Annotated in this window: 95 protein-coding genes and 23 pseudogenes (2 of these 118 cut by a window edge); 44 read left to right on the forward strand and 74 right to left on the reverse strand. The window is 69.8% G+C overall.

Annotation, left to right across the window (positions count from 1 at the left end; all coding sequences use genetic code 11):
• On the forward strand, positions 1-186 hold the end of the coding sequence (locus HK415_RS17625; RefSeq protein ID WP_171561509.1) for a phosphatidylglycerophosphatase A family protein. Its footprint begins 351 nt before the window's first position; only the last 186 of its 537 coding nucleotides appear in the window; its start codon lies beyond the left edge, outside the window; it ends in the stop codon at positions 184-186.
• Entirely contained in the window at positions 183-659 is a 477-nt protein-coding gene (locus HK415_RS17630) for a CinA family protein (protein ID WP_309246738.1), read from the forward strand. The genes HK415_RS17625 and HK415_RS17630 overlap by 4 nt, the downstream gene beginning before the upstream one ends.
• Positions 660-665: 6 nt before the next feature.
• Here HK415_RS17630 and HK415_RS17635 read toward each other — a convergent pair whose 3' ends face one another.
• From HK415_RS17635 to HK415_RS17695, 13 genes and pseudogenes are all read right to left on the reverse strand, one after another.
• Positions 666-947, reverse strand: coding sequence for a hypothetical protein (locus tag HK415_RS17635; protein WP_171561511.1), 282 nt, complete (start codon positions 945-947; stop codon positions 666-668).
• Positions 948-1052: 105 nt separating this feature from the next.
• Positions 1053-1262 (reverse strand): hypothetical protein, encoded by a 210-nt coding sequence (locus HK415_RS17640; protein WP_171561514.1) that lies wholly within the window; start codon positions 1260-1262, stop codon positions 1053-1055.
• Positions 1263-1371: 109 nt separating this feature from the next.
• Positions 1372-1779, reverse strand: a complete 408-nt coding sequence (locus tag HK415_RS17645) for a putative toxin-antitoxin system toxin component, PIN family (RefSeq protein WP_171561515.1) — start codon at positions 1777-1779, stop codon at positions 1372-1374.
• A complete protein-coding gene (locus tag HK415_RS17650; protein ID WP_171561517.1) occupies positions 1763-2980 on the reverse strand; it encodes a THUMP domain-containing class I SAM-dependent RNA methyltransferase in 1218 nt (405 codons plus the stop codon). Before HK415_RS17650 ends, HK415_RS17645 begins: the two co-directional genes overlap by 17 nt.
• Positions 2977-4542, reverse strand: a complete 1566-nt coding sequence (locus HK415_RS17655; protein WP_171561520.1) for an RNA polymerase factor sigma-54 — start codon at positions 4540-4542, stop codon at positions 2977-2979. Before HK415_RS17655 ends, HK415_RS17650 begins: the two co-directional genes overlap by 4 nt.
• Positions 4543-4561: 19 nt before the next feature.
• Positions 4562-5346 (reverse strand): annotated as a pseudogene (lptB, locus tag HK415_RS17660) (LPS export ABC transporter ATP-binding protein).
• Positions 5346-5969 carry a lipopolysaccharide transport periplasmic protein LptA gene (gene lptA, locus HK415_RS17665; RefSeq protein ID WP_171561522.1) on the reverse strand — a complete coding sequence of 208 codons (624 nt, stop codon included), beginning with the start codon at positions 5967-5969 and terminating at the stop codon, positions 5346-5348. Before lptA ends, lptB begins: the two are co-directional and overlap by 1 nt.
• 111 nt (positions 5970-6080) lie before the next feature.
• Positions 6081-6731, reverse strand: a complete 651-nt coding sequence (locus HK415_RS17670; protein ID WP_171561525.1) for a thiol:disulfide interchange protein DsbA/DsbL — start codon at positions 6729-6731, stop codon at positions 6081-6083.
• Between the two features lie 12 nt (positions 6732-6743).
• A pseudogene (locus HK415_RS17675) lies at positions 6744-7392 on the reverse strand (SPOR domain-containing protein).
• 2 nt (positions 7393-7394) lie between these two features.
• Positions 7395-9070 (reverse strand): annotated as a pseudogene (gene argS / locus HK415_RS17680) (arginine--tRNA ligase).
• Between the two features lie 101 nt (positions 9071-9171).
• Complete coding sequence (locus tag HK415_RS17685; RefSeq protein ID WP_171561527.1) at positions 9172-9630, reverse strand: DUF2214 family protein; 459 nt, start codon at positions 9628-9630, stop codon at positions 9172-9174.
• Positions 9627-10571 (reverse strand): LysR family transcriptional regulator, encoded by a 945-nt coding sequence (locus tag HK415_RS17690; protein WP_171561529.1) that lies wholly within the window; start codon positions 10569-10571, stop codon positions 9627-9629. Before HK415_RS17690 ends, HK415_RS17685 begins: the two co-directional genes overlap by 4 nt.
• A gap of 74 nt (positions 10572-10645) precedes the next feature.
• The gene (locus tag HK415_RS17695) at positions 10646-11818 is read right to left on the reverse strand and encodes a CaiB/BaiF CoA transferase family protein (protein ID WP_171561531.1); all 1173 of its coding nucleotides are present in this window, start codon (positions 11816-11818) and stop codon (positions 10646-10648) included.
• 46 nt (positions 11819-11864) lie between these two features.
• Here HK415_RS17695 and HK415_RS17700 point away from each other — a divergent pair, with 46 nt between their 5' ends.
• A complete protein-coding gene (locus tag HK415_RS17700) occupies positions 11865-12536 on the forward strand; it encodes a glutathione S-transferase family protein (protein WP_171561534.1) in 672 nt (223 codons plus the stop codon).
• A 6-nt stretch (positions 12537-12542) separates the two neighbouring features.
• On the opposite strand, the gene HK415_RS17705 is transcribed toward HK415_RS17700, so the two are convergent.
• Entirely contained in the window at positions 12543-13496 is a 954-nt protein-coding gene (locus tag HK415_RS17705; RefSeq protein WP_171561536.1) for a Bug family tripartite tricarboxylate transporter substrate binding protein, read from the reverse strand.
• 344 nt (positions 13497-13840) lie between these two features.
• Between HK415_RS17705 and HK415_RS17710 the strand changes: the two genes are divergently transcribed.
• The 7 genes and pseudogenes from HK415_RS17710 (at position 13841) to HK415_RS17745 (ending at position 22649) form a co-directional block, all read left to right on the forward strand.
• Positions 13841-14608 (forward strand): amidohydrolase family protein, encoded by a 768-nt coding sequence (locus HK415_RS17710; RefSeq protein WP_309246739.1) that lies wholly within the window; start codon positions 13841-13843, stop codon positions 14606-14608.
• Between the two features lie 82 nt (positions 14609-14690).
• On the forward strand, positions 14691-15371 hold the full coding sequence (locus HK415_RS17715; protein WP_171561538.1) for a haloacid dehalogenase type II: 681 nt from the start codon (positions 14691-14693) through the stop codon (positions 15369-15371).
• A gap of 19 nt (positions 15372-15390) precedes the next feature.
• Entirely contained in the window at positions 15391-17637 is a 2247-nt protein-coding gene (locus HK415_RS17720; protein WP_171561540.1) for a malate synthase G, read from the forward strand.
• Between the two features lie 92 nt (positions 17638-17729).
• A pseudogene (locus tag HK415_RS17725) lies at positions 17730-19619 on the forward strand (DUF1631 family protein); the annotation flags it as partial.
• 151 nt (positions 19620-19770) lie between these two features.
• Positions 19771-20148 (forward strand): DUF1631 family protein, encoded by a 378-nt coding sequence (locus tag HK415_RS27220; protein ID WP_373684660.1) that lies wholly within the window; start codon positions 19771-19773, stop codon positions 20146-20148.
• Between the two features lie 287 nt (positions 20149-20435).
• Positions 20436-21878, forward strand: a complete 1443-nt coding sequence (locus tag HK415_RS17740; protein ID WP_171563543.1) for an MFS transporter — start codon at positions 20436-20438, stop codon at positions 21876-21878.
• 7 nt (positions 21879-21885) lie between these two features.
• Positions 21886-22649: pseudogene (locus tag HK415_RS17745) on the forward strand (class II glutamine amidotransferase).
• Between the two features lie 59 nt (positions 22650-22708).
• On the opposite strand, the pseudogene gshB reads toward HK415_RS17745, so the two are convergent.
• Positions 22709-23669 (reverse strand): annotated as a pseudogene (gene gshB, locus HK415_RS17750) (glutathione synthase).
• 130 nt (positions 23670-23799) lie between these two features.
• Positions 23800-25241, reverse strand: a pseudogene (locus tag HK415_RS17755) (flavin-containing monooxygenase); the annotation flags it as partial.
• A gap of 135 nt (positions 25242-25376) precedes the next feature.
• On the opposite strand from HK415_RS17755, the gene HK415_RS17760 reads away from it, so the two are divergent.
• Positions 25377-25769 (forward strand): hypothetical protein, encoded by a 393-nt coding sequence (locus tag HK415_RS17760; protein ID WP_171561543.1) that lies wholly within the window; start codon positions 25377-25379, stop codon positions 25767-25769.
• Positions 25770-25802: 33 nt separating this feature from the next.
• Here HK415_RS17760 and HK415_RS17765 read toward each other — a convergent pair whose 3' ends face one another.
• From HK415_RS17765 to HK415_RS17815, 11 genes and pseudogenes are all read right to left on the reverse strand, one after another.
• A complete protein-coding gene (locus tag HK415_RS17765; protein ID WP_171561545.1) occupies positions 25803-27671 on the reverse strand; it encodes a potassium transporter Kup in 1869 nt (622 codons plus the stop codon).
• A 119-nt stretch (positions 27672-27790) separates the two neighbouring features.
• Positions 27791-29083: a glutamate--cysteine ligase gene (gene gshA / locus HK415_RS17770; RefSeq protein ID WP_171561547.1), complete on the reverse strand. Its 1293-nt coding sequence runs from the start codon at positions 29081-29083 to the stop codon at positions 27791-27793.
• A gap of 34 nt (positions 29084-29117) precedes the next feature.
• Positions 29118-30402, reverse strand: a pseudogene (locus HK415_RS17775) (glutamate-5-semialdehyde dehydrogenase).
• Between the two features lie 7 nt (positions 30403-30409).
• Positions 30410-31480, reverse strand: coding sequence for a DNA polymerase III subunit delta (holA, locus tag HK415_RS17780; RefSeq protein WP_171561549.1), 1071 nt, complete (start codon positions 31478-31480; stop codon positions 30410-30412).
• Between the two features lie 25 nt (positions 31481-31505).
• Positions 31506-32751 (reverse strand): annotated as a pseudogene (gene rocD, locus HK415_RS27225) (ornithine--oxo-acid transaminase).
• Positions 32752-32917: 166 nt separating this feature from the next.
• Positions 32918-33443 (reverse strand): annotated as a pseudogene (locus HK415_RS17790) (LPS-assembly lipoprotein LptE).
• Positions 33440-36055, reverse strand: a complete 2616-nt coding sequence (gene leuS / locus HK415_RS17795; protein ID WP_171561551.1) for a leucine--tRNA ligase — start codon at positions 36053-36055, stop codon at positions 33440-33442. The pseudogene HK415_RS17790 and the gene leuS overlap by 4 nt, the downstream one beginning before the upstream one ends.
• 35 nt (positions 36056-36090) lie before the next feature.
• A complete protein-coding gene (locus tag HK415_RS17800) occupies positions 36091-36507 on the reverse strand; it encodes an ExbD/TolR family protein (protein WP_171561553.1) in 417 nt (138 codons plus the stop codon).
• On the reverse strand, positions 36508-37164 hold the full coding sequence (locus tag HK415_RS17805) for a MotA/TolQ/ExbB proton channel family protein (protein WP_171561555.1): 657 nt from the start codon (positions 37162-37164) through the stop codon (positions 36508-36510).
• Positions 37161-37997 (reverse strand): 4-hydroxy-tetrahydrodipicolinate reductase, encoded by an 837-nt coding sequence (gene dapB / locus HK415_RS17810; protein WP_171563544.1) that lies wholly within the window; start codon positions 37995-37997, stop codon positions 37161-37163. The genes HK415_RS17805 and dapB overlap by 4 nt, the downstream gene beginning before the upstream one ends.
• Before the next feature lie 53 nt (positions 37998-38050).
• Positions 38051-38591 (reverse strand): annotated as a pseudogene (locus tag HK415_RS17815) (outer membrane protein assembly factor BamE).
• Between the two features lie 55 nt (positions 38592-38646).
• Here HK415_RS17815 and fur point away from each other — a divergent pair.
• On the forward strand, positions 38647-39075 hold the full coding sequence (fur, locus tag HK415_RS17820; protein WP_171561557.1) for a ferric iron uptake transcriptional regulator: 429 nt from the start codon (positions 38647-38649) through the stop codon (positions 39073-39075).
• A gap of 3 nt (positions 39076-39078) precedes the next feature.
• Here the strand turns inward: fur and hprK are convergent, their stop codons facing one another.
• From hprK to HK415_RS17845, 5 genes are all read right to left on the reverse strand, one after another.
• Complete coding sequence (hprK, locus tag HK415_RS17825) at positions 39079-40032, reverse strand: HPr(Ser) kinase/phosphatase (protein ID WP_171561560.1); 954 nt, start codon at positions 40030-40032, stop codon at positions 39079-39081.
• Between the two features lie 16 nt (positions 40033-40048).
• Positions 40049-40519, reverse strand: coding sequence for a PTS sugar transporter subunit IIA (locus HK415_RS17830; protein WP_171561562.1), 471 nt, complete (start codon positions 40517-40519; stop codon positions 40049-40051).
• Between the two features lie 124 nt (positions 40520-40643).
• Entirely contained in the window at positions 40644-40973 is a 330-nt protein-coding gene (gene hpf, locus HK415_RS17835) for a ribosome hibernation-promoting factor, HPF/YfiA family (protein ID WP_171561564.1), read from the reverse strand.
• A 317-nt stretch (positions 40974-41290) separates the two neighbouring features.
• Positions 41291-41461, reverse strand: coding sequence for a hypothetical protein (locus tag HK415_RS17840; RefSeq protein WP_171561566.1), 171 nt, complete (start codon positions 41459-41461; stop codon positions 41291-41293).
• Positions 41462-41481: 20 nt separating this feature from the next.
• Complete coding sequence (locus HK415_RS17845) at positions 41482-41676, reverse strand: hypothetical protein (protein ID WP_171561568.1); 195 nt, start codon at positions 41674-41676, stop codon at positions 41482-41484.
• A gap of 329 nt (positions 41677-42005) precedes the next feature.
• Here HK415_RS17845 and HK415_RS17850 point away from each other — a divergent pair, with 329 nt between their 5' ends.
• Positions 42006-42995 carry a magnesium and cobalt transport protein CorA gene (locus tag HK415_RS17850; RefSeq protein WP_171561570.1) on the forward strand — a complete coding sequence of 330 codons (990 nt, stop codon included), beginning with the start codon at positions 42006-42008 and terminating at the stop codon, positions 42993-42995.
• Between the two features lie 4 nt (positions 42996-42999).
• On the opposite strand, the gene HK415_RS17855 is transcribed toward HK415_RS17850, so the two are convergent.
• The 3 genes from HK415_RS17855 to HK415_RS17865 form a co-directional block, all read right to left on the reverse strand.
• Positions 43000-43743: a metal ABC transporter permease gene (locus HK415_RS17855; protein WP_171561572.1), complete on the reverse strand. Its 744-nt coding sequence runs from the start codon at positions 43741-43743 to the stop codon at positions 43000-43002.
• The gene (locus HK415_RS26525; RefSeq protein ID WP_309246740.1) at positions 43740-45785 is read right to left on the reverse strand and encodes a metal ABC transporter substrate-binding protein; all 2046 of its coding nucleotides are present in this window, start codon (positions 45783-45785) and stop codon (positions 43740-43742) included. Before HK415_RS26525 ends, HK415_RS17855 begins: the two co-directional genes overlap by 4 nt.
• An 89-nt stretch (positions 45786-45874) precedes the next feature.
• The gene (locus HK415_RS17865; RefSeq protein ID WP_171561574.1) at positions 45875-46267 is read right to left on the reverse strand and encodes a hypothetical protein; all 393 of its coding nucleotides are present in this window, start codon (positions 46265-46267) and stop codon (positions 45875-45877) included.
• A gap of 152 nt (positions 46268-46419) precedes the next feature.
• Here HK415_RS17865 and HK415_RS17870 point away from each other — a divergent pair, with 152 nt between their 5' ends.
• Positions 46420-47097, forward strand: a complete 678-nt coding sequence (locus HK415_RS17870; protein WP_171561576.1) for a PA4824 family protein — start codon at positions 46420-46422, stop codon at positions 47095-47097.
• On the opposite strand, the gene HK415_RS17875 is transcribed toward HK415_RS17870, so the two are convergent.
• From HK415_RS17875 to HK415_RS17890, 4 genes are all read right to left on the reverse strand, one after another.
• A complete protein-coding gene (locus HK415_RS17875; RefSeq protein ID WP_171561578.1) occupies positions 47098-47796 on the reverse strand; it encodes a 5'-methylthioadenosine/adenosylhomocysteine nucleosidase in 699 nt (232 codons plus the stop codon). It abuts the gene before it with no gap.
• An 86-nt stretch (positions 47797-47882) separates the two neighbouring features.
• On the reverse strand, positions 47883-49595 hold the full coding sequence (locus HK415_RS17880) for a long-chain-fatty-acid--CoA ligase (protein WP_171561580.1): 1713 nt from the start codon (positions 49593-49595) through the stop codon (positions 47883-47885).
• A 40-nt stretch (positions 49596-49635) separates the two neighbouring features.
• The gene (gene pntB, locus HK415_RS17885; RefSeq protein ID WP_171561582.1) at positions 49636-51048 is read right to left on the reverse strand and encodes a Re/Si-specific NAD(P)(+) transhydrogenase subunit beta; all 1413 of its coding nucleotides are present in this window, start codon (positions 51046-51048) and stop codon (positions 49636-49638) included.
• Positions 51049-51064: 16 nt separating this feature from the next.
• Positions 51065-52726: a Re/Si-specific NAD(P)(+) transhydrogenase subunit alpha gene (locus HK415_RS17890; RefSeq protein WP_171561585.1), complete on the reverse strand. Its 1662-nt coding sequence runs from the start codon at positions 52724-52726 to the stop codon at positions 51065-51067.
• Between the two features lie 194 nt (positions 52727-52920).
• Here HK415_RS17890 and HK415_RS17895 point away from each other — a divergent pair.
• A pseudogene (locus HK415_RS17895) lies at positions 52921-53983 on the forward strand (metallophosphoesterase).
• Between the two features lie 142 nt (positions 53984-54125).
• On the forward strand, positions 54126-54770 hold the full coding sequence (locus tag HK415_RS17900) for a hypothetical protein (protein ID WP_171561587.1): 645 nt from the start codon (positions 54126-54128) through the stop codon (positions 54768-54770).
• 9 nt (positions 54771-54779) lie between these two features.
• Here HK415_RS17900 and HK415_RS17905 read toward each other — a convergent pair whose 3' ends face one another.
• The 10 genes from HK415_RS17905 to HK415_RS17945 all read right to left on the reverse strand — a co-directional run bounded on the left by HK415_RS17905 (position 54780) and on the right by HK415_RS17945 (position 62804).
• Complete coding sequence (locus HK415_RS17905) at positions 54780-55853, reverse strand: Ldh family oxidoreductase (protein ID WP_171561589.1); 1074 nt, start codon at positions 55851-55853, stop codon at positions 54780-54782.
• Between the two features lie 130 nt (positions 55854-55983).
• Positions 55984-56943 (reverse strand): tripartite tricarboxylate transporter substrate binding protein, encoded by a 960-nt coding sequence (locus tag HK415_RS17910; RefSeq protein WP_171561591.1) that lies wholly within the window; start codon positions 56941-56943, stop codon positions 55984-55986.
• Positions 56944-56984: 41 nt separating this feature from the next.
• Entirely contained in the window at positions 56985-58538 is a 1554-nt protein-coding gene (locus HK415_RS17915; RefSeq protein ID WP_171561597.1) for a UxaA family hydrolase, read from the reverse strand.
• Positions 58538-59734 carry a fumarylacetoacetate hydrolase family protein gene (locus HK415_RS17920; protein ID WP_171561599.1) on the reverse strand — a complete coding sequence of 399 codons (1197 nt, stop codon included), beginning with the start codon at positions 59732-59734 and terminating at the stop codon, positions 58538-58540. Before HK415_RS17920 ends, HK415_RS17915 begins: the two co-directional genes overlap by 1 nt.
• A 35-nt stretch (positions 59735-59769) precedes the next feature.
• Complete coding sequence (locus tag HK415_RS17925) at positions 59770-60528, reverse strand: FadR/GntR family transcriptional regulator (protein ID WP_171561601.1); 759 nt, start codon at positions 60526-60528, stop codon at positions 59770-59772.
• A 124-nt stretch (positions 60529-60652) separates the two neighbouring features.
• Positions 60653-60883 (reverse strand): hypothetical protein, encoded by a 231-nt coding sequence (locus HK415_RS25450; protein ID WP_253261940.1) that lies wholly within the window; start codon positions 60881-60883, stop codon positions 60653-60655.
• A complete protein-coding gene (locus tag HK415_RS25455) occupies positions 60850-61194 on the reverse strand; it encodes a hypothetical protein (RefSeq protein WP_253261941.1) in 345 nt (114 codons plus the stop codon). The genes HK415_RS25450 and HK415_RS25455 overlap by 34 nt, the downstream gene beginning before the upstream one ends.
• Positions 61191-61613 (reverse strand): ExbD/TolR family protein, encoded by a 423-nt coding sequence (locus HK415_RS17935; RefSeq protein WP_171561604.1) that lies wholly within the window; start codon positions 61611-61613, stop codon positions 61191-61193. Before HK415_RS17935 ends, HK415_RS25455 begins: the two co-directional genes overlap by 4 nt.
• A gap of 5 nt (positions 61614-61618) precedes the next feature.
• Positions 61619-62044: an ExbD/TolR family protein gene (locus tag HK415_RS17940; protein WP_171561606.1), complete on the reverse strand. Its 426-nt coding sequence runs from the start codon at positions 62042-62044 to the stop codon at positions 61619-61621.
• A gap of 1 nt (position 62045) precedes the next feature.
• Positions 62046-62804, reverse strand: coding sequence for a MotA/TolQ/ExbB proton channel family protein (locus HK415_RS17945; protein WP_171561609.1), 759 nt, complete (start codon positions 62802-62804; stop codon positions 62046-62048).
• A 54-nt stretch (positions 62805-62858) separates the two neighbouring features.
• Here HK415_RS17945 and HK415_RS17950 point away from each other — a divergent pair, with 54 nt between their 5' ends.
• Positions 62859-63380: an NUDIX hydrolase gene (locus HK415_RS17950; protein WP_171561611.1), complete on the forward strand. Its 522-nt coding sequence runs from the start codon at positions 62859-62861 to the stop codon at positions 63378-63380.
• 15 nt (positions 63381-63395) lie between these two features.
• On the opposite strand, the gene HK415_RS24045 is transcribed toward HK415_RS17950, so the two are convergent.
• Positions 63396-64712, reverse strand: coding sequence for a hypothetical protein (locus HK415_RS24045; RefSeq protein WP_216369821.1), 1317 nt, complete (start codon positions 64710-64712; stop codon positions 63396-63398).
• Between the two features lie 32 nt (positions 64713-64744).
• Here HK415_RS24045 and mnmA point away from each other — a divergent pair, with 32 nt between their 5' ends.
• Positions 64745-65911, forward strand: coding sequence for a tRNA 2-thiouridine(34) synthase MnmA (mnmA, locus tag HK415_RS17960; RefSeq protein WP_171561613.1), 1167 nt, complete (start codon positions 64745-64747; stop codon positions 65909-65911).
• Between the two features lie 42 nt (positions 65912-65953).
• On the opposite strand, the gene HK415_RS17965 is transcribed toward mnmA, so the two are convergent.
• The 4 genes and pseudogenes from HK415_RS17965 to HK415_RS17980 all read right to left on the reverse strand — a co-directional run bounded on the left by HK415_RS17965 (position 65954) and on the right by HK415_RS17980 (position 69008).
• Positions 65954-66778, reverse strand: coding sequence for a YihY family inner membrane protein (locus tag HK415_RS17965; RefSeq protein WP_171561615.1), 825 nt, complete (start codon positions 66776-66778; stop codon positions 65954-65956).
• 61 nt (positions 66779-66839) lie between these two features.
• Complete coding sequence (gene ssb / locus HK415_RS17970; RefSeq protein WP_171561617.1) at positions 66840-67334, reverse strand: single-stranded DNA-binding protein; 495 nt, start codon at positions 67332-67334, stop codon at positions 66840-66842.
• A gap of 30 nt (positions 67335-67364) precedes the next feature.
• Positions 67365-68569 (reverse strand): annotated as a pseudogene (locus HK415_RS17975) (MFS transporter).
• Between the two features lie 13 nt (positions 68570-68582).
• Positions 68583-69008: a hypothetical protein gene (locus tag HK415_RS17980; protein ID WP_171561620.1), complete on the reverse strand. Its 426-nt coding sequence runs from the start codon at positions 69006-69008 to the stop codon at positions 68583-68585.
• 256 nt (positions 69009-69264) lie between these two features.
• Between HK415_RS17980 and uvrA the strand changes: the two genes are divergently transcribed.
• Together uvrA and HK415_RS17990 are read left to right on the forward strand one after the other, a co-directional pair.
• A complete protein-coding gene (gene uvrA / locus HK415_RS17985; protein ID WP_171561622.1) occupies positions 69265-72213 on the forward strand; it encodes an excinuclease ABC subunit UvrA in 2949 nt (982 codons plus the stop codon).
• 89 nt (positions 72214-72302) lie between these two features.
• On the forward strand, positions 72303-72563 hold the full coding sequence (locus tag HK415_RS17990; RefSeq protein WP_171561624.1) for a GlsB/YeaQ/YmgE family stress response membrane protein: 261 nt from the start codon (positions 72303-72305) through the stop codon (positions 72561-72563).
• Here HK415_RS17990 and pyrF read toward each other — a convergent pair.
• A complete protein-coding gene (pyrF, locus tag HK415_RS17995; RefSeq protein WP_171561627.1) occupies positions 72560-73390 on the reverse strand; it encodes an orotidine-5'-phosphate decarboxylase in 831 nt (276 codons plus the stop codon). The two genes, HK415_RS17990 and pyrF, sit on opposite strands and share 4 nt — an antisense overlap.
• Before the next feature lie 43 nt (positions 73391-73433).
• Between pyrF and HK415_RS18000 the strand changes: the two genes are divergently transcribed.
• Together HK415_RS18000 and HK415_RS18005 are read left to right on the forward strand one after the other, a co-directional pair.
• On the forward strand, positions 73434-74324 hold the full coding sequence (locus tag HK415_RS18000; RefSeq protein ID WP_171561629.1) for a DMT family transporter: 891 nt from the start codon (positions 73434-73436) through the stop codon (positions 74322-74324).
• A 151-nt stretch (positions 74325-74475) separates the two neighbouring features.
• Positions 74476-76409, forward strand: a pseudogene (locus HK415_RS18005) (PAS domain-containing hybrid sensor histidine kinase/response regulator).
• Position 76410: 1 nt separating this feature from the next.
• Here the strand turns inward: HK415_RS18005 and HK415_RS18010 are convergent.
• The 4 genes from HK415_RS18010 to HK415_RS18020 all read right to left on the reverse strand — a co-directional run bounded on the left by HK415_RS18010 (position 76411) and on the right by HK415_RS18020 (position 80796).
• Complete coding sequence (locus HK415_RS18010) at positions 76411-77859, reverse strand: multicopper oxidase family protein (protein ID WP_171561631.1); 1449 nt, start codon at positions 77857-77859, stop codon at positions 76411-76413.
• Between the two features lie 8 nt (positions 77860-77867).
• On the reverse strand, positions 77868-79724 hold the full coding sequence (locus tag HK415_RS18015) for an alpha,alpha-trehalose-phosphate synthase (UDP-forming) (RefSeq protein WP_309246741.1): 1857 nt from the start codon (positions 79722-79724) through the stop codon (positions 77868-77870).
• Positions 79721-80098 (reverse strand): hypothetical protein, encoded by a 378-nt coding sequence (locus HK415_RS26530; protein ID WP_309246742.1) that lies wholly within the window; start codon positions 80096-80098, stop codon positions 79721-79723. The genes HK415_RS18015 and HK415_RS26530 overlap by 4 nt, the downstream gene beginning before the upstream one ends.
• A gap of 182 nt (positions 80099-80280) precedes the next feature.
• Positions 80281-80796, reverse strand: a complete 516-nt coding sequence (locus tag HK415_RS18020; protein ID WP_171561633.1) for a MarR family winged helix-turn-helix transcriptional regulator — start codon at positions 80794-80796, stop codon at positions 80281-80283.
• Positions 80797-80836: 40 nt separating this feature from the next.
• On the opposite strand from HK415_RS18020, the pseudogene HK415_RS18025 reads away from it, so the two are divergent.
• Positions 80837-81474 (forward strand): annotated as a pseudogene (locus tag HK415_RS18025) (MBL fold metallo-hydrolase).
• 10 nt (positions 81475-81484) lie between these two features.
• Here the strand turns inward: HK415_RS18025 and HK415_RS18030 are convergent.
• Positions 81485-82318, reverse strand: coding sequence for a M48 family metallopeptidase (locus HK415_RS18030; RefSeq protein ID WP_171561635.1), 834 nt, complete (start codon positions 82316-82318; stop codon positions 81485-81487).
• Between the two features lie 31 nt (positions 82319-82349).
• On the opposite strand from HK415_RS18030, the gene HK415_RS18035 reads away from it, so the two are divergent.
• Complete coding sequence (locus HK415_RS18035) at positions 82350-83966, forward strand: AmpG family muropeptide MFS transporter (RefSeq protein ID WP_171561637.1); 1617 nt, start codon at positions 82350-82352, stop codon at positions 83964-83966.
• Here the strand turns inward: HK415_RS18035 and HK415_RS18040 are convergent.
• Complete coding sequence (locus HK415_RS18040; RefSeq protein WP_171561640.1) at positions 83949-85376, reverse strand: class I adenylate-forming enzyme family protein; 1428 nt, start codon at positions 85374-85376, stop codon at positions 83949-83951. The genes HK415_RS18035 and HK415_RS18040 overlap by 18 nt on opposite strands.
• 151 nt (positions 85377-85527) lie before the next feature.
• Between HK415_RS18040 and HK415_RS18045 the strand changes: the two genes are divergently transcribed.
• On the forward strand, positions 85528-86244 hold the full coding sequence (locus tag HK415_RS18045) for a response regulator (protein ID WP_171561642.1): 717 nt from the start codon (positions 85528-85530) through the stop codon (positions 86242-86244).
• 355 nt (positions 86245-86599) lie between these two features.
• Positions 86600-87447: pseudogene (locus HK415_RS18050) on the forward strand (HAMP domain-containing sensor histidine kinase).
• Between the two features lie 250 nt (positions 87448-87697).
• Here HK415_RS18050 and arsC read toward each other — a convergent pair.
• Positions 87698-88129, reverse strand: coding sequence for an arsenate reductase (glutaredoxin) (gene arsC, locus HK415_RS18055; RefSeq protein WP_171561644.1), 432 nt, complete (start codon positions 88127-88129; stop codon positions 87698-87700).
• A gap of 56 nt (positions 88130-88185) precedes the next feature.
• Between arsC and HK415_RS25460 the strand changes: the two genes are divergently transcribed.
• On the forward strand, positions 88186-88350 hold the full coding sequence (locus tag HK415_RS25460; RefSeq protein WP_253261943.1) for a hypothetical protein: 165 nt from the start codon (positions 88186-88188) through the stop codon (positions 88348-88350).
• Here HK415_RS25460 and HK415_RS25465 read toward each other — a convergent pair.
• The gene (locus tag HK415_RS25465) at positions 88332-88637 is read right to left on the reverse strand and encodes a hypothetical protein (RefSeq protein WP_253261944.1); all 306 of its coding nucleotides are present in this window, start codon (positions 88635-88637) and stop codon (positions 88332-88334) included. The two genes, HK415_RS25460 and HK415_RS25465, sit on opposite strands and share 19 nt — an antisense overlap.
• Before the next feature lie 137 nt (positions 88638-88774).
• Here HK415_RS25465 and HK415_RS25470 point away from each other — a divergent pair, with 137 nt between their 5' ends.
• On the forward strand, positions 88775-89173 hold the full coding sequence (locus HK415_RS25470; protein WP_309246743.1) for a nitronate monooxygenase: 399 nt from the start codon (positions 88775-88777) through the stop codon (positions 89171-89173).
• Between the two features lie 57 nt (positions 89174-89230).
• Here HK415_RS25470 and waaF read toward each other — a convergent pair whose 3' ends face one another.
• From waaF to radA, 5 genes are read right to left on the reverse strand one after another with little or no spacing between them, the layout of a single operon-like run.
• Positions 89231-90208 carry a lipopolysaccharide heptosyltransferase II gene (gene waaF, locus HK415_RS18065; protein ID WP_171561647.1) on the reverse strand — a complete coding sequence of 326 codons (978 nt, stop codon included), beginning with the start codon at positions 90206-90208 and terminating at the stop codon, positions 89231-89233.
• Between the two features lie 4 nt (positions 90209-90212).
• On the reverse strand, positions 90213-90434 hold the full coding sequence (locus tag HK415_RS18070; RefSeq protein ID WP_171561649.1) for a zinc-finger domain-containing protein: 222 nt from the start codon (positions 90432-90434) through the stop codon (positions 90213-90215).
• Between the two features lie 5 nt (positions 90435-90439).
• Positions 90440-91375, reverse strand: a complete 936-nt coding sequence (locus HK415_RS18075) for a branched-chain amino acid transaminase (protein WP_171561652.1) — start codon at positions 91373-91375, stop codon at positions 90440-90442.
• Positions 91376-91415: 40 nt separating this feature from the next.
• Complete coding sequence (locus tag HK415_RS18080; RefSeq protein WP_171561654.1) at positions 91416-91838, reverse strand: glycerate kinase; 423 nt, start codon at positions 91836-91838, stop codon at positions 91416-91418.
• Between the two features lie 23 nt (positions 91839-91861).
• Positions 91862-93247, reverse strand: a complete 1386-nt coding sequence (gene radA / locus HK415_RS18085; RefSeq protein ID WP_171561656.1) for a DNA repair protein RadA — start codon at positions 93245-93247, stop codon at positions 91862-91864.
• Positions 93248-93282: 35 nt separating this feature from the next.
• Here radA and HK415_RS18090 point away from each other — a divergent pair, with 35 nt between their 5' ends.
• From HK415_RS18090 to HK415_RS18150, 13 genes and pseudogenes are all read left to right on the forward strand, one after another.
• Positions 93283-93576 carry a cupin domain-containing protein gene (locus tag HK415_RS18090; RefSeq protein WP_309246744.1) on the forward strand — a complete coding sequence of 98 codons (294 nt, stop codon included), beginning with the start codon at positions 93283-93285 and terminating at the stop codon, positions 93574-93576.
• Between the two features lie 21 nt (positions 93577-93597).
• The gene (locus HK415_RS18095) at positions 93598-95256 is read left to right on the forward strand and encodes an FAD-dependent oxidoreductase (RefSeq protein WP_171561661.1); all 1659 of its coding nucleotides are present in this window, start codon (positions 93598-93600) and stop codon (positions 95254-95256) included.
• An 82-nt stretch (positions 95257-95338) separates the two neighbouring features.
• Positions 95339-95770 carry a homoprotocatechuate degradation operon regulator HpaR gene (gene hpaR, locus HK415_RS18100; protein ID WP_171561662.1) on the forward strand — a complete coding sequence of 144 codons (432 nt, stop codon included), beginning with the start codon at positions 95339-95341 and terminating at the stop codon, positions 95768-95770.
• A complete protein-coding gene (locus HK415_RS18105) occupies positions 95767-96390 on the forward strand; it encodes a fumarylacetoacetate hydrolase family protein (protein ID WP_171561663.1) in 624 nt (207 codons plus the stop codon). Before hpaR ends, HK415_RS18105 begins: the two co-directional genes overlap by 4 nt.
• Positions 96387-97139 carry a fumarylacetoacetate hydrolase family protein gene (locus HK415_RS18110; protein ID WP_171561664.1) on the forward strand — a complete coding sequence of 251 codons (753 nt, stop codon included), beginning with the start codon at positions 96387-96389 and terminating at the stop codon, positions 97137-97139. Before HK415_RS18105 ends, HK415_RS18110 begins: the two co-directional genes overlap by 4 nt.
• A gap of 1 nt (position 97140) precedes the next feature.
• Positions 97141-98602 (forward strand): annotated as a pseudogene (gene hpaE, locus HK415_RS18115) (5-carboxymethyl-2-hydroxymuconate semialdehyde dehydrogenase).
• Between the two features lie 83 nt (positions 98603-98685).
• Positions 98686-99613, forward strand: a pseudogene (gene hpaD, locus HK415_RS18120) (3,4-dihydroxyphenylacetate 2,3-dioxygenase).
• Positions 99614-99647: 34 nt separating this feature from the next.
• Complete coding sequence (locus HK415_RS18125; RefSeq protein WP_171561665.1) at positions 99648-100052, forward strand: 5-carboxymethyl-2-hydroxymuconate Delta-isomerase; 405 nt, start codon at positions 99648-99650, stop codon at positions 100050-100052.
• Positions 100049-100864 (forward strand): 2-oxo-hept-4-ene-1,7-dioate hydratase, encoded by an 816-nt coding sequence (gene hpaH / locus HK415_RS18130; RefSeq protein ID WP_171561666.1) that lies wholly within the window; start codon positions 100049-100051, stop codon positions 100862-100864. The genes HK415_RS18125 and hpaH overlap by 4 nt, the downstream gene beginning before the upstream one ends.
• Positions 100861-101674: pseudogene (locus HK415_RS27230) on the forward strand (HpcH/HpaI aldolase family protein). Before hpaH ends, HK415_RS27230 begins: the two are co-directional and overlap by 4 nt.
• A gap of 10 nt (positions 101675-101684) precedes the next feature.
• The gene (locus tag HK415_RS18140) at positions 101685-102467 is read left to right on the forward strand and encodes a class II aldolase/adducin family protein (RefSeq protein ID WP_171561668.1); all 783 of its coding nucleotides are present in this window, start codon (positions 101685-101687) and stop codon (positions 102465-102467) included.
• On the forward strand, positions 102464-103438 hold the full coding sequence (locus HK415_RS18145; RefSeq protein WP_171561671.1) for a 2-dehydropantoate 2-reductase: 975 nt from the start codon (positions 102464-102466) through the stop codon (positions 103436-103438). Before HK415_RS18140 ends, HK415_RS18145 begins: the two co-directional genes overlap by 4 nt.
• Positions 103438-104352, forward strand: coding sequence for a DMT family transporter (locus HK415_RS18150; protein ID WP_309246746.1), 915 nt, complete (start codon positions 103438-103440; stop codon positions 104350-104352). The genes HK415_RS18145 and HK415_RS18150 overlap by 1 nt, the downstream gene beginning before the upstream one ends.
• Positions 104353-104678: 326 nt before the next feature.
• Here HK415_RS18150 and alr read toward each other — a convergent pair.
• Positions 104679-105775, reverse strand: a pseudogene (alr, locus tag HK415_RS18155) (alanine racemase).
• Positions 105776-105891: 116 nt separating this feature from the next.
• Here alr and lplT point away from each other — a divergent pair.
• The 3 genes and pseudogenes from lplT to HK415_RS18170 form a co-directional block, all read left to right on the forward strand.
• A complete protein-coding gene (lplT, locus tag HK415_RS18160) occupies positions 105892-107175 on the forward strand; it encodes a lysophospholipid transporter LplT (protein WP_171561674.1) in 1284 nt (427 codons plus the stop codon).
• Positions 107168-108067, forward strand: coding sequence for a DMT family transporter (locus HK415_RS18165; RefSeq protein WP_171561676.1), 900 nt, complete (start codon positions 107168-107170; stop codon positions 108065-108067). Before lplT ends, HK415_RS18165 begins: the two co-directional genes overlap by 8 nt.
• A 5-nt stretch (positions 108068-108072) precedes the next feature.
• Positions 108073-108552, forward strand: a pseudogene (locus HK415_RS18170) (glutathione peroxidase); the annotation flags it as partial.
• A gap of 107 nt (positions 108553-108659) precedes the next feature.
• Here the strand turns inward: HK415_RS18170 and glcF are convergent.
• From glcF to HK415_RS18190, 5 genes and pseudogenes are all read right to left on the reverse strand, one after another.
• A complete protein-coding gene (gene glcF / locus HK415_RS18175) occupies positions 108660-109892 on the reverse strand; it encodes a glycolate oxidase subunit GlcF (protein ID WP_171561678.1) in 1233 nt (410 codons plus the stop codon).
• Positions 109892-110945 (reverse strand): annotated as a pseudogene (gene glcE, locus HK415_RS18180) (glycolate oxidase subunit GlcE). The gene glcF and the pseudogene glcE overlap by 1 nt, the downstream one beginning before the upstream one ends.
• Before the next feature lie 96 nt (positions 110946-111041).
• Positions 111042-111767, reverse strand: a complete 726-nt coding sequence (locus tag HK415_RS18185; RefSeq protein WP_373684610.1) for an SMP-30/gluconolactonase/LRE family protein — start codon at positions 111765-111767, stop codon at positions 111042-111044.
• 107 nt (positions 111768-111874) lie between these two features.
• Positions 111875-111967, reverse strand: a pseudogene (locus HK415_RS26545) (SMP-30/gluconolactonase/LRE family protein); the annotation flags it as partial.
• Positions 111964-112676 carry the 3' portion of an aldose epimerase family protein gene (locus HK415_RS18190; protein ID WP_171561681.1) on the reverse strand. Its footprint extends 142 nt past the window's final position, so 713 of the gene's 855 nt are visible here — the last part of the coding sequence; its start codon lies off the right edge, out of view; its stop codon occupies positions 111964-111966. The pseudogene HK415_RS26545 and the gene HK415_RS18190, both read right to left, overlap by 4 nt.

Below are 112676 nucleotides of genomic sequence, written 5' to 3' on the forward strand. Positions count from 1 at the left end.
GCCGGCCAGCTGGCCGCCTTCGTGCTGTTCCGCTTCTTCGATGCGGCCAAGCCGGGGCCGATCGGCTGGGCCGACCGGCAGTTCAAGGGCTACGGCTGGCGCGGCGGCTTCGGCATCCTGGCCGACGACCTGCTGGCTGCCTTCTGCACGCTGCTGGTGATCGCGCTGTGGAGGACGCTGGCGTGAACACGCGAGCGCTGTGCGAGCAGCTCGCGCAGGAGATGCAGGCACGCGGCTGGATGCTGGCGACGGCGGAAAGCTGCACCGGCGGCATGATCGCCGCCGCCTGCACGGACCTCAGCGGCTCCAGCAACTGGTTCGAGCGCGGCTTCGTCACTTATTCGAACGAAGCCAAGACGGAGCTGCTCGGTGTCGACCCGGCACTGATCGCGCAGCAGGGGGCGGTGAGCGAAGTGGTGGTGCGGGCGATGGCCTTCGGAGCCGTGCGGCATTCGCGGGCGCAGGTGAGCGTCGCGGTCACGGGCGTCGCGGGGCCCACGGGCGGGTCGCCGCAGAAACCGGTGGGGACCGTGTGGTTCGGGTTCCAGGTGGATGGTCGGCTGACCAGCGAGACGCTGCGCTTCGACGGGGATCGCGCGGCGGTGCGCTCCGCCACCGTGGACCACGCGCTGCAGCGGCTGCTGCAGCTGCTGCCCTGAACGCGCCTATTCCTGGGGGACGATGCGCGCCACCGGCGGGCGGTGGTTCGCGCGCTTGCGGCGGTTGACCAGCCGCGGCAGCAGGAAGGTGCGGCGCAGGCTCTCGGTGGCCGAGGCGGCCGTCGATTTCATGTCGTGTCCGAGGCTCGCGAGTTCCTGGTCCAGCTCCTCGATGCGATCGCTCCACCGGCCCGTCTGCATCTGGTCCATCGCCAGCACCATGCGCAGCGCCAGCAGGTTGCGCACCAGGCGGGCATTGTGCTCTTCGGAGGTGGTTGGTTCGCTCACGGTTGGTCCCTCTTCACGTGCCCACAGCTTCCCATGCAGGGCGCGGGCGGCGTGTCGGAACAGGACGTGAGCGGCATTGGCTTGCGACTACCCGGCGCGTAGGGCTCAGCCCCGGAGCGCGTCGGCGCGGCCGCTGCCACGGCAGTGGACGCAGGACAGATAGAGCAGGCCGGGCGCGGGCTCCAGCGCGGGCTCGTAGCGGTACCAGCCGCCGGAGCCTACGCATTCCTCGCACGCTTGCTGCGGTGCAGCAGGCATGGCAGCGGCGATACCGGCCGGGGCGTCGGGCAATTCGCGCAGGGTCGCTTCGGACATGGGGGCCTTGAATGGATGAATCGGAATGCGCACACGGTACCGCGCGGGCGCGCGGACGGGGTCGGCCCCGGGGCGCGGCACGCGTAGGAAAGGGGCGCTAAACGAGGCTTTACGCGGCGAGGCAGCTGCTTGCGACCACCTGCAGCTGAGCAAGACGCTTGCGCATGCGCAGGACCTCGAAGTCCTTGCTCAACAGGGTGCAGCGGTGCGCCACGGCCAGGTCGATGAACTTCTGGTCGTCGGGGTCGCCGCAGGTGACGCCGGCCTTGCCCGGGACTTCGACCAGTCGCGTGTGGCGGTCGAAGTCCGCCAGCACCTGCTCCGCGCCGCCGCGGTGGTGCGCGACGCGCGGCGCCAGCTTGGGGTAATGCAGCACGCGTGCCAGTTCCTCGCGCATGGCGACGGTGGCCAGCCAGTGCAGCGAGCCCGCGGCCAGCCCGCTGGACACCGCCTGAACCTGCGGGTCGCCGAAGACCAGCAGGTCCAGCACGATGTTGGTGTCAAGAACCAGCTGCATCGCGCCCGCGCGCGGAACCCGCGACCATGTCGAAGCGGAACAGCCGGCACTCGATCGGCCCGTTCCACATCGGGACGCGGCGCGATTCCTTCAGGCGCATGCGCCCCGGCAGCTTGGCATCGGGCGAGAGCACCCACGCGGTCCAGCCCGCGTAGTTGCGCTTCCAGTGCGAGGCCAGTTGCGCGAAGAAGTCGCCGGCCTGCTCCATCTGCGCCTGCTCGCGGCCGCCGCGGCCGGGACCGGCGATGCCGCCGGCCTCGATGCGCTCGCCGTAGGGCGGGTTCAGCAGCATGATGCCGGGTACGTCCGAGGGCGGCATGCGCTGCAGGGCATCGCCCCCGCGCAGCTGCACCACCTGGCCGACGCCCGCGCGTTCGGCATTGCGCTGGGCGAAATCGACCATGCGGAAGGCCACGTCGCTGCCGAACACCGGCACCGGCGAGGCGCGCCTGGCGGCCAGCGCCTGCGCCTTCAGGGCCTGCCAGTCCGCCGCCGCGTGCGGCTTGAGGCGCTCGAAGCCGAAGCGGCGCAGCAGGCCGGGGGCGATGTTGCAGGCCACCTGCGCGGCCTCGATCGCGATGGTGCCGCTGCCGCAGCAGGGGTCGTAGAGCGGCACGCTCGCGTCCCAGCCGCTGGCGGCGATCATGGCCGCGGCCAGCGTTTCCTTCAGCGGCGCCTCGCCCTTGTCCTCGCGCCAGCCGCGCTTGAACAGCGGCTCGCCGGAGGTGTCGATGTAGAGCGTGACCGTCTCCGCTGCGAGGTGCGCGAAGATCCGCGCCACCGGGTGCTGCGTGTCCACGTCGGGCCGCACGCCGGTGCGGTTGCGGAAGCGGTCCACCACCGCGTCCTTGATGCGCAGGGCCGCGAAGTTCAGGCTTTTCAGCGGGCTCTGGTGCGAGGTCAGCTCGATCTTGAAGCTGTCGCGCGTGCCGAACCACTCTTCCCACGGAACCGCGGAGGCGGCTTCGTAGACATCCTGTTCCGCGCGGTAGGGCTGGTGCGCGAGTTCGACCAGCACGCGCTGCGAAAGCCGGCTGTGCAGGTTGAGCTTCATCACCTCCGGCCAGGTCGCGACCAGCTGCACGCCGCCGCGCGCGGTACGCAGCTCACGCGCGCCCGCGCCGCAGATGCGGGCAAGCTCGTCGGCCAGGTAGGCCTCCACGCCACCGGCGCAGGGCAGGAACAGTCGCAGGTCTCTCACAGTTCCTTCCGCAGGTTGGCCGGCGCGATCCGCAGCGCCTCGCGGTACTTCGCCACCGTGCGGCGGGCGCACTCGATGCCCTGTTCCTTCAGCATCTCGGAGATCTGGCTGTCCGACAGCGGCTTCTTGGCGTTCTCGGCGGCGACGAACTGCTTGATGAGGGCCCGCACCGCGGTGCTGGACGCATTGCCGCCGGTCTCGGTGCCGAGCGCGGAGCCGAAGAAGTATTTCAGCTCGAAGGTGCCAAAGGGCGTGGACATGTACTTGGCGGTGGTCACGCGGGAGATGGTGGACTCGTGCAGCCCGAGTTCGTCGGCGATCTCGCGCAGCACCAGCGGCCGCATGGCCAGCTCGCCGTGGATGAAGAAGTTGCGCTGCCGCTCCACGATGGCGGTGGACACGCGCAGGATGGTGTCGAAGCGCTGCTGGATGTTCTTGATGAACCAGCGCGCCTCCTGCAGGCGCTGCTGCAGCGCCTGGTGGCCCTCGCCGCGGTGCGCCTTGAGCGCGCCCGCGTACACGTCGTGCACGCGCAGGCGCGGCACCACGTCGGGATTGAGCTGCACGCGGAAGTTGGCGCGGGTGCCGCGGCCCACCTGGGTCACCAGCACGTCGGGCACGACGATGTTGCGCTCGACGTCGACGAAGCGGCGCCCCGGCTTGGGTTCCAGCCGCGTGATGACGCCGATGGCGGCCTTCACGTTGGCTTCGCTTTCGCCGGTCGCGTTGGCCAGCCGCTTCACGTCGCGCTTGGCCAGCAGGTCGATCGGCTGGCGGCAGATCTTCAGCGCGGTGCCCACCGCCTCGTCGCCCGGGTCGTCTTCCAGCATCGGCTTGAGCTGCAGCGTGAGGCACTCCGCCAGGGTGCGCGCGCCAACGCCCGGCGGGTCCAGGCTTTGCAGCAGGCGCAGCGCCATGGTGAAGCGGTGCACCAGCTCCTCCTGCTGCTCCAGGTCCTCCGGCGCCAGCCCCTGCGCCATCTGCTCCGGGGATTCCTCCAGGTAGCCGTCGTCGTTGAGCGACTCGATCAGGTAGCGCAGCGCGACGCTGTCCTCCTCGGACAGCCGCAGCGCCAGCGCCTGCCGGTGCAGCCAGGACTGCAGCGATTCGCTGCCGCGCGCCAGCTCGGTGGCGTCCACCTCGTCATCGTCGTTGTTGTTGCGGCGGGCAGCGGGCGCATCGCCGCCCCATTCGCCATCGTCGGCCACGGTCTCGGTCGTCCCGTCGCCCTCCCAGCTGGGGCTTTCGTCGGCGCCGAACTCGCCCGGCTCCGCATCGGCGGCGGCGGACGACGGCGTCTCCGCAGGCGTGGCCGCCGGCGTCGACTCGAAACTGCCCTCGCCCTCGGGCTCGTCGGCCACGCGCGGCGCATCGCTGGTGGCGATGCCGAACTCGTCGCCCGCGTCCTCGCCCTGCACGTCGAGGAAGGGGTTGTCGTCCAGCATCTGCTGGATCTCCTGCCCGAGTTCGAGCGTCGACAGCTGCAGCAGCCGGATCGACTGCTGCAGTTGCGGCGTCAGCGCCAGGTGCTGGGAAACGCGAAGGGAAAGCCCCTGCTTCATGCTGCCGTGGGTCCCGCTCTCACATCCGGAAGTGCTCGCCGAGGTAGACCCGGCGGACGTCTGCGTTGTTGACGATCTCGGCCGGCGTGCCCTGTGCCAGCACGCTGCCCTCGCTGATGATGTACGCGTGGTCGCAGATGCCCAGCGTCTCGCGCACGTTGTGGTCGGTGATCAGCACGCCGATGCCGCGCGACTTCAGGAAGCTGATGATGCGCTGGATCTCGATCACCGCGATCGGGTCGATCCCCGCGAAGGGCTCGTCCAGCAGGATGAAGCGCGGCTGCGTGGCCAGCGCGCGCGCGATCTCCACGCGGCGCCGCTCGCCGCCGGAGAGGGCCGGCGCCGGCGAATCGCGCAGGTGTTCGACCCGCAGGTCCTGCAGCAGGCCGGTCAGGCGCTTCTCGATCTCCTCGCGCGACAGCGACTTGCCGTCGGGGCTGCGCTGCAGCTCAGGACCGCGCGCACGTTGTCCTGCACGTTCAGCTTGCGGAAGATCGAGGCTTCCTGCGGCAGGTAGGACAGCCCCAGGCGCGAGCGGCGGTGGATCGGCATGTGCTCCACCGGCTTGCCGTCGATGGAGATCTCGCCGCCGTCGGCGCGCACCAGGCCCACGATCATGTAGAAGGACGTGGTCTTGCCGGCACCGTTGGGGCCGAGCAGTCCCACCACCTCGCCCTTGTCCACCGCCAGCGAGACGTCCTGCACCACCGTGCGCCCGCCATAGGACTTGCGCAGGTGGCGCGCTTCCAGCCGGCTCGTCACCGCGACGGGTGCGGCGGCCTGCCCGGTCTCCACGTCACCCATCAACGGCTCTCCTGCCCGAGGGTGGGTGCCGCGCGCAGGCGCGCCGGCGGCGCCGAGGCGGCGCCGGCCGGGGCCGAGGCGCTGCTGCGCGGCGCCAGCGTGGCGCGCACGCGGCCACCGGGATTGGAGGGCGTCGCCGAGGCGGAGCCGCCGTCCACGGTGAACTGGTCGTTGGTGTTGTCGTAGGTGATGACGGCGCCGGTGGTCTCGTCGTTGATGACGGTGCCGCGCAGGCGCCGCATCTCGGCGCGGCCGATGAACTTCACGCGGTCGGCGCGGCCGTCGTACTCGATGGTCTCGGCCTCGCCCTCGATGAATTCGTCCACGCCGTCGCGCTTCTGGCGGAAGAAGGCCTGCTTGCCCGGTTCCGACGTGACCACGCCGAACTGGTAGCCCTCGGGGTCCTGCTTGACCGTCATGCGCGCGCCGCGGATCACGATGGAGCCCTTGGTCACGACCACCTTGCCCGTGAAGACGCTGGTCTGCTGCACGTCGTCATAGCGCAGGGTGTCCGCCTCGACGTTCATGGGCTTGGTGCGGTCCGCCTTTTCGGCGCCGGCCGGGGCGGCCGCCAGGACCAGGACGGCGAATGCGAGCGAGAGGGTGGCGGAGGTGATCTTCATAAAGGCACGAATCTTGCTCGGATTGTAGCCACCAGGGACGAAAAAGCCCGCGGCAGGCGGGCTTTTTCCGGGTAGGCCGCACGGAGAATGCGCGCGGCTTGACGAGGGTCGCTATTTCGCCCTGCGCACTTCGCCGACGAGGTAGTCGACGATCTGCAGGCAGCGGTCCATGGTGCCGGCCATGGTGGCGTCGGTGTAGTAGCGGCCGGCCACGCCCATGGCGGGCACGCCGTCCACCTGGTACATGTCCTGCAGCTGCGCCGCGCGACGGGCCTTGCCGGAGACGTCCGCCGAGTTGTAAAGCTCGGTGAAACGGGCGCGGTCCAGGCCGTTCTTTTCCACGAAGGCCAGGATGGACTCGGCCCGGTTGGTGGGCTGCTTGTGGACGTGGATCTCCTGGAAGACCTTGCTGTGCATCTCGTCGAGCTTGCCCATGGCTTCCAGCGTGTAGAACAGGCGCTGCTGCGGCACGAAGTCGTCGCGGAAGGCGACCGGCACGCGGCGGAAGGAAACGTCCGCGGGCACGTTGCGCAGCCACGCGTTGAGCTTGGGCTCGAAGGCGTTGCAGTGCGGGCAGCTGTACCAGAAGAATTCGACCACCTCGATCCGGCCCGGCGCGGCTTCCACCGCCGCCTTGCGATCGAGCTCGCGGAAGTCCTTGCCGTCCTGCGGCCGGCGCTGCGCCAACACCAGGCCCGGCACGCCCAGGCCAGCGGCGCCCAGCACGGTGCCCGCTGCGGCCGAAAACTCGCGTCGTTTCATTGCTTGCTTCTCCTAGCGCTGCACGCGCACCAGCGCGGTGTCGAAACCGCCGGCATCCAGCTTTTCCTTGTTGCGGTCGGCCTCGTCCTTGTTGGTGAAGGGGCCCACGCGGACCCGGTACACCTGGCGGCCGGCCTGTTCGCGTTCCGTCACCTTGGCCTCGATGCCCATGAGCGAGAGCTTGGCGCGCTGCGCCTCGGCGTCTTCCTGCGTGCGGAAGGCGCCGGCCTGCACGAAATAGAGGAAGGGGTCGCTGCCGCCGGGGCCGGTGCGGGCGGCGGCGAGGTCGCCCAGCGGATCGGCCGGCGCCGGGCGGCCCGCCACCGCGGGGGTGCGGGCGGCTTGTCCTTGTCCTTGGCGACTTCCTTTTCCTTGCCGGCGGCCGGCTCGGAGGCCTTCGCCGCGGGCGGCGTGGCGGTCACGCCGGGGGCGGGCGGCAAGGCCTTCGCCGGGTTCTTGCCGTACAGGGGCGCGTTGGGGTCCCAGTTCTGGTTCTTGCGCGACTCCGCGGCGTCCTGCTCCGCGGAACGGCTGGGGCCCTTGTTCAGGAAGGGGACCGGCACCTTGGTCACGTAGACCGCGACCGCCAGGGCGGCCCGAGCCCCAGCACGATGCCGATGATGACGCCGACGAGGGTGTTGCCGCTTTGCTTGTGTTTCATGCTCACATCTTCTGCGGGGCACCGACGCCCAGCACAGCCAGTCCATTGTGCAATACCTGCGCGACGGCGGCCACGAGCGCCAGCCGCGCCCCCTTCAGCTGCTCGTCGTCCACCAAGATCCGCTCGCTGTCGTAGTAGCTGTGATACGCCGCCGCCAGCTCGCGCAGGTAGAAGGTGACGTCGTGCGGCGCGAAATCCGTCGCCGCGGCCGCCAGCATCTCCGGGTAGCGCGCCAGCTGCAACATGAGGTTCAACGCGGCCGGGTGCTCCAGCGACGACAGGTCGGCACCGGAAAGCGTCTTCACGTCGCCGCCCCAGGCCGCCAGCACCGAGCAGATGCGGGCATGGGCGTACTGCACGTAGTACACCGGGTTGTCGTTGTTCTGCGCCAGCGCCAGGTCCACGTCGAACACGTACTCGGTGTCGGGCTTGCGGGACAGCAGGAAGAAGCGCACCGCGTCCTTGCTGGTCCACTCCACCAGGTCGCGCAGGGTCACGTAGCTGCCGGCGCGCTTGGAGATCTTCACTTCCTCGCCGCCGCGCATCACCCGCACCATGGTGTGCAGCACGTAGTCCGGGTAGCCCTCGGGGATGCCGACGCCGGCGGCCTGCAGGCCGGCGCGCACCCGCGCGATGGTGCCGTGGTGGTCGGTGCCCTGGATGTTCACCACCTTGCCGAAGCCGCGCTCCCACTTGGTGATGTGGTACGCCACGTCGGGCACGAAGTAGGTGTAGCTGCCGTCGCCCTTGCGCATGACGCGGTCCTTGTCGTCCCCGTAGTCGGTGGACTTGAGCCACAGCGCGCCGTCCTGCTCGTAGGTCTTGCCCGCGTCGCGCAGCCGCTGCACCACGGCGTCCACCTTGCCGCTGGTGTAGAGGCTGGACTCCAGGTAGTAGTTGTCGAAGCGCACGGCGAAGGACTGCAGGTCCAGGTCCTGCTCGTGGCGCAGGTAGGCCACGGCGAACAGGCGCATGCCGTCCAGGTCCTCGACGTCGCCGCTGGCGGTGAACTCGCGGTCGTCGGACTTCACGGACTTGCGCGCCATGAAGTCGTCGGCGATGTCCTGGATGTAGTCGCCGTTGTAGGCGGCTTCGGGCCATCCGGCATCGCCGGGCTTGAGGCCGCGCGCGCGCGCAGCTGCACGCTGGTGGCCAGGGTGCTGATCTGCACGCCGGCGTCGTTGTAATAGAACTCGCGCCAGACGTTCCAGCCCTGGGTGGCGAACAGGTTGCAGATCGCGTCGCCCAGCGCCGCCTGGCGGCCGTGGCCGACGTGCAGCGGGCCGGTGGGATTGGCGGACACGAATTCGACCAGGATGCGGCGGCCATGGGCCGGCTGGTGGCCGAAGGCAGCGCCGCTGGCCAGCACCTCGCGCACCACTTCCTGCTTGGCGGCGTGCTTCAGGCGGATGTTCAGGAAGCCCGGGCCGGCGATTTCGACCGCGTCGACCCACTGGCGGAACGCCGGCGAAGCCAGCAGGGCCTCGCGCAGCGCCTCGGCGACCTGCCGCGGGTTGCGCTTGAGCGGCTTGGCCAGCTGCATGGCGGCGGTGCAGGCCAGGTCGCCGTGCGCCGCGACCTTGGGCAGCTCGAACGCCGCCTTGTCGCCGGCACCCGGCGACAGCTGGTCCAGCCCGGCTGCGAGCGCAGCGAGCAAGTCTTGTTTTGCTTGGAGCATGGGGGATTTTAAGAGGTGGCCCTGCTGGGGTTCGCTTCGCTCACCGCCAGCCTACGATTACACCCGGTAGGCTGGTGGTGAGCCCCAGCGAACCCCAGCGCTCAACCCTTCCCGCCGAAGCCGCGCGCCAGGAACACCGCCGCCAGCGGAATGAAGGGAATGATGTGGGCCTGCAGCATCACCAGCTTGCGCGCCTTGCGCACTTCCTCCGCCGCCGGCAGGCTGCCGTTGGCGCGCAGCGCCTTGCGCCAGCGCAGGAAGCGCAGCGTCGGCGCGATCGAGATCAGAGCCACCACCACGAAGGCCGTGAGCTTCACGTGCAGCAGCCAGTTGCCCCAGTACCAGGCGGCGCCCTTGGTGCCGAAATAGATGCGGACGAATCCGGTCACCAGCACCGTCATGGCCGCGATGCCGTAGATGCGGTCCAGCGTCACCAGCCGCTCGACGATCTCCGGCCGCATCCATTCGGGCCGGCACAAGGCCGCCTCGCTGGTGATGAACACCACCAGCGCGAGGATCGCCGAGATGTGGAGGAACTGCAGGATCGCGTCCTGGGTCATGCGTGGGTCCTTGCCGGCGCCATCCAGAAGTGCGGCTGCGCGTAGTGGTGTTTCAGGAAGTCGATCCACAGGCGCACCCGCAGCGGCAGGTGCTTGCGCTGCGGGAACACGGCGTAGATCCCGTTGGGCGGCGCGGCGAATTCCGCCAGCACCTCCACGAGGCGGCCGTCGGCGATCTCCTGCTCCACCTCCCAGGTGCTGCGCCAGGCGATGCCCCAGCCCTGCAGGCACCAGTCGTGCAGCACCTGGCCGTCGGAGCAGTCGAGCGGCCCGGCCGGCTTCAGGTGCGTGATCTCCGGCTCGGCCTTGCCGCTCTCGCGCGGCAGCAGGAAAGCCCAGCCGCGCGTCTGCGAGGCATCGCTGGAGAGCGTGAGGCAGGCGAACTTCATCAGGTCGTTCGGATGCTCCGGCGTGCCGTGGCGCTTGAGGTACTCCGGCGTCGCGACGCACAGGCGGCGGTTGTCCGCCAGCCGCACGCTGACCAGCGAGGAATCGGGGAAGTCGCCGACGCGCACGGCGCAGTCGAAGCCCTCGCCGGCCAGGTCCACCACCCGGTCGCTCAGGTTGAGCGAGATGGTCACGTCGGCGTGCAATTCGCGAAAGCGCGGCACCAGCGGCGCCACGTGGCGCCGGCCGAAGCCCGCCGGCGCGGTGATGCGCAGGTGGCCGCTGGCCTTGACGCCGCCGGCGCTGACGCTGGCTTCGGCATTGGCCAAGTCGGCCAGCAGGCGCTGGCAGTCCTCCAGGAAGGCGCTGCCTTCGTGCGTGAGCGAGATGCGCCGCGTGGTACGGACCAGCAGCTTCACGCCCAGCCGCTCTTCCAGCGCGTCCAGCCGCCGACCCATGATGGCCGGCGCCACGCCCCCCGCGCGCGCGGCGGCCGTGAGGCTTCCCTTGGTGGCGACCGAGACGAAGGATTCCAGCTGCTTGAGCTTGTCCATGTGCGGCAGATTATGCGCGCGCAGGTCACCAATCCAAGCCTGTTCGACAAGGATTGCTGCGGCACCGCAGCAGGCTAAGGCGGCGTGAGGCGAGCGATCTCGGCGTCCGAGTAGCCCAGTTCGCGCAGCAGCGCCGGGCCGTGCTCGTTGAGCTTCGGAGGCTGCAGCCGCACGCCGGGGCGGTGCTCGTCCAGCATCAGCGGCAGCAGGGGCACGCGGGTGGCGCGGCCGTCCGGCAGGTCCAGCGGCGCCAGGCCGCCGGTCGCGTTCAGGTGCGGATCGTCGAACAGGTCCTGCGGCCGCGTGATGGGCGCGAAGGGCAGCCCCTCCCGCTCGAAGACCGCGCTCAGTTCCGCCGCGCCGTGCGGCGCCAGGCGTTCGCGCAGCAGCGGGATCAGCCATTCTCGCGCCCGGACGCGCTCGTTGTTGCTGGCCAGCCGCGGGTCGGCCAGCAGGTCCGCGTAGCCGAAGGCCTCGCAGAAAGTCTTCCATTGCGAGTCGCTCACCGCCGCCAGGAAGACCTGTTCGCCGTCCTTGACCGTGAACACGTCGTACACGGCCCAGGCGGAGATGCGTCCCGGCATCGGTGCCGCCGGCTGGCCGGTCACCGCAAACTGCATCATGTGCTGCGCGACCAGGAACACGTTGTTCTCGAACAGCGCGCTCTGCACTTCCTGGCCGCGGCCGGTCTGCTCGCGCTGCGCCAGGGCGGCCATGGCGCCGATGGCGCCGAACATGCCGCCCATGATGTCGTTGACGCTGCTGCCCGCGCGCAGCGGGTCGCCGGGACGCCCGGTCATGTAGGCCAGGCCGCCCATCATCTGCACCACCTCGTCGAGCGCGGTGCGGTGGTCGTAGGGGCCGGGCAGGAAGCCCTTGTGGCTCACGCAGATGATGCGCGGGTCCAGCTTCGAGAGCGTCGCGTAGTCCAGCCCCAGCTTCTTCATGGTGCCGGGGCGGAAGTTCTCGCTGACGATGTCGGCGGTGGCGATCAGCTTCAGCGCGGCCTCGCGCCCCTCCGCCGTCTGCAGGTCCAGCGCGATGCTCTTCTTGTTGCGGTTGAACAGCGGGAAGAAGCCGGCGCCGGAGCCGAGCAGGCGGCGCGTGTTGTCGCCCTGCGGCGGCTCCACCTTGATCACCTCGGCGCCCAGGTCGGCCAGCACCATCCCGCAGGTGGGGCCCATCACCATGTGGGTGAATTCGACGACGCGGATGCCGGCGTAGGGAAGCGTTGCGGGTTCGGCCATGTCCGGCATTCTGCAAGATCGATGCGGTCCTGCTATGTTGCGGCGGATGCAGCGCTTCACCCTCTACTCCGGCCCCCTCAGCATGTTCGGCGCGAAGGCGCAGATCGCCGCCCTGGAAAAGGGACTGGACTTCGAGCTGGTGATGGTGCCCTTCGACTTCGAGAAGCTGTACACGCCCAGGCATCCGGAGGTGCTGCGCGTGAACCCGAAGCGGCAGGTGCCCGTGCTGGTCGACGGCGACCTGGCGCTCTTCGACTCCACCCAGATCTTCGAATACCTGGAAGACCTGCGGCCGCAGCCGCCGCTCTGGCCGGCCGACGTGCGCGAGCGCGCCCGCGCCCGCCTGCTGGAGCACCAGTCCGACGAGGTGTACTTCCCGCACGTGGTCCGTCTCATGGGCCTGCAGTCGCAACTGGACGAGGCGCCGGCGCGCGCGGCCATCGAGGCGGCGCAGGCCTTCTGCCTGCAGGTGGAGCGGTTGCTCGCCGGCCGGGAGTGGCTGGCCGGCGGCTTCGGCTTCGCCGACATCGCCTTCTACATGGCGTCCCTGTTCGGCGAGCGGCTGGGCGCGCCTTTCACAGGCGACATGCCGCGGCTGCTGGCCTGGCGCGAGCGCATGACGCGGCGCCCGGCGGTGGCGCAGGTGGCCGGGGCCATGGCTCGCTACCTCGCCTCGGTCGGGCGGCCGGTGCCCGCCTTCCTGCGCGGCCTGCTGTGAGCCGGCCTATTCGGCCTTGAAGCCCGAAGCCTTGATCGGCGCTTCCCAGCGCTTCAGGTGGGCGGCCTGCGTGGCCGCGAGCGCAGCCCCGCTGGCATGCGAAGGCACCAGGCCGAAGCCCTGGATGCGCTCCTGCACGTCGGGCTGGCGCAGCGCATCGGCCACCGCGCGGTCCAGGCGCGCGACCACGTCGGCCGCCATGCCGGGCGGGCCGTACAGGCCGAAGAAGGCATCGGCCGCCATGTTGATGCCCTGCTCCTTGAGCGTGGGAACGTCCGGCAGCGCGCGCGAACGCTGCTCGCCGGTGACGGCGACGATGCGCACCTTGCCCGCCTTGTGGTGCTCGATGGTCTCGGAGGCCGTGTCCACCATCAGCGGAATCTGGCCGCCCACCAGGTCCTGCGCCGCCGGCGCGCCCCCGCGGTAGGCGACGTGCGTGAGCGGCACGCCCGCGGCCTGCGACAGCAGCAGGCCGGCGAAGTGCGGCACGGTGCCGGCACCGGAGGTCGCGTAGTTCGCCTTGCCCGGGTTGGCCTTCAGCCAGGCCAGCACGCTCTTCAGGTCGCCCTGCGGCGCGGCGGGACCGGCGGTGACGGCGAAGTCGAAGGTGACGATGCGCGCCACCGGCGTGAAGTCCTTGATCGGGTCGTAGCCGATGTTGCTGTAGAGCCAGGGCGCGATCACCATCGCCCCGCTGGGCGACAGCACCAGCGTCTGGCCATCGGGCGCGGCGCGCTTGAGTTCGCCCAGCACCAGCCGGCCGGCGGCGCCCGGCTTGTTGTCGACGATGACGGTCTGGTTGAGCGACGCGGCCATCTTCTGCGCCAGCAGGCGCGCGATCACGTCGGCCGAGCCGCCGGGCGGGAAGCCCACGAGGATCCGGATCGTGCGGTCCTGCGCCAGTACGGCGGGCGCGGTGAGGGCGGCGCCGGCAAGGGCGGCGAAGTGGCGGCGTTTCATGGGGAGTCTCCTGGGGTTCGAATCATTTAACATGTTAAAGGTATCGCAGCGGCGCCGCGCCGCCCATCCGGTCGCACCCGGAGAAGCGATTCCCACCCCATCGAACGAGAAGAGACCAAAGGAGCAGTTCCCATGACCGTCATCGACGTCCACACCCACATGTTCACCACCAGGTGGCTGGAACTGCTGAAGGAAGAGGGCGGCATCTACAACATCCAGGTGCGTCCGGACGGGCAGCGCGAGATCTTCCGCGGCAACACGCCGGTGGTGCTGCCGCAGAAGGGCCACTTCGACTGGGAGCTGCGCATCCAGCACATGGACCAGGCCAGGTCGACCTCTCGGTGGTGTCGCTCACCTGCCCCAACGTGTACTGGGGCGGCGAAGAGGTCAGCGTGCAGGCGGCAAGGGAAGCCAACGACAACGTGGCCGACGCCCAGTCGCGCTACCCCGACCGCATCCGCTGGTTCGCATCGCTGCCCTGGGAGTACCCGCAACGGGCCGTCGAGGAACTCGAGCGCAGCTGCGCCAAGGGCGCGGTCGGCGTGATGGTGCTGGCCAACGTGGCCGGCCGGAGCCTGACCGACCCGATGTTCGCGCCGATCTGGCAGGCGATCGACGACCGCAAGCTGCCGGTGCTGGTGCACCCGACCGATCCGCCCGGGGTGGACCTCATGGACATGAGCAAGTTCGACCTGAGCTGGTCGGTGGGCTTCATGTTCGACACCACCCTGGCCATCACGCGGATGATCTTCGAGGGCTTCTTCGACCAGTACCCCCACCTGAAGGTGATCGCGTCGCACGGCGGCGGCACCCTGCCCTACCTGGTCGGCCGCTTCGAGAAGGGCGACGAGGTCGAGCTGGCCTCGCGCCGCCAGATGAAGCGCAAGCCCACCGACTACCTGCGCCATATCTATTACGACAGCATCACCTACGACCTGCGGCCGCTGAAGTACCTGATCGAGGTGGTGGGCCACGAGCACGTCATGTTCGGCACCGACTGGCCGCACTGGGTGCACGACACCAAGGGCGCCTTCGCCAACACCGCCGCCCTGCCGGAAGCGCAGATGAACGCTATCAGATCTCGCAATGCGGAACGCGTTTTCGGGTTCTGAGCTGGATTACCGTACTTCCGATCACGGATCCTGACCTCCAGCCGGCATTAATGCCGGGCAGCGTTCGTAATAGAGTACCGCCATGGATCATCCCAAGGCGGTGCTGTTCGATGCCTATGGCACGCTGTTCGACGTGTACAGCGTGGGCCTGCTCGCGGAACAGCTGTTCCCCGGGCAGGGCCAGGCGCTGTCCGTCCTCTGGCGCGACAAGCAGATCGAATACACCCGCCTGGTCACCACCAGCAACGACGGCGCGCACTACCAGCCCTTCTGGGACCTGACCCGCGCCGGCCTGCGCTACGCCTGCAAGCGACTCGGCCTGGAGCTCACCGACGAGCGCGAGCTGCGGCTGATGAACCAGTACCGGCACCTGTCGGCCTTCCCGGAGAACCGCGAGGTGCTGCAGGTGCTGCGCACGCGCGGCATCACCACCGGCATCCTGAGCAACGGCGACCCGCAGATGCTGGGCATCGCGGTGCGCAGCGCGGAACTCGACGGCCTGCTCGATCACGTGATCAGCGTCGACAGCGTGCGCAAGTACAAGACGCACCCCGATGCCTACCGCCTCGGCGTGCAGGCGGTGAAGAAGCCGGCCGCGCAGATCCTCTTCGTCAGCTGCAACGCCTGGGACGCGCTGGCCGCCACCTGGTTCGGCTACCGCACCCTCTGGGTCAACCGCTATGGCGTCCCCTTCGAGGAACTCGGCACGCAGCCCACCCGCATCGGCACCTCGCTCGACGACGTGCTCGCCTTTTTCGATTAGCAACTTCCGGAGAACCCCCATGACCAGCCGAACCCAGATCCACGGACTTGCGGTGGACAGCGCGCTCAAGCGCTTCCTCGACGAACAGGTGCTGCCCACCGTCGGCGTCGACGGCGCGAAGTTCTGGCAGGGCTTCGACGCGATCGTGCGCGAGCTGTCGCCGAAGAACGCCTCGCTGCTGGCCGAGCGCGACCGCCTGCAGTTCGAACTCGATACCTGGCACCGCGGCCATCCCGGCCCGGTCCAGGACATGGCGGCCTACCGCGGCTTCCTGGAGAAGATCGGCTACCTGGTGCCGGTGCCGAAGGGCGCGAAGGCGACCACCGCCAACGTCGACGCCGAACTCGCAGTGCAGGCCGGCCCGCAGCTGGTGGTGCCGATCCTCAACGCACGCTACGCGCTCAACGCCGCCAATGCGCGCTGGGGCTCCCTGTACGACGCTTTCTACGGCACCGACGTGATCCCCGAGACCGGCGGCGCCGACAAGGGTCCCGGCTACAACGAAGTGCGCGGCGCCAAGGTGATCGCGCGCGGCCGCCAGGTGCTGGACCAGGCGGTGCCGCTGGCCGGCGGCTCGCATGCCGATGCCACGCTGTACAAGGTGGAAGGCGGCCAGCTGGTGGTGCAACTCAAGGGCGGCAAGTCCTCGGGCCTGAAGGACCCGGCGAAGTTCGCCGGCCACCAGGGCGACGCGGCATCGCCGTCTTCGATCCTGGTGAAGAACAACGGCCTGCACCTGGACATCGTGATCGACCGCAAGAGCGCGATCGGCGCCACCGACGCGGCCGGCGTGAGCGACATCGTGGCCGAAGCGGCGCTGTCCACCATCCTCGACCTGGAAGACTCGATCGCGGCGGTCGATGCGCAGGACAAGCTGCTGGCCTACCGCAACTGGATGGGCATCCTGCAGGGCACGCTGACCGAGCAGGTGAGCAAGGGCGGCAAGTCCTTCACCCGCGGCCTCAACCCCGATCGCGTCTACACCGGCCCGGACGGCCGCGAAGTGCGCCTGCACGGCCGCTCGCTGCTGTTCCTGCGCAACGTCGGGCACCTCATGACGAATCCCGCGATCCTGTGGGACGGCGACAAGGAGATCTACGAAGGGATCATGGACGCGGTGATCACCACCGCGATCGCGATGATCGACCTCCAGAAGGGCAATGGCACGAAATCGGGAAGCGACGCAAGCGTCGCGGGCATCCGCAACTCGCGCACCGGCTCGGTCTACATCGTGAAGCCCAAGATGCACGGCCCGGCCGAAGTGGCCTTCGCCTCCGAGCTGTTCGGCCGCGTCGAACAGCTGCTCGGGCTGCCGGCCAACACGGTGAAGCTGGGCATCATGGACGAGGAGCGCCGCACCAGCGTGAACCTGCAGGCCTGCATCGAGGCCGCCGCGGCGCGCGTGGCCTTCATCAACACCGGCTTCCTCGATCGCACGGGCGACGAGATGCACACCGCCATGTACGCGGGCCCGATGATCCGCAAGGGCGACATGAAGTCCAGCGCCTGGATCCAGTCCTACGAGAAGAACAACGTGCTGGTGGGCCTGAACTGCGGCCTGAGCGGCCGCGCGCAGATCGGCAAGGGCATGTGGGCCATGCCGGACCTGATGGCCGCGATGCTGGAACAGAAGATCGTGCACCCCAAGGCCGGCGCCAACACCGCTTGGGTGCCCTCGCCCACCGCGGCGACGCTGCACGCGCTGCACTACCACATGGTGGACGTGTTCGACGTGCAGAAGTCGCTGCAGCAGGGCAACACGGAGGCCGAGCGCGAGAAGTTGCTGCAGGGCCTGCTGACCGTGCCGGTGGCCGCGCAGGCGAACTGGAGCGCCGAGGAGCGCCAGCAGGAACTCGATAACAACGCACAGGGCATCCTGGGCTACGTGGTGCGCTGGATCGACCAGGGCGTGGGCTGCTCCAAGGTGCCCGACATCCACAACGTGGGCCTGATGGAGGACCGCGCCACGCTGCGCATCTCCAGCCAGCACATCTGCAACTGGCTGCTGCACGGCGTGGTGACGGAGCAGCAGGTGCGCGAGACCTTCCAGCGCATGGCCGCCGTGGTGGACAAGCAGAACGCCGGCGATCCGGCCTACCAGCCGATGGCGGGCAACTGGGAAAAATCCTTCGCCTACCGCGCGGCCCTGGACCTGGTGTTCAAGGGCAAGGAGCAGCCCAGTGGCTACACCGAGCCGCTGCTGCACGCCTGGCGCCTGAAGGTGAAGGAAGCGGCGCAGGCGCAGCCGCTCGCGCGCGCCGCCTGAGGGCATCCGGTAACGCGCCGTAACGCACGGCCGACTGGCGTGCGGCGCGGTGCGACTGGCGGCACCGGCGCGCCGCGAGCGTGCGGGCTCTAATGGGCTCTCCACAAGGGAGCACCGGGTGCCTTCATGTCCGAGGTGAGCCAGACCGTCGCACGCAGCATCGGCGAGGCCGCAGGCACGGCGGCGCGCCTCGTGGCGCAGGCCGTGGACCATGCGGCCACGGAGCTGCAGTGCGCCGAGCCGCACACGCCCCCGAACAGCGCCAGTCCGTGGCCGACGCCTGGCACGAACTGCTGGCGCGCCGCAAGGACTGGGTGGACCGCTTCCCGGCCCTGTTGCGCAGCGCATGTGAACAGGCGGCGCGCAACGATTCGCCTGCCGCCGCGGGCGGCGACGGCCCCGCCTCCGGTTTCCTGTCGCTCACGCTGGTGGATGACACCGAGATCGCGCGCAAGATCGAATCCTCGCGCCTGGCGCAGCAGCTCACCTCGATGCTGGAGCGCCCGCTCGCCGAGCTCGATGCCCTCATGAGCAGTGCCCTCGGCCTGTCCGTGATCCAGCCCGAACGCAATCCGCTGCGGCCCGCCGTGTATGCGCGCGCGCTGCGCGAGCTGATGGACGCGGGCCAGCCCGATCCCGCCTGGCCCGCGCTCTGGCTGCGCCACATGGTGCAGCCGCTGGCGCACGACCTGGAGCAGGTCTATCGCGAGCAGGCCAGGCTGCTGACCGATGCACAGGTGCATGCGGCGGACTATCGGCTGGTGACGGTGCCGTCCAAGGGGCCGGCGCAGAACGCACGCGAGCCTGCGCCCCGGCACGCCCCTGCGCGTGGACCTGCGCCTGCCGCCCCCGCACCGCGGATGGCCGCGGTGGCGCCAGCCGAGAAGCCGGCCTCCTCGCAGGCAACGCGCAACAGCGGCTTCATGGAACTGCCGCAGCTGCCGCCGCAGGCGGTGGACGGGCTGCGCCTGCGCCTGTTCCTGGCGCGCGACGACCCGCAGGCGCACCAGCCGGTCGCCGCCAGCTTCCGCGCGCAGGCGGAGGCGGAGCTGCGCGCGATCGAGGAGCGCATCGACACCCGCGTCTACGACGACCAGGCGGCGCGCGAGCACATGCACCTGCCGGTGGTGGACCGGCCGGCGCGGCCGGTGGACACGGACACGCCGCTGCGCCAGTCCGTCTGGGGTGAGCTCGGTGCCGCGCGCGAACGCGCGCTGGTGCGCGGCCGCCTGAAGGCGCAGGCGAGCGAGCTCGGGCAGGTGTTCGGGCTGGAAGTCGTGCGGCGCCTGATCAACAAGGTCGCCGAGGATCCCCGCCTGCTCACCCCGGTGCGCGAGGCGATCGTGGCGCTGGAGCCTTCGCTGTCGCGCCTGGCGATGGTGGCGCCGCGCTTCTTCAGCGACGAGGCGCATCCCGGCCGGCTGCTGGTGGAACGCGTCGCGGACCGCAGCTTCAAGTACAACGACGAGTTCAGCGTCGAGTTCCAGGCTTTCCTGGTCCCCGTGGCGCAGACCTTCACGCGCCTGAACGGGATCGAGCGCTTCGACAACGCGATCCCCTTCCAGGCGGCGCTGGCCGCGCTGCAGGCCGGCTGGCGTGCGCAGGACGATCTCGACGAGCAGGCGCAGCGCAAGGTGCTGGAGGCGGTGCAGTTCGCCGAGCGGCGGCAGCAGGAGGCACAGCGCATCGCTTCCGAACTGCGGCAGCGCGAGGACCTCGTGGCCACGCCTTCCGAAGTGCGGGACTTCCTGCTTTCGACCTGGGCGGTCGTGATCGCGCACGCCCGCCTCACCCAGCCCACGGGCGGCATCGACCCCGGCGGCCACCTGGCACTGGTGACGGACCTGCTGTGGAGCGTCAACCGCGACCTCGCGCTGCACGACCCGGCGCGCGCCTTCGTGCTGCTCCCGCGCCTGCTGCTCAAGCTGCGCGAAGGACTGGCGGCACTCGGCCAGCAGCCGGCCGAGAGCGAGGCCTTCTTCCACCAGCTGGAGCAGTTGCACCGGCCGGTGCTGAAGCTGCGTGCGAAGCACCGCCACCGCGAACTCGCGCCGTCCGAGCCACCGCGCAGCGAGGCCGTCGCCCCGCCCGCGCGGCCCGAGGACCAGCCGTGGATGGCGCAGGAGCTGCTGCGTGCGGCCGGTTACGAGCAGGCGCCGCCCTCGGATTTCGGCGCGCTGCCGCCCGCCCGCCCAGCAGCCCACGCGCCGGCCCGAGGAGCCGCTGGACGATCACGCCATCGAGCGCCTGCTGGCGAGGCTGGCGCCCGGCTGCTGGGTCGACCTCTTTTCGCACCGGCAGTGGCGGCGCGCCAGGCTGGTGTGGGCGGCGGAACGGGGCACGCTCTTCATGTTCGTGGGCAACGGCGGCAAGGCGCACTCGATGTCGCGCCGCATCCTGCACCGGCTGGTGCGCGACCACCTGCTGCGCACCGTCGAGAGCGAAGGCGTGGTGCCGCGCGCGCTGGAGCGACTGGGCGAACCTTCGGCGCCGCTGCCACTGGCCGCCTGAATCCGCCGCGCAGCCCCCGGCGCGCAGCCGCCCGGGTACGATGGGCGCGTGACCCTTTCCGCCCCCGATGCCGTCCTCTGCCCGCTGTGCGGCCAGCCGAACCGCTGCGCCATGGAGCTCGAGCGGGAGACGGGCGTGGCCCTGGGCCCCTGCTGGTGCACGCGGGTGGAGTTCGACGCCGGCCTGCTCGCCCGCGTGCCGCAACCGGCGCAGCGCCTCGCCTGCATCTGCGCGGCCTGCGCGCGCGGAAACGCGCCGGCGTGACGGATCCCGGCTCGGTCGCGGCGATGCGCGAGCGGCACGGGCCGCGCTACCGCTGGCTGCTGCTGATGTCGGTGATGGTGGGCACCATGGCCTCCATCATGTCGTCCACCGTGGTGAACGTGGCGATCCCCGAGATGAGCCAGCACTTCACGCTCAGCCAGGAACGCGCGCAGTGGGTCAGCTCCGGTTTCATGGTGGCGATGACGGTGTCCATGCTGACCACGCCCTGGCTGCTGGCACGCTACGGCTACCGCCGCACCTACGTCGGCACCATGGTGCTGCTGCTCGCCGGCGGCGTGGCCGGGGGCCTGGCGGGGCAGTTCCCGCTGGTGCTGGCCGCGCGCGTGGCCGAGGGCCTGGCCGCGGGCGTGGTGCAGCCGATCCCCGCGATCATCATGCTGCGCGCCTTCGAGCCGCACGAGCAGGGCCGCGCCAGCGGCCTGTTCGGCATGGGCGTCGTGCTCGCGCCGGCGCTGGGCCCGAGCATCGGCGGCGTGCTGGTGGACTGGTTCGGCTGGCGTTCCATCTTCTTCATGGTGGTGCCCTTCTGCCTGGTGTCGATCTGGCTCGCCTACCGCTTCGTGCCCACCAGCGCGCCGGGTGGCGCCGCCGCCTTCGGCCAGGGCCCGCGGCTGGACTGGCGCGGCCTGCTGCTGGGAAGCGTGGGCACGCTGTGCCTGCTCAATGGCCTGGTGGAAGTGCGCGGCGGCGATCCGCTGCTGGCCGGCGCATTGCTGGTCGCGGCCCTGCTGGCGCTGGGCGCGACCATCGCCTGGCTGCGCCACGCGCGCAGCACCGGGCGCGAGCCCCTGCTGAACCTGGACCTGTTCCGCTACCGCACCTATGCCTTCGGCAGCCTGGTGGCCTTCATCTACGGCATCGCGCTGTTCGGCAGCACCTACCTGCTTCCCGTCTACATGCAGCTGGGGCTGCAGCTGCCGGCCTCGCACGTCGGCACCATCCTGCTGCCCTCGGGCATCGTGCTGGCCCTCACCATCGGCATCGCCGGGCGCCTGACCACGCGGCTGCCCACCTACGTGATGGTGAGCGGCGGGCTGGTGCTGCTGGCGGCGTCCTTCGCACTGATGCCGACGATCGGCCTGCACAGCGGGCTGTGGCTGCTGGTGGCCTGGGCGATCCTCGGCCGCATCGGGCTGGGCTTCATCCTTCCTTCGCTCAACCTGGGCGCGATGCGGCCGCTGGACAAGGCCCTGATCCCGCAGGGCGCCAGCGCGATCAACTTCCTGCGCATGCTCGGGGGCGCGACCGGCGTGAGCCTGTGCGCCATCGTGCTCGAATGGCGGCTGGCCGCGCACGGCGACGCGCTCACGCGGCCGGAGACCAGCCCGGCCCGGCTGGCGGCGTTCAACGAGTCCTTCCTGATGCTCGCCGCGGTCTGCGCCGTGGCCGTGGTCGCGGCCTGGCAGTTGCGCGATGCCCCACAGGCCGCGCCCGCTGCCCAATAATCGAAGCATGTGCCAGCTGCTCGGGATGAACTGCAACACGCCGACCGACGTGACGTTCAGCTTCGCCGGTTTCGCGCAGCGCGGCGGCCGCACCGACCACCACGCCGACGGCTGGGGCATCGCCTTCTTCGAGGGCAAGGGGCTGCGGCACTTCGTCGACCACCAGCCGGCCTGCGACTCGCCGGTGGCGGAGCTGATCCGGCGCTATCCCATCAAGAGCCGCCACGTGGTGGCCCACATCCGCAAGGCCACGCAGGGCGAGATCGCGCTGCAGAACTGCCATCCTTTCGTGCGCGAGCTGTGGGGCCGCTACTGGGTGTTCGCGCACAACGGCGACCTGCAGGACTTCTTCCCGCGCCTGCACGCGAACTTCCGGCCGGTGGGCAATACCGACAGCGAACGCGCCTTCTGCTGGCTGATGCAGGAGATGTGGAAGTCGCACGCCGACGTGCCGACGGTGGAGGAACTGACGCTGACGCTGCGCGAGCTGACGCCGCGCATCGCGAAACATGGCCGCTTCAACTTCCTGCTGTCCAACGGCGACGCGCTGTGGGCGCATTGCTCCACCAACCTGTACTACGTGGAGCGCAAGCACCCCTTCGCGCACGCGCAGCTGGCCGATGAAGACCTGAGCGTCGACTTCGCGCAGCACACCTCGCCGGACGACCGGGTGGCGGTGGTGGTGACGGCGCCGCTGACGGTCAACGAGACCTGGACGCAGTTCCTGCCGGGGAGCTGAAGGTGTTCGTGGACGGGCAGGTGGTTTCGTAGGCTGGTGGTGAGCGAAGCGAAGCCCAGCGCTGGGGTGCCGCTGCGCTCACACCGCCAGCCTACAGGACCGTCCGATCGCGGTCGACGGCGTCCTCCAAGGCATCCAGGAACATCGCCGGCACGTCGAAGCCGGTCTGCTGCGTGATCTCCTGGAAGCAGGTCGGGCTGGTGACGTTGATCTCGGTGAGGCAGTCGCCGATCACGTCCAGGCCGATCAGCAGCAGGCCGCGTTCGGACAGCAGCGGCCCGATCGTTTCCGCGATCTCGCGGTCGCGCTCGGAAATCGGCTGCGCCACGCCCTTGCCACCGGCGGCGAGGTTGCCGCGGATCTCGCTGCCCTGCGGGATGCGCGCCAGGCAGAAGGGCACCACGCGGCCGCCGATCACCAGCACGCGCTTGTCGCCCTGCGAGATCTCCGGCACGAAGCGCTGCACCATGATGGTGGTGGCGCCCTGCTGGTTCAGCGTCTCGACGATCGAGCCGAGGTTCATCCCGTCCGGCCCGACCCGGAAGATGCCCATGCCGCCCATGCCGTCCAGGGGCTTCAGGATGATGTCGCCGTGTTCCTCGTGGAAGCGGCGCACCTCGTCGCCCGAGCGCGTGACCAGCGTGGGGCTGACGAACTGCGGGAACTCCATGATCGCCAGCTTCTCCGGGTGGTCGCGCAGCGGCCGGCCGGTTGAACACCTTGGTGCCTTCGCGCTGCGCCTGCTCCAGCAGGTGCGTGGCATAGAAGTACTCGCTGTCGAAGGGCGGGTCCTTGCGCATCAGCACCGCGTCGAAGTCCTTGAGGGCCTTCACCTCGGTGCGGGTCACCTGGAACCACTCGTCCTCGGCGCCGGTCAGGCGGATCTCGCGCACTCCGGCATGCACCAGGTCGCCGGAGCGCCAGGTGAGGTGGCGCGGTTCGCAGGCGGCGATGCGATGGCCGCGGCGCTGGGCCTCGCGCATCATCGAGAAGGTCGTGTCCTTGTAGATCCGGAACACTTCCAGCGGATCGGCAACGAAAAGGATGTTCATTGCCCTGAACTGTTGCACAAAATTCCGGCGGTCGCGCGGGCGACCTCCCGCAGCCATGCCGCCATCGCGGCTGCCTGCGTGACCGGCCGCACGGGGCCGTGCATGGCTTCAGCGCGGGACCTGTCCGGCCTTCGCGAAGCGCAGGGCGCCATCGCAAGGGCGAGAGCTTCAGCGACCACAGGTCCCGCAGGTAGTTCTGGTGGATGCGCCAGGGCTTGCGCGTGCCCTGGCGCGGCAGCTCGCCGCTGGCGCGCTGGATGTAGCCGGAGCTCAGGTCGAGCGCCGGCCGCGTGTCGCCGACCTCGCCCTCGTGCTGCGCGACGCAGACGTCGAGCCCGTGCGAGCGCATGTGGTTCAGCACGCGGCAGACCTGGCGCGCGATCAGTTCGCACTTGAGCGTCCAGGAGGCGTTCGTGTAGCCCATGGCCATGGCGAAGTTGGGCACGCCGCTGAGCATCATGCCCTTGTACGACAGCGACTTCGCCACCTGCACCGGCACGCCGTCCACCGTGAGCCGCGCACCGCCCAGCATCTGCAGCTTCAGCCCGGTGGCCGTGACGACGATGTCCGCCGGCAGTTCCGCGCCGGAGGCCAGGCGCAGGCCGTCCGGCGTGAAGCGCTCGATGGCGTCGGTCACGATCGAGGCCTTGCCCGAACGCAGCACGCGGAAGAAGTCGGCGTCCGGCGCGATGCACAGGCGCTGGTCCCAGGGGTCGTAGCGCGGTTGCAGGTGCCTTTCCTCGACGCCGCTCCTCTTGCGCGCCTGCCCCACCAGGAAGCGCCGCATGGCCTGCGGCCGTCGCCGCGAGAGCTGGAAGAAGGCGGTGGACAGCAGGATGTTCTTCCAGCGGATCAGCCGGTAGGCCAGCTTGCGCGGCAAGGCGTGCTGCAGGGCGCGCCCCAGCCCGTCGCGGCCCGGCAGGGCGACGATGTAGCTGGGCGAACGCTGCAGCATGGTCACGTGCGCGGCCCGAGCGGCCAGCGCGGGGATCAGCGTGATGGCGGTGGCGCCGCTGCCGATCACGACGATGCGCTGGCCGGCGCAGTCCAGGTCCTGGGGCCAGTGCTGCGGGTGGACGATGCGGCCGGCAAAGCCCTCGCGTCCCGGCCACTCGGGTTCGTGGCCCTGCTGGTAGTCGTAGTAGCCGCTGAGAAGAACAGGAAGCGGCAGCTGTAGTGCAACTGCTCGCCACCGGCGTCCACCGCCAGCCGCCAGCGCGCGCTGGCCGAGTCCCAGCTGGCCGCGGTCACGCGCTGGCCGAAGCGGATGCGCGGCAGCACGCCCTCCTCGCGCGCGGTGTCGCGGATGTAGTCGCGGATGGCCTCGCCGCCCGCGATCGAGGCATCGCTGGTCCAGGGCCGGAAGGTGTAGCCCAGGGTGAACATGTCGGAATCCGAGCGGATGCCGGGATAGCGGAACAGGTCCCAGGTGCCGCCGATCGCGTCCCGGCCTTCCAGGAGGACGAAGCTGCGGTCCGGGCAGTCGCGCTGCAGGTAATGGGCGGCGGCGATGCCGGACAGGCCGGCGCCGACCACCACGACGTCGAATTCCCTAGGACTGCTGTTGGACATTGCCTCCCCCTCTTTCGTCCCGGATCGGCCCGGCCGTGAACAATGTGGCGGCGGTTGCCGCTCGCGCCCGCCGGACGGACAACACGACTGTAACGAAGTGTTCCACCATGGTTACACCTTACGAGGAGGTGTCCCATGGTCCCGCAAACGCCGAAGTTCCTGAAGTCGCTGGCCCGCGCCCTGCCGCTGGCCGCCTGCCTGCTGGCCGGTCCCGCGCTGGCAAGCGATCCCGCCTTCGACCGCGCCGTCGAGTCCTACCACGCCGGCCGCATGTCCGACGCCTACGGCCGGTTCATGGCGCTCGCCCAGGGCGGCGACCCCGATGCTGCCCGCATCGTCCTGTTCATGGGCCAGTACGCCACCATGCTGTTCCGCACCGAATGGGAACTGACCGACCAGGACAACCGGATGCTGCGCGAGACCGCCCAGCGCCGCTCCACCCGCACCTTCGTCCCGCTCGAAGCCTTCGGGCATGACTCCACCGGCCTGCGCCACGCGCGCGCCGTGCGCGAGTCGACGGGCCACTGAGTCCAGCCTCCCCGGAGCCTGCGCGGCAGGCTCCTAGATCTCCACCTTGCTGCCCAGCTCCACCACGGAGTTGCTGGGCAGGTTGAGGAAGTCGGCGGCGGCACTGGCGTTGTGGTGCATCTGCGCGAACAGCTTTTCCCGCCAGCGCGCCATGCCATGCCCGATGGTGGGCACCACCACGTCGCGCGACAGGAAATAGCTGGTGGTCATCGGTTCGAGGTCGCATCCATGTCCGCGCAGCTGCTCCAGCGCGCGCGGGATGTCGATGTCGTTCTTGAAGCCGTAGTGCAGGGTCACCTGCCAGCAGTCGTGGCCGAGCGACTCGATCTCGACCCGCCGGTCCAGCCCGATCCAGGGAACCTCGTGGTTGCGCAGCGTGACGAACAGGTTGTGTTCGTGCAGCACCTTGTTGTGCTTCAGGTTGTGCAGCATGGCATTGGGCACCGTGCCCGGCTCCGGCGTCAGGAACACCGCCGTCCCCAGCACCCGCGTCGGCGGGCTGACGAACACGGACTCCAGGAAGCTGCGCAGGTCGAAGGACTCGCTGCGCATCTTCTCGGTGAGGATGGTGCGGCCCTTCTTCCACGTCATCATCAGCGTGAAGATGCAGCCGCCGATCAGCAGCGGGAACCAGCCGCCCTGCACCAGCTTGAGCAGGTTGGAGCTGAAGAAGGCCAGGTCGATGACGAAGAAGACGCCGGTCGCGGTCGCGCACAGCCACAGCGGATACTTCCATCCGTAGCGCAGGACGAAGAAGGTGAGCGTCGTGGTGATCAGCATGTCCAGCGTCACGGCGATGCCGTACGCAGCGGCCAGGTTGCTGGAGGACCGGAACATGACCACGGCGATCACGATGGCCACGAACAGGCCCCAGTTCACGGCGGGCACGTAGATCTGGCCGGTGTCCTGCACGCTGGTGTGCTGCACGTTCAGCCGCGGCAGGTAGCCCAGCTGCACGACCTGCTTGGTCACGCTGAAGGCGCCCGTGATCAGCGCCTGCGATGCAATCACGGTCGCCATGGTTGCCAGCACGACCAGCGGCAGCAGCGCCCATTCCGGCGCCATCATGTAGAAGGGGTTCTTCACCGCTTCGGGCCGCGCCAGCAGCAGCGCGCCCTGGCCGAAGTAGTTGAGCGTCAGTGCCGGCATCACCACGGTGAACCAGGCCAGCCGGATCGGCTTCTTGCCGAAGTGCCCCAGGTCGGCATACAGCGCCTCGGCGCCGGTGACGCACAGCACGACCGCGCCCAGGATGATGAAGGACGTGCCCGGCTGCTGCCACATGAACTGCAGGGCGTAGTACGGGCTGATCGCCTTCAGGATTTCCGGGTGGTCGATGATCTGCGAGACGCCCAGCACCGAGATGGTGGCGAACCAGACCAGCGTGATCGGCCCGAAGAACTTGCCGATGCCGCCCGTGCCGCGCTTCTGCACGGCGAACAGGCACAGCAGGACCACCAGCGTGAGCGGGATCACCCACTCGGCAAAGCGGTGCGACACCACTTCCAGGCCCTCGACGGCCGACAGCACAGAGATCGCCGGCGTGATGACGCCGTCGCCATAGAACAGGGAAGTGCCGAAGATGCCGATGCCCAGCAGCACCTTGCGCAGCTGCGGCTTGTCCTTCACCGCCTGGGAGGCCAGCGCCAGCATGGCGATCAGCCCGCCCTCGCCGTTGTTGTCCGCGCGCAGCACCAGCACCACGTACTTCAGCGAGACGATCACCGTGAGCGTCCAGAAGAAGATGGACAGCACCCCGTAGACGTTCTGTGGGGTGAAGGGCACGTGCCCGCCGCCGAACACTTCCTTGACGGCGTACAGGACGCTGGTGCCGATGTCGCCATAGACGACACCGATGGCGCCGATGGTCAGCGCCGCAAGCTTTGATTTCGAGTTCTGCACGAAGGGCCCCGTCCCGGCACGCGCCGCCGGTTAGGGTCTTGGCCTAGGGACCGCTATTGTGCGCCGCGCCCGCCCCGGCACCAGGGATTGTTGCAGTGCAGCAACTCGACACCGCGCGATTAGTCGTAGCTCTCGGCGTGCGGATCCGTCGCTTCCAGCTCGTAGCTGGCGGCAAGCATGGCCAGCCGGCCGATCACGCCGTACATGTAGAAGCGGTTGGGCGCGCTGGCGCCCGGCTTCTGTCCGGGCTGAGGTAAGCGCGTACTTTCGGCAAAAGCCAGTGGCACGAAGGTGGAGCCGGGCGCGTTCAGGTTCTCGTCGGAGCCGCGCTCGGCGTGCACGCGGTAGAAGCCGCCCACCACGTAGCGGTCCATCAGGTAGACCACGGGCTCGGCCACGGCGTCGTTGATCCGCTCGGCGGTGAGCACGCCCTCCTGGATGATCACGTCGGTGATGGCCTGGCCGGTCTTGCCCACGGGCGGCTTGTTCTTGGGCCGCTGGCGGATCAGCTCGAGGTCCTTCACGTCGCGCACGGTCATGATGCCCATGCCGTGGGTGCCGTGGTCGTCCTTGACGATCACGAAGGGCTTCTCGTTGATCCCGTATTCCTTGTACTTCTTGCGGATCTTCGTCAGCAGCGCATCGACGTTGGTGCGCAGGCAGTCCATGCCCTCTTCCTTGAAGAAGTCGAGTTCGCCGCAGCGGTTGAACATGGGGTTCACCAGCCAGCTGTCGATGCCCAGCATCTTGCCGAAGCGCTTGGCGACTTCCTCGTAGCTCTGGAAGTGCCGGCTCTTGCGCCGCACCGACCAGCCGGCATGCAGCGGCGGCAGCAGGTACTGCTCGTGCAGGTCTTCCAGGATGCCGGGCGGGCCGGCCGTGAGGTCGTTGTTCAGGAGGATGGTGCAGGGGTCGAAGTTCTTCAGCCCGAGCCGCCGCTTGCCGCGCACCACCGGCTCCAGCGTGATGGTCTCGCCGCCCGGCAGGTCCACCGCCGTCGCCTTCTTGATGTCCGGGTCGATCGAACCGACCCGCACGTTCAGGCCCGCCATGCGGAAGATCTTCTGCAGCTGCGCGATGTTGCTCAGGTAGAAGCTGTTCTTCGTGTTCTCCGGCACCACCAGCAGGTTCTTGGCTTCCGGGCAGATCTTCTCGATTGCCGCCATCGCCGCCTGCACGGCGAGCGGCAGCATCTCCTGCGTGAGGTTGTTCCAGCCGCCGGGATAGAGGTTGGTGTCCACCGGCGCCAGCTTGAAGCCGGCGTTGCGGATGTCCACCGAGCAGTAGAAGGGCGGGGTGTGCTCCATCCACTCCAGGCGGAACCAGCGCTCCACCGCCGGCATGGACTCCAGGATGCGCTGCTCGAGCTCGTTGATCGGGCCGGTCAGGGCCGTGATGAGATGCGGAACCATCCGATCCTCTTGTTGTTGTCGTCGTCGCCGCGCTTCAGGTCCGCACTTCGCCGTTGCCCAGCACGATCCATTTCAGCGAGGTCAGGCCCTCGAGGCCGACCGGCCCGCGCGCATGGAACTTGTCCGTGCTGATGCCGATCTCTGCGCCCAGGCCGTATTCGAAACCGTCGGCGAAACGCGTGCTCGCGTTCACCATCACGCTGGCCGAGTCCACCTCGCGCAGGAAGCGCTGCGCATGCACGTGGTCGCGCGTGAGGATGGCGTCGGTGTGGTGCGAGGAGTAGCGGTTGATGTGGGCGATGGCCTCGTCGAGGCCTGCCACCACCTTCACGCTGATGACGGGCGCGAGGTATTCCTCGGACCAGTCCTGCTCGGTGGCGTCCTTGAGGTCGGCGCCCTGGATCGATTGCAGGATCGCCTTCGCCTCCGGGTCGCAGCGCATCTCCACGCCCTTGGCGGCGTACACCGCACCGATCTTGGGCAGGAAATCCTTCGCCACGCCGCGCGCGACCAGCAGGCCCTCGCTGGCGTTGCAGGGGCTGTACTTCTGGGTCTTGGCGTTGTCGGCGACCGTGACCGCCATGGCGAGATCGCAGGGATCGTCGACGTAGACATGGCAGTTGCCGTCCAGGTGCTTGATCACCGGCACCTTGGCCTCGCGCGAGATCCGCTCGATCAGGCCCTTGCCGCCGCGCGGGATGATCACGTCCACGTATTCGGGCATCGCGATCAGGTGGCCGACGGACGGCTTCGCGGTCGGTGGTCTGCACCAGCTGCACCGCCTCCGCCGGCAGCCCGGCCTGCACCAGCGCCTGCTGCACCAGCCGCGCCAGCGCCTTGTTGGATTCGATCGCCTCCGAGCCGCCGCGCAGGATGCAGGCGTTGCCGCTCTTGATGGACAGGCTGGCGGCCTCGATCGTCACGTTGGGCCGGCTCTCGAAGATCATGCCGAAGACGCCGAGCGGCACCCGCATCTGGCCCACGCGGATGCCGCTGGGCTGCTGCTTCATGCCGATCACCTCGCCGATGATGTCCGGCATGGTGGCCAGCTGCTCGCAGCCCACCGCCAGCGTCTCGATGATCTTCGGCGTGAGCTTCAGGCGATCGACCATGGGCGCGGCCAGGCCGGCCGCCGTGGCGCGCTCGATGTCCTTGGCGTTGTCGGCCTGCAGGGACTTCACGCCGGCGCGCAGCAGCCCGGCCATCGCACGCAGGGCCTGGACCTTCTCGGCCGCGGACGCCGACGCCATGCGGGCGGAAGCCTCCCGGGCCTGCAGGCCCAGGGAGTGCATGGTTTCGGCGATGTTCACGGCGTTCATGCCGTGATTATCCCCGGGCGGGCGCCGCCTTGCCGGAACACTCCATGCACAGGCCCATGGCGAGCCTGTGCAGCGCCTGCCAGCCGTCGGTGGGCCAGCCGGGCGCCTTCAGCCCTTTCACGATCCCGTCCACCACGTGGGCGCCGTGCAGCAGGTTCTCCAGGGCGGTGGGGCTCAGGCGCGGCAGCACGCGCTCGAACAGCTTTTCCTTCAGGCCCCAGACCCGCTGTTCGCGCAGCGCCATCGGCAGCGGCCGGCCGGCCGCCATCGCGTCCTTCACCCGCTTGAGCGCGCGGATGTCCTCGGCCAGCGTGTAGTGCACCAGCACCTCCGCCTCGCCCTCGGCCTGCAGGCCGTCCAGCATGCGCTGCACCCGCGCCGCCTGGCCGGCCAGCACCGCTTCCGACAGCTTGAACACGTCGTAGCGCGCGACGTTCAGCACGGCGCTTTCCACCTGCTCGAAGCGCAGCTCGCCGGGCGGGTGCAGCAGCGCCAGCTTCTGAATCTCCTGGTGGGCGGCCAGCAGGTTGCCTTCCACCCGGTCGGCGAAGAACTGCAGCGTGCGCTGGCCCTCGTCGCCGGCCACGACGCGCTGGCCGTTGAGCGCGAGCCGCTGCGCGATCCACTGCGGCAGCGCGGCGCGCTCCACCGGCTGCACCTCGATGGCGACGCCGCCGCCTTCCAGCGCGGCGAACCAGGCGGATTTCTTCGTCTGGAAGTCCAGCCGGGGCAGCAGCACCAGCGTGAGCGTGCTGTCGTTGCCGGCCGCGCCTTCGGCCACCTGCTGCAGGGCGGTGCTGCCGTCCTTGCCCGGCTTGCCGGAGGGAATGCGGATCTCGACGATCTGCTTGTCGGCGAACAGGCTGAGGGACCCGCCCGCCGCCAGCACGGCACTCCAGTCGAAGTGCGCGCCGGCGACCGTGTGGACGCTGCGCTCGGTGTAGCCCTGGGTGCGCGCCACGGCGCGGATCGCGTCCGCCGCCTCCTGCACCAGCAGCGGCTCGTCGCCGTGCAGGGTGTAGAGCGGCCGCAGGCCGCGTTGCAGGTGCTGGGTCAGTTGGGCCGGCGCGAGCTGCATCCCGGCAGTTTACCGGGCGGGGGTGCTAGAGGCCCAGCTCGCGATGCTTCTGCACGACGACCTGCCGGAATATCTCCACCGCCCGGTCCATCAGTTCATGGCTGATGGTCAGCGGCGGCGCGAAGCGGATCACGGTGTCGTGGGTTTCCTTGGACAGCACGCCGGCCAGCGCGAGCCGCTCCACCAGGTCGCGCGCCGTGGTGCACGAAGGCTCGATGTCGACGCCGATCCAGAGGCCGCGGCCGCGCACGTCGCGGATCAGCGGCTGCACCTCCGCCTGCACCTCGCGCAGGCGCTTGAACAGGTACTCGCCCTTCTCGGCGCAGTTGGCGACGAGCCCCTCTTCCTCCAGCACCTTCAGCCCTTCCAGCGCCACCGCGGCCGCCAGCGCGTTGCCGCCGAAGGTGGAGCCGTGGCTGTTGGGGACGAACACCGACATCACCTTGTCGTCGGCGCAGAAGGCGCTGACCGGCAGCAGGCCGGCGCCCAGGGCCTTGCCCAGGATCAGCGCGTCGGGACGGATGCCCTCGTGCTGGAAGGCGAACCACTTGCCGGTGCGCCCCAGCCCCGCCTGCACCTCGTCGTCGATCAGCAGCATGTTGTTCTGCGTGCACCACTCGCGCAGCGCCTGGAAGAAGCCCGGCGGCGGCACCAGCACGCCGGCCTCGCCCTGGATCGGCTCGATCAGGACGGCGCAGCAGTTCGCCGTGGTCGCCGCCTTCACGCTCTCGATGTCGCCGTAGTCGAAGTGGATGAAGCCGCCGTCGAAGGGCCCGAAGCCGGTGCGGTAGCCCTCCTCGCTGGAGAAGCCGATGATGGTGCTGGTGCGGCCGTGGAAATTGCCGCGCCACCAGGATGCGCTGCTGGCCGTCGGGAATGCTCTTGACGCGGTGGCCCCAGCGGCGCGCGCACTTGATCGCGGTCTCCACCGCCTCGGCGCCGGTGTTCATGGGCAGCGCGCGCTCGAAGCCGGTGACCTGGCTCAGCTTTTCCAGCAGCGGGCCGAGCGTGGTGCTGTAGTAGGCGCGGGACATCACCGCCACCTTCTCCATCTGGCGCTGCGCTGCGGCGACGATGCGCGGGTGCAGGTGGCCGTGGCTGACCGAGGAGTACGCGCTCATCATGTCGATGTACTCCTTGCCCTCCACGTCCCAGACCAGGCAGTCCTTGGCGTGGTCCACCACCACCGGCACCGGCGCGTAGTTGCGTGCGCCGTAGCGGGCCTCCTTGGCGATCAGGGCCTGGGTGGCAGAGGTTCCGGTGGCATCCATGCGACAGCTCCCGTACTTGTGCTCAAGATGGGGCCGCGACGGCGCGTGCGCAAGAGCTCCGCCGCGACAGCGGTACGGAAGGTTCTCATCGATGGACCGGCGGAGCGTGTAGGACGCCCTTCTCCCGGCGTGCAGGCAACGCGACGGCGCCCCGCCGGGCCTTGTCTTACACCAGGCGCAGGGCAGCCAGCCGCCGCATGAGCTGCTGCACCAGGTCGGCCTGCATGTCACGGTAGAGCAGCGACTCCTCGGCCTCCTTGGCCAGCACCGCCGCTTCGTTGAAGCTGATGTCGCGCTGCTGCAGCAGTTCGGTCTCGGGAATCAGCTCCCGGCCCTGCGGCGTGCGCACGCGGAAGCGGATGCGCAGGCGCAGCTGGAACTCGCGCACCTGGCCGCTGGCGTTCAGGCCCACGACCACCTTCTCGCGCAGTTCCTGCGGCAGCTCGAACCACCACCTGCCCGCGCGCGGCCGCCGGCGCGGACGCGGCCACCGCCGGCAGCGGCATCGGCGACACGACCTCCACCTTGCCGTTGGCGGCGAGCGAGCGGCGCAGCTCGGCCGCCAGCGGCGAGCTGGCCGCGGCGTTGATCACGATCGAGTCGAAGGCGAAGTCGGGCGCCTGCCGCAGCTGGAAGCCGCAGCCGGCGAGCACCGCCGCGCCGCCGGAGGCGAGCAGGTGGCGTCGCTTCATAGGACCAGGTTCACCAGGCGGCCGGGGACGATGATCACTTTCTTGGGCGACGCGCCGTCCGCGAACTTCTCGAAGGCTTCGCTGGCCAGCGCGATCTTCTCGATCTCCGCCTTGTCCGCCTTCGCCGGCACCAGGATGGAGCCGCGCAGCTTGCCGTTGACCTGCAGCATGAGTTCGATCTCGTCCTGCCTGAGCGCGGACTCGTCGACCTGCGGCCAGGGTGCATCGAGCAGGTCACCCTGGGTGCCCGCGTAGCCCAGTTGCTGCCACAGCGCGTGCGCGACGTGCGGCGTCACCGGGTAGAGCACGCGCAGCAGGATGCCGAAGCCTTCGCGCAGCGCCGCGTCCGCGCCCGGTTCGCCGTTGCCCTTGAAGTCCTCCAGCGCATTGAGCATCTTCATCGCGCCCGAGACCACCGTGTTGTATTGCATGCGCTGGTAGTCGTAGTCGACCTGGCGCAGCACGTTGTGGATCTCGCGGCGCAGCGCCTGCGCTGCCTTGCCGTAGGTGCCTGCCGCGGCGGCGTTCGCCTGCGACAGCTTGTGCCCGAAGTTCCAGACGCGGCGCAGGAAGCGGTAGCTGCCTTCCAGCGCGGCGTCGTTCCACTCCAGCGTCGCTTCCGGCGGCGCCGTGAACATGGTGTACAGGCGGGCGGTGTCGGCGCCGTACTTCTCGATCAGGTCCTGCGGGTCCACGCCGTTGTTCTTGGACTTGGACATGGTGGTCCAGCCCTCGTAGGTCACCGGCTGGCCGTCGGACTTGGCCGTGGCGGAGATCACCTTGGCGTGCTCGTCGCGCACGATGTCGAGTTCGTGCGCCCAGAAGTACTGCTTGCCGGTGGCGGTGCGCGAGAAGGCCTCGTTGAGCACCATGCCCTGCGTCAGCAGCTTGGTGAAGGGCTCGTCGATCTTCACCAGCCCGAGGTCGCGCATCACCTTGGTCCAGAAGCGCGCGTACAGCAGGTGCAGGATGGCGTGCTCGATGCCGCCGATGTACTGGTCCATCGGCATCCAGTACTGCGTGCCCTCGCCCACCATCTGCTGGTCGTTGCGCGGGTCGCAGTAGCGCATGAAGTACCAGGACGAATCCACGAAGGTGTCCATGGTGTCGGTCTCGCGCCGGGCGGGCTTGCCGCACACCGGGCACTGGCAGGCCAGGAAGTCCTCGCGCTTGTTCAGCGGGTTGCCGCTGCCGTCCGGCACGCAGTCCTGCGGCAGCACCACCGGCAGGTCCTTCTCCGGCACCGGCACCGCGCCGTGGACGTCGCAGTGGATGATGGGGATCGGCGTGCCCCAGTAGCGCTGGCGGCTCACGCCCCAGTCGCGCAGGCGCCAGGTGGTCTTCTTCTCGCCCAGGCCGCGCTGCTGCAGGTGGTGCGCCACCGCGTTGACGGCGTCCCGGTAGTTGAAGCCGCTGAAGATGTCCGAATTGATGGTGACGCCGTTGTCCTTGTCGGCGTACCAGTCCTGCCAGCGCTTGTAGTCGTATTCCTCGCCGTCGACGTGCACGACCTGGATGATCGGCAGCCCGTACTTCAGGGCGAAGGTGAAGTCGCGCTCGTCGTGGCCCGGCACGCCCATCACGGCGCCGTCGCCGTAGCCCATGAGCACGTAGTTGCCGACCCAGACGTCCACCGGCTCGTGGGTGAGCGGGTGCATCACCTTCAGGCCGGTGGGCATGCCTTCCTTTTCCCTGAGCGCCAGTTCGGCCTCGGTCGTGCCGCCCTTCTTGCACTCCTCGATGAAGGCCGCCAGCTTCGGGTTGTTCTTCGCCGCCTGCGTGGCCAGCGGATGTTCCGGCGCGACCGCGCAGAAGGTCACGCCCATGACGGTGTCGGCGCGCGTGGTGAACACGTACATGCGGCCGTCGCCGATCAGCTGGCCGTCCTCACCCCGGATGTCGTGCGTGAAGGCGAAGCGCACGCCCTCGCTGCGGCCGATCCAGTTCTCCTGCATCAGCTTCACGCGCTCGGGCCAGCCGGGCAGCTTGTCCTGCACGTGTTCCAGCAGTTCCTGCGCGTAGTCCGTGATCTTCAGGTAGTAGCCGGGGATCTCGCGCTTCTCCACCACCGCGCCGGTGCGCCAGCCCTTGCCGTCGATCACCTGCTCGTTGGCCAGCACCGTCTGGTCCACCGGGTCCCAGTTGACGACCTGGGTCTTGCGGTAGGCGATGCCCTTTTCCAGCATCTTCAGGAACAGCCACTGGTTCCACTTGTAGTAGCTGGGGTCGCAGGTGGCGATCTCGCGCGACCAGTCGATCGCCAGGCCCATGGCCTGCATCTGGCCCTTCATGTACGCGATGTTCTCGTACGTCCACTTCGCGGGCGGCACGCCGTTCTTCAGCGCCGCGTTCTCCGCCGGCAGGCCGAACGCGTCCCAGCCCATGGGCATCAGGACGTTGTAGCCGTTCATGCGCAGGTAACGGGTCAACATGTCGTTGATCGTGTAGTTGCGCACGTGGCCCATGTGGAGCTTGCCCGAGGGGTAGGGCAGCATGGAGCACGCGTAGAACTTCTTCTTGCGCGCGTCCTCCGTCACGCGATAGGCATCGCGCGCGGTCCATTCGGCCTGGGCGGCCTTTTCAACCGCCAGGTGGTTGTACTTGTCTTCCATGATGGGGAAATTGTAGGGGGATGCCTCCCCGGGCCTCACTTGGAGGGTTCGGCGACGAATCCGATGCGGGACAACCCCGCCTTGTGCGCCACGCCCATGACCTCGATCACCCGGCCGTAGGGCACGGCGCGGTCGGCGCGCAGCTGGATTTCGGTCTCCGGGTTCTGCTTCGCGGTGGTGGCGAGCTGCTCGGCGAGCTGCGCGGGCGCGATCGGCTTGTCGTTCAGGAACAGCTGCCCCGCCTTGTCCAGGACCAGGGTCACGAAACGGGGCGCGTCGCCCGGCTGGGCGCCTTCGGCCTTGGGCAGGTCCAGGCGGATCGAGCTGGCCAGCAGGGGCGCGGTGATGATCAGGATCACGACCAGCACCAGCATCACGTCCACCAGCGGCGTGACGTTGATCTCGCTCATCGGCGCGTCGCCCTGCGTGCGCTCGAGGCGGCCGAAAGCCATCTAGTGGACCTTCGGCGCAGTGCCGTGGGTCAGCAGTTCGCGCAGGTCGCGGGCGAAGCCTTCCAGGTCCGCCTCGATCCGGTGGATCAGGCGGCCGAAGATGTTGTAGCCCAGGACCGCGGGAATGGCGACCGCCAGCCCCGCCGCCGTCATGATCAGGGCCTCGCCGACCGGGCCGGACACCTTGTCGATGGTGATCTGGCCGGCGTTGGCGATGCCGGTGAGCGCGTGGTAGATGCCCCAGACGGTGCCCAGCAGGCCCACGAAGGGCGCGGTGGAGCCCACGGTGGCCAGCAGCACCTGGCCGAACTGCAGCTTGTCCAGCACCCGGTGCAGCGCATCGCGCAGCACGCGCGTGAGCTGCTGCGACTTGTCCCCGGCCGCGGCCAGCGAGCCCGGCGCCTGCACCTCGGTGGCGGCGATCAGGGGCAGCACCAGGTCCTCGCGGTCGAAGGCGGCGACCTTCTGCCGCGCCTCGTCCACGGAGGGCGACTGCCAGAACGCCGCCGTGCTGCGCGCGACGTCGGAGCCGGCGCGCTGCAGCAGCCAGGCCTTCCACAGGATGACGACCCAGCTGGACACCGACATCGCCAGCAGCAGGATCGCCACCACCTGGGTGACGGCATCCCCCTGCCGGAACAGGTCCATGAAACTCATGTGCGCAGGCCGAGCACGTCGAACATGTCGAACAGGCCCTTCTGCTGCTCCGCGAGGAAGCGCACGGCGCGCAGGCTGCCCTGGGCATACGTGGAGCGGCTGGCCGACTTGTGGGTGATCTCGATGCGCTCGCCGGTGCCGGCGAACAGCACCGTGTGGTCGCCGACGATGTCGCCGCCGCGGATGGCGGAAAAGCCGATGGTGGACGGGTCGCGCTCGCCGGTCACGCCTTCGCGCGCGTACACCGCGCACTGCTTGAGGTCGCGCCCGAGCGCCTGCGCGATCACCTCGCCCATCTTGAGCGCGGTGCCCGAAGGCGCGTCCACCTTGTGGCGGTGGTGCGCCTCGATGATCTCGATGTCGTAGCCGGTGGCCAGCGCCTTGGCGGCCATCTCCAGCAGCTTCATCGTCACGTTCACGCCCACGCTCATGTTGGGCGCCATGACGATGGCGATGTCGCGGCCGGCGTCGGCGATCTCCTGCTTCTGCGCGTCGCTGAAGCCGGTGGTGCCGATCACCATCTTCACGCCGCGCTCGCGACAGGCCTTCAGGTGGGCCAGCGTGCCTTCGGGCCGGGTGAAGTCGATCAGCACCTGCGCGTGTTCCAGGGCCGTGGCGAAGTCGGAGCTCACCGGCACGCCGCTCGCGTGGCCCAGGAAGGCCGCGGCGTCGTTGCCTATCGTGGGGCTGGAAGGAATGTCCAGCGCGCCGGCCAGGCGGCAGTCCTGCGCGTCGCGGATCGCCTCGATCAGCATGTGGCCCATGCGCCCGGACGCGCCCGCAACCGCCACCTGGTGGTAGGACTGCGGATCCCCGCTGGGCGGCAGCTGCATCGCGCCCGCCACCGCCACCTTCTTGAGTGCCTGCGTGCCCTTGCTCATGGCGCTCAACGCGGGGCCGACTCGAGCGGCGGGTAGTTGGTGGACGTCGCGGGTGCCGGCGCCGGCTGCACCGCGGCCGCGGGCGACCGGGGAATTTCTGCAGTTCCGCCTCGGTCGCTTCCAGCCTCGGCACCCGGCCCAGCTTGCGCTTGTTGTCCAGCGTGGAGACGAATTCCGATTCGCTGGGCATGGTGTCGCCGGCCACGCGGTCCATCAGGTCGTTGTTGAAGAAGACCGTGAGGCTGCGCCGCTGCGGGTCGAGCCCCTGGCGCCTAAGCGTGAACACGTAGTCCCAGCGGTCGCCGTGGAACAGGCTGGTGACCAGCGGCGTGCCGAGGATCTGGCGCACCTGGTCGCGCGTCATCATGCCTTTTGCAGCGCCTCGACCTGTTCACGCGAAATGAAGTTGCCCTGCACCACTTCGACGGTGTACGGCGTGAGGGCGGTGGCGACGCGCCGGCCGGCGCCATCCATCGAGCCGCAGCCCGCAAGGAGGATGACGGCCGCGGCGGCAGCCAGGACGTGGCGCGTCTGGCGCAGGGGCATGGCAGGCATGGGAGGGGCAGGCGATATGATCGGGGGCATTGTAGCGGCAGCACCCATGGCCAACATCGACGAACTCAAGAGCACGGGACTCAAGGCCACGCTGCCCCGCCTGAAGATCCTGGACGTCTTCCACAAGGGCAACCAGCGGCACATGACCGCGGAAGACGTTTTCCGCGTCCTCCTCGAGGAACGCTCGGACATCGGCCTCGCCACCGTGTACCGCGTGCTCACGCAATTCGAGCAGGCCGGCATCCTGAGCCGCAGCCATTTCGAGAGCGGCAAGGCGGTCTACGAACTGAACGAGGGCCAGCACCACGACCACCTCGTGTGCCTGGACTGCGGGCGGGTCGAGGAGTTCTACGACGCGGAGATCGAGAAGCGGCAGAACGACGTGGCCAAGCTCAAGGGCTTCGAGATCGCCGACCACGCGCTGAGCCTGTACGCCCACTGCACCAAGCCGAACTGCCCCAACAAGGGCAAGTAGGCGTCAGCCGCCCTTTTCCATGGCGCGGCGGTGCCGCTCCACGAACTCCTGGTAGGTGTCCACGCCCCTCAGCTGCAGGATGGTGTTGCGCACCGCGGCTTCCACCAGCACGGCCATGTTGCGGCCGGCCACGACCGGGATCACCGCCTTGCGCACCGGCACGCCCAGCACGTCCTGCGTGAGCGGCTCGTAGGGCAAACGTTCGTACTCGCGCTCCATGGTCTCGCGCCGCACCAGGTGCACGATCAGGCGCAGCAGCATCATCTTCCGGCGCACGGCCGTCTCGCCGAAGATCGCGCGGATGTCCAGCAGGCCGATGCCGCGCACTTCCAGCAGGTTCTGCAGCAGCTCGGGGCAGCGGCCCTCGATGGTGGTCTGGTTGACCCGGTACAGGTCCACCGCGTCGTCGGCCACCAGGCCGCTGCTGCGGGTGATCAGCTCCAGCCCCAGCTCGCTCTTGCCCAGTCCGGACTCGCCCGTGATCAGCACGCCCAGGCCCAGGATGTCCATGAACACGCCGTGCATGGAGGTGCGCTCGGCGAAGTGCTTGGACAGGTAGGCCCGCAGCACGTCGATCACGAAGGCCGAGGGCTCGTGGGTGGCGAACATCGGGATCTGCGCGCGCTCGCACATGGACAGCAGGGCGTCGGGCGCCTGCTGGCCGTCGGTCAGCACCAGCACCGGCGGCTCCAGGGTCACGATGCGGGCGATGCGGCGGGCGCAGTCTTCCTGGGTCGCGTTGGTCAGGTAGGCGACTTCGCGCTCACCGAGGATCTGCACCCGGTAGGGATGGATGTAGTTCAGGTAGCCGACGAGGTCGGCGCCGGAACGGGCAGCCCGCACCGCCACTTCGTCGAAGCGCCTTTCGGACGCACCCAGCCCGGCGACCCACTCCCACTTCAAGGTGGCACGGTGGTCTTCGAACAGGACGTCGGCGCTGACGACGGTCGGCTTCAAGCGCGGGGGTGTCCTTTCAGGCGGAAGGCTGGGCGGACTGCCAGTCGGCGATCAGCCGGTGCAGCTGGCCGGCGTCCGTGCTGGTCTTCATCTTCTCACGCAGCGGAGCGTCGCTCAGCAGCTCGGCGATCTCGGACAGGATTTCCAGGTGCTTCTGGGTGGCCGCCTCGGGCACCAGCAGGAAGATCAGGAGGTTGACCGCCTGCTCGTCGGGGGCGTCGAAGCCGATCGGGTGGGCCAGCTGGAACAGGGCGGCCATGGGCGCCTTCAAGCCCTTGATGCGCCCGTGCGGGATGGCCACGCCATGGCCCAGGCCGGTGGAACCCAGGCGCTCACGGGCGAACAGGCTGTCGGTGATCAGGGCGCGGGACAGGCCGTGCAGGTTCTCGAACAGCAGCCCGGCTTCCTCGAACGCCCGCTTCTTGCTCGTGGCGTCGACACCGACCAGGACCTGGGCGGGCGGCAGGATGGACGCAAGGCGGTTCATGGTGGCTGGGGCGGATTATGCACAGATGGCAGTGCACCGCACCAAAACGGCCGGGGAGCCCGCCCGGAAGACAGCCGGGAAAAAGAAAGGGCCCGACGGGGCCCCTTTTTACCGCTGATTCACGTCACATCACGCGTTTCGGCGCTTCGTGATGGTGGTCCTGCATGCGCGTCTTGTGCTTGCCGACCTGGCGATCCAGCTTGTCGACCAGTTCGTCCAGCGCGGCATACAGGTCGTGATGGGCGCTTTCGGCGAACATGTCGCCGCCCTTCACGTGGATCTTGCATTCGGCGCGCTGCCTTCGTTCCTTCTCCTTCTGCTTTTCGACGGTGAGCAATACCTGGATGTTCACGACCTGGTCAAAGTGGCGGGTGATGCGATCGAGCTTGGTGGTCACGTAGTTGCGCAGAGCCGGGGTTACTTCGAGATGGTGACCGCTGATCGTCAGGTTCATGGAGCCTCCTGTTGCACTCGGGTTGAGGTGGCGCCGTTGCGGCGCGGGGAAGGAACGCTGGTATCGAATGTGTCGGGTTTGTGAAACCCACTATGCCCCTGGGCCCCGCAAAAGTCCATTGATTTCCCTCAATGCCGAGGCGCGAATTACGGGCTCTGCCAGAGGAGAAACCGGTGTGCAAGCCCGTTCGCCGGAGCGCTGGCCGCGGCGCCGTTCCAGCCGATGGAAGCACCAATGCGAAGCGGCCCGCAAGGGGCCGCCACAAGCACCGAAGGCGGCCACTCGGGCCGCCTCGTGCGGGGATCAATCCGTGGGGATCAGCGCAGGCGCCACAGGGCGGCTGCGTCCAGGCGGTTCCAGCCGCCGCCGGCCTTCGGGTGCGCCTGCGCGCCCGGGCGCTCCAGGTTCGCGTGCTCGATGCGGTCAGCCTGGGGCTTGTCGCGCGGGGTGTCGTTGTGACGGTCGCTGGACTTGGGTTCTTTGTACATGCTGTTCTCTCCGTGCGCCCTCAGCTGCCGCTCTCGGTGCTGGGGGTGCGCTTGGTTTCCTGGGGAGCCGCGGCGCGTTCGCCGTGCCGGCTGATGAACGGCCACGCATGGGCACTGCGCGGGCGGCGGGCAGCCAGGGCGTTGTCCTTGGCTTCGGCCGCGGCGGGACGCCAGTTCGAACGGCTGGCGTTCGGGTCGGTCGCTAGCTGGATCATCTGGGCTCCTTGCAGGTACTGCCGGACCTCGGTCCGGGGCGATGGACTCAATGTAGGGGGCCTCCTGGACCGTGGTGTCGGACGTTCTGGCCCAGCCGTGTAGGATTTGTCCTGCGAATGGCTCTACAGTCGTACAAGTCCCAATGCCGAGCCGCAGGCGGTACTTGACAGGCTCGTGACAGCCGGCTGCCGGGCATAATCGCCCATCCTTTTTCCGGAAGACCGCTCCCTTGAAACCTACCCTAGTCGGTAGCTTTCAACGCCCGTGCCGCGGTGCGTTGGAAGCCCCCAGCCGCCGCAGAACCGAACACAACGCACGGGACGGAGCCATGCTCAACATCTTCACGCTCGCCAACGGGCGGCTTTTCCAGGAGGAGATCGAGTCCCTGGAAGAGCTTTCGCGCTTCCAACCGGTCTGGGTCGACCTGGAGGCCCCGACGCCGGAAGAAAAGCGCTGGGTCAAGCAGTACTACGGCCTGTCCATCCCGGAAGACGCGATGGACGAGGACATCGAGGAATCCGCCCGCTTCTACGAGGAAGACAACGGCGACCTCCACATCCGCAGCGATTTCCTGGTGGCGGGCGGGGAGGAGACGAGGACGGTCCGCGTGGCCTTCATCCTCAATCTCACGAACACGACGCTGAAGAGCCACGGCGTGCTGTTCTCCATCCACGACGACGACGTGCCGGTGTTCCGGCTGCTGCGGCTGCGCGCGCGCCGGGCCCCGGGCCTGATCGCGGACGCCAAGGAAGTGCTGCTCAAGCTGTTCGACGCCGACGCGGAATACTCGGCCGACACGCTGGAGGGCATCTACGACGAACTGGAGAAGGTCAGCAAGCAGGTCCTGTCCGGCGAGGTCACCGACACGCTGGCCGGCGAGGCGCTGGAAGCCATCGCCCGCCAGGAAGACCTGAACGGCCGCATCCGCCGCAACGTGATGGACACCCGCCGCGCGGTCAGCTTCATGATGCGCAGCCGCATGCTCACCGCGGAGCAGTTCGAGGAGGCGCGGCAGATCCTGCGGGACATCGAGTCCCTGGACAACCACACGGCCTTCCTGTTCGACAAGATCAACTTCCTGATGGACGCCACCGTCGGCTTCATCAACATCAACCAGAACAAGATCATCAAGATCTTCTCGGTGGCCAGCGTCGCCCTGCTGCCGCCCACGCTGGTGGCGAGCCTGTACGGCATGAACCTGCAGTTCCCGGAGCTCGCGACCCTGGGCCCCGCGGCCTACCCCTACGTGCTGCTGCTGATGGCGGCCAGCGCGCTGGTGCCGATGTGGTACTTCCGCAAACGCGGCTGGCTGCGCTGAAGGCTCAGGCCGGCACGGGCGCGCGCCAGACGGCCAGGATCCCCAGCAGGCACAGGGCGAGCGCCGTGCTCGCGCCGCTCGGCCAGTCGAATGCCCACGACCAGCCCATGCCGGCCAGGCAGGCGGCCACCCCCAGCGGGACCGCTTTCCCCAGCGCCACTCCGCGCTGGGTCCAGAGGGCCGGCCCGATCAGCAGGGCGAAGACCAGGTACAGGCCGAGGGTCTGCACGGCCATTGACAGGGCCAGCGCGAACGCGGGGTAGAAGACGGCGTCGCGCCGCAGCACGCCGCCGCGTAGCGCGGACAGCGTCAGCACCAGGCTCGCGGCCGCGGCGAGCAGGAGCACCGCGCTCCACGGAACCCAGAGCACGTCGGCGGCCAGCAGGCGAGCGAGGCGCTCGCGGCCGTGCGGGTCGAAGGCGACGGCGATTACCGAGATGCCGGCGCCGGCGACGTAGACCAGCCCGATCAGCGCCTCGCGCTGTTCCGGCCAGCGCCGCGCCAGCCACCAGACTCCGGCCGACCCGAGCAGGGCCGCCGCGGCCGCCGCGACGGAGGACAGCAGTGCGCCCGGCTCCTCCACCAGCGCCCCTGCCGCCAGCACGCCGCAGGCGGCGATCTGCGCGACCGCGAGGTCGATGAACACCACGCCCCGCGCCAGCACCTGCGCCCCGAGCGGCACCAGCACCAGGCTCGCCAGCAGCAAGGCGGCAGCCGGCGCGGCCAGCCAGGCGAGATCCGCGTTCATCGGCGCGCGGCCAGCAGCCGCTCGATCAGGTGGTCGAACAGGCCGGCCAGCGTGTCGGCAGGCGCCTCCTCGGTCACGGTGGACGGCAATTGCAGCAGCGTCACCCCGCTGCCCAGTTGCTGCGCGAGCCACTCGACCCCGCGCGGATCCTGGTAGGCCGAAACGACCAGTGCGCGCGGCGGCGTGCCGCGCACGCCTTCCAGCACTTTCTGCAGGTGGCCCGGCGTGGGCGGCACGCCCGGTTTGGGCTCCAGGTCCGCCACCTGCACGATGCCCAGCCAGCGCCAGAGGTAGGCAAAGGTGCTGTGCTGTGCCGCCACCCGCATGCCGCGCAGCGGCGCGGCGCGCTGCTCCCACTGCGCGATCCGCGCGCGCCAGTCCGACTGGAAGGCCGCGAGCCGCGCGCGGTAGCCGTCGCGGCCGGCCGGGTCGACCTGTTCCAGCCGCGCCGCCACCGCGGCGGCCACCTGCAGCAGGCGATGCGGATCGAGGTGCGCGTGCGGATTGCCCGCCGCATGGACATCGCCTTCGAACACCGAGCCGGGGGCCCGTGGGTCGATCAGCGCCACCTGCTCCGCCGCGAACAGCAGGCCGGGCGCGCCTTTCTGCACGCGCGGATTGCCGGCGCGCTGCTGCAGCATCGGCAGCCAGCCCGCCTCCAGCTCGGCGCCGGTGCAGACCGCGAGGTCCGCCTTGCGCAGCATCGCGATCAGGCTCGGGCGGGCCTCGATGTGGTGCGGGTCCTGCCGGGCATGGGTGGCGCTGCGCACCTCCGCCGCGGGAGCGAGCTGGCGCACCAGCGCCGCCCATTCGGGCTCGCAGGTGAAGACGCTCAGGGCCTGCGCGCTGCCGGCACCGCACAAGGCACACGCGGCGAGCGCGGCGCGCCACCAGGGACTGCGGGTTTCAGAAGGAATGGGATGCATGGGCGCCGAAGTTGAGGATGTACTGAGCTGCACGCTGCGGTTGGCGGCGGGGAAGCCGCCGCGGTCCTGCTGGCGCGTGAACTGCACGCGCAGCGTCTGCGCATGTGAAGGCTTGTATGCGAGCATCGCGGCCGCCTCGCGCAGCCTGCCGTCGTCGAAGTGGTCTTCGTGCGGCTGGCGCACGCGCAGCACGTCGGCGCGCACGCCGGCCTCCCACGCGGGGGCGAAGCGGTACACGACGGCAAGGTAGGCTGCCTGGTGCCGGTCGCTGCGCGTGGCGAACCGATTGGGACGGGTCACCAGCGCGTGCTCGTAGCTCACCCGCAGCTGCTGCTGGCGGTTGTTGCCTTCGGGCGCCCACTTCCACGTGAGGTCGGCCACCCACAGGCGGCGGCCGCTGAAGGCGGCGCCGTGCGCATGGGCGTCTTCGTGGGCCTCGCCGGCTTCCGCGCCCTCCTCGTCGCCATGGTCCTCGACCAGGGCTTCGCGCCGGTTGTGCAGCAGGGACAGGCCGGCTTGCCAGCTCTGGCTGCGCCCGAGGTCGCCGCCGCTGCGCGCCGAGAGCACCAGGGCACCGGGACGGCGCGCGGCGGCCGCTTCCTGCACCAGCTCCCGGCCCCGGAACACTTCCAGGCCAAGGCGGAAGTACAGGTCCGTCGGCGCCGTCCAGTTGATGCGCACGCCGTCGTCGAACCAGTGGCCGCCGAGGAAGGCGCGATACAAGAGCGGCCGCTGGACGAAATCGTCGCCATGCGGATGCTGTTCGTTGAGGTAGCCGAGCTGCGAGGAGAAGCGGCCGGCGCGCAGTTGCAGGCCGGCCGGCAGGGTGCGGGTCTGCACCCAGGCCTCTTCCAGTTCCACTTCGAGATTGCCGTCCAGCGTGTGGGCAGCGGCGGTCGCCTGCGCCTGGAAATGGCGGCCCAGCGGCCCATGGACGCTGAGGTCGCTGTGGCCAAGGCCCAGTCCCTGGTCGCGCTGGCCGAGGGCCAGCGAACGCGAGGACGCGGAAAGGTCGAGCACGGCGCCGGCCTGCCAGCCGTCGGCCGGCTGCTGTGCGAAAGCCCCGAAGGCGGAGCAGGAAAGGATCAGGGCCAGGGCGCGGCGGGCTGGCGCCACGCGCGGGATTCCCGGGAAAGCTTGCATGTCATCTCGCTGAAAGGAAGCGGCTGCGCGGCTCCAGGGAGCGGCGCAGGGCGATCACGGGTTCAGCGGGAAGTTGGCGGACCGCGCGCGTCGAAGAGCGCGCACCAGCGGGCCACGAAGCCGGCGTTGCTGGCCAGCAGCATCGCGGCGGGCGGTGCGAGCGGCGCAATGGCGAGCTTGGCCGAAGCCATCGCCGGCTGCGCGACGACGTCGAACAGGCGGCAGTCGGAGGCGTCGGCATGGCTGCCGAACAAGGCCTCGAAGATCCCGCCCTCGGCATCGCGCGGCTCGGCCAGCGCGTGCACCTCGCTGGCCCCGCGCCAGGCCGCACCGGACTCGCCGTGCAGGCCGCGGTGGATCCAGCCGAGGGCCTGCGCCAGCACGAAGGCGGCCAGCAGCACCAGGACCGCGAGTCGCTGCGCGGCCGTGCGTGATGGCATCGAGGTGGCGGTCATGGGACGGAACGACGGGCGAGCATAGCAGCCCTTGCAGCGGCGCAACGGGCCGGCGCCGACCATCGCGCCTTGCCTCGCGGTTGTCGCGCGCGCGTCCTGGCTTCGGCGGGGTTCCTGTCCCCGCCGTGCATCATGGCGCGGACGGAGGTGCGATGAAAAAGAGGAACGGTGCGCGGCCCGCCGCGCTGGGAGCGCTGCTGCTGGCCGCCGGCTCGGCCTGGGCGGCCGGGGGACACCACGCAGTGGACGATGCGGACATCCTCGGGGACCAGGAATGCGAGCTCGAAGGCTGGTTCAGCCGCGCCCGCGGCGGCGAGCGCGGGCTCCATGCCGGCGCCAACTGCCGCGTGGGTCCCGTGGAGCTCGGCGTCGCCAGCGAATACGCGCGCTTCGAGGGCGAGTCCCAGACCGCCTGGGGCCTCGAAGCCAAGTGGGCGACCGAAGTCGCGCCCGGCTTCAGCCTGGGCGCCAAGGTCGGCCCGGCCTGGGCCGCGCACGTGCGTCCGCGCTACCAGGGCGCGTCGGCGTCGGCGCTGGCAACCTGGAAGGTCCGTGATGCCCTGGCGCTGCATGCCAACCTGGGCCGCGACTTCGTGCACCACGGGGAGGACCAGAGCCGCTATGGCGCCGCCGTGGAGTGGGCGCCGGCGCCGGCGTGGTCGCTGATGGCCGAGCGCTACAAGGAGGAAGGCACGCACTTCGTCCGCGGCGGCGTCCGCTTCCTGGGTGGCGAGAACTGGAGCGTGGACCTGAGCCGCTCGCACCGCCTCTCCGGCCCCGCGCACTCGGCCTGGACGCTCGGCGCCACCTGGTCCTTCGACCGCAAGTGATCAGCCGGCGCGCAGGAAGGCCTCGACGATCGCCGCCGAGTGGCGGCTCGCCACCTGGTCGATGAAGCTGAGGAAGTCGCCATGCGCCGCGTCGTCGGCGCGGTCCGAGACGGTGCGCACGGCGGCGAAGGGCACGCCGTAGTCGTGGCACACCTGCGCGAAGGCCGCACCCTCCATCTCCACCGCCAGCGCATCGGGCAGCGCACGCTGCAGCGCCTGGCTTTCGGTGGCGCTGGAGACGAAGCGGTCGCCGCTGACGATCAGGCCGCGATGCAGCCGGGTGCCGTGCAGCGCCTGGCGCACGGCGGCCGCCAGCTTTTCGGTCAGCGCCCGGTCGGTGGCGAAGCGGTCGCTGCCGTACAGCGGCACCTCGTAGCGCGGGAACAGCGGCGAGGCATCCAGGTCGTGCTGCAGGAAGGCATCGGCCACCACCACGTCGCCGCGGTTGACGCCGGGGGCGATGCCGCCGGCCACGCCGGTAAAGACGATGCGGTCGACATGGAAGCGCTCGACCAGCGCCGTGGCCGTGGTCGCCGCCGCGACCTTGCCGATACGCGACAGCACCGTGACCACTTCCTGGCCATGCAGGTGCCCGACCCAGAACTCGCGCCCGCCGGCCACCTGCTTGCGCTCGTCCGGCATCAGCGCCAGGACGGCGGACAGTTCTTCGTGCATGGCGGCGACGATGGCGGTGCGCATGGCTGGATTCTGCCCCCCCCCTCCGGGGGAGGGGGGGTGGGGGCGCCCCCATCCCGGCCCTCCCCGGAGGGGGAAGGAGGAACGACCTACTTCTTGTCGCGCAGCTCGCGGCGCAGGATCTTGCCCACCGGCGTCTTCGGCAGATCGGTGCGGAACTCGATCACGCGCGGCTGCTTGTAGCCGGTGAGGTTGGCGCGGCAGTACTCGCGCACCTGCTCCTCGGTCAGCGCCGGATCGCGCTTGACCATCACCAGCTTCACCGCCTCGCCGGTCTTGTCGTCCGGCACGCCGACCACGGCGCACTCGGCGACGCCCGGCATCTGCATCACGACTTCCTCGACCTCGTTCGGATAGACGTTGAAGCCGGAGACCAGCACCATGTCCTTCTTGCGGTCCACGATCTTGAAGTAGCCGCGCTCGTCCATCACGCCGATGTCGCCGCTCTTGAAGTAGCCGTCGGCGGTCATGACCTTGGCGGTCTCGTCGGGGCGCTGCCAGTAGCCGGCCATCACCTGCGGGCCCTTGATCGCGATCTCGCCGGGCTGGCCCAGCGGCACCTCGTTGCCGTCGTCGTCGATGCACTTCATGTGCGTCGAGGGCAGCGGCACGCCGATGGTGCCGGTGAACGCGGTGCTGGTGACCGGGTTGCAGCTCGCCGAGGGCGAGGTTTCGGACAGGCCATAGCCCTCGCAGATCGGGCAGGCCGTCTTCTCCAGCCAGAGCTTGGCCACGGCGCCCTGCACCGCCATGCCGCCGCCCACCGACACCTTCAGGTTGGACCAGTCCACCTTGCCGAAGTCGGGATGGTTGGCCAAGCCGTTGAACAGCGTGTTGACCGCCGGGAAGCTGTGGAACTTGTGCTTGGACAGCTCCTTGAGCACCGCCGGCAGGTCGCGCGGGTTCGGGATCAGGATCAGCTTTCCGCCGGTGCGCAGGTTGAGCATCATGCCCACCGTGAACGCGAAGATGTGGTACAGCGGCAGCGCGCACACCGAGGTCGGCTGCTCGTTCGCCGGCACCTTGCCCATCATCGGCTGGTTCCAGGCTTCCGACTGCAGCAGGTTGGCGATCACGTTGCGGTGCAGGAGCACCGCGCCCTTCGAGACGCCGGTGGTGCCGCCGGTGTACTGCAGCACCGCCACGTCGTCGGGCTTGATCTCCGGCTTGCGCAGCGTGCCGCGCGTGCCGCGGTCGATCGCGTCCTTGAACCTCACGGCGCCGGGAAGCGAATAGGCCGGCACCATCTTCTTGACCTTGCGCACCACGTAGTTGACCAGCGCGCCCTTCACTCCACCCAGCATGTCGCCCATGGCGGCCAGCACCACGTGCTTGACCGGCGTGTTGGCGATGCACTGCTGCAGCGTGTTGGCGAAGTTCTCGATGATGACGATCGCCTTGGAGCCCGAGTCCTTGAGCTGGTGCTCCAGCTCGCGCGGCGTGTACAGCGGGTTCACGTTCACCACCACGAAGCCGGCGCGCAGGATGGCCGCCACGGCCACCGGGTACTGCGGCACGTTGGGCATCATGATCGCCACGCGGTCGCCCTTGGCCAGGCCCAGCCCCTGCAGGTAGGCGGCGAAGGCGCGGCTGAGCGAGTCGGTCTCGCCGAAGGTGAGGTCCTTGCCCATGAAGCTGTAGGCCGTGCGGGCCGCGAACTTCTGGAAGCTCTCCTCCATCAGCTGCACGAGCGACGCGTACTGCGCCGGTTCGATGTCGGCCGGCACGCCTGGCGGATAGGCCGACAGCCAGGGGCGGCCGGTGGTGGTGGCGATCGGCGCGGTGGTGGTGGCGGTGTTCATGCTTGTCTCCTGTGTTCAGTCCAATGCCGGCTGCCGGCCGTCAGGCTTTCAGGGCGGCCAGTACCTCGTCGAGCATCTTCTTGGCGTCGCCGAACAGCATGCGGTTGTTGTCCTTGTAGAACAGCGGATTGTCGACGCCTGCGTAGCCGGAGGCCATGCTGCGCTTCATGACGATAGCCGTGCGGGCCTTCCAGACTTCCAGCACCGGCATGCCGGCGATCGGGCTCGCCGGATCGTCCTGTGCCGCCGGGTTCACGATGTCGTTGGCGCCGATGACCATGGCGACGTCGGTCGCCGGGAAGTCGGCGTTGATCTCGTCCATTTCCATCACGATGTCGTACGGCACCTTGGCCTCGGCCAGCAGCACGTTCATGTGGCCGGGCATGCGGCCGGCCACCGGGTGGATGCCGAAGCGCACGTTCACGCCCTTCTCGCGCAGGTGCCGGGTGATCTCGAACACCGTGTGCTGCGCCTGCGCCACCGCCATGCCATAGCCCGGCACGATGATGACGCTCTTGGATTCGCGCAGCAGCTCCGCCGTCTCGACGGCACTGATCGGCGACACCTCGCCGGCCGGCTGCGCACCGGCGGCCGCGGCCGGCGCGCCGCCGCCCGTGCCGAAGCCGCCCGCGATCACGCTGAGGAAGTTGCGGTTCATCGCGCGGCACATGATGTACGACAGGATGGCGCCCGAGGAGCCGACCAGCGCGCCCACCACGATCAGCAGGTCGTTGCTCAGCATGAAGCCGGTGGCCGCGGCGGCCCAGCCCGAATAGCTGTTCAGCATCGACACCACCACCGGCATGTCGGCGCCGCCGATGGCCATGACCATGTGCACGCCGAACAGCAGCGCGATCACCGTCATCACGATCAGCGCGGTCATGCCCGCCGGGATGCTCTGGGCCTGCACGAATTCGCGGCCGAACCAGACCACCAGCAGCAGGCCGATCAGGTTGATCCAGTGGCGTCCCGGCAGCAGCAGGGGCTTGCCGCCGATGCGCGCGGAGAGCTTGCCGAAGGCGATGATCGAGCCGGAGAAGGTGACGGCGCCGATCAGGATGCCGATGTAGATCTCCATCTCGTGGATCGACTTCTCCGCGGGCGTCGCGAACACCGTCGACGTGTCGACGTAGCTGGCGTAGCCGACCAGGCAGGCGGCCAGGCCCACCAGGCTGTGCATCAGCGCGACCAGCTCCGGCATCTGGGTCATCTGGACCTTCTTGGCCGCCAGCAGGCCGACGGCGCCGCCGGCGACGAGCGCGCCGACGATCCAGGCGTAGCCGGCGGGCGTGACGCGCGGGCTCAGGACGGTCGCCAGCACGGCGACGGCCATGCCGATGATGCCGAACAGGTTGCCGCGGCGCGCCGTCTCGGGGTTCGAGAGCCCGCCCAGGCTGAGGATGAAGAGGATGGTGGCGCCGATGTAGGAAGCGGTGGCGAGGCTTGCGGTCATGTCCGTGTCCTTCTTCTTATTTGCGGAACATCGCCAGCATGCGCCGCGTCACCGCGAAGCCGCCGAACATGTTGACGGCCGTGAGCGCGAGCGCGAGCACCGCCAGCCCCAGGATCAGCAGGTTGGGCCGATCGGCGCCGCCGGCGCCGGTGAGCGGCGGCGCGATCTGGACCAGCGCGCCGATCGCGATGATCGAGGAGATCGCGTTGGTCACGCTCATGAGCGGCGTGTGCAGCGACGGCGTCACGTTCCAGATCACCATGTAGCCGACGAAGCAGGCCAGCACGAACACGGTGAAGTGCGACAGGAAGCTGGCGGGCGCGTACATGCCCACCAGCAGGAACAGCAGCGCGCCGACGCCGAACACGATCGCCAGCGATTTCGCGGACATCGGCTCACTGCTGCCGTGGCCGTGGCCCTTGGGCGCGGCGACGGCCGCGGCGGACGGCTTGGCCGGCGCCGCCGCCGGCAGCTTGGGCGGGGGCGGCGGCCAGGTGATGTTGCCCTCCTTGACCACCGTCAGGCCGCGCAGCGCGTCGTCGTCCATGTTGACGTCGATCACGCCGTCCTTGGTCTTGCACAGCTCCTCGGCCAGGCGGAACAGGTTGGTCGCGTAGAGGGTGCTCGACTGCTTGGCCAGCCGGCTGGCCAGGTCGGTGTAGCCGATGATGGTGACGCCGTGCTTCACGACGGCCTGGTTCGGCTCGGTCAGCTCGCAGTTGCCGCCCTGCTCCGCCGCCATGTCGACGATGACGCTGCCGGGCTTCATGGTGCGCACCATGTCGGCGGTGATCAGCTTGGGCGCCGGCTTGCCGGGAATCAGCGCGGTGGTGATGATGATGTCCACCTCGCGCGCCTGCTTCGCGTACATCTCGCGCTGCGCCTGCTGGAAGCCCTCGCTCATCACCTTCGCATAGCCGCCGCCGCCCGAGCCTTCTTCCTCGTAGTCGACCTTGACGAACTCGCCCCCGAGCGACACGACCTGGTCGGCGACCTCGGCGCGCGTGTCGTTGGCGCGCACGATGGCGCCCAGGTTGGCCGCGGTGCCGATCGCGGCCAGCCCGGCCACGCCGGCGCCGGCGATGAAGACCTTGGCCGGCGGGATCTTGCCGGCGGCGGTGATCTGGCCGTTGAAGAAGCGCCCGAAGGCGTTGGCCGCCTCGATGACGGCGCGGTAGCCGCTGATGCCGGCCATGGAGGTCAGCGCGTCCATCTTCTGGGCGCGCGAGAGCTGCCGGGGCAGCGAATCGATGGCCAGCACGGTGGCCTTGCGGGCCGCCAGTTGCTGCATCAGTTCCGGGTTCTGCGCGGGCCAGATGAAGCCGACCAGCGTCGTGCCTTCGCGCAGCAGGCCGACCTCTTGCGGGCTCGGCGCGCGCACCTTGAACACGATGTCCGACATCGCCCAGAGTTCGGCGGCGGTCGGCACGACCTGCGCGCCCGCGGCACGGTAGGTGTCGTCGCTGAAGTTCGCCGCGTCGCCGGCGCCGCTTTCCACGGCCACCCGGAAGCCGAGCTTCACCAGCTTCTCGACCACCTCGGGCACGGTCGCGACGCGCTTCTCCAGGGCCGCGGTCTCCTTCGGGACGCCGATCAGCAAGGGCCGCCTGGCCGCCTCGGGGGTCACGGCAACACGGGACTCGCCCGCCTGGGTTTCGGCAGGGACGCCAATCTGCATGAACGCTGCTCCTCGTACGGAGTTGTTGATCTTCGAGCGTGCCCCTCCGCGGACACGTGGCTGAATGCAAGCTTACATGAAACCCTGCTGAGCTCCACCGTTCGCGCCAGGGGGCACACTCTCATGCGCACCCTCCGGAGACCTGCCTGATCCGCCTCGTCGCCCTCACGGCCGCCTTGCACCTGTACATCGGCATGCGCCTGGCCGGGGACCTGCCGTGGTCGGCGGGCGTGGCGCTCGCCGCGATGCTGGTGGCGTCCGCGCTGCTCACCCCCGCCTCCCTGTTCGCGCGCCGCCTGCTGCGCCCGCCGGCCTCCGACCGCCTGACCTGGGCCGGCATGCTGTTCATGGGCCTGTTCTCGTCGCTCCTGGTGCTGACCCTGATGCGCGACCTCGTGCTGCTGGCCGCGCGGCTCGGCGCCCCCTGCCGGCGGGATTCGCCGCCGCCAGCGCAGCGGCGGTGCCACTGCTGGCGCTGGCCTTCAGCGCCATCGGCTATGCCAATGCGCGGCGCACCGCCCAGGTCGTGCGCGTGCGCATCGCGCTGCCGGGCCTGGATCGGGCGCTGGAAGGCTTCCGCATCGTGCAGATCACCGACATCCATGTCGGCCCCACGATCAAGCAACACTACCTGCAGGCGATCGTCGACCGCGTGAACGCGCTGCAGCCCGACGTGGTCGCGATCACGGGGACCTCGTGGACGGCTCGGTGGCCGAGCTGCGCGAGCACGTCGCGCCGCTGGCCGCGCTGCGTGCCCGCCACGGCGTGTACTTCGTGACCGGCAACCACGAGTACTACTCCGGCGTGCATGGCTGGGTGCAGGAGCTGCAGCGGCTCGGGATCCGCGTGCTGCACAACGAGCACGTGGTGCTGCAGCATGGCGGCGCGCCGCTGGTGCTGGCGGGCGTGCCCGATTACAGCGGCCATCACTTCGACGCCGCGCACGGCAGCGACCCGGCGGCGGCCCTGCGCGGCGCACCGGCGCATGCGCCGCGCGTGCTGCTCGCGCACCAGCCGCGCAGCGCCACGGCGGCGGCGCAGGCCGGCTTCGACCTGCAGATCTCCGGCCACACGCACGGCGGCCAGTTCCTGCCCTGGACCTTCTTCGTGCCGCTCCAGCAGCCCTTTACGGCCGGGCTGCACCAGCTCGGCCGTTTGCAGGTCTACGTCAGCCGTGGGACGGGTTATTGGGGTCCGCCCAAGCGCCTCGGTGCACCATCTGAAATTTCGGAGCTTCGACTGGCGGCGTCCGTCTGAGTCCTACAGGCCACTGAGGCGTTGTCCGACGCGGCTGAGCTAGACGCGTACCGAACACTGACCGGATGGCACGTGCAGCTTTCCTCCCTTTCTCCCTCGCCGGTGCCTCGGCATCCAATGTCATTTACCTTGGCGCGGCCCTGTGCCGCCGCAAATTCGAACTTTTTATCCAGACGGCTTCGTCGACGAGACCTACCTCGTGGCCGAGCGCTCGCACAAGGAGCGCGCGCATCTCGAGTGGGAGGCCGAGCTCGCGCCGGCCGACTTCCGCAAGCTGCTGGCGCGCGGCGAGTTCCGCGCGATCTGCGATGCGGCGGTGCGCATCGAGGCGCGCTCCAACCTGCTGTTCTCGTTCGAGCGCATGGCGTTGCGCGACGCGGTGAAGACGCCCGCGGGCGCCCGGCTGTTCGCCACCGAGCTCTACGCCTTCCTGTACGGCCCGGGCTCGCTGCAGCGCCGCTTCAGCGACTGGGTGGAGGCGCTCGCCGACCTGCCGCAGCGCCAGAGCAAGGTGCTCACCTGGCCGGTGGCCACGGTGTTCGGCTTCATCGCCCGGCCGGATCGCCACATGTTCTGCAAGCCGCGCGCCACCCGCAAGGCGGCGCACGACTACGGCTACGCGCTCACCTACAGCCCGGTGCCCTCGTGGCCGCAGTACCAGGACCTGCTGACCTTCTCGGCGGTGCTGCGGCGCGACCTGGACCGCAAGCCGGGCTTCAAGGCGCGCGACATGATCGACCTGCAGTCCTTCATGTGGGTGCAGGGCGCGGCCGAATACCAGCCCTGAGCGCGGACGTCAGCCCGCGTTGATCGCGGGCACCGGCACGCCCAGCTTCCTCGCCCAGGGCAGCAGGCTTTCCAGGATGCCTTCGTGCAGCGCCACGCCGGTTTCGGCCTGGCTGGCGGCCTGGCGGTAGGCGCGCTCGCCCGGCAGCCGCACGGGGCGGCCCGCGGTCGCGGGCTTCGAGGCCCGGCACTGGCGCGCGACCTCGCCCAGCTGGCGCTCGAAAGCCGCGAGGCCCGCGAAGGCCTGCGGGTCCAGCACCTGCAGGAACACGGTGGCGCCCCAGCCTTCGCGCGGGTCCGCGCGGCCGTGGCCGGCCAGGCCGCCGGTGAGGGCTTCCACCAGCAGCGACAGTCCGTAGCCCTTGTGGCCCGAGTCCAGTCCGCCCAGGGGCAGGATGGTGCCTTTCGGTTCGTTGAACAGCACCGCGGGATCGTCGGAGGCTTGCCCATGGCCGTCGATCAGCCAGGGCGCGGGCAGCCTGCCGCCTTGCTGGTGCAGCCGGTTGGTCATGCCGTTGGTGGTGGTGGAGGTCGAGATGTCCACCGACACCGGCGTGCCGCCGGTGGGGAAGCCGGCCGAGACCGGGTTGGGCGTGAACACCGGATCCAGGCCGCCGAAGGGCGCGACGCTGGCCGTGTTGGGGTCGGAACAGGCCAGCAGCAGCACGAGTCCCTGCTCCGCGGCGCGCCGGTGGTAGCTCGCGAGGCTGGCGATGTGGTGGCTGCGGCGGATCACCACGGTGCCGGTGCCCTGCGTGCGCGCCATGGCGGCGGCGCGGTCGAGCGCGCGCAGCACCAGCCATGGGCCGGGCAGGCGGCGGCCATCCCAGAGCTGCGCGGCGGGCAGCGAGGACAGCAGCTCGGGGTCGCCGTCCACGGCCATGCTCCGCTTCTCGATCTCTCCCAGGTAGCCCGCCAGCAGCTGCAGGCCGTGCGTGGTGTGGCCCATGAGGTCGCCGTCGACCAGCACCGCCGCCACGGCCTGCGCCTTGCCCTGCGGCAGGCCGGCGCGCAGCAGGAGGTCCTGCGCGAATTCGGTGAGGTGCGAAACGGCGATACGGCCGCGGGAAGATTCTGTGGACATGGCTCTCTTGGTTCTTGCTCCTTCCCCCTTTGGGGGAAGGCTGGGATGGGGGCGCTCGATGCAAGGGAAGGCGCTGTCGCGAGCGCCCCCACCCCAGCCCCCTCCCCGGAGGGGAGGGAGAAAGGCAGTGTTACTGCTTCAGGCCCAGCTTCTGGATCAGGCCCTTGAAGAACTCATGGTCGCGCGCCATCACCGCCCCGAAGGCGTCGCCGTCGGCATACGCATAGCCCATGTTCTGCTTCTCCAGCGCCTCGCGCAGGCTGGGTTCCTGCATGGTCTTGGCGGTTGCGGCGCGCAGCGCGGCCACGATTTCCGGCGGCGTGCCCTTGGGCACGGCCAGGCCGCGCCAGGTGCCGATGGAGATGTCCAGGCCCTTCTCCTTGAGCGTGGGCACGTTCTCGAAGCCCTTGATGCGCTGGTCGGACATCACCGCCAGCAGGCGCAGCTTGCCGGCCGCCACGTGCTGGTGGACTTCCGCGGCGCTGACCGTGATGGCTTCGATGTGGCCGCCCAGCAGGGACAGCGCGGCGGGGTTGGCGCCGGCGAAGGGAATGTGGTTGAACTTGGCGCCGGTCTTGTCTTCGATGGCCGCGGCCGCCAGGTGCCAGGTGGATCCGTTGCCGCCGTTGCCGATGCGGAAGTCGCCCTTCTTGGCGGCGGCGAGGAACTCCTCGACGGTCTTCCAGGGCGCGTCGGCGCGCACGGTGATCGCGGCCGGGTCGTAGTTCAGGCGGGCGATCGGCGTGAAGTCCTGGTGGGTGATCTTGGTCAGGCCCATGTTCGGCTGCGTCATCAGGTCGGTCGCCAGCAGCGCCACCTTGTAGCCCGGCTCCTTGCCGTTCAGCACGTCGGCCCAGCCGATGGCGCCGGCGGCACCCGGCTTGTTCATCACGATCAGCGGCTGCGGCAGGTGCTTGACCGCGGCCACCGCGAAGGCGCGCCCGAGCACGTCGGTGCCGCCGCCCGCCGGATAGGGGACGACCAGTTCGACCGGCTTGGTCGGGAAGGCCGGGGCCTGCGCGAGTGCGGACAGGGGAAGCGCGGCGGCGCAAAGCAGGCCGAGAAGCTGGCGGCGGGTGGCATGGGTCATGGGTGTGTCTCCAGGGGAACGGGTGGGGTGAAGGGGTGTCGTCAGGTGATCGCGCCGAGCTGCCAGGGCACGAATTCGTTCTGGCCGTAGCCGTGCAGCTCGCTCTTGGTCTTGTCGCCCGAGGCCATGCGCAGGATGGCCTGGAAGATCTGCTCGCCCATGGCGTCGACCGAGACTTCGCCCTCGGCGATGGGGCCGCAGTTGATGTCCATGTCGGCCTGCTGGCGCTGCCACAGCGCGTTGTTCGTCGCCAGCTTCAGCGAAGGCGCGGGCGCGCAGCCGTAGGCCGAGCCGCGGCCGGTGGTGAAGCAGATCAGGTTGGCGCCGCCGGCGACCTGGCCGGTGGCGCTGACCGGGTCGTAGCCCGGCGTGTCCATGAACACGAGGCCGGCGCTGCGCACCGGCTGTGCGTACTCGAGCACGTCGACCAGGTTGCTGCTTCCGCCCTTGGCCACCGCGCCGAGCGACTTCTCGAGGATGGTGGTGAGGCCGCCCGCCTTGTTGCCGGCCGAGGGGTTGTTGTTCATGTCGGCGCCCATGCGCTCGCAATACGTTTCCCACCAGCGGATGCGTTCGAGCAGCTTGTCCGCGACCTCGCGGCTTTGCGCGCGACGGGTCAGCAGGTGCTCGGCGCCGTAGATCTCGGGCGTTTCCGACAGGATGGCCGTGCCGCCGTGGCGCACCAGCCGGTCCATCGCCGCGCCGAGCGCCGGGTTGGCGGTCATGCCGGAGTAGCTGTCGGAGCCGCCGCATTGCAGGCCCACCACCAGGTGGCGCGCCGGCACCGGCACCCGCTCGACCTTGTTCGCTTCGGGCAGCAGGGCGCGTACCGCATCGACGCCGCGCTGCACCGCCAGGGCGGTGCCGCCCGCGTCCTGGATGTTGAAGGCCTGCAGGGCCGCGCCTTCCAGGCCTTCGTGTTCGATCCAGCTGGAGATCTGGTTGGTTTCGCAGCCCAGGCCGATCACCAGCACGGCGGCGAAGTTGGGATGGCGCGCGTAGCCGGCGAGCGTGCGCCGCAGCACGCGCAGGCCCTCGCCTTCCGAATCCACCGCGCAGCCGGCACCGTGGGTGAGCGCCACCACCCCGTCGATGTTGGGAAAGTCCGCCAGCGCCTCCGGCCGGATGTCGCGCCGGAACTGGTCGGCGATCGCCCGCGCCGCGGTGGCCGAGCAGTTCACCGAGGTCAGCACGCCGATGTAGTTGCGCGTTGCGATGCGGCCGTCGGCGCGGACGATGCCCATGAAGGTTGCCGGCTGTTCCGCCGGCAGCGTCGGCTTCGCATCGATGCCGGCCACGGAGGCCGCATCGCGCTCGAAGCTGCCCATGGCCAGGTTGTGCACGTGCACGTGCTGGCCGGCGCGGATGGCCTGCGAGGCGAAGCCGATGATCTGGCCGTAGCGGCGCACCGGCTCGCCGGCCGCGATGTCGCGCGTCGCCAGCTTGTGGCCGGGCGGAACGAGGCCGATCACGCCGACCTTCTCGTCGGCCAGGAAGGTCCCGGCCATCAGCTGCTGGCGGGCGATGACCACGTCGTCGCCGGCGTGCAGGCGCAGCGTGCGCGAGGGCGTCGCGCCGGAAGTGGAGGCGTCCATCAGAGCCCCTTGGCCAGCAGGCCGCGGCGTGCGAGGTTGGCCATGAAGGCGCGCAGCCCGAAGGTCCAGGGCGCGGCCTGCTCGCTGTGCTGCACGCGGTTGCACAGCTCGCCCAGGCGGGCGCTGCGGATGCTCACGCGGTCGCCCACCTTGTGGGTGAAGCCGGCGCCGGGCGCATCGCGGTCCTGCGTGGGCGCGAACAGCGTGCCCAGGAACAGCATGAAGCCGTCCGGGTACTGGTGGGCGGCGATCGCCTGCGCCACGATGTCCTGCGGTTCGCGGCTGATGAACTCCATGGAGTTCACGCCTTCCAGCACGAAGCCTTCCGGGCCCTCCACGCGCAGGTCGAGCCGCTCGCGCCGCATCTCGGCCGCGCCGAAGCTGTCGTCGAACAGGCGGATGAAGGGACCGATCGCGCAGGACGCGTTGTTGTCCTTGGCCTTGGACAGCAGCAGCGCGCTGCGGCCTTCCAGGTCGCGCAGGTTGACGTCGTTGCCCAGGGTGGCGCCGACGATCTCGCCGCGGCTGTTGACGGCCAGCACGACTTCCGGCTCCGGGTTGTTCCAGGAGGAGTCGGCACGGATGCCGATGTCGGCGCCGGTGCCCACGGAGGACAGCACCGGTGCCTTCGAGAACACCTCGGCGTCGGGGCCGATGCCGACTTCCAGGTACTGCGACCACAGGCCCTGCTCCTGCAGCAGCTTCTTCAGCTGCATGACTTGCGGCGAGCCGGGCTTGACGGCCGACAGGTCGGTGCCGATCTGCTTCACCACGCGGGCGCGCACTTCCTGTGCCTTGGCCGGGTCGCCGTCGGCCTGCTCCTCGATCACGCGCTCGATCAGGCTGGTGGCGAAGGTGACGCCGGCGGCCTTGACCACCTGCAGGTCGCAGGGCGCGAGGAAGAAGGGTTTGCGCGGGTCGCGCACGGCCTCGTCGCTGTTGGCCAGGATCTCTTCCAGGCTGCCCAGGCGTTCGCCGGTGGCCTCGCGCACGCGGCGCGCCGGCTCGTCGAAGTCCAGCAGCGTGCTGACGGTGGGGAATTCGGTGCTCAGGTCGTAGATGCCGTGGGCGCGGATGGCGACGACCGAAGGGCCTTGCACGTCCGGCCGCCACACGCGGCCGACCAGGGTGCCGGTGTAGCCGTCGTCGGGCAGGAAGCGGGCTGCCTCCAGCGAAAGGGAAAGCGATGACTGCAAGGGGAATCCTCGGGAATGCGGGGAAGGGTCCGGGTTCAGGACCAGGCGGTGGTGCCGGTGAGGCGAGGCGGTTGCGCGGGCGTGCTGCCGCTGACGTTGGCCAGCTCCCAGCCGCGCTCCAGGGCGGCGCGCACGGTGTCGAGGTGGGCGACCATGGCGGCGCGCGCGCCTTCCACGTCGCGGGCTTCGATGGCTTCCACCAGCTTGCGGTGCTCCTGGATCGCCTCCTGGTGGCGCTGCGGGCTGTCGAAGTGCTCGTCGAGCTTGCGGAACATGGCGCTGTAGCGGAAGCTCCAGAGCTGGTGCACCAGGTGCACCAGGGCACTGTTGCCCGAGGCCTCGGCGATGCGCAGGTGGAACAGCGCGTCGGCATCGAGGCCGACGCCGGTGCTGCCGATCTCGTCGGTCATCAGCTGCAGGGTCTCGCGGATGCGCGCGTGGTCCTTGGCGCTGCCGTCGCGCGCGGCCAGCGCCGCGGTTTCGCCTTCGATCAGGTAGCGGGCCGACAGCACCTCGAAGGGGCCGGGTTCGCCGAGCGCCGCGGTCTGCGAGTTGGCCGCCGGGGCGGCATTGACGAACACGCCGAGGCCGACGCGCACGTCCACCAGGCCGTCGATCTCCAGGGCGATCAGGGCTTCCCGCACGGACGCGCGGCTGACGTTGAACTGCTGCGACAGGTCGCGCTCGGAGGGCAGCCGGTCGCCGGGCTTGAACTCGCCCTTGCGCACCAGCTCGGCCAGCTGGTCGGCGATCTGGCGGTAGAGGCGCTTGGAACTGACGGCTTCGATCGGCATGGAGGCTCGGTGGTTAGGTGGTCAGGCCACCGGACAAGTTGGACTTTAGGGGTGGACGCCGGGCGCCGAATCGGGGCTTACCCGCCCGAGGGTTTACCCTTGGATCAGGAAAAGGAGCCTGCGCTCACTTGTGCCGCAGGCAGCGCAGGCCTTCCTCGGCCAGGGGCAGGATGTTGAAGACACCCACGGCGGCCGCGACGCCCAGGAGGTACGCCGGCGGCCAGGGTTCGGCTTTCGCACGCAGCGAAAAATCAGGCGGGCGCCCGCCGAACAGCGCCAGCACCTGGTCCCAGGCCATCACGACCAGTAGCGCCAGCACCATCAGCGGCAGGACCTCCATGAAGCTGTGGACCATCTGCTCGAAGGGGCGCACCTCGCGCCGCGGCACCGTGTAGCGCGCAGCTCCACGAAGGTGGTCGCCTCGTGCGCCAGGAAGGCGGCGAACACGACCAGGAGGACGGCGGCGTTGATCTCCAGCAGGCCCACCGCCAGCAGCGCCGCGCCCATTTCGGCGAACAAGAGCCAATGGAACAGGTTTTCGGGCAGGCCACTGGTGCGTTCGATGCCCGTGCGGCGATGGCACCACCAGTCCGCCAGGCCGGCGACGATCCAGACCGGCATCACCGCGACCATCAGCAGCCAGCGGGCGGCGTCCCCGGCGTTCACTGTGCAAACTGCTCCGTTCCCACCAGCCCGATCTTCACCAGCCCGGCGCGCTGCGCGCTGCTGAGCACCGCGGCGACCGGCTCGTACCGGGCCTTGCGGTCCGCGCGCACGTGCACCTCGGGCTGCTCGGGCTGCGCCGCGGCTTCGCGCAGCCGCGCCTCCAGCGCCGCGCGGTCGGCCAGCGCCTCGCCGTTCCACAGGAACTGGCCGGCGGCATTGACCTCCAGCTGCACCACTTCGGGCGGCACCTGGGGACGCGGCGCGTTGCGGCCCGGCATCTCCAGCCCCACCGAATGCAGCTGGATCGGGATGGTGATGATCAGCATCACCAGCAGGACGAGCAGCACGTCCACCAGCGGCGTGGTGTTGATGTCCACCATCGGCTCGGGATCGGGCTCGGTGCCGGCGCGGATGTGCATGGTCGCTAGCGGGCCGGCGGCTCGGTGAGGAAGCCGATGCGGGCGATGCCCGCCTGCTGCGCGGACAGCACGACGCGCCCCACCGCCTCGTACTCGGCGCGCACGTCGCCGCGGATGTGCAGCTCCGGTTGCGGCTGCATGGCGGCGATCTTCGCCAGCAGCTCGGTGAGCGCGGCGCGGTCCGGCAGGCGCGTGTCGAACCAGTACGTTCCGCCCTGCGCGTCGACGGTGATGATCACGTTCTCCTGCTGCGCATCGCGCTGCTGGTTCTGCTCGCGCGGCAGGGCGACCGCGATCGAGCTGTTCACCACCGGGATCGTGATCAGGAAGATGATCAGCAGCACCAGCATCACGTCCACCAGCGGCGTGGTGTTGATGTCGGCGATCAGCGCGTCCTCACCCTCCTGCTGCGACGCGTAGCGGATCGCCAACTCAGGCTCCCTTGCCGCCGGTGGCCAGCAGCACGGTGTGCAGGTCCGAGCCGAAGGAACGCACGGTGTCCATGGCGACCTTGTTGCGGCGGACCAGCCAGTTGTAGCCCAGCACCGCCGGCACCGCGACCGCCAGGCCGATCGCCGTCATGATCAGCGCCTCGCCCACCGGGCCCGCCACGCGGTCGATCGACGCCTGGCCCGAGGCGCCGATGCGCACCAGCGCGTTGTAGATGCCCCAGACGGTGCCGAACAGGCCGACGAAGGGCGCCGTCGAGCCCACCGTCGCCAGCACCGCCAGCCCTTCCTGCGTGCGGCTGTGCACGGTGCCGACCGCGCGCTCGATGCTCTGCGCGACCCAGGTGTTCAGGTCCACCTTTCCGATCAGGCCGTCGTGCTTGCGCGTGGCCTCGATCGCCGACTCCGCGATGTAGCGGTAGGGGCTGCCCGGCTGCAGCGCCTCGGCGCCCTGCTGCACGCTGTCGGCCTTCCAGAAGCTCTCGTTGGCCGCACGTCCCTGGCCGCCCATCTTCGACTGCGCCAGCAGCTTGGTGACCAGCACGTACCAGCTGGCCAGCGACATGATCACCAGGATGAGGATGGTGGCGCGCGAGACGATGTCGCCCTGCGACCAGAGCGCACCGAAGCCGTACGGGTTGGCGGCGTGGGCCGGCGCCTGGATCGCGGGGAGGTTCTGTTGCGCGAGGGCCGGGACGGCCGTGGCCAGTGGGAGAAGGAGCGCGGCGAGGGTTCGGAGCATGAAGTCGTCGGGTCGCGGGGGCCCCCATTCTGCTGAAGAACAACATAATGCACCATGGACCACCGTTGGCGACCGAGTGTCACCGTAGCGGCCGTGATCGAACGCGACGGCCGCTTCCTGATGATCGAAGAAGAAACGTCGGAAGGCTTGCGCATCAACAACCCGGCCGGACACCTGGACCCGGGCGAGACGCCGGCCGAGGGCTGCGCGCGCGAGGCCATGGAGGAAACCGCCTGGCATTTCGTGCCCACGCACCTGCTGGGCGTGTACATCTCGCGCTTCCAGCGCTCGACCACGGGCGAGGACATCACCTACCTGCGCTTCGCCTTCACCGGCGAGCTGGGCGACCACGTGCCGGACCGGCCGCTGGACGTGGGCATCGTGCGCACGCTCTGGATGACGCCCGACGAATTGCGCGCCACCGCCGAGCGCCACCGCAGCCCGCTGGTGCTGCGCTGCCTGGAGGACTACCTGGCCGGCGTGCGGCACCCGCTCTCGTCCGTGTACTGCGACCCCAGCATCCGCGGCCCGGGCCACGAGCGCGACCCGGTCACCGGCGACGGCGAAGGCCGCTAGCCGCGGCAACGGTTCCTACTTCGGGCAGTTGCCCGACAAGGCGCGCCCGACCACCGACGGCGCATTGAGCAGGCCGCCCACGCTGCCCTGCTTCTCGCCGCCACGCAGGCAGTCGTCGCGGCCCGCCCCTTCCATCCCCTCGGCCAGCGGATCCTTCGGCTTGCCGCGGCGCAGCTGTTCGTTGGCCATGTCGGCCAGGCTGCGGCGCTGCGTGTTCCAGGGACCGGGGGCGATCACGCGCGTGTCGGGCGGCAGGACCAGCGGAGCGGGCGGCAGTGGCGGGCGCGCCGCCGCGGGCGGTGCCACGCCGGGTGCGCCCCAGCCCGGCGCAGGCGCGGGCACCGGCGTCGCGGAGCCGGCGCGCGGCGAACCCGGCGCGACCGGCACGTCGATCACCGGGCCCTGCGAGCGCGGCGGCACGACCGAGGGTGCAGCCGGCGCGGGTGGTGCAGTCACGGGCGCGGGTGCGGGCGGTGCCGGGACCGGGGCCGGTGCGGGAGGGGCTGGGACCGGAGCAGGCGCCGGCGGCGCGGGCACAGGTGCCGGTGCAGGCGGCGCCGGGACGGGCGCGGGTGCGGGCGGCGCGGGCACCGGTACGGGTACCGGAGCGGGTGCAGGTACTGGAGCTGGAGCGGGCACCGGTTCCGGAACGGGAGCCGGCGCGGGCGCGGGCTCGGGAACAGGCGCCGGGGCGGGCACCGGGACTGGAGCCGGCACGGGAGCGGGAGCGGGAGCGGGAGCGGGAGCGGGTGCCGGAGCCGGTTCCGGCACGGGTGCGGGTGCGGGTGCGGGTGCCGGAGCCGGGACAGGCACGGGCGCCGGCACCGGCGGCAAGGGCACCGGGGCCGGCGGCACCGGTGCTGGCGGCGTCTCCGCCCGCTCCGGCACCGGGGCCGGTGGTGGCTCGATGGGCGGCGCAGGCACCACCACCTCGTTTTCGGTCCGCAGGCGAGGCGCCGCCGCTTCCGGCGCCGGGCTCTCGCGCCGCTCGCGGCGCGGCTTGCGGCGGGGCACCTGCAAGGTGTCGGGCAAGGTGTCGGTGGCCTGCATCGGCAGGCTGGACTCGGGCCGCAGCGTGAACACCGACAGCGGATCGCCCGGCGTCCCTGGCGCGGCGGGCGGCGTGATGGCGCGGCTGGTGTTGCTGCTGCTCGCGGGCGGCGTGCTGAAGGGGCGCACCGCCTGGTAGACCACGTAGCGCACGGCCTGCTGCACCGGGGCGTATTGCAGCAGCATCCAGAGCAGCGCGATGTGCAGCACGCCGCTGGCCGCCAGCCCCGCGGGCGACAGGCGCTGCCGCGGCAGCTTCAACGGGGTGGGCCGGTCCAGCATGAGGGTTTGGGAGCCCGGGGATAATCGCACAGATGGGTCGCAAGCCACGTGTCGTCGTCGGTCTGAGCGGGGGCGTGGACTCCGCGGTCAGCGCGTACCTGCTCCAGCAGCAGGGCTACGAGGTCGTCGCCATCTTCATGAAGAACTGGGAAGACGACGACGACAGCGAGTACTGCTCCTCCAACGAGGACTTCGTCGACGCCGCCAGCGTGGCCGACGTGCTGGGCATCGAGATCGAGCACGTGAACTTCGCGGCCGAGTACAAGGACCGCGTGTTCGCCGAGTTCCTGCGCGAATACCAGGCCGGCCGCACGCCCAACCCCGACGTGCTGTGCAACGCCGAGATCAAGTTCAAGGCCTTCCTCGACCACGCGATGCGCCTGGGCGCCGAGAAGATCGCCACCGGCCACTACGCGCGCGTGCGCCAGCGCAGCCCGGGCGGCAACGTGGTGCGCTACGAATTGCTCAAGGGCCTGGACGAGAGCAAGGACCAGAGCTACTTCCTGCACCGCCTGAACCAGGCGCAGCTGGCCAGGACGCTGTTTCCGGTGGGCGAGCTGCGCAAGTCCACCGTGCGCCAGATCGCCGAGCAGATCGGCCTGCCCAACGCGAAGAAGAAGGACTCCACCGGCATCTGCTTCATCGGCGAGCGGCCCTTCCGCGAATTCCTCAACCGCTACATCAGCAAGGAACCGGGTCCGATCAAGGACCCGCGCGGCCGCGTGATCGGCAGGCACCAGGGCCTGTCCTTCTATACGCTGGGCCAGCGCCAGGGCCTGGGCATCGGCGGCGTGAAGGAAAAGGGCGCGCAGCGCGGCGGCGGCGAGCATGCGCCCTGGTTCGTCGCGCGCAAGGACATGGAGAAGAACACGCTGTGGGTGGTGCAGGGCCACGACCACCCGTGGCTGCTGTCTTCCGTGCTCGAAGCCGACGACGTGAGCTGGATCGCCGGCCAGGCACCCGCCTCCGGCAGCTATGCGGCCAAGACCCGCTACCGCCAGGCGGACGCCGCCTGCAGGCTGTCGCGGACGGAGACCGGCCTCCGCCTGGCCTTCGCCGAGCCGCAATGGGCCGTGACGCCCGGCCAGTCGGCCGTGCTGTACCAAGGCGAAGTGTGCCTGGGCGGCGGCGTGATCTCGTCGGCCCTGGAGGCCGCCGCTTCGCCACCGGTTCAACCGGTGGCGCACCCCGCTTCCTGAACGGAGCCGTCCGCGCGACACGCGGGTGCCGCCGGTGAGGGCTCAGGCGCGCGCGGTGCGGCGGCCCGCGGGCCGCCCGGCGCGCGCCACGTTGGCCGCCACCAGGGCGGCCGCCAGCGTGACCAGCCAGGAGAAGTACACCCACAGCAGGAACACCGGCACCACCGCGAAACCGCCGTAGATGGTCTTGTACGTGGGCACCGAGAGCAGGTAGTAGGCGAAGCCGCGCTTGCCCAGCTCCAGCGCGATGCTGCCGAGAAGAGCGCCGAAGATCGCGTCACGCCGGCGCACGTGCGTGTTGGGCAGGTAATAGAACAGGAAGGTCAGGGCCAGGGTACCGAGCAGCACCGGGCCCAGGTTCAGCACGAAGGCGGCCCAGGGCGGCAGCTTGCCGATCATGCCGAGGGACACGCCCACGAGGTAGGAAGTGGCCCAGAGGCTCGCGCCCAGCGCCAGCGGCCCCACCGCCAGCAGGACCAGGTACACGCCCAGGCGCTTGAGCAAGGGCCTGTTCTTGCGGACCTGCCAGATGCGGTTGAGCGCGTTCTCCACCGTCAGCAGCAGCGCCAGCGCCGCCGCCAGCACGAACAGGAAGCCGACCAGCGTCAGCCCGCCGGCATTGGCGGCGAACTCGCCCAGGTGCCGCAGCACCGTGCGGGAGATGTCGGCCGGCAGCAGGGCCTGCAGCAGATGCTGCTGCAGCGCCTCGTGCAGCTGGCGGAACAGGGGGAAGCGCGTGATCAGCGCGAAGCTCACCGCCAGCAGCGGCACCACCGACAGCACGGTGGTGAAGGTGAGGCTGCCCGCGACCTGCGGCAGGCGTTCCTGCCGCGCGCGCTGGATCGTCAGTCGGGTCAGGCTGATCATGCCGCCTGGCGAGTTGGGGGCGCCGCCGCGTCAGCGGCCCGTGCGCCCGGCCCTGCGTGCGTCAGAACGGAATGTCGTCGTCCATGTCGTCGAAGCCCGAGGCGGGCTTGGACGCGGCCGGACGCTGCCCGGCCGGCGCCGGGGCCCGGCTGGGCGGGGCCGAACGGCGCGGAGCGCTTTCGTAGCCCTCGTCGTCGCTGCCGCCCTGCCCACCCATGCCCTCGCGCTTGCCCAGCATCTTCATCTCGTCGGCGCGGATTTCGGTCGTGTACTTCTCCACGCCGTCCTTGTCGGTCCACTTGCGGGTGCGCAGGCTGCCTTCGACGTAGACCTGCGAGCCCTTGCGCAGGTACTCGCCGGCGATCTCGGCCAGGCGGTCGTTGAAGACCACCCGGTGCCACTCGGTGGCTTCCTTCTGCTCGCCCGTAGTCTTGTCCTTCCAGCGCTCGGAAGTGGCGATGGTGACGTTGCAGACGCGGCCGCCGCTGGGGAACGTGCGCATCTCGGGGTCCTTCCCGAGGTTGCCGACGATGATCACTTTGTTGACGGATGCCATGACTCTGTTCCTCTGAGGTGTCGGGGTCGATTATGTCGCCTGGGCTTCATCGGCAAGCACTTCCTCGGCCGTGTGACGCGCTCGGGGCGCCCGCATGGGCCAGGCGACGACCAGCCACACCAGCATGAGTGCGGCGCAGGCACCGAACAGGCCCGTCACTCCAACGTTCTTGGCCAGCCAGCCGCCGACGGCGCCGCCGGCAAAAAATCCCAGGGATTGCAGCGTGTTGTACACACCGAGCGCGGCGCCTCGGGACTCCGGAGGGGCCATCCGGGACGCCAGGCTGGGCTGCGTGGCTTCCAGGATGTTGAAGCCGCAGAAGAACAGGAACAGCAGCACCGCCAGGGCCGCCAGCCCCGGCCGGAAGGAGGTCGCCAGCAGGCCGACCTGCACCAGCAGCACCAGGCCGATGGCCGACAGGAACACCGCGCGCAGGTAGCCGCGCCGCTCCAGCGAGAACATCCCGCCCATCACCACCACCGAGGCAATCACGGCCGGCAAGTAGATCACCCAATGGCGCTCCTTGGCCAGGCCCGCCTCGACCATCAGCGCGGGCACCGCGACCCACATGGCCAGCTGCACGGCGTGCAGCACGAACACGCCCACGTCCAGCCGCAGCAGGGGGCCGTGGCGCAGCACGTCCACCAGCCGGCCGCGCGGCACGTCGGCGTGCCGCACGGCGCCGGCGGCGTCCACCAGAGCACGACGCCGATGCAGGAGAGGGCCAGCGCGCCGGTGACGACGAACAGCCCGGCCAGGCCGATCTGCGCGGCCAGCAAGGGCGCCACCACCAGCGAGATCGCGAACATCAGGCCGATGCTGGCGCCCACCATGGCCATGGCCTTGGTGCGCACGACGTCGCGCGTCTGGTCGGCCAGCAGGGCGGTCACGGCGGCGGACACGGCGCCGGCGCCCTGCAGCGCCCGGCCGGCGATCAGCCAGCCCAGGGTGGGCGCGGCCGCGGCCATGAAGCTGCCGGCGGCGAACACCAGCAGGCCCAGCACGATCACCTTCTTGCGCCCGAAGCGGTCGGAGGCCAGGCCGTAGGGGATCTGCAGGAAGCCCTGGGTCAGGCCGTAGATGCCCATGGCCATGCCCACCAGCGCGGTGTCGCCGCCACCGGGGTAGCGCGCGGCCTCCAGCGCGAACACCGGCAGCACGAGGAACAGGCCCAGCATGCGGGCCGCGAAGATCATCGCGAGCGACCCGCTTGCGCGGCGCTCGGCCGCGGTCATGCGGGTCGACAGGTCAGGTGGGGATGCGGTCACGGGGGAAGGGGAGCAACAAGCGCGCCAGCGCGCACGGCAAACCCCGCATTCTCCCGTATCCCGCAAGCCGGCCGGGGCGGGACCGGCGTCCCGCCCCTCCCCTGGCTACTTGGGGATGCCGGCCGCGAACCAGGAGCCGCCCGCGCTCAGGATCAGCAGCACGGGGTTGGCGCAGGGCGACGGCGGGATCGGGTTCAGGAACCCATTGATCCGGAAAGCCGTTGGCCGCGAGCGCGACCGGGTTGGCGGGATCCGTGTCGTGGAACACGCCCGCGCAGATCAGCCGGGCGCGCACGCTCTGGCCGCCGGTGGTGCCGACCCCGTTGCCGCCGCCCAGCAGCAGGCCACGGCCGTCGATCTTCACCCGCCCGTCCACGGAGATGTCGGCACTGAGGCTGGCGATCACCCAGGGACGGCCGCCGGGAGGAACGAGGAACACGTCGTTGACGAGGCCGCCCGCGCGCAGCGGCTGCGAACCGATCCCCCTTCGAAGCGGACCAGCGGTTCGACGGCGGCGGCCGCCAGCGGGGCCATGCAGACTGCAGCGAGCGCGAGCGCGCGGATGAGATGTCGCATCGTGTCCTCCTTGGGTGTGACGATGCATGAACGACCCGCCCGCGCGGTCCATTCCGCGCCGATACAAAAACGCACCAGATCCCCGGATGGCCGCGCGTTGCCCGCTCGCTCTATCATGTCGGGTTTACCCGGGTGCGCCGAGAGCAGTGAACGACAGTACAGAAGGCAAGTACCTCCATGAGGCCAGGGGCCAGCGGATCAGCATCCGCGGGGCGCGCACGCACAACCTGAAGAACATCGACCTGGACCTGCCACGCTACCAGCTGGTGGTGATCACGGGCCTGTCCGGCTCCGGCAAGTCCTCGCTCGCGTTCGACACGCTCTATGCCGAGGGGCAGCGGCGCTACGTCGAAAGCCTGTCGGCGTACGCGCGCCAGTTCCTGCAGCTGATGGACAAGCCCGACGTCGACATGATCGAGGGCCTGTCGCCCGCGATCTCGATCGAGCAGAAGGCCACCAGCCACAACCCGCGCTCCACCGTGGGCACGGTCACCGAGATCCACGACTACCTGCGGCTGCTGTTCGCGCGCGCCGGCACGCCCTACTGCCCGGAGCACGACGTCCCGCTGCAGTCGCAGACCGTCTCGCAGATGGTGGACGCGGTGCTGGCGCTGCCCGAGGACACGCGGCTGATGCTGCTGGCGCCGGTGGCGCGCGAGCGCAAGGGCGAGTTCACCGACCTGTTTGCCGAGATGCAGGGCCAGGGCTACGTGCGCTTCCGGGTGGCCGGCGAGGTGTTCGAGTTCGACCAGCTGCCCAAGCTGAAGAAGGCCGAGAAGCACGACATCGACGTGGTGGTCGACCGCCTCAAGGTGCGGGGCGACATGCAGCAGCGGCTGGCCGAGAGCTTCGAGGCGGCGCTGCGGCTGGCCGAGGGCCGCGCGGTGGCGGTGGAGATGGACTCGGGCAAGGAGCACATGTTCAACGCGAAGTTCGCGTGCCCGATCTGCCACTACTCGATCAGCGAGCTGGAACCGCGCCTGTTCTCCTTCAACTCGCCGGTGGGCGCCTGTCCCAGCTGCGACGGCATCGGCACCATGGAGTTCTTCGACGCGACGCGCGTCGTGGCCTTCCCCGAACTGTCGCTGGCCGGCGGCGCGATCAAGGGCTGGGACCGGCGCAATCCCTATTACTTCAGCCTGGTCGAGAGCCTGGCGCGCCACTACAAGTTCAGCGTGGACGTGCCCTTCCAGGAACTGGCGCCGCACCTGCGCAAGGCGATCCTGCACGGCTCGGGCGAGGAGGAGATCCGCTTCGCCTATGCGCTCGAGTCCGGGCCCTCGGCCGGCCGCAAGGTGAGCAAGAAGCACCCCTTCGAGGGCATCCTGCCCAACATGGAGCGGCGCTACCGCGAGACCGATTCGGCGGCCGTGCGCGAGGAGCTGGCCCGCTACCGCAGCCTGCAGCCCTGCCCCGCCTGCGAAGGCACGCGCCTGCGCAGCGAAGCGCGCCACGTGCGCCTGGGCGACGGCGAGCAGGCGCGCGCGATCTACGAGGTCGGGCACATGACGCTGCGCGACAGCTATGCCTACTTCCAGACGCTCAAGCTGCAGGGCGCCAAGGCCGGCATCGCCGACAAGGTGGTGCGCGAGATCGGCAACCGCCTGAAGTTCCTCAACGACGTGGGCCTGAACTACCTGAGCCTGGACCGCAGCGCCGAAACGCTGTCGGGCGGCGAAGCCCAGCGCATCCGGCTGGCCTCGCAGATCGGCAGCGGCCTGACCGGCGTGATGTATGTGCTGGACGAGCCCAGCATCGGCCTGCACCAGCGCGACAACGACCGCCTGATCGGCACGCTGCAGCACCTGCGCGACCTGGGCAACAGCGTGCTGGTGGTGGAGCACGACGAGGACATGATCCGCGCGGCCGACTACGTGGTGGACATGGGCCCGGGCGCCGGCATCCACGGCGGCGAGGTGGTCGCGCAGGGCACGCCGGCGGAAGTGATGGCCAGCGAGGCCTCGCTCACCGGCCGCTACATGGCGGGCACGCTCAAGATCCCGGTGCCGGCGAAACGCAACCGCCTGGGCGAGCAGCTCGACCCGCAGGTGATCCGCATCGCCGGCGCCAGCGGCAACAACCTGAAGAAGGTCACCGTCGAGATCCCGGTGGGCCTGCTCACCTGCGTGACCGGCGTCTCCGGCTCCGGCAAGTCGACGCTGGTGAACGACACGCTCTACGCAGCGGTGGCGCGCGAGATCTACCGCGCGCACGAGGAGCCGGCGCCGCACGAGGGGATCGAGGGCATCGAGCACTTCGACAAGGTGATCAACGTCGACCAGTCGCCGATCGGCCGCACGCCGCGCAGCAACCCGGCCACCTACACCGGCCTGTTCACGCCGATCCGCGAGCTGATGGCCGAGACCGCCACGGCCAAGGAGCGCGGCTACGGCGCGGGGCGCTTCTCCTTCAACGTGGCCGGCGGCCGCTGCGAGGCCTGCCAGGGCGACGGCGTGGTGAAGGTGGAGATGCACTTCCTGCCCGACGTGTACGTGCCCTGCGACGTCTGCCGCGGCCAGCGCTACAACCGCGAGACGCTGGAGGTGCAGTGGAAGGGCCGCAACGTCGCGCAGATCCTCGACATGACGGTGGAGGACGCCTACGAATTCCTGAAACCCGTGCCCGCGATCGCGCGCAAGCTGCACACGCTGATGGAGGTGGGCCTCTCGTACATCAAGCTCGGGCAGGCCGCGACCACGCTGTCGGGCGGCGAGGCGCAGCGGGTGAAGCTGGCGCTGGAGCTGTCCAAGCGCGACACCGGCCGCACGCTCTACATCCTGGACGAACCGACCACCGGCCTGCACTTCGCCGACACCGACCTGCTGCTGAAGGTGCTGCACCAGCTGCGCGACGCCGGCAACACCATCGTCGTGATCGAGCACAACCTGGACGTCATCAAGACGGCCGACTGGGTGATCGACATGGGTCCGGAAGGCGGTGATGGCGGCGGGACGGTGGTGGTGGCCGGCACGCCCGAGGACGTGGCCGCCCATCCGGAAAGCCACACCGGGCACTACCTCAAGCGTCTGCTCTAGATTTGCGCGAAAGTCGAAACGGGCCTACAAGCACAGCCTTGCGCCTTCCATAGCATTCGCGCATCCCCAACGGAAACTTGGAGCAAAGCATGGAAATCATCGGAATGATCGTGGTCGGCTTCATCGTCGGCCTGATCGCCCGGGCCGTGAAGCCGGGCAACGACCGCATGGGCATCATCTTCACCACCCTGCTGGGTATCGCCGGCTCCTTCCTGGCCGGCTACCTGGGCCAGGCGATGGGCCTGTACACGACCGGCGAGCCGGCCGGCTGGATCGCCTCGGTGATCGGCGCCGTGCTGCTGCTGGTGATCGTGAGCCTGGTGCGCGGTCGCTCGCACCGCGTGCCTTAAGCAGCGGCGCGCGCGGCTTCCAGCACGGCGCGCGTGCGCAGCGCCTCGGCGCGCGCGGCTTCGCCGAAGTCCGCGCCGTTCGAGGCATAGAGGATGGCGCGCGACGAGTTCACCACGATGGGCCCGTCGCCGCGCCAGCCCGCCTTCACGGTCGCCACCGCGTCGCCGCCCTGCGCGCCCACGCCGGGGATCAGCAGCGGCAGCGTCGGCGCGATCGCCCGCACGCGCTCGATCTCGGCCGGATAGGTCGCTCCCACCACCAGCCCCAGCTGCCCGTTCAGGTTCCACGGGCCCTGCGCGAGCCGCGCGATGTGCTCGTACAGCAGCGGCTGGCCTGCCACCGAGGCCAGGCGCTGGTTCTGCAGGTCGTCGCCGCCCGGATTGGAGGTGCGGCACAGGAGGAAGGCGCCCTTGCCGGGGTGCTTCAGGTAGGGCTGCACCGAATCGAAGCCCATGAAGGGCGAGAGCGTGACGGCGTCCGCGCCGTAGCGCTCGAAGGCCTCGCGCGCGTACTGTTCGGCGGTGGAGCCGATGTCGCCGCGCTTGGCGTCCAGGATCACCGGAACGTGCGGGAAGTTCGCGCGCATGTGGCGCATCAGGTCTTCCAGCTGGGACTCGGCACGGTGCGCGGCGAAGTAGGCGATCTGCGGCTTGAAGGCGAGCGCCAGGTCGCCGGTGGCATCGACGATGCGCGCGCAGAACTCGTAGATGCGCGCCGCGTTGTCCTTCAGGCCCGCGGGGAAGCGGGCCGGCTCGGGGTCGAGCCCCACGCACAGCATCGAGCGGTTGCGCTGCTGCGCGCCCTGGAGCATCTCGAGGAAAGTCATGCCCGGGATTCTAGGTTCCGCAGCCCGGCCACAATCCCGGGCCATGCATGCCCTGTCGCGCCAGCAGCTCGCCGTCCTCGTCGTCCTCACCCTCGTCTGGGGCGTCAACTGGCCGGTGATGAAGCTGGGCGTGACCGCCTATCCGCCCCTGACCTTCCGCGCCCTGTCCATGTGGCTGGGCCTGCCCGTGCTGGCCCTGGGGCTGGTGCTGCTGAAGGTGCCCTTCCGGATTCCGCGCGCGCAGTGGCGCGAGCTGTTCTGGCTGGCCACCACCAACATGTTCGTCTGGCACGTGTGCATCATCCTGGCGGTGCGCACGCTGACCAGCGGCCGCGCGGCCATCCTCGGCTACACGATGCCGATCTTTTCCGCCGTGCTGGGCGCGCTGTTCTTCGCCACTCCCCTGGGCCGGAGGGCCTGGATCGGCGTCAGCGCCGCGGCGCTGGGCGTGCTGCTGCTGCTCTGGCACGAGCTCACGCACCTGGCGGGACGGCCCTTCGGCGTGCTGCTGGCGCTGGTGGCGGCCGCCTTCTGGGCATGGGGCACGCAGATGCTGCGCCGCTCGACGATCGCCGCGCCGGCGCTGGCGATTTCCTTCTGGATGACGGTGCTCACTTCGGTGCTGATGGCGGTGCTCGCGTTCGCGTTCGAGCGCCCGCAGTGGACGCTGCCGGACGCGACGGCCACCGGCGCCATCCTGTACAACGCCGTGCTGATCTTCGGCTTCGCGCACGCCGCCTGGACCTACCTGGCGCGCGGCCTGCCACCGGTGGCTTCCACGCTGAGCGTGATGCTGATCCCGGTGCTGGGCGTGTTCAGCGGCGCGGCCTGGCTCGGGGAAGCGGTGCACTGGCAGGACTGGGCGGCGGTGCTGCTGATGGTGGTGGCGATCGCCTCGGTGCTGTGGCCGGCCCGCCGGCCCGCGCATGGATAGTGCTTTTCGATCACTTCACTTTTTGTAGCATCTACAAAGCGGCCGACGGCCCTTCCCGGACCGCGGCCTGTCGCTCCAGCTGTAGGACGGTGCCGCATTTGCCGGCTCGCACAACAGCCGGATCGGCCCCGTCCGGATAATCCCCGGGGCGATGAACCCCTCCAGCGCCTCGCGTCCCGAAAGTTCGCTCGAACAGCGGCTGCAGCTGCTGATCGAGGCCGTCACGGATTACGGCATCTTCCTGCTGGATCCGGAGGGGCACATCGTTTCCTGGAACAGCGGCGCGCAGAAACTCAGGGCTGGCGCCGCGAGGAAATCCTCGGCAAGCACTTCTCCACCTTCTACCCGCCCGATGCCGTGGCCTCCGGCTGGCCGCAGGAGGAACTGCGCCTGGCCCAGGCGCGCGGCCGCTTCGAGGACGAGGGCTGGCGCCTGCGCAAGGACGGCTCGCGCTTCTGGGCCAACGTGGTGATCACGGCGCTGTACGGGCCGATGGGCGAGCTCACCGGCTTCGCCAAGATCACGCGCGACCTGACCGAGCGCCGGCGCGCCGAGGAAGAACTGCGCATCAGCGAGGAGCGCGTCCGGCTGCTGGTGGACAGCGTGCGGGACTACGCGATCTTCATGCTGGACCCCGAGGGCATCGTGCAGAGCTGGAACGCGGGAGCGCAGGCCATCAAGGGCTACGAGCCGGCGGAAATCATCGGCCGCCACTTCCGCAGCTTCTACACGCCGGAGGACCAGGCCGCGGGCAAGCCGGAACGGGAACTCGCGGAAGCGCGCGCCCACGGCCGCATCGAGGACGAGGGCTGGCGGGTGCGCAAGGACGGCACGCTGTTCTGGGCCAACGTGGTGCTCACGGCGGTGGTCGGCCCCGACGGCGGCCTGCGCGGCTTCGCCAAGGTGACGCGCGACATGAGCGAGCGGCGCCGGCTCGAGGAGCTGGAGCGCTCGAGCCGCCGAATGAACGAGTTTCTGGCCATGCTGGCGCACGAGCTGCGCAACCCGCTGGCGCCGATCCGCAATGCCGTGACCATCATGCAGCTGGAGACGCTGGCCAGCCCGGTGCTGCGCAACTGCCGCGACGTGATCGACCGGCAGCTGACGCACGTCACGCGCCTGGTCGACGACCTGCTGGACGTGGGGCGCCTCACCACCGGCAAGATCAAGCTGCGCAAGGAGTTGGTGCGCATGGGCGACATCGTCGCGCGCAGCGTCGAGGTCGCCCGCCCGATCGTCACGGCGCGCCGCCACGTCCTGAACGTGGAGCAGCCGCCCGACCCGGTGTACGTGCAGGGCGACGCGACCCGGCTGTCGCAGGTGCTGCAGAACCTGCTCGTCAACGCGGCCAAGTACACGCCCGAAGGCGGACGGATCCAGCTGCGCGTCGCCGCCGCGGACTCCTTCGTCTACATGGTCGTCAGCGACAACGGCCGCGGCCTGTCGCCGGAGCACCTGAACAGCATCTTCCAGCTGTTCGTGCAGGCCGACACGGGCACTTCGGCGGGTTCCGAAAGCGGCCTGGGCATCGGACTGACGCTGGCGCGATCGCTCGCCGAGATGCACGGCGGCTCGATCGAGGCCACCAGCCCCGGCCTCGGCCAGGGCAGCACCTTCACCGTGCGCCTGCCCATGGCGGCGCATGCCGGCGTCGCCGAGGACAGGCAAACGCACGAGGACAGCTCCGGCGGCCTGCGCGTGCTGGTGGTCGACGACAACCGCGACTCGGCGGACAGCGCCACCGACGTGCTGCGCCTGCTGGGCAACCAGGTGGAATGCGCCTACGACGGCGAATCGGGCGTGTCCGTCGCGCGCCGCATGAAGCCGCACATCATCCTGCTGGACCTGGCCATGCCGGGCATGGACGGCTTCGAGGCGCGCCGCCGGCTGCGCGACGCGGAAGGCGGCACCAGCCCCTTCCTGGTCGCGATGACCGGCTTCGGCAACGAGGAAGACAAGCGCCGCACCCGCGCGGCCGGCTTCGACGCGCACCTGACCAAGCCGGTGGAACTCGACGCGCTGGTGGCGCTGCTGAACGAGGCCCGCGCGCGCGCCGGCAAGCCGCCCTCCGAACCGCTGGACTGAATCAGCCGACGGTGAACTGGCCCATCATGCCGGCGTCCTCGTGCTCGAGGATGTGGCAGTGGTACATGAAGGGCGCCTGCTCCGAGGCGCGCTGCGTGAAGTGCACCAGCAGCTCCACCGGCTCGTCCACGATCACCGTGTCGCGCCGGCCCTGGTCCTCCACCACCGGCTCCTGGCCGCCGCGGCGCAGCACCTCGAAGTGCACCCCGTGGATGTGGAAGGGATGCAGCATGACCATGCCGGCCACGGTCACCTCCCAGATCTCCACGTCGCCCAGGCGCACGCGCTGGTCGATGCGCCCCATGTCGAAGGGCTTGCTGTCGATCACGTGCAGGCCGTGCGAGGCCATGCCCGCCATGCCGCCCATGCCTCCACCCATGCCGCCCATGCCCATGCCGCCGGAGGCCAGCACGATGCGGCGGCGGCGCGCGGACTGGGCCACGGTGCGGCTGTCCCATTGCGCGAGCTTCGCCGGGATCGCGCTGCCCGGCGCGCCGGCTCCCTGGGGCAGGAACTGCATCACCGGCTGCGTGCGGCGCGGCGCCTGTCCGACGTCGAGCAATCGCACCGCGCGGCCGTCGGCGAAGTCCACCAGGATCTCGGCGCGCTGGCCGGCCGCCAGGCTCAGGCGCTTGAGCGGCACCGGCTCGCGCAGCAGCCCGCCTTCGGAAGCGATCCAGTGGAAGCTGCGGCCGTCGTCGAAGGCGAGGTCGAACAGGCGCGCGTTGCCGGCGTTGAGCAGGCGCAACCGCAGCAGGCCGGCGGGCACCTCGGCCACCGGCTGCGGCGCGCCGTTGACCAGCAGCACGTTGCCGTGCAGCCCGTGCATCGCCGTCATGTGGTTCACCGGACGGACCAGCCGCTGTTCGCGGTCGAACAGCTTGTCCTGCAGCACGATGGGCAGGTCGTCCACGCCGTAGCGCGCCGGCAGGCCCAGCGCCTGTTCCTGCGCATCGGTGACGAGCAGCAGGCCGGCGAGGCCCGAGTACACCTGCGCGCCCGTGCGTCCGTGCGGATGCGCGTGGTACCAGGCGGTGGCGGCGGCCTGCCGCACCGGCACCGTGGGCCGCCAGGTCGCGCCGGGCGCGATCGTGTTGTGCGGCCCGCCGTCCACCTCGGACGGCACCAGCAGCCCGTGCCAGTGCACGGTGGTGTCTTCCTGCAGCCGGTTGGTGACGGCGAAGCGCACGTCGTCGCCGGCGTGCACGCGCAGCGTCGGGCCCAGGTAGGCGCCGTTGTAGCCGGCGGTGGGGCTCGTGCGTCCCGGCAGGAATTCGAACTGGCCGGCCTGCGCCACCAGTTCGATGGGGCCGCGCGCCGCGCGCGCATCCAGCAGCGGCGGGATGGGCAGGCGGCGGGCCTCCTGCGCGGAGGCCGGGCCGAGCGCCGCGGCGAAGCCGGCGGCTCCCGCGGCCTGCAGGAAGCCGCGACGTTTCCATCCCCTGGACATTCACCCTCCTAGTCTCCGCTGTGGCGCTGCACCCGCTCCGACACGCGCTGCCGCAGGCGCAGCCGCGCGGCATCCGTGAGCATACGCCCGGCCCAGCGGTACACGTTGAACTCCTGCACCGTGCTGCGCAGCGTGGCCATGCGCTCGCGCTGCTCCGCCGGCGGCATGGTCAGCGCCTGGTGCAGCGCATCGGCCGTTTCCTCCACGTGGTAGGGATTGACCACCAGCGCCTCCGGCATCTCGCGCGCCGCGCCGGCGAAGCGGCTCAGGATCAGGACGCCGCGCTCGTCGTCGCGCGCCGCCACGAATTCCTTGCACACCAGGTTCATGCCGTCGTGCAGGCTGGTGACCATGCAGGCATCGGCCGCGCGGTACAGGCGCATCACCGCGTCGTGTTCGTGGTGCTGCGCGAGCAGCCGCACCACGGGCGCCTCGGGCCGGCCGAAGCGCGCGTTGATGCGGTCGGTGGCGCGCTGGATGCGCTCCTGGAAGGCGCGGTACTCGTCGAGCGCGCTGCGTGACGGCGCCGCCACCTGCACGAAGGTGAAGCGGTCCTGCCACTCGGGATGCTTCTCCAGCATGCGCTCCACCGCGTTGAGCCGCTCCAGGATGCCCTTGGTGTAGTCGAAGCGGTCGACGCCGACCGCCACGCGATGTCCCTGCGGGATGCCCAGGCGCTCGAACAGCTCCGCGCGGCACTGCTCGGGCGTTGGCCACTCCCGCGTTTCCTCCGGAAGCGGCCATTCGATCGAGATCGGGTAGCTCTCCACCAGCGTCTGCTCGCCGCCGAAGGTGATGGTGGAGTGCTCGTGCTCGATGCGCGCCTCCAGGTAGCGGTCCACCGTCTCGATGAAGTTCTTGCAGTGGTAGCGCGTGTGGAAGCCCAGGATGGTGCTGCCCAGCATGCCCTCCAGGATCTCGCTGCGCCAGGGACAGATGCCGAAGGACTCCGGGTTGGGCCAGGGGATGTGCCAGAAGGTGAGGATGGTGGCCTTGGGCAGCTTGCGCCGCACCATTGCCGGCAGCAGCGCGAAGTGGTAGTCCTGCACCAGCACCACGGGATCGTCGCTGCGCGCTTCCGCCACCACGGCATCGGCGAACAGCTGGTTGACCTGGCGGTAGTGCTCCCAGTCCTGCTCGCGGAACACCGGCCGCACGTGCGCCACGTGGCACAGCGGCCAGAGCCCCTCGTTGGCGAAGCCGTAGTAGTAGCCTTGCTCCTGCTCCTCGCTGAGCCAGACGCGGCGCAACAGGTAGTCGTCCTCGCCGGGCGGCAGCGCGACCCGGTCGTGCCGGTCCACCGACTCGCGGTCGCCGCTGCCGCTGCCGTGCGCGATCCAGGTGCCCGAGCAGGCGCGCATCACCGGCTCCACCGCCGTCACCAGCCCGCTGGCCGGCCGCAGCACCTTCATGCTGCCGTCGGCCTGGCGCACGTGGCTGTAGGGCTCGCGGTTGGACACCACCACGATGACCTGGTCGCCGCGCAGCTGCGTGCGCAGCAGGGACTGCAGGCGCTCCGCGTTCCAGCCGTCGAGCGAGCGCTGGCCGCGCCGGACCTCGTCCTCCAGGTCGCGCAGCCGCTCGCGCAGGTCGGCGGCCAGCGGCGCCAGTTCGGGCGAAGGCGGCAGCAGGGGACGCACCAGGCCTTCGCCGCGCAGCAGCGCCTGCGCGCCCGACACCCAGCCGCGCCAGCTCAGTTGCGCCACGATCATGGTGACGAAGGCGATCATCACGCCCAGGCTGGCGATCAGGATGATCAGGTACTTGCGAGTGTCCTGGCTGCGCCGCTCGATGAAGCTCAGGTCGTGCATCAGCACCAGGTCGCCCACCGGCCCGGCTTCTCCGGTGATCGGGTGGAAGCTCACGTGGACCGTCCCCCTTCGATGTGCAGGTTCGCCACGCGCGTGGCGGCCACCTCCCTGGCGTTCGTGCAGGTGAGGTCCTGCGGGAAGCGCGCGGTGCGGCGCACGACCTGCTCGCCGACGCACCAGCCGATCGCCACCAGGCGCTCATCCTGCACTGCGCGGTCGAAGATCGCCTGCAGCTTGCGGCCGCGGGTTTCCACATCGGTCAGCGAATCCGACAGGGCGGTGGCGACCAGCGCCCCGCGCATGTCGAGGTCGCGCGCGAACCAGCGCAGCGTGAGCCGGTCCATCAGGGGCAGCGCGAGGTAGGCCGTGCCGGTGAGGATGATCACCAGCGGGACCAGGAAACGAAGCTGCAGGCGGAATGTCTTCAATGGCCTCCCAGATGCCTCATGTTCGGCGCATGCATTCTGACAAAGCCACTACCGCAGAGTTCGACCGGCGTGACAATATTTGTGGCAATGCATATACTGGCCACGCCGTGCGAGCGGCTGTTTCATTTCAGGTCGCCCTTGTTCCGCCCCGCACCCGCGGGGCGGTTTTTATGGCTTCCGCCCTAGTCCTCGCCCGAACCGAGCGGGATCCCCGCGCCGCGCTCGTCGGCGGCGCCCAGCTCGCGGATCAGGTGGGCCAGGTCACGATCCAGCCGGGTCAGCGTGCGCTTGTCGAGCCGGCCGAGCGCCTCGGGCAGCACGCCGCTGAAAGGCCCCGGTGCCTTGGCCAGCACGCGCAGCCCGCGCGCCGTCGCCTTCAGCTGCACCGCCCGCCGGTCCTCGCCGCCGCGGTCCGAGACCAGCAGCCCCTTGTCGACCAGCACGCGCAGCAGGTTGCTCGCCGTCGACTGGTGGATGTCCATCGCCCGGGCCAGTTCACCGACGCCAATGCCCGGCTGGGCCTGCACCACGCTCAGCGCCCAGAGCTGGGCGCCGGAGATCCCGGCCTTGGTCTCGACCGCGCGGAAGTGGGTCTTGACCGCGTTGAACACCAGCCGGAACCGGCGCAGCACGCGCGCGGCTGGATCCGCCGCCGCACGGTCTGCCGGCTTCTTGCGGGGAGTCGCGCGGGTGGCCATCCGCGGATCTTAGGTCCGCGGCAGCAGATACGATCCCGCCATGCTGCATTACTTCACCATTTCCGTCACGCCGTTCCAGCAGAACTGCTCGGTCGTCTACGACGACGAGACCCGGCAGGCGGCCGTGATCGACCCGGGCGGCGACCTCGACCGCCTCCTGGCCGAAGTGGAGCGGCGCGGCCTGAAGCTGGAGCAGATCTGGCTCACGCACGCCCACATCGACCACGCCGGCGGCACCGCGGAACTGGCCCGGCGCCTGGGCCTGCCGATCATCGGCCCGCATCCGGGGACCAGTTCTGGATCTCCGGCCTGCCGCAGCAAGGGGCGATGTTCGGCTTCCCGCCGGCCGAGACCTTCACGCCCACGCGCTGGCTGCAGGACGGCGACACGGTGGAACTGGCCGGCCACCGGCTGCACGTGCGCCACTGCCCGGGGCACACGCCGGGCCACGTGGTGTTCCATTCGCCGGACATGCAGCGCGCCTTCGTCGGCGACGTGCTGTTCGCCGGCAGCATTGGGCGCACCGATTTCCCGCAGGGCGACCACGCGACCCTGGTCGCCAGCATCACGAAGAAGCTGTGGCCGATGGGGGACGAGACCGTGTTCATCCCCGGCCACGGCCCGGAGAGCACGTTCGGGCGCGAGCGCCGCAGCAACCCCTACGTCGGGGGCACCTGAGCCCGCGCGTTCACCGGCGCGCGATCGCCTGCCGGTAGAGGCCTTCCACGCGCGGGATGTTTTCCTGCAGCCGCCGCGTGCGGTCCACGCCCGAGGGGTGGGTGGACAGGAAGCTGCCGCTGCCGCTGCCGCCGTTGGCCTGCGCCATCTTTTCCCACAGCGTCACGGAGGCGCGCGGGTTGAAGCCGGCGCGGGCGCCGAGCTCCAGCCCGACCAGGTCGGCCTCGATTTCGTCGTCGCGGCTGAACTTCAGCGTCAGCAGCTGCGTGCCGATGTTGGCGGCGACGTCGCCCAGCTGCCCCAGCCCGAACAGCTGCGCGCCCAGCGACAACAATGCACCGGTGCCCTGGCTCTTGGCGATGCGTTCGCGCGCGTGTTCGCGCAGGGCGTGGGCCATCTCGTGCCCGACCACCATCGCGAGCTCGTCGTCGCTCAGCTGCAGCTTGTCGATCAGGCCGGTGAACACCGCGATCTTTCCGCCCGGCATGCAGAAGGCGTTGATCGACTGGCTGCCGATCAGGTTGACCTCCCAGCGCCAGGCCCGGGCGCGCTCGTTCCAGCGCGGCGCGTCGGCGATCAGGCGCGAGGAGATGGCGCGCAGCCGCTGGTACTGGGGATGGCTTTCAGGCGCCAGCGCGCGCTTGGCGCGGGCTTCCTGCAGCAGCTCGCCGTACTGCTGGGCGGCAGCCTGCTCGAGCTCGGTGGCGGGCACGAGGCTGCGCAGCCGCGAGTTCTCGCCCACGTTGACCTGGCCCAAGGCGGAACCAGCGGCGGTGGCGGCGCCGGCGAGCAGGAAAGCCCTCCGGCCCATCCACGGGGACTTGGCAGCACAGAGTTGGCACATGGGGAAATAATAAGGAAGAACCAAGGACAACATGTCAGACCCCACCGCCATCCCGGCTCAGATACCACCTGCGAAGCCCACGTGGGCCGAAACACTGCGCGTCTACACCGAGCCGGCGACGTTGCGGATGCTGTTCCTGGGATTCTCCGCCGGATTGCCGCTGCTGCTGGTGCTGGGCACCCTGAGTTTCCGCCTGCGCGAGGCGGGCGTCGACCGCACCACCATCGGCTTCCTGTCCTGGGTGGGCCTGGCCTACGGGGTGAAATGGATCTGGGCGCCGCTGGTCGACCGGCTGCGGCTGCCGCTGCTCACGCGCTGGTTCGGGCAGCGGCGCAGCTGGCTGCTGCTGTCGCAGGTGATGGTGATCGCCGGCCTGGTCGGCATGGCGACGGTCGATCCCAAGGCGGCGCTCGACCCCATCGTCTGGTTCGCGGTGATGGTCGCCTTTTCCTCGGCCACCCAGGACATCGCGCTGGACGCCTTCCGCATCGAGTCCGCCGGCACCGAGCGGCAGGGCGCGCTGGCCGCGGCCTACCAGACCGGCTACCGGCTGGCCATGATCTGGGCCGGCGCCGGCGTGCTGTGGATCGCCGCCCGCTCGGAGACCCTCACGGCCAACGTGTACGAACACGGCGCCTGGCGGACCGCCTACCTGGTGATGGCCGCGTCCATGCTGGTGGGCGTGGCGACCGTGCTGCTGTCGCGCGAGCCCAGGCCGCGCGACGCGCAGGCCGACCGCGACGAGCGCGCGGCGGTGGCGGCGACCTTCGCGCGCGACGGCCTGAACTTCGTCTGGCCGCAGGCGCTGATGTTCTTCGTGCTGATCGCGATGCTGATGTCGATGGTGCGCGCCTCCTTCGGCAACATGACCCTGCCCGAGTTCGGCCTCTACGCGCTGCTGGGCGTGGTGGCCGTGGCCGGCCTGCGCTACCGCTGGGGGGCCGCGCGGCCGCTGCACGTGAACATCCCGCCCGCCGCGGCGCCGGTGGCCGCCTGGCTGGAGGTGGTGATCGTCGAGCCCTTCGCCGATTTCTTCCGGCGCTATGGCTGGCACGCGGCGCTGATCCTGGCGCTGATCGCCGTCTACCGCATCAGCGACGTGGTGATGGGCATCATGGCCAACCCCTTCTACGTGGACATGGGCTACACCAAGGACGAAGTGGCGGCGGTGAGCAAGGTGTTCGGCGTGATCATGACGCTGGTCGGCGCCTTCCTCGGCGGCGTGCTGGCGCTGCGCATCGGCGTGATGCGCACGCTGATGCTGGGCGCGGTCCTCAGCGCGGCGAGCAACCTGCTGTTCGCCTGGCTGGCGGGCATAGGCCACGACCTGCGCATGCTGATCTTCGTGGTCTCGGCCGACAACCTGTCCAGCGGCATCGCCTCGGCGGCCTTCGTCGCCTACCTCTCCAGCCTGACCAACATCCAGTACTCGGCCACGCAGTACGCACTGTTCAGCTCGCTGATGCTGCTGCTGCCCAAATGGATCGCCGGCTTCTCCGGCAAGTACGTGGACGCCTTCGGCTACGGCAACTTCTTCGTCAGCACCGCGATCCTGGGCGTGCCGGTGCTGGTGCTGGTGTGGCTGGCCACGCGCAACCTGGCGACCACGCCGGCCGAGCGTCCCAAGGTGCTAGCCGACGACGATTGAGGCGGCCGCCTGCTGCGCCAGCACGCCGCGCTGCACCTTGCCCAAGGCCGTCTTGGGCAGCTGCGGCAGGAAGAACCAGCGGCGCGGGATCTTGAAGCGGGCCAGCCGCTGGTGCAGGTGGCTGCGCAAGTCGTCCTCGCTCGCCGAGGCGCCGGCCACCAGCACCACCGCCACGGCGGCCAGCTCGCCCCAGTTCGCATCCGGCAGGGCGAAGGCGGCGCACTCGGCGACGGCGGGGTGCAGGGCCAGTGCGTGCTCGATTTCCGCCGGGTGGATGTTCTCTCCGCCCGAGATGATCAGGTCCTTGGCGCGGCCCACGATCCGCCAGCTGCCGTCGCCCGCCTGCTGCGCGAGGTCGCCGGTGGCGAACCAGCCGTCGGCATCGCAGGCCGGCAGGTCGGGCCAGTAGCGCTGCACGATGTTCGGTCCGCGCAGCAGCAGCTCGGCGGCATCGCCGTGCGGCGACCCCGGCTTCGCCTCCACGCCGGGCGCCGGCCAGCCGCAGGAGCCGACGTGGTCCATGGCGTGCTGCGGCGGCAAGGCGATCGAGAAGGGCCCGGTCTCGGTCGCGCCGTAGACGTTGCACACCGGCACGCCGCGCGCATGGAAGGCCTCCACCAACGGGGCCGGCAGCAGGCTGGAGCCGGCCCACACCGCGCGCAGGCCCGACAGGTCGCTGGCCGCCCATTGCGGGTGCTCCAGCAGCGCCTTCATGGTGGCGGGCACCTGCAGCGTGAGCGTCGGCCGCTCGGCCGCGATGCAGGCCAGCGCCTCCCCGGCATGGAAGCGCGGATGCAGGATCACGCGCGCGCCGGCGTGCAGCGCCGGCAAGGTCTGGATGCACAGGCCGCCGACGTGGAACATGGGCAGCACCGTGAGGACGGTGTCGCCGGCGCCCATCTCCTGCACCTCGGCGGCGATCCGCATGTTGGCCAGCAGGTTGGCCTGGGTGTGCACCGCCGCCTTGGGCCCGCCGCTGGTGCCCGAGGTGTAGACCAGCAAGGCGGGCGCGTCCGGGCTGGCATGGTCGGGCGCAGGCGGCAGGTCGGCCCGCTCCAATGCCGCCAGCGGATGCACCGCAAGGCCGCTGGCCTGCCCGAGATCCTGCGCGGCCTGGGCCCAGTCGGCGTCGTGCACCAGGTGGGCAGGCGTGCAGTCGGCGACCAGCCGCTGCCACTCGGCGAAGGCCAGCCGGAAGTTCAGGGGCAGCAGCACCGCGCCTATGCGCGCCAGCCCGAACAGCAGCGTGACCTGGGCCGGATGGTTGGCGCCCAGCCAGGCCACCCGGTCCCCGGGACGCACGCCCCAGGCATGCCAGGCGACTGCGGCGGCGCGGTCCGCCGCCTGTCGCAGATCGCCCGTAGCTGCGCCAGCTTCCGTCGAACTGCAGCGCCGGCGCGCCTGCGGCATGGATGGGCCAGACCTCGGCCAGGGTGGCCGGATGGGGCTTGGAGAGGTCCATTTACCTAACTTTACGGGTCCTTCGTCCCACCGCGATGCGCACGCCCGACCATGCTTTACAAAGGTCCCACGGTGGTGGCCTCAACAGTAACATCACGCAATGCAGCAGCAACTCCTGATGATCGAAGACGACACCCGCCTCGCGCAGATGGTGGGCGAGTACCTCGAACGTTCCGGCTTCGGCGTGGTCCACGCCCCCGACGCGAAGGCGGGCTTGCACCTGCTGGAGGAGCCTCCGTCCGGCTCCACGCCCGACCTGGTGGTGCTCGACCTGATGCTGCCGGACATCGACGGCCTCGAAGTCTGCCGGCGCGTGCGCGCCCTGCCCGGCGAAACCGGCAAGGTGCCGGTGCTGATGCTCACGGCCAAGGGCGACCCCATGGACCGCATCGTCGGCCTGGAGCTCGGCGCCGACGACTACCTGCCCAAGCCCTTCGAGCCGCGCGAGCTGCTGGCGCGCATCCGCGCCATCCTGCGCCGCCGCAGCGACGGCACGCCGCCGCCGGCCAAGACCATGCGCTTCGGCTCGCTCGAGATCGACCGCGACGCCCGCACCGTCAACGTGGCGGGCAAGGCCGCGGAACTGACCTCCTACCAGTTCGACCTGCTGGTCGTGCTGGCGGAGCGGGCCGGCCGGGTGCTGACGCGCGACCAGATCATGGAAGCGGTGCGCGGCCGCGAGCTGGAAGCCTTCGACCGCTCGATCGACGTGCACATGGGCCGCATCCGCGCCGCCATCGAAGCCGACGCCAAGAACCCGAAGCGCATCCTCACGGTGCGCGGCGTGGGCTACGTGTTCGCCAAGCAGCAGGACTGAACGCAAAGACTGCTGCCGGATGACCGCCTGGAACGCGAGCTGGCGCTTCCCGCTCTACCTTCGCATCTGGATCGCCGTGATCGTCGCGGTGGGCCTGCTCACGGTCGCCTTCGGCTGGCTCTGGCGGCTGAACACCGAACAGCAGCCGATGCGCGAGATCGTCGTGCGCAACGAGAAGGACGAGATCATCGGCCAGAGCCGGGTGCGCCCCAACCGGGTGCCCGGCCAGGGCGTCGAGTTCGACGTGGCCATGAAGGATGGCAGCACCATCACGGTGCAGCTGCCGCCGCGCGCGCGCGGCCCGGGTGACAACTTCCGGCCCTGGGTGCCGCGCAGCTCGCAGGCCTTCCTCTGGATGCTGGGCATCGTGGCGGTGGCGGTGGCGCTGGGCAGCTATCCCATCGTCCGGCGCCTGACGACCCGGCTGGAGGACCTGCGGCGCGGCGTCGAGCGCTGGGGCGAAGGCGACCTGAGCGTGCGCGTGGCCGAGAAAGGCAGCGACGAGGTCGCTTTCCTGGCGCGCCGCTTCAACCACGCGGCGGAGCGGGTGGAAAGCCTGCTCAAGGCCAACAAGTCCCTGCTGGCCAATGCCTCGCACGAGCTGCGCTCGCCGCTGGCGCGCATCCGCATGGGCCTGGAGCTGATGGACCCGGAGCCCTCGCCGCGCACCCGCGACGAGATCACCCGCAACATTGCCGAGTTGGACCAGCTGATCGACGAGATCCTGCTGGCCAGCCGGCTCGATTCCCGCGAGACCGACTTGGGCACCATCGAAACGGTGGACCTGACGGGGCTGGCCGCCGAGGAAAGCGCGCGCGCCGGCGCGGAGCTGGAAGCGGCGGGCTCGCAGCAGACTTTGGTCGTACAGGGGGTCGCCAAACTGCTGCGCCGGGCGATCCGCAACCTGCTGGAAAACGCCCGTCGCTACAGCAACGGGCCGGTCTCGGTGCGGGTCGACCGGCGCGAGCAGTGGGCGGTGGTCCGTGTCTGCGACCAGGGCCCCGGGGTGCCGGAGTCGGAACGCGAGCGGATCTTCGAGCCCTTCTACCGGCTGCGCGGGGCGAGCGAGCGGGAGGGCGGGTCGGGCTGGGGCTGGCGCTGGTCCGCTCCATCGTCCAGAGGCACCATGGCAGGGCGTACTGCGAGGCCAACCCCGGTGGCGGGGCCTGCTTCGTCATCTGCCTTCCGTGTGAGCAAACGTAACCTGTAGTAATAAACTCTGCGTGTACTCGCTATCGCTGGGGAAAGTCACGAAGATGAATTCCTGACCCAGGCCTTGCGGCCGCCCCGGTCGCCCTCCCCGAAAGGAGGATGGACGCGGTCCCCAGGCTGGACAACACTTCATCCACTGTCACGCATCGCCGGACATACCGAATCCAGGAATTCAAGTCTCCCAACGACGTCCTTCCAAGGACTTGATACAGCCACCGCAAGGTGGCTGTTTTTTTGGGGTTCAGCGGGTCCGCCGCCGGTGGCCGTGGTCGACCACCTGCTCGCCGTCGGACTTGGTGAAGGGCGGCAACGGCCCCACCGGCAGGATCTCCAGCACTTCTTCCGAAGGCCTGCAGAGCTTGGTGCCCAGCGGGGTCACCACGATCGGGCGGTTCATGAGGATCGGGTGCAGGACGATGAAGTCCAGCAGCTGCTCGTCGCTCCACTTCGCGTTGGCCAGGTCCAGCTCCGCATAGGGCGTGCCCTTCTCGCGCAGGATCGCACGCACGGGCATGTCCATGGCGGCCAGCAGTTCGCGCAGGCGTGCCTTGGTGGGAGGCGTCTTCAGGTATTCGATCACTTCGGGCTCGAGGCCGGCATGGCGGATGAGCGCCAGCACGTTGCGCGAGGTGCCGCAGTCCGGGTTGTGGAAGATGGTGATGTCGCTGGCCATGGGCGCGCATCATGCCCGCATTGCGAGTGCGGTGCATGTCCCGGGAGAATGTGCGCATGGACACCTCGCTCGCCGATTCGCGCTTCTCCCGCCTGTTCGGGTTGGACTCTCCCATCTGCCTCGCACCCATGGCACTCGCCAGCGGCGGTGCGCTCACCGCGGCCTGTGCCCGCGCCGGCGCGCTGGGGCTGGTCGGCGGCGGCTACGGCGACCTCGCCTGACCCAGCGCGAGTACCGGCTGGCGCTGGAGCGCGGCCCGCGCGAGCGCATCGGCTGCGGCTTCATCACCTGGAAGCTGGACGAGGATCCCTCGGCGCTGGACTGGGTGCTGGAGCAGAAGCCGCGCGCCGTGATGCTGTCCTTCGGCGATCCGCGTCCCTATGCACGAAGGATCGCCGCCAGCGGCGCGGTGCTGGTGTGCCAGGTGCAGCGCATGGCGCAGGTGCCGCAGGCGCTGGAAGCCGGTGCGGCGGTGCTGGTGGCGCAGGGTGGCGAAGCGGGCGGTCACGGCATGAACGGGCTCAACAGCCGCGCCACCATCACTTTCGTGCCGGAACTGGCGGACTACCTGGCGGCGCATTCGCCGCACACGCTGCTGCTCGCGGCGGGGGCATTGCCGATGGCCGCACGCTGGCGGCCGCGCGCGTGCTCGGCGCCGACGGCGCGCTGGTCGGCTCGCGCCTGTGGGCCACGCGCGAAAGCCTCGCGCCCGAAGGCGCCAAGCAGCAGGCGCTGCAATGCGACGGCGACGGCACGGCCCGCAGCGCCGTGTTCGACATCCTGCGCCGCAAGAACTGGCCGGTGCCCTACGACTTCCGCGCGATCCGCAACGACCTGCACCGGCGCTGGGAGGACCACGTGGAAGCGCTGCGCCAAGCGCCGGACGAAGCGCGCGCGGAGTACGAGGCGGCGGTGAAGGCGGGCGATTTCAGCAAGGCGCACGCGACCATCGGCGAGGCGGTGGCGCTGGTGCGCGACCTGCCGGGGGCGGAGGAGTTGATCAACCGGATGACGGCCGACGCGCGGGCGATCCTGGGTTCGTAGGCTGGTGGTGAACGGAGTGAACCCCAGCGCTGGGGTTCGCTGGCGCTCACCGCCAGCCTACAGGAGCGCCTTCACTCGTTGCGGGCTCACATCCTTCAGGCACCGGAAATGACCCAGCGGACATTCCCGCTGGAAGCAAGGCGCGCAATCCAGCGGCGGCATGTACAGCGGATCCTGCTTCAGCCACACCACCTGCGCGCGCTCGCTCAGGGGCGGCGTGTGCAGCGGACTCGACGAGCCGAACAGCGCGACCTGCGGCACGCCGAAGGCGGCGGCCACGTGCATCAGGCCCGAGTCGTTGCTCACCACGTGGCCCGCACCGGCGATCAGCGCGAAGGCCTCCAGCAGCGAGGTCTGGCCCGCGAGGTTGCGGCAGCGCTCCGGGGCCTGCGCGCGGATCTCCTCGCACAGTCCGGCCTCCTTGGCCGATCCGAGCAGCACCACCGGGCGATCGAGCAGCGCCGCGAGCCCGCCGAAATGCGGCCAGCGCTTGGCCGGCCCGAACTCCGCGCCCGGCGCCATCACCACGTAGGCGCCGCGAGCGAGACCCTGCGCGCGCAGCACCTCGTCCACCTGCGCCGGCGGCAGCGTGAGCTGCGGCCGGTCCTGCTCCAGCCCGGACTCGCCGCTCAGCGCGGAATAGAAGGCCACCATCGGCGGCTTGTCCCCGGGATTCTTCAGGCGGTGCGTGAGCAGGCCCACGCGCGCCTCGCCGAGGTAGCCGACGCGGCGCGGGATGCTGGCCAGGAAAGGCAGCAGCGCGCTCTTGAGCGAATTGGGCAGGACGTAGGCGGTGTCGAAGCGCCCCTGCAGTTCCTTGCCCAGCGTGCGCCGGGCCTTGAATTGCAGGCCGCCGTGGCGGAAGGGGAACTCGATGACCTCGTCCACCTGCGGCATCGCGCGGTACACGGGCGCCACCCAGGGCAGCGCCCCGACGGTGAGCCGCTCGCCGCGCGCGCGCAGGCGGCGCAGCAGCGGCTCGGTCATGACCGCGTCACCGATCCATTGCGGCGCGATGACGAGGGAGCGGCTCAAGGCTTCAGTGGTGGCCGCCGACGTGCTCGCCTTCACGCAGCTTGTACACCGTGCCGCAGTAGGGGCACTTCGCCGCGCCGGTCTGCGCGATGTCCAGGTACACGCGCGGGTGCCCGTTCCACAGCTTCATGTCGGCCTTGGCACTGGGGCAGAAGATGCCGCCGTTGGCATTGAGGTCCTTGGCGACCAGCTCGATGACCGTTTCTTTTCTCGTCGGAGTGCTCATGGATGTCAGACGCGCGTGAGCCAGTGGGCGTACTTCGGGTTGCGTCCGTTGACGATGTCGAAGAAGGCGTTCTGGATCTTCTCGGTGACCGGGCCGCGGCGGCCGATGCCGATCTGCACGCGGTCCAGCTCGCGGATGGGCGTCACTTCGGCGGCGGTGCCGGTGAAGAAGGCCTCGTCGGCGATGTAGACCTCGTCGCGCGTGATGCGCTTCTGCACCAGCTCGATGCCGAGGTCCTTGCAGATGTGCATGACGGTGTTGCGCGTGATACCGTTCAGGGCGCCGGCCGAGAGGTCGGGCGTGTAGACCACGCCGTCCTTGATCACGAACACGTTCTCGCCCGCGCCTTCCGACACGAAGCCGGAGCTGTCCAGCAGCAGCGCCTCGTCGTAGCCGTCGTCCAGCGCTTCCATGTTGGCGAGGATGGAGTTGCTGTAGTTGCTGACCGCCTTGGCCTGCGTCATCGTGATGTTCACGTGGTGGCGCGTGTAGCTGGAGGTCTTGACGCGGATGCCGCGCTGCAGCCCTTCCTCGCCCAGGTAGGCGCCCCAGGCCCAGGCCGCCACCATCATGTGGATCTGGTTGCCCTTGGGGCTGACGCCCAGCTTCTGCGAACCGATCCAGGTGAGCGGCCGGATGTAGCAGGACTCGAGCTTGTTGGCCTTCACCACCTGCTTCTGCGCCTCGCTCACCTGCTCCTTGGAGAAGGGGATCGCCATGCGCAGGATCTTGGCGCTGTTGAACAGGCGGTCGGTGTGTTCCTGCAGGCGGAAGATCGCGGTGCCGTTGACGGTGTTGTAGGCACGGACACCCTCGAAGGCGCCGCAGCCGTAGTGCAGCGTGTGGGTGAGCACGTGGATCTTGGCGTCGCGCCAGTCGACCAGCTCCCCGTCCATCCAGATCTTGCCGTCACGGTCGGCCATCGAAGGTACTACGCTCATGGGGGTGTCCTTAGGGGTGGGATTCGCGGAACCCGCCATTTTACGGCCCGGGGGCGGCGGCCCCTTCCGCGGGCGCCGGCGGCCGGAACAGCGTCCACTTCACCAGCTTGCCCTGGGCGAATTCGCAGGTGACGTGGGAGGCGGAGCCGTCGGTCCAGCGGTACACCTCCGGCTGTTCGTCCTTGGGGCTCAGCTGCTCGCCGAGCGCCCTTGTCATGGCCACCACGTGCAGCAGGTTGACGCCGGGGCGCAGCTTGGCATTGAGCATCACGGCGCTGTCGCACCAGCCCACCGGCCGGTTGGCCGCGCGCTGCAGCACCTTCATCATGCGGGTGAAGTGCAGCAGCATCCACATCACGATGCCGCCGGCGGCCAATGCGACGCCCGGCCAGCCATAGGCGCGCCAAGCGATGGCGACGACCGCCACGCCCAGGATGGGCAACACGATCTTCTGGAAATTCATGGGGCGTGATTGTCGGGGATCGCTCAGGCCAGGCCGCGCACCACTTCCAGCGCCTCCTCGATGCGCTCCACCGGATGGATGGTGAGGCCTTCGAATTCGCGGGCGCTGGCCTTGCCGCCCCTGGGCGCGTTCGCTTTCGGCACGATGGCGACCGAGAAGCCGAGCTTGGCCGCTTCCCGCAGCCGTTCCTGCCCGCGCGGCGCCGGCCGCACCTCGCCGGCCAGGCCGACTTCGCCGAAGGCGAGGAAGCCCTTGGGCAGGGCGCGGCCGCGCAGCGAGGAAGCGATGGCCAGCATCACGGCCAGGTCCGCGGCCGGTTCGCTGATGCGCACGCCGCCCACCGCATTGACGAACACGTCCTGGTCCATGCAGGCCACGCCCGCATGGCGGTGCAGCACGGCCAGCAGCATGGCCAGCCGGTCGCGGTCGAGGCCGACGGAGAGCCGGCGCGGGCTGGGCCCGCCGCTGTCCACCAGCGCCTGGATCTCCACCAGCAGGGGCCGCGTGCCCTCCAGCGTCACCAGCACGCAGCTGCCCGGCACCGGTTCGCTGTGCTGCGACAGGAAGATCGCGCTCGGGTTGGCTACGCCCTTGAGGCCCTTCTCGGTCATCGCGAACACGCCGATCTCGTTGACCGCGCCGAAGCGGTTCTTGATCGCGCGCACCAGGCGGAAGCTGGAGTGGGTGTCGCCCTCGAAATACAGCACCGTGTCCACCATGTGTTCCAGCACGCGCGGCCCGGCCAGCGCGCCCTCCTTGGTGACGTGGCCGACCAGCACGATGGTGGTGCCGCCCGACTTGGCGGCGCGCGTGAGATGCGCGGCGCACTCGCGCACCTGCGCGACCGAACCCGGCGCCGAGGTGAGCTGGTCGGAGTAGACGGTCTGGATCGAGTCGATCACCGCCACCGCCGGCTGCTGCGCGGCGATCGTCGCCTGGATCTTCTCCAGCTGGATCTCCGCCAGCACCTTCACCTGCGAATTGTCCAGGCCGAGCCGGCGCGAGCGCAGCGCCACCTGCGCGCCGCTTTCCTCGCCGGTGACGTAGAGCGTGGGAACGCCGCCGCGCTGCAGGCCGTCGAGCGCCTGCAGCAGCAGCGTCGACTTGCCGATGCCGGGGTCGCCTCCGATCAGGATCACCCCGCCTTCGACGATGCCTCCGCCCAGCACGCGATCGAGTTCGTCGATCCCGGTGGGCGTGCGCGGAACTTCGGCCGCCTCGATGTCCGCCAGCACGGCCACTTCCGAAGGCGGCGCGAGCGAGGCGAAGCGGTTGCGCGTGGGCGCCGAAGGCTCCGCCACGCCTTCGATCAGCGTGTTCCATGCGCCGCAGTTCGGGCACTTGCCCTGCCACTTGGGCGTGCTGCCGCCGCACTCGGTGCAGGTGTAAACCGTCTTGTCCTTCGCCATGGCCCAAGTGTAGGTGCCGCGCGTATCATGAAGCCGTGACGTATCCCCTGCCCTTTTCGGAATTCGAGGCGGCCGAACGCGCGATCGGCTGCGACGAGGTGATCGCCCGCTCGTGGGAGCCGGACACCACGATAGCCACGCACAGCCACCCCTTCCGCGCCCGCGCGCTGGTGGTGCAGGGCGAGATGTGGCTGACGGTCGAAGGCGCCACGCAGCACCTGCGTCCCGGCGACCGTTTCGACCTGCCGGCGGGCAAGCCGCATGCCGAGCGCTATGGCCCGGAAGGCGCGACGTACTGGGTCGCGCGCAGCAACGCCAGGGCTTCCTGAACGCACGGCACGGGAGCAGGCATGGGCCGGAAGTTGCAGGCACAGGTGCTGGTCGTGGGTGCCGGTCCGGTCGGCATGACGCTGGCGATGGACCTGGCCCGGCGGGGCGTCGATGTGCTGGTCGCCGAGATCCGCCATCGCGGCGAACCGCCCAACGTGAAGTGCAACCACGTCTCGGCGCGCAGCATGGAGATCTTCCGGCGGCTGGGCATCGCGCAGGCGGTCCGCGACGCGGGACTGCCGGCCGACTACCCCAACGACGTCGCGTACCGCACCACCTTCACGGGCGAAGAGCTCTCGCGCATCCCGATCCCGGCGCGCCGTGACCGCTACACGGCGCGCGGCGGCCCGGACGCCTGGTGGCCGACGCCCGAGCCGCCGCACCGCATCAACCAGATCTACCTGGAGCCGGTGCTGTTCGCGCACGCGGAGGCGACGCCCGGCCTGCGCATCCTGAACCGCACGCGGATCGACGACTTCGTGCAGGACGCCGACGGGGTGACCGCCAGCGGCGTGAACCTGGACACCGGTGAGGAACTGGAAATCCGCTGCGACTACCTGGTCGGCTGCGACGGCGGCAAGTCCGGCGTGCGCAAGAAGATCGGCGCGAAGCTGTCGGGGACCGACGTCGTGGGGCGCGTGCAGTCCACCTGGTTCCGCGCGCCCGACCTGCTGCAACGCGCGAAGCATCCGCCCGCGTGGGCGACCTTCTCGCTCAACCCGCGCCGCAGCGGCAATGTCTACGCCATCGACGGGCGCGAGACCTTCCTGCTGCACAACTACCTGAAGGCCGGCGAGACCGAGTTCGATGCGGTGGACCGCGACTGGGCGATCCGCACCATCCTCGGCGTCGGCGCCGATTTCCGCTACGAGATCATCAGCAAGGAAGACTGGGTGGGCCGCCGGCTGGTGGCCGAGCGCTTCCGCGACCGGCGGGTGTTCATCTGCGGCGATGCCGCGCACCTGTGGATCCCGATGGCGGGCTACGGCATGAACGCCGGCATCGCCGATGCGATGGATCTCTCCTGGCTGCTCGCCGCGCGGCTGAAGGGCTGGGCCACGGAGGAAGCGCTGGCGGCGTACGAAGCGGAACGCCAGCCCATCACGGAGCAGGTGTCGCAGTTCGCGATGAACCATGCCCTCGCATTGCAGAAGGAACGCGAAGGCGTGCCGCCGGGGATCGAGGCGCCCGGCGCCGAGGGCGAAGCGGCGCGGGCCGCCGCCGGCCGGGCGCTGTACGACCTCAACGTCAAGCAGTACTGCTGCGGCGGGCTGAACTTCGGTTACTTCTACGACCGCTCCCCGCTGATCGCCTACGACGGCGAGGCCCATCCCGCCTATTCGATGGACCGGTTCGCGCCCTCCACCGTGCCCGGTTGCCGCACGCCGCACGTCTGGCTGGACGACGGCAGCTCGCTGTACGACGCGCTCGGCCCGGACTACACGCTGCTGCGCCTGGACCCCGAAGTCTCCACCGCGGCGCTGGAAGAAGCCGCGGCGCAGCGCGGCGTGCCGCTGCGCGTGCTCGACGTCGCGTCGCGCGAGGCCGCAGCGATCTACCGGCACAAGCTCGTGCTGTCCCGGCCGGACCAGCACGTGGCCTGGCGCGGCGACCGCATTCCCGCCGACCCGCTGGCGCTGGTCGACCGGATCCGCGGCGCGCTTTCTCCCTCCTGCTGAGATGCCTGCGGGACGCCCCGCTTGACGAACGCCGCCAATCATTTAACATGTTAAATAACAGCGACCCACCAGCCCATCAAGGATGAGTACCGCCTTCGCCCACCGCAACCTGCCGCGCCTGCTGCTGCAGGCGCGCGAGTCGCTGATGGTGCGCACGCGGCCCAGCCTGCGCGAACATGGCCTGTCGGACCAGCAATGGCGCGTGCTGCGCGTGCTGGGCGAGCATGGAACGGTGGAGACCGGGCGGGTGGCGCGCGAGGCCTACATCCTGGGGCCCAGCCTGACCGGCGTGCTCGCGCGCATGGAGCGCGATGGCCTGGTACGGCGCGAACGTGACCCGGCGGACCAGCGACGGACGGTGGTCGAGGCCACCGCCAAGGGTCTGAAGATGGTGGAGCGCCTGTCGCGCAGCGTCGAAGGCCACTACCAGTGGCTGGAGAAGTCGCTGGGACGGCAGAAACTGGCGCAGCTCTACGAGCTGCTGGACGAACTGATCGCACTGGAACAGTCATGAGCCTGATCAAGAGAGGCACGGTCTACGGCACGCTGATGAATTTCCGCGGCGAGCTGGAAGCCCTGGGAGACAAGGTCAACGAGCCGCCGTACAAGGGCGCGCCGCAGGCGCCCGTGCTGTACATCAAGCCCGCGAACACCTGGACGGAGAACGGCGGCAACATCGCCCTGCCCGCCGGCGTGGCGGAGGTGGAAATCGGCGCGACGGTCGCCATGGTCATGAAGTCGGCGCGCGAGATCGAGGGCTTCGTGCTGATGAACGACCTGTCCATCCCGCACGACAGCTTCTTCCGCCCGCCGGTGAAGTCCAAGTGCCTGGACGGCTTCCTGGCCATCGGCGACCGCATCCGCGCGCGCAACGAAGCGGGCGACCCGGCGGTGTTCAAGCTGGAAGTGCGCATCAATGGCGAGCTCAAGCAGACCGTGCGCTTCTCGCAGCTGGTGCGGCCCGCCGACAAGCTGCTGGCCGACGTCAGCGAGTTCATGACCCTGGGCGAAGGCGACATGCTGATGCTCGGTTGCGACGCCGGGCGGCCGCGCGCGAAGGTCGGCGACCGCATCCAGATCAGCATGCCCGCGCTCGGCACCCTGAGCAACACGCTGGTGGCGGAGGACGCATGAAGCACGCACGCGTGATCGTCGACGGCATGCTGCACAACGCCACCGAGCAGGACAGCCAGGTGGTGCTGGAGGACGGCCGCCGCCTGTGGCAGGACCAGGTCACCTGGCTGCCGCCGCTGGTGCCGGTGTACAAGCCGCGCACCATCCTCGCGCTGGGCCTGAACTACGCGGACCATGCCAAGGAGCTGGCGTTCAAGGCGCCCGAAGAGCCGCTGGCCTTCCTCAAGGGCGAGCGCGCTCTCAACGGCCACCGGCAGACGACCAAGCGGCCGGCCGGCGTGCAGTTCATGCACTACGAATGCGAGCTGGCCGTGGTGATCGGCCGGCAGGCGAAGAAGGTCGAGCGCGGCGACGCCTACGACTTCATCGCCGGCTACACGGTGGCCAACGACTACGCGATCCGCGACTACCTGGAGAACTGGTACCGCCCCAACCTGCGCGTGAAGAACCGCGACGGCGCGACGCCGCTGGGGCCGTGGCTCGTCGACACCAAGGACATTCCGGATCCGATGGCGCTGGCGCTCAAGACCACCGTCAACGGCAAGGTCACCCAGCAGGGGAGCACCAAGGACATGATCTTCGACGTGCCCTTCCTGGTGGAGTACTTCTCCTCCTTCATGACGCTCAACCCGGGCGACCTGATCCTCACCGGCACGCCGGACGGCGTGGTGGACTGCCAGCCGGGCGACGTGGTCGTCACCGAGATCGAGGGCATCGGCGCCCTCATGAACACCATCAGCAGTACCTGACATGCGCATCGACCACCTGATCGCCGGCAAGCGCGTTGCCGGCAGCGAGTACTTCACCACCGTGAACCCGGCCACGCAGGAAGTGCTGGCGGAAGTCGCCTCCGGCGGCGAGGCCGAGGTGCATGCCGCGGTCGCCGCCGCCAAGGAGGCGTTCCCGAAGTGGGCCGCGCTCGCCGCGCCCGAGCGCGCCAAGCTCGTTCGCAAGCTCGGCGACCTGATCGCGCAGCACGTGCCGGAGATCGCGCGCACCGAAACCGACGACACCGGCCAGGTGATCGCGCAGACCGGCAAGCAGCTGGTGCCGCGCGCGGCCGACAACTTCTACTACTTCGCCGAGATGTGCACGCGGGTGGACGGGCACACCTACCCGACGCCCACGCACCTGAACTACACGCTGTTCCACCCGGTGGGCGTCTGCGCCCTGATTTCCCCGTGGAACGTGCCTTTCATGACGGCGACATGGAAGGTCGCGCCCTGTCTGGCCTTCGGTAACACCGCGGTGCTGAAGATGAGCGAGCTCGCCCCTGACCGCCGCGCGCCTGGGCGAGCTGGCGCTGGCAGCCGGCATTCCCGCGGGCGTGCTGAACGTGGTGCACGGCTACGGCAAGCAGGCCGGCGAGCCGCTGGTGCGCCATCCGGACGTGCGCGCGATCTCGTTCACGGGGTCCACCGCGACCGGCAACCGCATCATCGTCAAGGAAGCGGGGCTGAAGAAGTTCAGCATGGAGCTTGGCGGCAAGTCGCCCTTCGTGGTGTTCGAGGACGCCAACCTGGAGCGCGCCCTCGATGCCGCCGTCTTCATGATCTTCTCCAACAACGGCGAGCGCTGCACGGCGGGCAGCCGCATCCTGGTGCAGAAGTCGATCTATTCGTCCTTCGTCGACAAGTTCGTGGCGCGGGCCAGGCGCATCGCGGTGGGCGACCCGCTGGACGAGAAGACCATCATCGGGCCGATGATCTCGCAGGGCCACCTGGCCAAGGTGCGCAGCTACATCGAGCTGGGCCAGAAGGAAGGCGCGACGCTGCTGTGCGGCGGCCTCGACCTGCCGCCGCTGCCGGACCGCGTGAAGAAGGGCAACTACGTGCTGCCGACGGTGTTCGCCGACGTGGACAACGGCATGCGCATCGCGCAGGACGAGATCTTCGGGCCGGTGGCCTGCCTGATTCCCTTCGAGGACGAAGCCGACGCGATCCGCATCGCCAACGAGATCCAGTACGGCCTGTCCTCGTATGTCTTCACCGAGAACGTCGGCCGCGCGCACCGGGTGGCGGCGGCGATCGAGGCCGGCATGTGCTTCGTCAACAGCCAGAACGTGCGCGACCTGCGCCAGCCCTTCGGCGGCACCAAGGCCTCGGGCACGGGCCGCGAAGGCGGCACCTGGAGTTACGAGGTGTTCCTGGAGCCGAAGAACATCGCGGTGTCGCTCGGCTCGCACCACATTCCGCACTGGGGGGCGGCGTGAAACGCCGCCACCAAGGGGTGTCATGGGCTCCCCCTCCCCGACCCTCCCCTCAAGGGGAGGGCCAAACAGCCGGAGCACACGCCATGGGTAAGCTCGCGCTAGCCGCCAAGATCACGCACGTCCCCTCGATCTACCTGAGCGAGCTGCCCGGCGCGCGCCAGGGGTCGCGGCAGGATGCGATCGACGGCCACAAGGAGATCGGGCGGCGCTGCCGCGAAGCCGGGTGTCGACACCATCGTGGTGTTCGACACGCACTGGCTGGTCAACGCCAACTACCACGTCAACTGCGGGCCGCACTTCCAGGGCCTGTACACCAGCAACGAGCTGCCGCACTTCATCAGCAACCTCGCCTACGAGTTCCCGGGCAACCCGGCGCTGGGCAAGCTGCTGGCCGAGGTCTGCAACGAGTTCGGCGTGGAGACGCTGGCGCACGACAAGACCACGCTGGCGCCGGAGTACGGGACCATCGTCCCGATGCGCTACATGAACACCGACCAGCACTTCAAGGTGATCTCGGTGTCGGCCCTGTGCCAGGCGCATTACCTGAACGACAGCGCGCGCCTGGGCTGGGCCATGCGCCGCGCGGTGGAGGACCACTACGACGGCACCGTCGCCTTCTTGGCCAGCGGCTCGCTGTCGCACCGCTTCGCGCAGAACGGCCTGGCGCCGGAGTTCGCCTTCAAGATCTGGAGCCCCTTCCTGGAAACGCTGGACCGCGAGGTGGTGCGCATGTGGCAGGCCGGCGAGTGGCAGCAGTTCTGCGGCATGCTGCCGGAGTACGCGGCCAAGGGCCATGGCGAAGGCTTCATGCACGACACCGCGATGCTGCTGGGCGCGCTCGGCTGGTCGGAGTACGCGGGCAAGGCCGAAGTGGTCACGCCCTACTTCGGCGCCTCGGGCACGGGGCAGATCAACGCGGTGTTCCCGGTCACCCCGGTGAAGGGCGATGCGATCCCGAGGGCACAGGCCTCGTCGGCCGAGGGCTACACCAACATCGGCCAGCGCCTGTAATTGGAATCTGACCCCAATTCGTGAATCCACCCTCATGCCGCACTGCGTGATCCTCTACACCCCCAACATCGAGCGGAAGACCGACGTGTCGGCGCTGTGCCGCACGCTGGCCGACGAGATGCTCACCATCCTCGACGAGGGCGGCAAGCAGGTGTTTCCCACCGGCGGCACGCGGGTGCTGGCGTATCCGGCCGCGCATTGCGCGGTGGCCGACGGCAAGGGGGATTACGCCTTCGTGTACCTGAACGTGCGCATGGCGGCGGGGCGCAGCGAGGCGGTGAAGAAGGATGCGGGCGACCGGCTGTTCGCCAAGGTCAAGGAACACTTCGCGCCGATCTTCGCGCAGGAGCTGATCGGCATCACGCTGCAGATCGACGAAAGCGCCGGCCAGGTCTACGACGGCAAGCACAGCACGCTGCATCCGCTGTTCAACAAATGATGGACGCACCAACCATCCAGCGGCTCGCCGCCGAACTCGACGCGAGCGAGAAGTCGCGCGTGCAGGTCGAGCATTTCTCCAAGCGCCATCCCGGCATGACCATCGCCGACGGCTACGCGATCTCGCGGGCCTGGGTGGCGATGAAGATCGCCGCCGGCCGCACGGTGCGCGGCCACAAGATCGGCCTGACCTCGCGCGCCATGCAGCAGTCCAGCCAGATCGACGAGCCCGACTACGGCACGCTGCTGGACGACATGTTCTTCGAGCCGGGCCTGATCCCCTTCGAGCGCTTCATCGCCCCGCGGGTGGAGGTGGAGCTCGCCTTCATCCTCAAGCGCCGCCTCGAAGGCGCGCAGGTGGGCGTCGAGGACGTGCTGGCAGCCACCGACCACGTCCAGCCGGCCATCGAGATCATCGACGCGCGTATCGAGCAGTTCGACCGCCTCACCAAGGCCCCGCGCAAGGTCTACGACACCATCAGCGACAACGCCGCCAACGCCGGCATCATCCTGGGCGGCCGCAAGGTGCAGCCGCGCGAGGTGGACCTGCCCTGGGTCGGCGCCATCCTGCGCCAGAATGGCGTGGTCGAGGAAACAGGGCTGGCCGCCGGCGTGCAGGGCCACCCGGCCGTGGGCATCGCCTGGCTGGCGCAGAAGCTGGCGCCCTGGGGCGAGTGCCTGGAGGCCGGCGAGGTCGTGCTGGCCGGCTCCTTCACGCGGCCGGCGCTCGCGCAACGCGGCGACGTGTTCGACGCCGACTATGGCGCGCTGGGCCGCTTCACCTTCGAATTCAGCCAAGGGGACAGAGCATGAAGACACCGGTCAACGCCTTCAAGAAGGCCATCGCCGAAAAGCGCACGCAGTACGGCCTGTGGGTCAGCCTGATGGGGCCGCTGAACACCGAGATCTGCGCGGCGGCCGGCTTCGACTGGATCCTGCTGGATGCGGAGCACACGCCCAACGACCCGATGAACGTGCTGCAGCAGGCGCAGGTGATCGCCGCCTACCCGGGCGTGCATGCGATCGCGCGCGTGCCCATGGGCCACGGCTACGTCGGCCAGGCGCTGATCAAGCAATACCTCGACGTGGGCGTGCAGACGCTGCTGGTGCCGATGGTCGAGACGGCCGAACAGGCGCGCGAGCTGGTGCGCTGCATGCGCTACCCGCCCGACGGCATCCGCGGCATGGCCGCCACCCGCGCGTCGGGCTGGGGCCGCAACGCGGGCTACGCCAAGGAAGCGAACCGCGAGGTCTGCCTGCTGGTGCAGGTGGAAAACGCAGGAGGGCGTTCGCAACATCGATGCGATCGCCGCCGTCGATGGCGTGGACGGCGTGTTCATCGGCCCCTCCGACCTGTCCGCCACCTTCGGCCACGTGGGCGACCCCTTCCACCCCGAGATGGAAAAGATGCACGTCGACCTGTTCGCGCGCATCCGGAAGGCCGGCAAGGCGATCGGCATCCTGACCCTGGACGAGTCCCGCGCGAAGAAGCACGTGGAGATGGGCGCGACCTTCATCGCCGTCGGCACCGACAGCAACCTGATGGTCACGGCGACCAACACCTTGCGCGCGAAGTTCATGGGTGGCCTGCCGGCCGCCGCCGGCCCCAAGGGCAACTACTGAGGATGCCGCGATGAGCGCCCTGCTGCAGACCCGCGCCCCAGACATGCACCCGGACGAATGGCAGGCCCGCGTGCAGCTGGCCGCCGCCTACCGCATCTTCGACATGCTGGGCTGGGCGGAGATGATCTACAACCACATCACCGTGCGCCTGCCCGACAGCGTGACGCGCGGCGAGAAGCAGTTCCTGATCAATCCCTTCGGCCTGCACTACTCCGAGGTGACCGCCGGCAACCTGCTGAAGATCGACGTGCAGGGCAACAAGCTGGACGCGCACAACCCCTGGCCGGTGAATCCGGCCGGCTTCACCATCCATGCGGCGATCCACGAGAGCGTGCCGGACGCGCACTGCGTGATGCACACGCACACCACCAACGGCCTGGCGGTCGCGTGCACCGAGGGCGGGCTGGCGCAGAACAACTTCTATTCCGCGCAGCTGCACGAGCTGGTGGCCTACCATGACTTCGAGGGCATCACCATCCACGCGGAGGAGGCGCCGCGCCTGCTGGCCAGCCTGGGGAACAAGCCGCTGATGATCCTGCGCAACCACGGGCTGCTGGCGGCCGGTCCCACGCTGCCGCTCACCTTCGTGCGGCTGTGGACGCTGCAGCGCGCCTGCGACATCCAGGTCACGCAGGCGGCGCTGGGCCGCGCCATCCCCATCAGCGAAGCGGTGGCGAGGAAGACCACCCACGACTCCTTCCAGTTCGACCAGCGCTTCGGCGCCGGCCAGGACGTGTTCGACGCGATGACGCGCCTGGTCGAACAGCGCCACGGCACTTCGTACAAGTCATGAAGGCCTGCATCTACGGTGCCGGCGCCATCGGCGGCTGGCTGGGCGTGAAGCTCGCGAACGCGGGCTGCGAACTGAGCGTGGTCGCGCGCGGCGCGACGCTGGAAGCGCTGCGCGCGCACGGTCTGCGCCTGCAGCAAGGCGCTGAAACCCTCGCGGCGAAGGTGTGCGCCAGCGCGGCACCGGCGGACCTGGGCGTGCAGGACCTGGTGGTGGTCGCCGTGAAGGCGCCGGCGATGGCGGAAGTGGCGAAGGCGATCCGCCCGCTGCTGGGGCCGGACACGATCGTGCTCACCGCCATGAACGGCGTTCCCTGGTGGTTCTTCCAGGGCTTCGGCGGCAGCTACGCGGGCACGCGGCTCAAGGCGGTGGACCCGGACGGTTCCATTGCGGAAGCAGTGCCTGCGAAGCACATCGTCGGCTGCGTGGTGCACGCCAGCTGCGCCCTGCGCGAGCCGGGCTTCGTGCAGCACCACTTCGGCAACAAGCTGATCATCGGCGAATCTTCCGGCGAGCAGACCGCGCGCGTGAAAGCGCTGGCCGCGCTGCTGGAGAAGGCCGGGTTCGAGACCGTGCTGTCCGAGCAGATCCAGAAGGACACCTGGTACAAGCTGTGGGGCAACATGACGGTGAATCCCGTCAGCGCCATGACCGGCGCCACCACCGACCTGATCCTCAACGACGACCTGGTGCGCGGCTTCATCTCCGCGGTGATGCTGGAGGCGCGCGAGATCGGCGCGCGCGTCGGCATCCCGATCGCGCAGCAGCCGGAGGACAGGCACCAGGTCACCCGCAAGCTGGGCGCCTTCAAGACCTCGATGCTGCAGGACGTGGAGGCCGGCAAGCCGGTGGAGATCGATGCGCTGGTGACGGTCGTCCGGGAGATGGGCCAGATGACCGGCGTGGCCACGCCCTTCACCGATGCCTTGCTGGGCCTCAGCCGCCTGCACGCCCGCGTGCACGGCCTGTACTAGTGGCGGCGGTCCCGGCACCGGCCCGCGCCATCAGCGGCGCGGCCTTCGCCACGCTGCTGCTGATCGCGCTGATGATGGGCGCCAACCACGTGGCCGCGCGCATCGCCTTCAACAACGGCGTGGACGTCGCCACCGCGGTGGTGATCCGCAGCACGGTGACGGCGCTGGTGATCGTCGCCATCCTCGCTTCGCAAGGCGTGCGCGTGCGCTTCACGCGACGGCACAAGCAGATGCTGCCGGTGATCGGCCTGCTGATCGGCGTGCAGAGCCTGTGCCTGTATTCCTCGGTGGCGCGGCTGCCGGTGGCGCTGGCCCTGCTGGCCTTCAACACCTATCCGCTGTGGACGGCGCTCTGGTCCTTCGTGGTGTACCGCAAGCGGCCGGAGAAGGCGATGGTGGTGGCCATGCCGGTGATCCTGGTCGGCCTGGCGATGGCGCTGGACGTGTTCGGCGCCGCCTCGGGCCTGGGCGCGTCTGGCCAATGGGCGCGCATCGGCGCCGGCGTCGCTTTCGCGCTCGCCGCGGCCGGCACCTTCGGCCTGGCGCTGGTGCTCACGCAGCACGAGACGGGCGACGTGGACGGGCGCGTGCGCACCGCCACGACCATGACCCTTGCCGGCGTGGTCGCGCTCGCCATGGTCACGACACAGGGCGGCTTCCACCTGCCGACGGCGCCGGCCGGCTGGGCCGGCCTGGCCACCCTCACCTTCCTGTACGGCACCGCCTTCACCATCATGTTCACCGTGCTCCCGCGGCTGGGGGTGGTGGGCAATTCGGCGATCATGAACGTGGAGCCGGTGTTCGCGCTGGTGCTGGCCTGGATGATCCTGGGCCAGGCGATCGCGCCCGTGCAGGTGGCCGGCGCACTGCTGGTGGTGGGCGCCGTGATGGCGCTCGGACTGCGCAAACGTTGACCGGGCGCAAGCTTTCCGGCGTTGCGCGCGCGCTATCCCGCTTGCTGCCGCGATGCGGCGCCGCCTAGGATGACCTTCCTACCGGAGGAGTCCGTATGTCCGTCCGCCTGTCACCCGAGATCGAGCAGCGGCTCGAAGCGCTCGCGCGCGAAACCGGCCGCAGCACCGCGCAACTGGCGCGCGAGGCCATGTTCCAGCACATGGACGCCATCGAGGACTACTACCTCAACGGACACGCCGAACGCACGCAAACGGTCGCGCCCTATGGCACCGAGCCGGGGTGGACCTGGGGCTTTGAGGCCTTCGCGTTCCGCCGTCGCGCAAGCTCAGTCGCCGACCGCGACCGGCACCCGCAGCGCCAGCGCGCACATCAGCTCGTAGCTGAGCGTCCCCGCGGCCGCGGCCACTTCGTCGACCGGCAGCACGGCGCCGTTCGCCGCCTTGCCCCACATCGTCACCTCGCTGCCGAAGCCGGCTTGCGGCACCGGCGAGAGATCGACCGCGATCATGTCCATGCTGACCCGCCCGACCAGCCGGGTGCGCACGCCCTCGACCAGCACGGGCGTGCCCGTCGTGCAATGGCGCGGGTAGCCGTCGGCATAGCCGCAGGCGACCACGCCGATGCGCAGCGGCGCGTCGGCCGTGAAACTGGAGCCGTAGCCCACGGTGTCGCCCGGCTGCAATTGCTGCACTGCAATAACGCGCGTGGACAGCGTCATGGTCGGCTGCAGCCGCCAGTGGGCGACATCGTGCTGGGGAAGTCGGGCGCGCTGCCGTACACCGCGATGCCCGGCCGTACCCAGTCGGCACGGACCTGCGCGTCGGCGGCATGGCGCAGGGTGGCGGCGCTGTTGCTCAGGGAGCGCTCGCCGGGCAGGTCGCGCGTGGCTTCCTCGAACACCTGCAGCTGGTGGGCGATGCCGCGCGGCCCGTCGGCATCGCTGAAGTGCGTCATCAGGGAGATTTCCTCGACCTGCGGCAGTGCGTCCAGGCGCGCCCAGGCGGCGCGGAAGCGCTGCGGCCCGAAGCCCAGGCGGTTCATCCCGGAGTTCAGCTTGAGGAAGACCCGGTGCGGCACCTGCGTCTTGTGCGCTGCCAGCCAGTCGATCTGCTGGTCGCAATGCACGGCGTGCCACAGGCCCAGGCGCGAGCACAGTTCCAGGTCGCGCGGTTCGAACACGCCTTCCAGCAGCAGGATGGGACCGCGCCAGCCGAGGGCGCGGACGCGCTCGGCCTCCAGCAGGTCCAGCAGGGCGAAGCCGTCGGCGCCGCGCAGCGCCTCGAACACCCGCTCGATGCCGTGGCCGTAGGCGTTGGCCTTGACCACCGCCCAGACCCGGGCGTCCGGCGCCGCTTCGCGCATGCGCGCCAGGTTGTGGCGCAGGGCCTCGGCGTGGATCGTGGCGAGGATGGGACGGGGCATGATCGGGGGCTTTTTGCCGCCATTCTGTCATTACCTGCCGTGATATAACCCCGTGTCGCTTGGAGACAGCAAAAGTTCAAAGGACCACTCGACGGGTCCCGCCACCTCACGCACGGATGAAGCGCGGTTTCTACACCATCATGGCGGCGCAGTTCTTCTCGTCGCTCGCCGACAACGCGCTGTTCATTGCCGCCGTCGAATTGCTGAAGTCCTCCCGCGCCCCGACCTGGCAGGCGGCGGCGCTGGTGCCGATGTTCGCCCTCTTCTATGTGGTGCTCGCCCCCTTCGTGGGGGCGTTCGCGGATGCGCGGCCCAAGGGGCAGGTCATGTTCTACAGCAACGCCATCAAGGTGGTGGGCTGCCTGATGATGCTGTTCGGCGCCCATCCCCTGCTGGCCTACGCGATCGTGGGCCTGGGCGCGGCGGCCTACTCGCCGGCCAAGTACGGCATCCTCACCGAACTGCTGCCGCCCTCGCAGCTGGTCAAGGCCAACGGCTGGATCGAGGGCCTGACCATCGCATCGATCATCCTGGGCATCCTGCTGGGCGGCCAGCTGGTGGGCAACGCGATCGCCTCGCGGATGCTGGGCATCGACTTCCCCGTGCTCGACACCGGCATCGACACGCCGCCGGAAGCGGCCATCTTCGTGCTGATCTTCATCTACGCGGTGGCGGCCTGGTTCAACACGCGCATTCCCCTGACCGGCGTGGAGATGCGGCCGATCCCCAAGAACCCGCTGGAGCTGGTGCCCGATTTCTGGAGCTGCAACAGCCGGCTCTGGCATGACAAGCTGGGGCAGATCTCGCTGGCCACCACCACGCTGTTCTGGGGCGTGAGCGGCAACCTGCGCTACATCATCCTGGCCTGGAGCGCGGCAGCGCTCGGTTATTCGACGACGCAGGCCTCCTCGCTCAGCGGCGTGGTGGCGCTCGGCACCGCGGTGGGGGCCGTGATGGCCTCGATGCGCATGCGCCTGGACAAGGCGACCACGGTGATGCCGCTGGGCATCATCATGGGCCTGCTGGTGATCTGCATGAACTTCATCACCAACGTCTGGGTCGCGGCGCCCTTCCTGATCCTGATGGGCGCGCTGGGCGGCTACCTGGTGGTGCCGATGAACGCACTGCTGCAGCACCGCGGCCACAACCTGATGGGCGCGGGCCGCTCGATCGCCGTGCAGAACTTCAACGAGCAGGCCTGCATCCTGGGCCTGGGCGCCTTCTACAGCCTGTCGGCCGGCCTGGGCATGTCGGCCTTCGGCGCCATCACCGCCTTCGGCGTGGTGGTCGCCGGCATGATGTGGATGATCCAGCGCTGGCACGCGCGCAACTGCATCGAGCACAAGGACGAAGTCGAACACCTGCTGGAGATCGCCCGGCACGACAACGTGCATGGCTGATTCCGGGAAACGACTGGCGCCGGTGCTGGCGCTGGTCGTGAATGCCTTCGTCTGGGGCATGTCCTGGTGGCCGTTCCGGCAGCTGCAGGACGAGGGCATGCATCCGCTGTGGTCCACGGCGCTGATCTACCTGGTGGCCTTCCTCGGTTTCGTGCTGGTGCGCCCGGGCGCGCTGCCCGAGCTGCTGCGCACGCCGGGCCTGTGGCTGCTGGCCGCGGCCGCCGGCCTGACCAACGTCGGCTTCAACTGGGCCGTGACCATCGGCGACGTGGTGCGCGTGGTGCTGCTGTTCTACCTGATGCCGGCCTGGTCGGTGCTGCTGGCCTGGCCCCTGCTGGGCGAGAAGCCTTCGCGCGCCGGCATGGCCCGCCTGGTGCTGGCGCTGGCCGGCGTGGCGATCGTGCTCGACACGTCCGGCGTCGGCCTGCCCTGGCCGCGCACGCTGGCCGAGTGGCTCGCGCTCATGGGCGGCTTCAGCTTCGCCCTGACCAACGTCATGCTGCGGCGGCTGGACACCAGCACCGCGGGCTCGCGCGTGCTGGCCATGTTCGGCGGCGGCATGCTGCTGGCCGGCGGCGTCGCGATGGCCGGCATGGCGCAGGGCTCGGTGGCGGCCATGCCCTTGCTGGAAGGCAGCGGCTGGCTGCTCGCGCTGCTGCTGGCGGCAGGCTTCCTGGCTGCCAACCTGGCACTGCAGTACGGCGCCTCGCGCCTGCCGGCGCACACCACGGCGCTGGTGATGCTGTCGGAAGTGGTGTTCGCGAGCCTGTCGTCGGTCGCGCTCGGGGCGGCCGAACTGACGGCGCGCACGCTGCTCGGTGGTGCACTGATCGTGGCCGCCGCTGCCTGGTCCGCCTGGCCCGCCCGGGCGTCGCTGGCGGGCGCACAATAGGCCGCATGGCCAGCATCTACGACTTCGAAGCGCAGCAGATCGGCGGGCAGAGCGTGCCCCTGTCGCAGTTCCGCGGCAAGCCCATGCTGATCGTCAACACCGCCAGCGCCTGCGGCTTCACGCCGCAGTTCGCGGGGCTGGAAGAACTGCACCGCCGCTATGGCGAGCGCGGGCTGGTGGTGCTGGGCTTTCCCTGCAACCAGTTCGGCGCGCAGGACCCGGGCAGCAACGAGGAGATCGCCAGCTTCTGCCAGGTGAACTACGGCGTGAGCTTCCCCATGATGGCCAAGGTGGACGTCAACGGCGCGCAGGCGCATCCGCTGTACCGCTGGTTGACGGCCGAAGCCCCCGGCATGCTGGGATCGAAGGCGATCAAGTGGAACTTCACCAAGTTCCTGGTCGGCAAGGACGGCCGCGTATTGAAGCGCTATGCGCCGCAGGATGCGCCGGAGAAGCTGGCGAAGGATGTCGAGGCGGCGCTGGCGGGTGAGGCCGTCGGCGTCGCGGTTCGCCTGCGGGCTCACCACGACCTACAGGGATCGCGCGCGCATTCGCAGGTCGTGGTGAGCGGCGCAGCCCGAACCGCGACACCTCACGCGCTCGCCACCAAGGCCGCGTCCAGCACCTCCACCCAATGCCGCACCGGCAGTCCCGTGCCACTCTGCAGATGCTGGATGCAGCCGATGTTCGCCGACAGGATCCCCTGCGGCTGCAGCGCGGCCAGGTGCCCCAGCTTGCGATCGCGCAGCGTGTGCGCGATCTCCGGGTGCAGCACCGAATAGGTCCCCGCCGAACCGCAGCACAGGTGCGCTTCGTTGATCGAAACGCGCAGCTGGAAGCCCAGCGCCGCCATCCATTGCTCGACGCCGCCGCGCAGCTTCTGCCCGTGCTGCAGCGTGCAGGGCGGGTGGTAGGCGAACAGGCCGGGATCGGGCCGCACCTTGTCCTTCAGCAGCGGCACCAGGTCCGGCAGCAGCTCGCTCAGGTCGCGCGTCAAGGCCGCGATTCGGCTGGCTTTTTCGGCATAGGCCGCATCGTGCTGCAGGTGGTGGCCGTACTCGCGCACCGTCACGCCGCAGCCCGAGGCGTTCATCACGATCGCCTCGACCTCGCCGCGTTCGACCTGCGGCCACCAGGCGTCGATATTGCGCCGCATCTGCGCGCGGCCGCCCTCCTGGTCGTTCAGGTGGAACTTCACCGCGCCGCAGCAGCCCGCTTCCGGCGCAACGATCACCTGGATGCCCGCGGCATCGAGCACGCGCGCGCTCGCCGTGTTGATGTTGGGCATCATCGCCGGCTGCACGCAGCCGGCCAGCATCAGCACCCTGCGCGCGTGCGTGCGCGTCGGCCACGTGCCGGCCTCCTGTTTCGGTGGCACCTTCTCGCGCAGCCGCTGCGGCAGCAGGCCGCGCACGGCCTGACCCACCTTCATGGCGGGGGCGAACAGCGGCGAGGTCAGGCCTTCCTTGAGCGCCCAGCGCAGCGCCTTGGCCGGCGCGCCGCGCGGCACCTTGCGTTCGACGATGCCGCGGCCGATGTCCACCAGCCGGCCGTAGTCCACCCCGCTCGGGCAGGTGCTCTCGCAGTTGCGGCAGGTGAGGCACCGGTCCAGGTGCAGCTGCGTCTTGCGCGTGGGCTCCACGCCTTCCAGCACCTGCTTCATCAGGTAGATGCGGCCGCGCGGGCCATCGAGCTCGTCGCCGAGGAGCTGGTAGGTCGGGCAGGTGGCGGTGCAGAAGCCGCAGTGCACGCACTTGCGCAGGATGGCTTCCGCCTCCGCGCCTTCGGCCGTGCCCTGGAATTCGGGGGAGAGGTGGGTCTGCATCAGAAGTGCGCGTAGAGGCGGCCGCGGTTGAAGATGCCGGCCGGGTCGAACTGCTTCTTCAGTCCTTCGTGGATGGTGGCGATGGCCGGGGCCAGCGGCGTCATGCGGCCGCTCGCGTCGCTGCGCTGCGTGCGGAACAGGGTGGCGTGGCCGCCCGCCTGCAGCGCGGCCTGCCGCACGCGCTCGCCGTTCGCCGCCGCCACGCGCACCCAGCGCTGCGCGCCGTGCCATTCCACCAGCGGCGCTTCCGGCAGGTCCAGCACCGGCGCCGTCTGCGGCACCGACAGGCGCCAGAGGTCGCGGCCCGCGCTGCCCTGGAACCAGGGCGTGGCCTGCTCGCGCAAGGCGTTCCACTGGCGCGCGGCACTGGCGGCCTCCAGGCGCTCGCCGCCCAGCGAACGGCAGGCAGCCTCCACGGCCGCGACCGCGCCGCGCGGCGCAGGTACAGGCCGCCCGTCCCGTCTTCTTCCACCCAGCAGCTCGCATTGAGCGGCAGCGGCTGGCCGCCCCAGGCATTCAGGCGCTGGAGCGCTTCCTGCTGCGAGGCCTCGAAGCGCAGCGTCGCCTCACCGGGGGAACCGGCAGGACCTTGAGGCTCACTTCCGTGATCAATCCCAGCGTGCCCAGGGTGCCTGTCACCAGGCGCGACACGTCGTAGCCCGCCACGTTCTTCATCACCTGGCCGCCGAACACCAGCTCCTCGCCGCGGCCGTTGACCAGGTTCACGCCCAGCACGTAGTCGCGCACCGCGCCGACGCTGGCGCGCGCGGGGCCCGACAGGCCGGTGGCCACCATGCCGCCGACGCTGGCACCGGGGCCGAAGTGCGGCGGCTCGAAGGGCAGGCACTGGCCGCTTTGCGCCAGCAACTGCTCCAGTTCCGCCAGCGGCGTGCCCGCGCGCACCGTCACCACCAGCTCGCTCGGCTCGTAGTTGACGATGCCGCGCAGGCCCGCCGTCTCCAGCAGCTCGCCCTGCAGCGACTCGCCGTAGAAGTCCTTGCTGCCGCCGCCGCGGATGCGCAGCGGCCTTCCTTGCGCAGCAGCGGCGCGGATGCGTTCGACGAGGGGGCGAGGTCGGAATCCATGGAGTGGCGATGTTACGGTCGGGCGCGGGCCGGCCGGCCCGGCGGCGGCCTGAAATTTTGGGCCTCAGTCGATGAAGAAATTGGCGGGCAGCCCGGCCACCTCCACGCGGGCCTGCAGCACGCAGCCGGAATGGGGCAGCGACTGCAGCTCGCCGGCGGGCCGCTTGTGCCGCCCGGTGGTGAGGTAGAGGGTGCGCAGGTCGGCCCCGCCGAAGCAGGGCATGGTGGGACAGCGCGCGGGCACCTCGAACTCCGCCACCACCTGCCCGGTGGGCGCGATGCGCAGCAGGCGCCCGCCCTCGAACATCGCCACCCAGTAGTGGCCCTCCACATCCACGGCCGCGCCGTCGGGCCGGCCTCCGTAGCCCGGCTGCCCCGGCTGCCAGCCGGCGGGCTTGCCGGCGAACTGGTGGAACACGCGGTGGTGGCGCATCACGTTGGACCCCGCCTCCCAGTCCCAGGCCTGGATCGCGTGCTGCGCGGTGTCGGTCCAGTACAGCGTGCGCTGGTCGGGCGACCAGGCGATGCCGTTGGCCGTGGTGGCGTTGTGCGCCTTCAGCTGCACCGCCGGCTGGCCGCCGTTGCCGTTGTCGGGCCGGCAGTCGATCGAATAGAGGTCGGCCTTGCGCGCATCCTTGGGCTCGTAATAGGTGCCGGCCCAGAAGCGACCCAGCGGGTCGGCCTTGCCGTCGTTGAAGCGCGTGGTGGCGGCGTGCTGGAAGCGCACGATGGGCTGCAGCGCACCGCCCCAGCTGTGCGCGCGGTAGATCCCGTCGCGCAAAGCCAGCACCAGGCCGCCGCCGGCCGCCGGCGCGATGCAGCCCGGCTCCTGCGGCAGCTCCCAGTGCTCGCGCGCGCGCCGCTCGCGGGGTGCCAGCGGCGCACGCGCCGCGAAGGGATGTCGACCCAGTACAGGCGCTGCTCCGCCGGATGCCAGAAGGGCGACTCGCCCAGTTCGTCCGGCTCGGGCACGGCCGCTTCCCACTTCATGCCACGGGCTCCACCACGATGCGCATCTGCGCCAGCATCGACTCGCCCGGCTGCAGCAGCGACAGCCCGAGTTCGCCGGTGGGCAGTCCCGCGGCATGCAGGTGCACCGCGTTGGGCACGTGGCTGACCGGCTCGAGCGCGAGGTCGCCGCGCGCGGGGTCGCTGGACACCACCAGCCGCGCCAGGCCGGACTCCACCCGCACCCGCAGCGTCGCGTCGCGCAAGTCCGCGCGGCCGTCCCAGCCTTCGAAGCAATCGTCCGCAGACAGCGTCGCGCAGTCCTGGTCCAGGCCCTGCGCCGCACGCCGGGCGACCGGCAGCTTGTCCGCATCCAGTTCCCAGCGGCTGTCCGCGCGGAACGCAAGATGCATCCCCGGCCGCCTGGCGAAATGAGGGCGCCAGCCCAGGCCCATGGGGGCCGGCTGCGCGGACTGGTTGGTCACCGCCAGCGTCATCTCCAGGGCCTGCGGCGTCAGGCGCAGTGTGTGCGAGCAGTCGAAGGCGAAAGGCCAGGAGGGATCGGCGGGATGCTCGCAGGCCAGCATGGCGGAAGTTGCATCGCTGTCCAGCACGCTCCAGGCGCGCTGCGCGACCATGCCCTGGATCGCGCCGGGATCGTCGCCGGCATTGCGCACCGTGGGCTGCTGCGTGCCCTGCCAGACGACGCTGGCGTGCACCACCCGGTTGGAGAAAGGCACCAGCGGATGGC

The organism is Ramlibacter montanisoli, assembly GCF_013087525.1.
GTDB classification, from domain to species: domain Bacteria; phylum Pseudomonadota; class Gammaproteobacteria; order Burkholderiales; family Burkholderiaceae_C; genus Ramlibacter; species Ramlibacter montanisoli.

Excerpts from the sequence above, each read along its gene's own strand:
- HK415_RS18030 (WP_171561635.1), bottom strand. The coding sequence starts at position 82,318 with ATGTGCCAACTCTGTGCTGCCAAGTCCCCGTGGATGGGCCGGAGGGCT.
- HK415_RS17850 (WP_171561570.1), top strand. The coding sequence starts at position 42,006 with ATGCTCAACATCTTCACGCTCGCCAACGGGCGGCTTTTCCAGGAGGAG.
- HK415_RS17705 (WP_171561536.1), bottom strand. The coding sequence starts at position 13,496 with ATGAAACGCCGCCACTTCGCCGCCCTTGCCGGCGCCGCCCTCACCGCG.
- glcF (WP_171561678.1), bottom strand. The coding sequence starts at position 109,892 with ATGCAGACCCACCTCTCCCCCGAATTCCAGGGCACGGCCGAAGGCGCG.
- pyrF (WP_171561627.1), bottom strand. The coding sequence starts at position 73,390 with ATGACTTTCCTCGAGATGCTCCAGGGCGCGCAGCAGCGCAACCGCTCG.
- HK415_RS17640 (WP_171561514.1), bottom strand. The coding sequence starts at position 1,262 with ATGTCCGAAGCGACCCTGCGCGAATTGCCCGACGCCCCGGCCGGTATC.
- HK415_RS17880 (WP_171561580.1), bottom strand. The coding sequence starts at position 49,595 with ATGAACACCGCCACCACCACCGCGCCGATCGCCACCACCACCGGCCGC.
- HK415_RS17845 (WP_171561568.1), bottom strand. The coding sequence starts at position 41,676 with ATGATCCAGCTAGCGACCGACCCGAACGCCAGCCGTTCGAACTGGCGT.
- HK415_RS17925 (WP_171561601.1), bottom strand. The coding sequence starts at position 60,528 with ATGCCGATCGAAGCCGTCAGTTCCAAGCGCCTCTACCGCCAGATCGCC.
- HK415_RS18000 (WP_171561629.1), top strand. The coding sequence starts at position 73,434 with ATGCATGCCCTGTCGCGCCAGCAGCTCGCCGTCCTCGTCGTCCTCACC.
- HK415_RS17840 (WP_171561566.1), bottom strand. The coding sequence starts at position 41,461 with ATGTACAAAGAACCCAAGTCCAGCGACCGTCACAACGACACCCCGCGC.
- HK415_RS17670 (WP_171561525.1), bottom strand. The coding sequence starts at position 6,731 with ATGAAACGACGCGAGTTTTCGGCCGCAGCGGGCACCGTGCTGGGCGCC.
- fur (WP_171561557.1), top strand. The coding sequence starts at position 38,647 with ATGGCCAACATCGACGAACTCAAGAGCACGGGACTCAAGGCCACGCTG.
- HK415_RS17800 (WP_171561553.1), bottom strand. The coding sequence starts at position 36,507 with ATGGCTTTCGGCCGCCTCGAGCGCACGCAGGGCGACGCGCCGATGAGC.
- HK415_RS18105 (WP_171561663.1), top strand. The coding sequence starts at position 95,767 with ATGAGCCTGATCAAGAGAGGCACGGTCTACGGCACGCTGATGAATTTC.
- HK415_RS17645 (WP_171561515.1), bottom strand. The coding sequence starts at position 1,779 with ATGCAGCTGGTTCTTGACACCAACATCGTGCTGGACCTGCTGGTCTTC.
- ssb (WP_171561617.1), bottom strand. The coding sequence starts at position 67,334 with ATGGCATCCGTCAACAAAGTGATCATCGTCGGCAACCTCGGGAAGGAC.
- HK415_RS17905 (WP_171561589.1), bottom strand. The coding sequence starts at position 55,853 with ATGTCCACAGAATCTTCCCGCGGCCGTATCGCCGTTTCGCACCTCACC.
- HK415_RS18075 (WP_171561652.1), bottom strand. The coding sequence starts at position 91,375 with ATGAGCGTAGTACCTTCGATGGCCGACCGTGACGGCAAGATCTGGATG.
- HK415_RS17655 (WP_171561520.1), bottom strand. The coding sequence starts at position 4,542 with ATGAAGCAGGGGCTTTCCCTTCGCGTTTCCCAGCACCTGGCGCTGACG.
- holA (WP_171561549.1), bottom strand. The coding sequence starts at position 31,480 with ATGCAGCTCGCGCCGGCCCAACTGACCCAGCACCTGCAACGCGGCCTG.
- hpaH (WP_171561666.1), top strand. The coding sequence starts at position 100,049 with ATGATGGACGCACCAACCATCCAGCGGCTCGCCGCCGAACTCGACGCG.
- HK415_RS17760 (WP_171561543.1), top strand. The coding sequence starts at position 25,377 with ATGGTCCCGCAAACGCCGAAGTTCCTGAAGTCGCTGGCCCGCGCCCTG.
- HK415_RS18165 (WP_171561676.1), top strand. The coding sequence starts at position 107,168 with ATGGCTGATTCCGGGAAACGACTGGCGCCGGTGCTGGCGCTGGTCGTG.
- HK415_RS17830 (WP_171561562.1), bottom strand. The coding sequence starts at position 40,519 with ATGAACCGCCTTGCGTCCATCCTGCCGCCCGCCCAGGTCCTGGTCGGT.
- HK415_RS17910 (WP_171561591.1), bottom strand. The coding sequence starts at position 56,943 with ATGACCCATGCCACCCGCCGCCAGCTTCTCGGCCTGCTTTGCGCCGCC.
- pntB (WP_171561582.1), bottom strand. The coding sequence starts at position 51,048 with ATGACCGCAAGCCTCGCCACCGCTTCCTACATCGGCGCCACCATCCTC.
- HK415_RS17700 (WP_171561534.1), top strand. The coding sequence starts at position 11,865 with ATGCAGCGCTTCACCCTCTACTCCGGCCCCCTCAGCATGTTCGGCGCG.
- HK415_RS17685 (WP_171561527.1), bottom strand. The coding sequence starts at position 9,630 with ATGACCCAGGACGCGATCCTGCAGTTCCTCCACATCTCGGCGATCCTC.
- HK415_RS17695 (WP_171561531.1), bottom strand. The coding sequence starts at position 11,818 with ATGGCCGAACCCGCAACGCTTCCCTACGCCGGCATCCGCGTCGTCGAA.
- HK415_RS17915 (WP_171561597.1), bottom strand. The coding sequence starts at position 58,538 with ATGGACGCCTCCACTTCCGGCGCGACGCCCTCGCGCACGCTGCGCCTG.
- lplT (WP_171561674.1), top strand. The coding sequence starts at position 105,892 with ATGAAGCGCGGTTTCTACACCATCATGGCGGCGCAGTTCTTCTCGTCG.
- HK415_RS17990 (WP_171561624.1), top strand. The coding sequence starts at position 72,303 with ATGGAAATCATCGGAATGATCGTGGTCGGCTTCATCGTCGGCCTGATC.
- HK415_RS18045 (WP_171561642.1), top strand. The coding sequence starts at position 85,528 with ATGCAGCAGCAACTCCTGATGATCGAAGACGACACCCGCCTCGCGCAG.
- HK415_RS25460 (WP_253261943.1), top strand. The coding sequence starts at position 88,186 with ATGGACACCTCGCTCGCCGATTCGCGCTTCTCCCGCCTGTTCGGGTTG.
- hpf (WP_171561564.1), bottom strand. The coding sequence starts at position 40,973 with ATGAACCTGACGATCAGCGGTCACCATCTCGAAGTAACCCCGGCTCTG.
- gshA (WP_171561547.1), bottom strand. The coding sequence starts at position 29,083 with ATGGTTCCGCATCTCATCACGGCCCTGACCGGCCCGATCAACGAGCTC.
- HK415_RS17805 (WP_171561555.1), bottom strand. The coding sequence starts at position 37,164 with ATGAGTTTCATGGACCTGTTCCGGCAGGGGGATGCCGTCACCCAGGTG.
- HK415_RS17935 (WP_171561604.1), bottom strand. The coding sequence starts at position 61,613 with ATGCACATCCGCGCCGGCACCGAGCCCGATCCCGAGCCGATGGTGGAC.
- radA (WP_171561656.1), bottom strand. The coding sequence starts at position 93,247 with ATGGCGAAGGACAAGACGGTTTACACCTGCACCGAGTGCGGCGGCAGC.
- hpaR (WP_171561662.1), top strand. The coding sequence starts at position 95,339 with ATGAGTACCGCCTTCGCCCACCGCAACCTGCCGCGCCTGCTGCTGCAG.
- HK415_RS18070 (WP_171561649.1), bottom strand. The coding sequence starts at position 90,434 with ATGAGCACTCCGACGAGAAAAGAAACGGTCATCGAGCTGGTCGCCAAG.
- HK415_RS17715 (WP_171561538.1), top strand. The coding sequence starts at position 14,691 with ATGGATCATCCCAAGGCGGTGCTGTTCGATGCCTATGGCACGCTGTTC.
- HK415_RS17690 (WP_171561529.1), bottom strand. The coding sequence starts at position 10,571 with ATGGACAAGCTCAAGCAGCTGGAATCCTTCGTCTCGGTCGCCACCAAG.
- HK415_RS18125 (WP_171561665.1), top strand. The coding sequence starts at position 99,648 with ATGCCGCACTGCGTGATCCTCTACACCCCCAACATCGAGCGGAAGACC.
- HK415_RS17965 (WP_171561615.1), bottom strand. The coding sequence starts at position 66,778 with ATGATCAGCCTGACCCGACTGACGATCCAGCGCGCGCGGCAGGAACGC.
- HK415_RS18095 (WP_171561661.1), top strand. The coding sequence starts at position 93,598 with ATGGGCCGGAAGTTGCAGGCACAGGTGCTGGTCGTGGGTGCCGGTCCG.
- dapB (WP_171563544.1), bottom strand. The coding sequence starts at position 37,997 with ATGCAGCTGCCGCCCAGCGGGGATCCGCAGTCCTACCACCAGGTGGCG.
- HK415_RS18040 (WP_171561640.1), bottom strand. The coding sequence starts at position 85,376 with ATGCCGCAGGCGCGCCGGCGCTGCAGTTCGACGGAAGCTGGCGCAGCT.
- HK415_RS18080 (WP_171561654.1), bottom strand. The coding sequence starts at position 91,838 with ATGAATTTCCAGAAGATCGTGTTGCCCATCCTGGGCGTGGCGGTCGTC.
- HK415_RS18145 (WP_171561671.1), top strand. The coding sequence starts at position 102,464 with ATGAAGGCCTGCATCTACGGTGCCGGCGCCATCGGCGGCTGGCTGGGC.
- HK415_RS18110 (WP_171561664.1), top strand. The coding sequence starts at position 96,387 with ATGAAGCACGCACGCGTGATCGTCGACGGCATGCTGCACAACGCCACC.
- HK415_RS17945 (WP_171561609.1), bottom strand. The coding sequence starts at position 62,804 with ATGCTCCGAACCCTCGCCGCGCTCCTTCTCCCACTGGCCACGGCCGTC.
- HK415_RS17875 (WP_171561578.1), bottom strand. The coding sequence starts at position 47,796 with ATGCGCACCGCCATCGTCGCCGCCATGCACGAAGAACTGTCCGCCGTC.
- mnmA (WP_171561613.1), top strand. The coding sequence starts at position 64,745 with ATGGGTCGCAAGCCACGTGTCGTCGTCGGTCTGAGCGGGGGCGTGGAC.
- HK415_RS24045 (WP_216369821.1), bottom strand. The coding sequence starts at position 64,712 with ATGCTGGACCGGCCCACCCCGTTGAAGCTGCCGCGGCAGCGCCTGTCG.
- HK415_RS25450 (WP_253261940.1), bottom strand. The coding sequence starts at position 60,883 with ATGGTCCACAGCTTCATGGAGGTCCTGCCGCTGATGGTGCTGGCGCTA.
- HK415_RS18020 (WP_171561633.1), bottom strand. The coding sequence starts at position 80,796 with ATGGCCACCCGCGCGACTCCCCGCAAGAAGCCGGCAGACCGTGCGGCG.
- lptA (WP_171561522.1), bottom strand. The coding sequence starts at position 5,969 with ATGAAGATCACCTCCGCCACCCTCTCGCTCGCATTCGCCGTCCTGGTC.
- arsC (WP_171561644.1), bottom strand. The coding sequence starts at position 88,129 with ATGGCCAGCGACATCACCATCTTCCACAACCCGGACTGCGGCACCTCG.
- HK415_RS17720 (WP_171561540.1), top strand. The coding sequence starts at position 15,391 with ATGACCAGCCGAACCCAGATCCACGGACTTGCGGTGGACAGCGCGCTC.
- HK415_RS17950 (WP_171561611.1), top strand. The coding sequence starts at position 62,859 with ATGGACCACCGTTGGCGACCGAGTGTCACCGTAGCGGCCGTGATCGAA.
- HK415_RS18010 (WP_171561631.1), bottom strand. The coding sequence starts at position 77,859 with ATGTCCAGGGGATGGAAACGTCGCGGCTTCCTGCAGGCCGCGGGAGCC.
- uvrA (WP_171561622.1), top strand. The coding sequence starts at position 69,265 with ATGGCCGCGCGTTGCCCGCTCGCTCTATCATGTCGGGTTTACCCGGGT.
- HK415_RS18035 (WP_171561637.1), top strand. The coding sequence starts at position 82,350 with ATGTCAGACCCCACCGCCATCCCGGCTCAGATACCACCTGCGAAGCCC.
- leuS (WP_171561551.1), bottom strand. The coding sequence starts at position 36,055 with ATGGAAGACAAGTACAACCACCTGGCGGTTGAAAAGGCCGCCCAGGCC.
- HK415_RS17855 (WP_171561572.1), bottom strand. The coding sequence starts at position 43,743 with ATGAACGCGGATCTCGCCTGGCTGGCCGCGCCGGCTGCCGCCTTGCTG.
- HK415_RS17890 (WP_171561585.1), bottom strand. The coding sequence starts at position 52,726 with ATGCAGATTGGCGTCCCTGCCGAAACCCAGGCGGGCGAGTCCCGTGTT.
- HK415_RS17865 (WP_171561574.1), bottom strand. The coding sequence starts at position 46,267 with ATGACCGCCACCTCGATGCCATCACGCACGGCCGCGCAGCGACTCGCG.
- HK415_RS17870 (WP_171561576.1), top strand. The coding sequence starts at position 46,420 with ATGAAAAAGAGGAACGGTGCGCGGCCCGCCGCGCTGGGAGCGCTGCTG.
- HK415_RS18140 (WP_171561668.1), top strand. The coding sequence starts at position 101,685 with ATGAGCGCCCTGCTGCAGACCCGCGCCCCAGACATGCACCCGGACGAA.
- HK415_RS17740 (WP_171563543.1), top strand. The coding sequence starts at position 20,436 with ATGCGCGAGCGGCACGGGCCGCGCTACCGCTGGCTGCTGCTGATGTCG.